The organism is Citrobacter sp. MGH100 (assembly GCF_001034465.1).
Lineage (GTDB): Bacteria > Pseudomonadota > Gammaproteobacteria > Enterobacterales > Enterobacteriaceae > Citrobacter > Citrobacter youngae.
The window spans coordinates 784954-900296 of the sequence record NZ_KQ089801.1; the positions used below are offsets into that span (position 1 = coordinate 784954).

General features: G+C 50.8%; 108 protein-coding genes, 1 tRNA gene and 1 other RNA gene (2 of these 110 only partly in view). 44 read left to right on the plus strand and 66 right to left on the minus strand.

Annotated features, from left to right (window positions below; translation table 11 throughout):
* Positions 1-1096, minus strand: the 5' portion of a protein-coding gene (gene lplT / locus SK32_RS15290; RefSeq protein WP_048213113.1) for a lysophospholipid transporter LplT. 98 nt of this gene lie to the left of the window's left edge; 1096 of the gene's 1194 nt are visible here — the first part of the coding sequence; the start codon lies at positions 1094-1096; its stop codon lies beyond the left edge, outside the window.
* A complete protein-coding gene (gene aas, locus SK32_RS15295; protein ID WP_048213114.1) occupies positions 1089-3248 on the minus strand; it encodes a bifunctional acyl-ACP--phospholipid O-acyltransferase/long-chain-fatty-acid--ACP ligase in 2160 nt (719 codons plus the stop codon). Before aas ends, lplT begins: the two co-directional genes overlap by 8 nt.
* A gap of 597 nt (positions 3249-3845) precedes the next feature.
* Between aas and galR the strand changes: the two genes are divergently transcribed.
* On the plus strand, positions 3846-4874 hold the full coding sequence (galR, locus tag SK32_RS15300; protein ID WP_048213115.1) for an HTH-type transcriptional regulator GalR: 1029 nt from the start codon (positions 3846-3848) through the stop codon (positions 4872-4874).
* A 13-nt stretch (positions 4875-4887) separates the two neighbouring features.
* Positions 4888-5898, plus strand: a complete 1011-nt coding sequence (locus tag SK32_RS15305; RefSeq protein WP_048213116.1) for a LacI family DNA-binding transcriptional regulator — start codon at positions 4888-4890, stop codon at positions 5896-5898.
* A gap of 104 nt (positions 5899-6002) precedes the next feature.
* Here the strand turns inward: SK32_RS15305 and lysA are convergent, their stop codons facing one another.
* Positions 6003-7259 carry a diaminopimelate decarboxylase gene (lysA, locus tag SK32_RS15310; protein WP_048213117.1) on the minus strand — a complete coding sequence of 419 codons (1257 nt, stop codon included), beginning with the start codon at positions 7257-7259 and terminating at the stop codon, positions 6003-6005.
* Positions 7260-7376: 117 nt separating this feature from the next.
* Between lysA and SK32_RS15315 the strand changes: the two genes are divergently transcribed.
* Positions 7377-8312 (plus strand): LysR family transcriptional regulator, encoded by a 936-nt coding sequence (locus SK32_RS15315; protein ID WP_048213118.1) that lies wholly within the window; start codon positions 7377-7379, stop codon positions 8310-8312.
* On the opposite strand, the gene SK32_RS15320 is transcribed toward SK32_RS15315, so the two are convergent.
* Complete coding sequence (locus SK32_RS15320; RefSeq protein WP_048213119.1) at positions 8284-8991, minus strand: aspartate/glutamate racemase; 708 nt, start codon at positions 8989-8991, stop codon at positions 8284-8286. The two genes, SK32_RS15315 and SK32_RS15320, sit on opposite strands and share 29 nt — an antisense overlap.
* A 141-nt stretch (positions 8992-9132) precedes the next feature.
* Here SK32_RS15320 and SK32_RS15325 point away from each other — a divergent pair, with 141 nt between their 5' ends.
* Together SK32_RS15325 and SK32_RS15330 are read left to right on the plus strand one after the other, a co-directional pair.
* The gene (locus SK32_RS15325) at positions 9133-9459 is read left to right on the plus strand and encodes a cupin domain-containing protein (RefSeq protein WP_048213120.1); all 327 of its coding nucleotides are present in this window, start codon (positions 9133-9135) and stop codon (positions 9457-9459) included.
* A gap of 196 nt (positions 9460-9655) precedes the next feature.
* Complete coding sequence (locus SK32_RS15330) at positions 9656-10543, plus strand: Rpn family recombination-promoting nuclease/putative transposase (RefSeq protein WP_048213121.1); 888 nt, start codon at positions 9656-9658, stop codon at positions 10541-10543.
* Between the two features lie 55 nt (positions 10544-10598).
* Here SK32_RS15330 and araE read toward each other — a convergent pair whose 3' ends face one another.
* From araE to SK32_RS15355, 5 genes are all read right to left on the minus strand, one after another.
* Positions 10599-12017: an arabinose-proton symporter AraE gene (gene araE, locus SK32_RS15335; protein WP_003033926.1), complete on the minus strand. Its 1419-nt coding sequence runs from the start codon at positions 12015-12017 to the stop codon at positions 10599-10601.
* Positions 12018-12332: 315 nt separating this feature from the next.
* Positions 12333-13094 carry a 2-dehydro-3-deoxy-D-gluconate 5-dehydrogenase KduD gene (gene kduD, locus SK32_RS15340; RefSeq protein WP_003033923.1) on the minus strand — a complete coding sequence of 254 codons (762 nt, stop codon included), beginning with the start codon at positions 13092-13094 and terminating at the stop codon, positions 12333-12335.
* Positions 13095-13151: 57 nt separating this feature from the next.
* Positions 13152-13988, minus strand: a complete 837-nt coding sequence (kduI, locus tag SK32_RS15345; RefSeq protein WP_048213494.1) for a 5-dehydro-4-deoxy-D-glucuronate isomerase — start codon at positions 13986-13988, stop codon at positions 13152-13154.
* Between the two features lie 470 nt (positions 13989-14458).
* Positions 14459-15637, minus strand: coding sequence for an acetyl-CoA C-acetyltransferase (locus tag SK32_RS15350; RefSeq protein ID WP_005123390.1), 1179 nt, complete (start codon positions 15635-15637; stop codon positions 14459-14461).
* A 102-nt stretch (positions 15638-15739) separates the two neighbouring features.
* Entirely contained in the window at positions 15740-16624 is an 885-nt protein-coding gene (locus SK32_RS15355) for a LysR family transcriptional regulator (protein WP_048213122.1), read from the minus strand.
* 101 nt (positions 16625-16725) lie between these two features.
* Between SK32_RS15355 and SK32_RS15360 the strand changes: the two genes are divergently transcribed.
* Together SK32_RS15360 and SK32_RS15365 are read left to right on the plus strand one after the other, a co-directional pair.
* A complete protein-coding gene (locus tag SK32_RS15360) occupies positions 16726-17181 on the plus strand; it encodes a multidrug/biocide efflux PACE transporter (RefSeq protein WP_048213123.1) in 456 nt (151 codons plus the stop codon).
* Positions 17182-17323: 142 nt separating this feature from the next.
* Positions 17324-18553, plus strand: a complete 1230-nt coding sequence (locus SK32_RS15365) for an amino acid permease (RefSeq protein WP_048213124.1) — start codon at positions 17324-17326, stop codon at positions 18551-18553.
* A gap of 53 nt (positions 18554-18606) precedes the next feature.
* Here SK32_RS15365 and rcnR read toward each other — a convergent pair whose 3' ends face one another.
* Positions 18607-18879 (minus strand): Ni(II)/Co(II)-binding transcriptional repressor RcnR, encoded by a 273-nt coding sequence (gene rcnR / locus SK32_RS15370; protein WP_003825567.1) that lies wholly within the window; start codon positions 18877-18879, stop codon positions 18607-18609.
* Positions 18880-18999: 120 nt separating this feature from the next.
* Here rcnR and SK32_RS15375 point away from each other — a divergent pair, with 120 nt between their 5' ends.
* Entirely contained in the window at positions 19000-19890 is an 891-nt protein-coding gene (locus SK32_RS15375) for a nickel/cobalt efflux protein RcnA (RefSeq protein WP_048213125.1), read from the plus strand.
* 44 nt (positions 19891-19934) lie between these two features.
* Here the strand turns inward: SK32_RS15375 and SK32_RS15380 are convergent, their stop codons facing one another.
* The 7 genes from SK32_RS15380 to SK32_RS15410 form a co-directional block, all read right to left on the minus strand.
* On the minus strand, positions 19935-21317 hold the full coding sequence (locus SK32_RS15380; RefSeq protein ID WP_048213126.1) for an amidohydrolase family protein: 1383 nt from the start codon (positions 21315-21317) through the stop codon (positions 19935-19937).
* Positions 21318-21329: 12 nt separating this feature from the next.
* The gene (locus SK32_RS15385; RefSeq protein WP_048213127.1) at positions 21330-22280 is read right to left on the minus strand and encodes a carbamate kinase family protein; all 951 of its coding nucleotides are present in this window, start codon (positions 22278-22280) and stop codon (positions 21330-21332) included.
* 26 nt (positions 22281-22306) lie between these two features.
* On the minus strand, positions 22307-23857 hold the full coding sequence (locus tag SK32_RS15390; RefSeq protein WP_003840986.1) for a hypothetical protein: 1551 nt from the start codon (positions 23855-23857) through the stop codon (positions 22307-22309).
* 117 nt (positions 23858-23974) lie between these two features.
* Positions 23975-25393 (minus strand): YlbE family protein, encoded by a 1419-nt coding sequence (locus tag SK32_RS15395; RefSeq protein WP_048213128.1) that lies wholly within the window; start codon positions 25391-25393, stop codon positions 23975-23977.
* Positions 25393-26940: an acyl-CoA synthetase FdrA gene (gene fdrA, locus SK32_RS15400; protein WP_048213129.1), complete on the minus strand. Its 1548-nt coding sequence runs from the start codon at positions 26938-26940 to the stop codon at positions 25393-25395. Before fdrA ends, SK32_RS15395 begins: the two co-directional genes overlap by 1 nt.
* Entirely contained in the window at positions 26918-27706 is a 789-nt protein-coding gene (locus SK32_RS15405) for an oxamate carbamoyltransferase subunit AllH family protein (protein ID WP_048213130.1), read from the minus strand. Before SK32_RS15405 ends, fdrA begins: the two co-directional genes overlap by 23 nt.
* A 126-nt stretch (positions 27707-27832) precedes the next feature.
* The gene (locus tag SK32_RS15410; RefSeq protein WP_048213131.1) at positions 27833-28438 is read right to left on the minus strand and encodes an ankyrin repeat domain-containing protein; all 606 of its coding nucleotides are present in this window, start codon (positions 28436-28438) and stop codon (positions 27833-27835) included.
* Between the two features lie 392 nt (positions 28439-28830).
* Between SK32_RS15410 and SK32_RS15415 the strand changes: the two genes are divergently transcribed.
* The gene (locus SK32_RS15415) at positions 28831-29760 is read left to right on the plus strand and encodes a LysR substrate-binding domain-containing protein (RefSeq protein WP_005123372.1); all 930 of its coding nucleotides are present in this window, start codon (positions 28831-28833) and stop codon (positions 29758-29760) included.
* Between the two features lie 42 nt (positions 29761-29802).
* Here the strand turns inward: SK32_RS15415 and SK32_RS15420 are convergent, their stop codons facing one another.
* From SK32_RS15420 to pgaA, 6 genes are all read right to left on the minus strand, one after another.
* The gene (locus SK32_RS15420) at positions 29803-30075 is read right to left on the minus strand and encodes a GNAT family N-acetyltransferase (RefSeq protein WP_048213132.1); all 273 of its coding nucleotides are present in this window, start codon (positions 30073-30075) and stop codon (positions 29803-29805) included.
* Between the two features lie 11 nt (positions 30076-30086).
* Positions 30087-30317 (minus strand): 4Fe-4S mono-cluster protein YjdI, encoded by a 231-nt coding sequence (gene yjdI, locus SK32_RS15425; RefSeq protein ID WP_048213133.1) that lies wholly within the window; start codon positions 30315-30317, stop codon positions 30087-30089.
* Between the two features lie 82 nt (positions 30318-30399).
* Positions 30400-30906 (minus strand): poly-beta-1,6-N-acetyl-D-glucosamine biosynthesis protein PgaD, encoded by a 507-nt coding sequence (gene pgaD / locus SK32_RS15430; RefSeq protein ID WP_048213134.1) that lies wholly within the window; start codon positions 30904-30906, stop codon positions 30400-30402.
* A complete protein-coding gene (gene pgaC, locus SK32_RS15435) occupies positions 30903-32237 on the minus strand; it encodes a poly-beta-1,6-N-acetyl-D-glucosamine synthase (RefSeq protein WP_040232145.1) in 1335 nt (444 codons plus the stop codon). Before pgaC ends, pgaD begins: the two co-directional genes overlap by 4 nt.
* On the minus strand, positions 32234-34255 hold the full coding sequence (pgaB, locus tag SK32_RS15440; protein WP_048213135.1) for a poly-beta-1,6-N-acetyl-D-glucosamine N-deacetylase PgaB: 2022 nt from the start codon (positions 34253-34255) through the stop codon (positions 32234-32236). Before pgaB ends, pgaC begins: the two co-directional genes overlap by 4 nt.
* A 9-nt stretch (positions 34256-34264) precedes the next feature.
* A complete protein-coding gene (gene pgaA, locus SK32_RS15445) occupies positions 34265-36727 on the minus strand; it encodes a poly-beta-1,6 N-acetyl-D-glucosamine export porin PgaA (RefSeq protein WP_048213136.1) in 2463 nt (820 codons plus the stop codon).
* Positions 36728-37567: 840 nt separating this feature from the next.
* Here pgaA and SK32_RS15450 point away from each other — a divergent pair.
* The 6 genes from SK32_RS15450 (at position 37568) to SK32_RS15480 (ending at position 43010) form a co-directional block, all read left to right on the plus strand.
* Complete coding sequence (locus tag SK32_RS15450; protein WP_048213137.1) at positions 37568-38095, plus strand: GNAT family N-acetyltransferase; 528 nt, start codon at positions 37568-37570, stop codon at positions 38093-38095.
* A 31-nt stretch (positions 38096-38126) separates the two neighbouring features.
* Positions 38127-39340 (plus strand): IS3 family transposase gene (locus SK32_RS25765; protein ID WP_148735742.1). Its coding sequence is split into 2 segments (ribosomal slippage): positions 38127-38421 and positions 38421-39340, totalling 1215 coding nucleotides; the frame shifts between segments, so codons are not numbered across the junction.
* A 297-nt stretch (positions 39341-39637) separates the two neighbouring features.
* A complete protein-coding gene (locus SK32_RS15465; protein WP_048213138.1) occupies positions 39638-40360 on the plus strand; it encodes a hypothetical protein in 723 nt (240 codons plus the stop codon).
* A complete protein-coding gene (locus SK32_RS15470; protein ID WP_048213139.1) occupies positions 40360-40989 on the plus strand; it encodes a hypothetical protein in 630 nt (209 codons plus the stop codon). Before SK32_RS15465 ends, SK32_RS15470 begins: the two co-directional genes overlap by 1 nt.
* 238 nt (positions 40990-41227) lie before the next feature.
* Complete coding sequence (locus tag SK32_RS15475) at positions 41228-41794, plus strand: YceI family protein (RefSeq protein ID WP_048213140.1); 567 nt, start codon at positions 41228-41230, stop codon at positions 41792-41794.
* A 49-nt stretch (positions 41795-41843) separates the two neighbouring features.
* Positions 41844-43010: a lactate oxidase gene (locus SK32_RS15480; protein WP_086523811.1), complete on the plus strand. Its 1167-nt coding sequence runs from the start codon at positions 41844-41846 to the stop codon at positions 43008-43010.
* 477 nt (positions 43011-43487) lie between these two features.
* Here SK32_RS15480 and SK32_RS15485 read toward each other — a convergent pair whose 3' ends face one another.
* The 7 genes from SK32_RS15485 to SK32_RS15515 all read right to left on the minus strand — a co-directional run bounded on the left by SK32_RS15485 (position 43488) and on the right by SK32_RS15515 (position 47271).
* The gene (locus tag SK32_RS15485) at positions 43488-44327 is read right to left on the minus strand and encodes a DUF4942 domain-containing protein (RefSeq protein WP_048213142.1); all 840 of its coding nucleotides are present in this window, start codon (positions 44325-44327) and stop codon (positions 43488-43490) included.
* 86 nt (positions 44328-44413) lie between these two features.
* Entirely contained in the window at positions 44414-44800 is a 387-nt protein-coding gene (locus SK32_RS15490) for a TA system toxin CbtA family protein (protein WP_048213143.1), read from the minus strand.
* Between the two features lie 56 nt (positions 44801-44856).
* Positions 44857-45216, minus strand: a complete 360-nt coding sequence (locus tag SK32_RS15495; RefSeq protein WP_048213144.1) for a type IV toxin-antitoxin system YeeU family antitoxin — start codon at positions 45214-45216, stop codon at positions 44857-44859.
* A 24-nt stretch (positions 45217-45240) separates the two neighbouring features.
* A complete protein-coding gene (locus tag SK32_RS15500) occupies positions 45241-45462 on the minus strand; it encodes a DUF987 domain-containing protein (protein WP_004192297.1) in 222 nt (73 codons plus the stop codon).
* Positions 45463-45476: 14 nt separating this feature from the next.
* The gene (gene radC, locus SK32_RS15505) at positions 45477-45956 is read right to left on the minus strand and encodes a RadC family protein (protein WP_048213145.1); all 480 of its coding nucleotides are present in this window, start codon (positions 45954-45956) and stop codon (positions 45477-45479) included.
* Positions 45957-45967: 11 nt separating this feature from the next.
* Positions 45968-46417: an antirestriction protein gene (locus SK32_RS15510; protein WP_048213146.1), complete on the minus strand. Its 450-nt coding sequence runs from the start codon at positions 46415-46417 to the stop codon at positions 45968-45970.
* Positions 46418-46449: 32 nt separating this feature from the next.
* Positions 46450-47271, minus strand: a complete 822-nt coding sequence (locus SK32_RS15515; protein WP_048213147.1) for a DUF932 domain-containing protein — start codon at positions 47269-47271, stop codon at positions 46450-46452.
* Between the two features lie 464 nt (positions 47272-47735).
* On the opposite strand from SK32_RS15515, the gene SK32_RS15520 reads away from it, so the two are divergent.
* Together SK32_RS15520 and SK32_RS15525 are read left to right on the plus strand one after the other, a co-directional pair.
* Positions 47736-48359, plus strand: a complete 624-nt coding sequence (locus SK32_RS15520; RefSeq protein WP_048213148.1) for an inovirus Gp2 family protein — start codon at positions 47736-47738, stop codon at positions 48357-48359.
* 120 nt (positions 48360-48479) lie between these two features.
* Positions 48480-48695 carry a helix-turn-helix transcriptional regulator gene (locus tag SK32_RS15525; protein ID WP_048213495.1) on the plus strand — a complete coding sequence of 72 codons (216 nt, stop codon included), beginning with the start codon at positions 48480-48482 and terminating at the stop codon, positions 48693-48695.
* Between the two features lie 317 nt (positions 48696-49012).
* Here SK32_RS15525 and SK32_RS15530 read toward each other — a convergent pair whose 3' ends face one another.
* Both SK32_RS15530 and SK32_RS15535 read right to left on the minus strand, forming a co-directional pair.
* Positions 49013-50581, minus strand: coding sequence for a YfjI family protein (locus tag SK32_RS15530; RefSeq protein WP_048213149.1), 1569 nt, complete (start codon positions 50579-50581; stop codon positions 49013-49015).
* A 680-nt stretch (positions 50582-51261) separates the two neighbouring features.
* On the minus strand, positions 51262-51693 hold the full coding sequence (locus tag SK32_RS15535) for a helix-turn-helix domain-containing protein (protein ID WP_053065233.1): 432 nt from the start codon (positions 51691-51693) through the stop codon (positions 51262-51264).
* Positions 51694-52099: 406 nt separating this feature from the next.
* Here SK32_RS15535 and SK32_RS15540 point away from each other — a divergent pair, with 406 nt between their 5' ends.
* The 8 genes from SK32_RS15540 (at position 52100) to SK32_RS15575 (ending at position 63190) form a co-directional block, all read left to right on the plus strand.
* Positions 52100-52564 (plus strand): restriction endonuclease subunit S domain-containing protein, encoded by a 465-nt coding sequence (locus tag SK32_RS15540; RefSeq protein WP_231591583.1) that lies wholly within the window; start codon positions 52100-52102, stop codon positions 52562-52564.
* 46 nt (positions 52565-52610) lie between these two features.
* Entirely contained in the window at positions 52611-54218 is a 1608-nt protein-coding gene (locus tag SK32_RS15545) for a type I restriction-modification system subunit M (protein ID WP_048213151.1), read from the plus strand.
* Positions 54218-55438, plus strand: a complete 1221-nt coding sequence (locus SK32_RS15550) for a restriction endonuclease subunit S (RefSeq protein WP_048213152.1) — start codon at positions 54218-54220, stop codon at positions 55436-55438. Before SK32_RS15545 ends, SK32_RS15550 begins: the two co-directional genes overlap by 1 nt.
* Before the next feature lie 58 nt (positions 55439-55496).
* Positions 55497-58412, plus strand: a complete 2916-nt coding sequence (locus tag SK32_RS15555) for a type I restriction endonuclease subunit R (RefSeq protein WP_048213153.1) — start codon at positions 55497-55499, stop codon at positions 58410-58412.
* 135 nt (positions 58413-58547) lie between these two features.
* Positions 58548-59111, plus strand: a complete 564-nt coding sequence (locus SK32_RS15560; protein WP_048213154.1) for a hypothetical protein — start codon at positions 58548-58550, stop codon at positions 59109-59111.
* Positions 59111-59941: a hypothetical protein gene (locus SK32_RS15565; RefSeq protein WP_048213155.1), complete on the plus strand. Its 831-nt coding sequence runs from the start codon at positions 59111-59113 to the stop codon at positions 59939-59941. The genes SK32_RS15560 and SK32_RS15565 overlap by 1 nt, the downstream gene beginning before the upstream one ends.
* Positions 59942-60109: 168 nt before the next feature.
* Entirely contained in the window at positions 60110-61750 is a 1641-nt protein-coding gene (locus SK32_RS15570; RefSeq protein WP_048213156.1) for an McrB family protein, read from the plus strand.
* Between the two features lie 3 nt (positions 61751-61753).
* Positions 61754-63190, plus strand: coding sequence for a 5-methylcytosine restriction system specificity protein McrC (locus SK32_RS15575; protein ID WP_048213157.1), 1437 nt, complete (start codon positions 61754-61756; stop codon positions 63188-63190).
* Positions 63191-63382: 192 nt separating this feature from the next.
* On the opposite strand, the gene SK32_RS15580 is transcribed toward SK32_RS15575, so the two are convergent.
* The 7 genes from SK32_RS15580 to actS all read right to left on the minus strand — a co-directional run bounded on the left by SK32_RS15580 (position 63383) and on the right by actS (position 67844).
* The gene (locus SK32_RS15580) at positions 63383-63859 is read right to left on the minus strand and encodes a DUF4234 domain-containing protein (RefSeq protein ID WP_008815329.1); all 477 of its coding nucleotides are present in this window, start codon (positions 63857-63859) and stop codon (positions 63383-63385) included.
* Between the two features lie 27 nt (positions 63860-63886).
* A complete protein-coding gene (locus tag SK32_RS24930) occupies positions 63887-64261 on the minus strand; it encodes a hypothetical protein (protein ID WP_074424591.1) in 375 nt (124 codons plus the stop codon).
* Between the two features lie 26 nt (positions 64262-64287).
* Entirely contained in the window at positions 64288-64704 is a 417-nt protein-coding gene (locus SK32_RS15585) for a hypothetical protein (protein ID WP_048213158.1), read from the minus strand.
* 471 nt (positions 64705-65175) lie between these two features.
* Positions 65176-65466: a DUF1269 domain-containing protein gene (locus tag SK32_RS15590; RefSeq protein ID WP_048213159.1), complete on the minus strand. Its 291-nt coding sequence runs from the start codon at positions 65464-65466 to the stop codon at positions 65176-65178.
* Positions 65467-65557: 91 nt separating this feature from the next.
* Positions 65558-66736, minus strand: a complete 1179-nt coding sequence (locus tag SK32_RS15595) for a tyrosine-type recombinase/integrase (RefSeq protein ID WP_048213160.1) — start codon at positions 66734-66736, stop codon at positions 65558-65560.
* Between the two features lie 195 nt (positions 66737-66931).
* Positions 66932-67005 (minus strand) — tRNA-Gly (locus SK32_RS15600).
* A gap of 80 nt (positions 67006-67085) precedes the next feature.
* Positions 67086-67844: an amidase activator ActS gene (actS, locus tag SK32_RS15605; protein WP_048213497.1), complete on the minus strand. Its 759-nt coding sequence runs from the start codon at positions 67842-67844 to the stop codon at positions 67086-67088.
* A gap of 166 nt (positions 67845-68010) precedes the next feature.
* On the opposite strand from actS, the gene idi reads away from it, so the two are divergent.
* Positions 68011-68559: an isopentenyl-diphosphate Delta-isomerase gene (gene idi, locus SK32_RS15610; RefSeq protein WP_048213161.1), complete on the plus strand. Its 549-nt coding sequence runs from the start codon at positions 68011-68013 to the stop codon at positions 68557-68559.
* A 96-nt stretch (positions 68560-68655) separates the two neighbouring features.
* On the opposite strand, the gene lysS is transcribed toward idi, so the two are convergent.
* The 5 genes from lysS to xerD form a co-directional block, all read right to left on the minus strand.
* Complete coding sequence (gene lysS / locus SK32_RS15615) at positions 68656-70173, minus strand: lysine--tRNA ligase (RefSeq protein ID WP_003026911.1); 1518 nt, start codon at positions 70171-70173, stop codon at positions 68656-68658.
* 9 nt (positions 70174-70182) lie between these two features.
* Positions 70183-71281, minus strand: a protein-coding gene (gene prfB, locus SK32_RS15620; RefSeq protein WP_096878465.1) for a peptide chain release factor 2 whose coding sequence is annotated in 2 segments (ribosomal slippage) — positions 70183-71205 and positions 71207-71281 — 1098 coding nt in all. Because the reading frame shifts where the segments join, the coding sequence is not laid out codon by codon here.
* 217 nt (positions 71282-71498) lie between these two features.
* A complete protein-coding gene (recJ, locus tag SK32_RS15625) occupies positions 71499-73232 on the minus strand; it encodes a single-stranded-DNA-specific exonuclease RecJ (protein WP_048213162.1) in 1734 nt (577 codons plus the stop codon).
* A gap of 5 nt (positions 73233-73237) precedes the next feature.
* Complete coding sequence (dsbC, locus tag SK32_RS15630; RefSeq protein ID WP_048213163.1) at positions 73238-73951, minus strand: bifunctional protein-disulfide isomerase/oxidoreductase DsbC; 714 nt, start codon at positions 73949-73951, stop codon at positions 73238-73240.
* 23 nt (positions 73952-73974) lie between these two features.
* Positions 73975-74871: a site-specific tyrosine recombinase XerD gene (gene xerD / locus SK32_RS15635; protein ID WP_005123354.1), complete on the minus strand. Its 897-nt coding sequence runs from the start codon at positions 74869-74871 to the stop codon at positions 73975-73977.
* A gap of 113 nt (positions 74872-74984) precedes the next feature.
* On the opposite strand from xerD, the gene fldB reads away from it, so the two are divergent.
* A complete protein-coding gene (gene fldB, locus SK32_RS15640; protein ID WP_048213164.1) occupies positions 74985-75506 on the plus strand; it encodes a flavodoxin FldB in 522 nt (173 codons plus the stop codon).
* Between the two features lie 91 nt (positions 75507-75597).
* On the opposite strand, the gene SK32_RS15645 is transcribed toward fldB, so the two are convergent.
* On the minus strand, positions 75598-76005 hold the full coding sequence (locus tag SK32_RS15645; protein ID WP_048213165.1) for a protein YgfX: 408 nt from the start codon (positions 76003-76005) through the stop codon (positions 75598-75600).
* Complete coding sequence (gene sdhE, locus SK32_RS15650) at positions 75986-76252, minus strand: FAD assembly factor SdhE (RefSeq protein WP_005123351.1); 267 nt, start codon at positions 76250-76252, stop codon at positions 75986-75988. Before sdhE ends, SK32_RS15645 begins: the two co-directional genes overlap by 20 nt.
* 255 nt (positions 76253-76507) lie before the next feature.
* Here sdhE and ygfZ point away from each other — a divergent pair, with 255 nt between their 5' ends.
* Positions 76508-77488 carry a tRNA-modifying protein YgfZ gene (gene ygfZ / locus SK32_RS15655; protein WP_048213166.1) on the plus strand — a complete coding sequence of 327 codons (981 nt, stop codon included), beginning with the start codon at positions 76508-76510 and terminating at the stop codon, positions 77486-77488.
* A 90-nt stretch (positions 77489-77578) separates the two neighbouring features.
* Here ygfZ and trhA read toward each other — a convergent pair whose 3' ends face one another.
* Both trhA and yqfB read right to left on the minus strand, forming a co-directional pair.
* Complete coding sequence (gene trhA / locus SK32_RS15660; RefSeq protein ID WP_003026947.1) at positions 77579-78238, minus strand: PAQR family membrane homeostasis protein TrhA; 660 nt, start codon at positions 78236-78238, stop codon at positions 77579-77581.
* Between the two features lie 163 nt (positions 78239-78401).
* Positions 78402-78713: a N(4)-acetylcytidine aminohydrolase gene (gene yqfB / locus SK32_RS15665; protein WP_048213167.1), complete on the minus strand. Its 312-nt coding sequence runs from the start codon at positions 78711-78713 to the stop codon at positions 78402-78404.
* A 52-nt stretch (positions 78714-78765) separates the two neighbouring features.
* Between yqfB and SK32_RS15670 the strand changes: the two genes are divergently transcribed.
* Both SK32_RS15670 and bglA read left to right on the plus strand, forming a co-directional pair.
* Positions 78766-79494 carry a MurR/RpiR family transcriptional regulator gene (locus SK32_RS15670; RefSeq protein ID WP_003838265.1) on the plus strand — a complete coding sequence of 243 codons (729 nt, stop codon included), beginning with the start codon at positions 78766-78768 and terminating at the stop codon, positions 79492-79494.
* 120 nt (positions 79495-79614) lie between these two features.
* A complete protein-coding gene (gene bglA, locus SK32_RS15675; RefSeq protein WP_048213168.1) occupies positions 79615-81048 on the plus strand; it encodes a 6-phospho-beta-glucosidase BglA in 1434 nt (477 codons plus the stop codon).
* Positions 81049-81142: 94 nt separating this feature from the next.
* On the opposite strand, the gene SK32_RS15680 is transcribed toward bglA, so the two are convergent.
* The 8 genes from SK32_RS15680 to SK32_RS15715 form a co-directional block, all read right to left on the minus strand.
* Positions 81143-81886, minus strand: a complete 744-nt coding sequence (locus SK32_RS15680) for an SDR family oxidoreductase (protein ID WP_048213169.1) — start codon at positions 81884-81886, stop codon at positions 81143-81145.
* A gap of 61 nt (positions 81887-81947) precedes the next feature.
* Positions 81948-84821, minus strand: a complete 2874-nt coding sequence (gene gcvP / locus SK32_RS15685) for an aminomethyl-transferring glycine dehydrogenase (RefSeq protein WP_048213170.1) — start codon at positions 84819-84821, stop codon at positions 81948-81950.
* Between the two features lie 177 nt (positions 84822-84998).
* Entirely contained in the window at positions 84999-85388 is a 390-nt protein-coding gene (gene gcvH, locus SK32_RS15690) for a glycine cleavage system protein GcvH (protein ID WP_005123344.1), read from the minus strand.
* A 25-nt stretch (positions 85389-85413) separates the two neighbouring features.
* Positions 85414-86508 carry a glycine cleavage system aminomethyltransferase GcvT gene (gene gcvT, locus SK32_RS15695; RefSeq protein WP_048213171.1) on the minus strand — a complete coding sequence of 365 codons (1095 nt, stop codon included), beginning with the start codon at positions 86506-86508 and terminating at the stop codon, positions 85414-85416.
* A gap of 452 nt (positions 86509-86960) precedes the next feature.
* Positions 86961-88163 (minus strand): FAD-dependent 2-octaprenylphenol hydroxylase, encoded by a 1203-nt coding sequence (gene ubiI / locus SK32_RS15700; protein ID WP_048213172.1) that lies wholly within the window; start codon positions 88161-88163, stop codon positions 86961-86963.
* A 139-nt stretch (positions 88164-88302) separates the two neighbouring features.
* Positions 88303-89481 (minus strand): 2-octaprenyl-6-methoxyphenyl hydroxylase, encoded by a 1179-nt coding sequence (gene ubiH / locus SK32_RS15705; RefSeq protein ID WP_048213173.1) that lies wholly within the window; start codon positions 89479-89481, stop codon positions 88303-88305.
* The gene (gene pepP, locus SK32_RS15710; RefSeq protein ID WP_048213174.1) at positions 89478-90803 is read right to left on the minus strand and encodes a Xaa-Pro aminopeptidase; all 1326 of its coding nucleotides are present in this window, start codon (positions 90801-90803) and stop codon (positions 89478-89480) included. The genes ubiH and pepP overlap by 4 nt, the downstream gene beginning before the upstream one ends.
* 24 nt (positions 90804-90827) lie before the next feature.
* Positions 90828-91406 carry a YecA/YgfB family protein gene (locus SK32_RS15715; protein ID WP_086523442.1) on the minus strand — a complete coding sequence of 193 codons (579 nt, stop codon included), beginning with the start codon at positions 91404-91406 and terminating at the stop codon, positions 90828-90830.
* Between the two features lie 167 nt (positions 91407-91573).
* Here SK32_RS15715 and zapA point away from each other — a divergent pair, with 167 nt between their 5' ends.
* The 3 genes from zapA to SK32_RS15725 all read left to right on the plus strand — a co-directional run bounded on the left by zapA (position 91574) and on the right by SK32_RS15725 (position 92744).
* Positions 91574-91903, plus strand: a complete 330-nt coding sequence (gene zapA, locus SK32_RS15720) for a cell division protein ZapA (protein WP_003026980.1) — start codon at positions 91574-91576, stop codon at positions 91901-91903.
* A 41-nt stretch (positions 91904-91944) separates the two neighbouring features.
* Positions 91945-92128: non-coding RNA, 6S RNA (ssrS, locus tag SK32_RS24945), on the plus strand.
* Between the two features lie 19 nt (positions 92129-92147).
* Positions 92148-92744 carry a 5-formyltetrahydrofolate cyclo-ligase gene (locus tag SK32_RS15725; protein ID WP_048213176.1) on the plus strand — a complete coding sequence of 199 codons (597 nt, stop codon included), beginning with the start codon at positions 92148-92150 and terminating at the stop codon, positions 92742-92744.
* A gap of 381 nt (positions 92745-93125) precedes the next feature.
* Here the strand turns inward: SK32_RS15725 and serA are convergent, their stop codons facing one another.
* Positions 93126-94358, minus strand: coding sequence for a phosphoglycerate dehydrogenase (gene serA, locus SK32_RS15730; protein WP_048213177.1), 1233 nt, complete (start codon positions 94356-94358; stop codon positions 93126-93128).
* 269 nt (positions 94359-94627) lie between these two features.
* Positions 94628-95287 (minus strand): ribose-5-phosphate isomerase RpiA, encoded by a 660-nt coding sequence (rpiA, locus tag SK32_RS15735; RefSeq protein WP_086523812.1) that lies wholly within the window; start codon positions 95285-95287, stop codon positions 94628-94630.
* Positions 95288-95457: 170 nt separating this feature from the next.
* Between rpiA and argP the strand changes: the two genes are divergently transcribed.
* The 5 genes from argP to SK32_RS15760 all read left to right on the plus strand — a co-directional run bounded on the left by argP (position 95458) and on the right by SK32_RS15760 (position 102003).
* Entirely contained in the window at positions 95458-96351 is an 894-nt protein-coding gene (argP, locus tag SK32_RS15740) for a DNA-binding transcriptional regulator ArgP (protein ID WP_003026988.1), read from the plus strand.
* 232 nt (positions 96352-96583) lie between these two features.
* Entirely contained in the window at positions 96584-98728 is a 2145-nt protein-coding gene (gene scpA / locus SK32_RS15745) for a methylmalonyl-CoA mutase (RefSeq protein ID WP_048213179.1), read from the plus strand.
* Complete coding sequence (meaB, locus tag SK32_RS15750; protein WP_048213180.1) at positions 98721-99716, plus strand: methylmalonyl Co-A mutase-associated GTPase MeaB; 996 nt, start codon at positions 98721-98723, stop codon at positions 99714-99716. The genes scpA and meaB overlap by 8 nt, the downstream gene beginning before the upstream one ends.
* A gap of 10 nt (positions 99717-99726) precedes the next feature.
* Positions 99727-100512: a methylmalonyl-CoA decarboxylase gene (gene scpB, locus SK32_RS15755; RefSeq protein WP_003026994.1), complete on the plus strand. Its 786-nt coding sequence runs from the start codon at positions 99727-99729 to the stop codon at positions 100510-100512.
* 24 nt (positions 100513-100536) lie between these two features.
* A complete protein-coding gene (locus SK32_RS15760; RefSeq protein WP_048213181.1) occupies positions 100537-102003 on the plus strand; it encodes a succinyl-CoA:acetate CoA-transferase ScpC in 1467 nt (488 codons plus the stop codon).
* Here the strand turns inward: SK32_RS15760 and srsR are convergent.
* The 7 genes from srsR to epd form a co-directional block, all read right to left on the minus strand.
* Positions 102000-102896, minus strand: a complete 897-nt coding sequence (gene srsR / locus SK32_RS15765) for a LysR family transcriptional regulator SrsR (RefSeq protein WP_048213182.1) — start codon at positions 102894-102896, stop codon at positions 102000-102002. The two genes, SK32_RS15760 and srsR, sit on opposite strands and share 4 nt — an antisense overlap.
* A gap of 123 nt (positions 102897-103019) precedes the next feature.
* Complete coding sequence (locus SK32_RS15770; protein ID WP_048213183.1) at positions 103020-103766, minus strand: oxidative stress defense protein; 747 nt, start codon at positions 103764-103766, stop codon at positions 103020-103022.
* 93 nt (positions 103767-103859) lie between these two features.
* Positions 103860-104495 carry an arginine exporter ArgO gene (argO, locus tag SK32_RS15775; protein ID WP_003027005.1) on the minus strand — a complete coding sequence of 212 codons (636 nt, stop codon included), beginning with the start codon at positions 104493-104495 and terminating at the stop codon, positions 103860-103862.
* A 149-nt stretch (positions 104496-104644) separates the two neighbouring features.
* A complete protein-coding gene (locus SK32_RS15780; protein ID WP_048213184.1) occupies positions 104645-105505 on the minus strand; it encodes a small-conductance mechanosensitive channel MscS in 861 nt (286 codons plus the stop codon).
* Between the two features lie 191 nt (positions 105506-105696).
* A complete protein-coding gene (fbaA, locus tag SK32_RS15785; protein WP_003027029.1) occupies positions 105697-106776 on the minus strand; it encodes a class II fructose-bisphosphate aldolase in 1080 nt (359 codons plus the stop codon).
* Between the two features lie 214 nt (positions 106777-106990).
* Complete coding sequence (gene pgk / locus SK32_RS15790) at positions 106991-108154, minus strand: phosphoglycerate kinase (RefSeq protein WP_003027032.1); 1164 nt, start codon at positions 108152-108154, stop codon at positions 106991-106993.
* A gap of 39 nt (positions 108155-108193) precedes the next feature.
* Positions 108194-109222, minus strand: coding sequence for an erythrose-4-phosphate dehydrogenase (gene epd / locus SK32_RS15795; RefSeq protein ID WP_003027035.1), 1029 nt, complete (start codon positions 109220-109222; stop codon positions 108194-108196).
* A 374-nt stretch (positions 109223-109596) separates the two neighbouring features.
* On the opposite strand from epd, the gene SK32_RS15800 reads away from it, so the two are divergent.
* From SK32_RS15800 to SK32_RS15820, 5 genes are read left to right on the plus strand one after another with little or no spacing between them, the layout of a single operon-like run.
* Positions 109597-110022 carry a PPC domain-containing DNA-binding protein gene (locus SK32_RS15800; protein ID WP_048213185.1) on the plus strand — a complete coding sequence of 142 codons (426 nt, stop codon included), beginning with the start codon at positions 109597-109599 and terminating at the stop codon, positions 110020-110022.
* Between the two features lie 24 nt (positions 110023-110046).
* Positions 110047-110625 carry an ECF transporter S component gene (locus SK32_RS15805; RefSeq protein ID WP_003027040.1) on the plus strand — a complete coding sequence of 193 codons (579 nt, stop codon included), beginning with the start codon at positions 110047-110049 and terminating at the stop codon, positions 110623-110625.
* Positions 110626-111333, plus strand: a complete 708-nt coding sequence (locus tag SK32_RS15810) for an energy-coupling factor transporter transmembrane component T (protein WP_048213186.1) — start codon at positions 110626-110628, stop codon at positions 111331-111333.
* Positions 111321-111998: an ABC transporter ATP-binding protein gene (locus SK32_RS15815; protein ID WP_048213187.1), complete on the plus strand. Its 678-nt coding sequence runs from the start codon at positions 111321-111323 to the stop codon at positions 111996-111998. The genes SK32_RS15810 and SK32_RS15815 overlap by 13 nt, the downstream gene beginning before the upstream one ends.
* Entirely contained in the window at positions 111992-112642 is a 651-nt protein-coding gene (locus SK32_RS15820; RefSeq protein WP_048213188.1) for an ABC transporter ATP-binding protein, read from the plus strand. The genes SK32_RS15815 and SK32_RS15820 overlap by 7 nt, the downstream gene beginning before the upstream one ends.
* Before the next feature lie 60 nt (positions 112643-112702).
* Here the strand turns inward: SK32_RS15820 and tkt are convergent, their stop codons facing one another.
* Positions 112703-114694 (minus strand): transketolase, encoded by a 1992-nt coding sequence (tkt, locus tag SK32_RS15825; protein WP_048213189.1) that lies wholly within the window; start codon positions 114692-114694, stop codon positions 112703-112705.
* Between the two features lie 279 nt (positions 114695-114973).
* On the opposite strand from tkt, the gene SK32_RS15830 reads away from it, so the two are divergent.
* Positions 114974-115343, plus strand: partial view of a metalloprotease LoiP gene (locus SK32_RS15830; RefSeq protein WP_003027053.1) — the start only. It continues 389 nt past the right edge of the window; 370 of the gene's 759 nt are visible here — the first part of the coding sequence; its start codon is at positions 114974-114976; the stop codon falls past the right edge of the window.

The following is a 115343-nucleotide window of genomic DNA, read 5'->3' on the forward strand; positions in this document are numbered from 1 at the left end:
CCGCCAGTGAGTAGATACCGAGCATCAGCAACATCGCGCTGTTTTCACCCAGGTTTTGCACCGCAATAGCGTTGCCCGCACCCACGCTTTTTTTGCCCCGCTCCTGCAGTAACGCATTCAGCGGCACCACAAAGAACCCACCACACACGCCGATAAGCAGCAGCAACGCGTAGGCCGGAAGCAGCGAATGTTGAAGAGAGAAAATCAGCACCACGACGCCGATCAGTATCCCTGCAGGCATACAGCGCGACACGGTTTCCAGCGTCACCAGTTTCGCAGCCGCCCCCGCGCCGACAACAATCCCGATAGCCACCATAGCGTTGAGATAGGTCGGTGTGGCGTTATCGGTAATGCCGAGCGCAACCGGGACCCACAGCACCAGAAGAAAACGCAGCGTGACGCCCGCGCCCCAAAACAGGCTGGTTCCTACCAACGAGAAACGTGTTTCACCGTTGCGCCACAGCGAGGAGGCGGCACAGAAAAAACTACGCGTCATTTTGCCCAGATGCCAGGACTGACCGGGGCGAGCCGCGGCGAGCTTGGGAATATACACGTTAGCGACCACCGCGCCTGCATAAGCCAGCGCACAGGCGGAAAGCGCAGCAATCACATGCCAGTCGGCCAGAACGCCACCGGCGACAGATCCGAGCAGAATCGCGGCAATGGTTGACGCCTCCATCAGGCCATTCGCTTTCACCAGTTTGTCGCCGGTCGTCAACTCACCCAGGATGCCATACTTGGCCGGAGAATACGCCGCTGCGCCAATACCCACCAGCGTATACCCGAGAAATGGGTTAACGCCGAAACAGATACTCGCCGCGCCCAGCAGCTTGAGACCGTTGGCGAACATCATCACTCTGCCTTTGGCAAAGCTATCCGCCACCTGTCCAACAAACGGCGCAAACAAAATGTAAGCGCCCACAAACACCATTTGCAGGATTGGCTGGCTCCAGTCCGGGTAGAACTTCGCCTTGAGCAAAGCCAGGGTAGCAAACAACAACGCGTTATCGCCAAACGCTGACAAAAACTGCGCGGCGATAACGGACATCATCCCTTTTGACCAGATTGACGTGCTAGTGTGTACTGACTCACGCATGTTGTTTTTCCGGTTCATCGACCCAGTTTTTCAGTGTCACAAAATCTGGCTTACCGCTGCCGAGCAGAGGGAGTTGTTTCAGGTGGCGGATATCACGCGGTACGGCAAGCTCTGGAATGCCGTGGATGCGCGCATACTGGAGTAATCTTTCACGGGTCAGCTCGCTGTCGGTAGTAAACAGCACCAGCGCTTCCCCTTTATTGGCATCGCTCTTGATAGCCGTGGCATGCATTTTGTCAGCAGATACTGCCAGCGCCAGCTGTTCAACCATCTCCAGTGACACCATCTCACCGGCAATTTTGGCAAAGCGCTTGGCACGCCCCTGAATCTGTACAAAGCCATTTTCATCAAAGCGTACAACATCACCGGTGTCGTACCAGCCGTGTTCTATCTGACCCTGCGCATTTTCTGCGGTTGGGACTTCCAGTACACCTGGCTTTTCGACGCGCAGATAGCCGCTCATAATATTAGGGCCTTTCAGCTGTAAACGCCCGCCATCTTCAATACCAGGAACCGCCAACAGTCGGGCATCCATACCAGGCAGAATGCGCCCTACCGTTCCCGATTTCGCCGCCATCGGTACGTTAATCGACACCACCGGCGCACATTCCGTCACGCCATAGCCTTCAAGGACGCGCAGGCCAAACTTCTCCTGCCACAACTGCTTTGTGCTGTCTTGCAGCTTTTCGGCTCCGGCAACAACATAGCGCAGACGGTGGAAATCATACGGATGAGCAAACCGCGCATAATTGCCGAGGAACGTTGAGGTACCAAACAGTACGGTGCAGTTACGGTCATATACCAGCTCAGGAACGATGCGGTAATGCAGCGGACTGGGGTACAAAAACACTTCAGCACCGGTCAGCAACGGCGTGAATAACCCTACCGTCAGGCCAAAAGAGTGAAATAGCGGCAATGCTGACATAAAGCGATCGTCGGCAGTGAAATCGGCAATCGTCTTAATCTGCTCGACGTTCGCCAGAATGCTCTTATGGCTGTGTACGACACCTTTCGGGTGGCCTTCTGATCCTGAGGTAAAGAGGATCACCGCAGCTTCTTCCGGCTGCTGCTTCACCTGTGCCAGATGCGGCGCCAACAGATGAGAAAAAATCCACAGCTTATCGCCAAAGGTCACATCGGCCTTCAGATCTTCCAGATACACCCAGCGCACCTGGGTGAGCTGTTCCGGTAGGTGCCAGAGTTTGCCTTTATCGAGAAATTGTCGGGAAGTGAAGATCGTTTTGATTTCAGAGGCTGTAATGGCGCTGGTTAATCCCTTCACGCCCGCCGTATAGTTCATCATCGCCGGGATGCGTCGACGCGCAATGGCGCCAAAAATGACCGCCGCGCTGATCCCCGCATTTGGCAGCATCAGGCCGATTTTTTCACCTTCCGCGCTATATTTCTCCAGAATACGAGCCACAAAGAGTGTCTTCGTCAGCAGTTTGCGGTAGCTGTCCGGCGTAAAGTTAACATCTTCAATGCAGTTTTTGCCTGCGCCAAACCGGTATTTTGCCGCCAGTAGCGACTCGTATAACGTTTCACGCGGGCGGACGGCCATACGCGCTTCCATCATAATCTGGTGCAGCATTTCACCGGCGATTTTGCGGCGATCGCGAGCACGCGGCGCTTCCGGCATCGGCATTTGGGTCGGCGGCAGGATATGCAATTGAATACGCGGAAAAAATCGCTGTTTAACCAGACCTTTCAGGCGGCTAAATTGGGTCAGTTCCGCGCCTTCAATACGCACAGGCACCACCGTCGCCTTTGATTTTGCGGCAACGAACCCGGCACCATCGTAGATTTTCATCAGTGAACCGGTGGTCGAAATACGTCCTTCCGGGAAAATAACCACCGGGCGCCCCTGCTCGACCAGGCGTACCAGATGTTTAATCGACATCGGTTTGGTTGGGTCTAGCGGTACGAAATCAATCAGTGGAGTGAGCCAGCGCATATACCATTGCTGGCTGATCGAGGTGTAAACGGCAAAAACGGGGCGAATCGGTAAAAAGAGCGCCAGCAGGATACCATCGATAAATGAGACATGGTTGGGCGTGATTAAGACGCGTTCTCCCCGTAGCGCGCTGACATCGCCCGTGACGCGAACACGAAACAGCACGCGAAACAGATTTCGAAAAAAGCCAAATAGCATCTCAACTCCCTGTGCCATTAATTATATAAACATCAATGATGGGAGAGTATACGAGTTGGGGAATGGGCGCGACAGATAACGGGTAAATAGAATCCGAAAAAAAACCTGCGCATCCGCGCAGGTCGGTGCAAGAGACAGGTACGAAGTGCGTACCGAATAATCTCACCAATCAATACCTCTGGGATCTTGATTGTGGTCGTCACCGCGCCGTTCCGCCAGTTGGAAAACGCAAAGGAATGAACCCAAGTGCAACGAGTTGTGTAAATTATCGGTTACTGTTACAGATACGCCGTACGCAAAAAAAAACCTGCGCATCTGCGCAGGCTGGTGTAAATTTTGTGATCAACCCGAAAGTTGATTTCACCTATCAATACCTCTGGGATCCCAACTCTATCAATCCGCTCTCTCCCCTCACCAGCGAACAATCGCAACAGCACATCGCAAAGTGTAAGCAAAGGTTTTCATTTTCTATTTTCTGTCTTACTTCGCTCGTGTCCGCTCACATTTGCGACGTCCTGACGGGCAATCTGCTTGAACAGACAGCCGTTTTCCGTAACACTGGCGGGATGTAAGCGTTTACCCACAACAGGTACTATCATGGCGACCATAAAGGATGTAGCCCGACTAGCTGGTGTATCAGTCGCCACCGTTTCTCGAGTGATCAATGACTCCCCCAAAGCCAGCGAAGCATCGCGTCTGGCTGTAATGAGTGCAATGGAATCACTCAGCTATCACCCCAACGCCAACGCGCGTGCGCTGGCACAACAATCTACTGAAACCGTCGGTCTGGTAGTCGGTGATGTGTCCGATCCGTTCTTTGGGGCAATGGTTAAAGCTGTCGAGCAGGTGGCCTATAACACCGGTAACTTTTTACTGATTGGCAACGGCTACCATAACGAGCAAAAGGAACGTCAGGCGATTGAGCAGCTTATTCGCCACCGCTGCGCAGCCCTCGTGGTCCACGCTAAAATTATCCCGGATGCCGAGCTGACATCATTGATGAAACAAATCCCCGGGATGGTACTGATCAATCGAATCTTACCGGGATTCGAACAACGCTGCGTTGCGCTGGACGACCGTTACGGTGCCTGGCTGGCAACCCGTCATCTTATTCAGCAGGGCCATACGCGCATCGGTTATCTGTGTTCCAACCACAGCATTTCAGATGCGGAAGATCGTTTGCAAGGCTATTACGACGCGCTGGCGGAAAGCAATATTCCGGTAAACGATCGACTGGTCACGTTTGGCGAGCCCGATGAAAGCGGCGGCGAGCAGGCAATGACTGAGCTGCTTGGTCGCGGCAAAAACTTCACGGCTATCGCCTGCTATAACGACTCAATGGCGGCGGGCGCTATGGGTGTATTAAATGATAACGGCATTGATGTGCCGGGAGAAATCTCGCTGATTGGTTTTGATGATGTACTGGTTTCACGCTACGTGCGCCCACGGCTGACGACGGTACGCTACCCTATCGTGACGATGGCAACCCAAGCCGCCGAACTGGCGCTGGCGCTGGCCGAAAAACGCCCGGTCCCGGAAATCACTCACGTCTTTAACCCAACGCTGGTACGTCGGCATTCCGTTTCGGCGCTGACTGAGCCGGGAAATTCTTTGTCAAACGATTAATCAGGATTGCGTCATGACAACGATGTTAGACGTTTCACGACATGCTGGCGTATCGAAAGCGACCGTTTCACGCGTACTTAATGGTACGGGGCAGGTTAAAGAAAGCACGCGCCAGAAAGTCTTCAACGCCATGCAGGCATTAGATTATCGGCCTAATTTTTTAGCGCGCTCACTGGCAAACCGCACCAGCAACAGCATTGGTTTAGTGGTATCTACATTTGATGGCTTCTACTTTGGTCGCCTGCTACAACAGGCTTCGCGCCAGACGGAGTCTCACGGTAAACAGCTGATTGTCACCGACGGCCATGACACACCAGAGCGTGAGCAGGAAGCCGTTCAAATGCTGGCCGACCGACAGTGCGACGCCATTATTCTCTACACCCGCTACATGAGCGAAAAGGCGATTATGTCGCTGATGAGCCGCATTGATATGCCATTGCTGGTCATTAACCGCGACGTCAGCCAGGCCCGCGACCGCGCAATTTTCTTTGAACAGGAAGACGCGGCGTTTCAGGCCGTCGATTACCTCATCTCGCAAGGACATCGTGATATTGCCTGCATCACCGTACCAGGCCATACACCAACCGGTAAATCTCGGTTAATGGGATATCGTAAGGCGCTGGAAAAAAACGGTATTCCCTGGGAACCCGCCAAGGTCAAATACGGTGATTCAACGATGACCAGAGGCTATGAAGCCTGTCGTGAACTGTTGGATGAAGGAGTGATATTCAGCGCACTGTTCGCCTGTAACGATGACATGGCGTTAGGTGCATCGAAAGCATTACATCAGGCTGGACTAAAGATCCCCGAGGATGTTTCGTTGTTTGGTTTTGATGATGCGCCCAGCGCGAAATGGCTGGAGCCGGGGCTGTCTACCGTTTATCTGCCGATCGATACCATGATAACCACGGCAATCGATCAGGCTATCCGTCTGGCCAACGGCGAAAGCGTGGAGCCGATCCCACCGTTTACCGGCAAACTGGTGTTACGGGAATCGGTGACAACGGGGCCGAACTTCACGTAATCAGATGCCGGATGGCGGCTTCGCCTTATCCGGCCTACAGGCCCCACAGTTTATTTCGTAGGCAGGATAAGCGTAGCGCCATCCGGCGTTTCATAACGCTGTATTCAGATTAATTCCAGCGCTAACAGCTCATCAATAGTCTGACGACGGCGAATGAGTCGCGCCACGCCGTTATCGAACAGAACCTCCGGCAGCAGCGGGCGGCTATTGTAGTTCGACGACATCGACGCGCCATACGCACCGGTATCATGCAATACCAGGTAATCTCCCGGCACTACCGCAGGTAATAGACGGGTTTCAACTTTACCGCCTTCCTGTTGGGTAAAAACATCGCCCGATTCGCACAGCGGCCCGGCAACCACCGTCTCAATCTGCGCCGCATTATCCAGCGAGCGGCCATCCCCGGCCAATGCGGAGATATGGTGATAGCTGCCGTACATTGCTGGCCGCATCAGATCGTTGAAGCCCGCGTCGATCAGCACGAAGTGGCGACTGCCCATCTCTTTCACACTGCGCACCTGCGCCACCAGCACACCCGCTTCGGCCACCAGAAAACGTCCTGGCTCGATCTCAAGCTTCACCGGATGCCCCAGATGTTTGGCGATTTGCTCTCGTGCGGCGTTCCACAGTCCGAAGTAGTGATCGGTGTTGATCGCCTCTTCTCCTTCGCGATATGGGATCGACAAACCTCCGCCCGCAGATATAGCCTCCAGATCCTGACCTAATTCAACAACCTGACGCACCATCGCGCCACACACTTGCTCCAGATGGCCGTAGTCCACACCGGAGCCGATATGCATATGAATGCCCACCAGTTTCAGTTGATAACGCTGAATCACCTCCAGCGCCGCCGGAAGGTCGCTATACCAGATACCGTGCTTGCTGTTCTCGCCGCCGGTATTGGTTTTCTGGCTATGCCCGTGACCAAAACCTGGGTTGACGCGCAGCCATACACGATGCCCTGGCGAAACCTGACCCAGTTGTTCCAGCATATCAACCGACCCGGCGTTTACTGGAATACGTAGCTCATGCACCCGGGCCAGCGTCGCCTGGTCAATCATATCGGCGGTAAAGACGATTTCATCATTCTCCGGCACAAAACCTGCTGCCAGCGCACGTTCAATCTCACCCAGCGAGACGGAATCCACCTTCACGCCCTGCTCACGCATCAGACGCAAAATATGAATATTCGAGCAGGCCTTTTGGGCAAAACGCACCACATCAAACTGACTCAGTTTGGCTATCTGCGCGCGGATAATCTGCGCATCGTAAACCCATACCGGACAACCGAATTCGGCGGGCAGACGCAGCAGGTTATCTGCGGTCAGGTCAGTATCAGTGCTGTTGAGTGGACGTGGCATGGCGTGCTCCGGTATTGGCTTTTTTATGATTACGCCACAGCCCGAAGAGAATAAAAAATATCGTTTTATCGCGAGTCTATGCAAAAATGATATGGAATGTTTATTTGAGGATCGCCGATGCCTGCCGTTAACTTGCGCCACATTGAAATTTTTCACGCCATTATGACAGCAGGCAACCTGACGGAAGCCGCACGGATGCTGCACACGTCGCAGCCTACCGTCAGTCGCGAGCTGGCAAGATTTGAAAAAGTTCTGGGGTTAACACTGTTCGAACGTACGCGAGGCCGGCTGCATCCCACAGTGCAGGGGCTACGCCTGTTTGAAGAGGTGCAACGTTCGTGGTATGGCCTGGACAGAATTGTGAGCGCCGCAGAGAGCCTGCGTGAATTTCGTCAGGGTGAGCTGTCGATTGTCTGCCTGCCAGTGTTCTCACAGTCCTTTTTACCGCCGCTGCTGCAGCCATTTCTCGAGCGCTATCCGCAGGTCAATATTCAGATAGTGCCGCAGGAGTCGCCGCTGCTGGAAGAGTGGCTGTCGGCACAGCGCCACGATCTCGGGTTAACTGAGACCCTGCATACCCCCGCCGGGACTAAACGCACTGAATTACTGTCGCTGGATGAAGTTTGCGTGCTGCCGCAGGGACATCCGCTGACCGGGAAAGCAGTATTAACACCGCAAGATTTTCAGGGGGAAAACTATATCAGCCTGTCGCGCACCGACAGTTATCGCCAGTTGCTGGATACCCTGTTTAATGATCATCAGGTCAAGCGCCGAATGGTCATAGAAACGCACAGTGCCGCATCAATTTGTGCGATGGTACGTGCCGGCGTGGGGATCTCGGTAGTGAACCCGCTGACCGCCCTGGATTACGCAGGCAGCGGGATTGTAATCCGGCGTTTTAGTGTTTCGGTGCCTTTTACCGTCAGCCTGATCCATCCACTGCATCGCCCGGCATCCGCGCTGGTTGATGCTTTTACAGCACATCTACAGGCCCATCTCCACCGGCTTACTGACCCGCTGGAGGCTATTTTGCAATCTCAGGTGAAAGCATAAACGTCACGGCATCCTGCGCATGGATCGCCGCGGTATCGAAGACCGGCAACGGGCTCATTTCAGTGGGAACCAGCAGGCCAATTTCGGTGCAGCCAAAGATCACCCCTTGTGCCCCCTGACGAGCCAGTTGCTCAATCACGCTCAGGTAATAATCGCGGGACGTTTCGCTAAATTCACCAAGGCACAGCTCCTCGAAAATAATCTGGTTTATTTTCTGTCGGTCGTCAGCATCAGGGATTAGCGTGCTAATGCCAAATTCCATCTGTAAACGCCCACGATAGAAATCCTGTTCCATGGTGTAACGCGTGCCCAACAGCGCGACGTTACTCATCTTCTGCTGTTGTATAGCCCGCCCTGTTGCATCGGCAATGTGCAAAAACGGGACATCGCAGGCCGTTTCAATGGCCTCGGCCACTTTATGCATGGTGTTGGTACACAGCACAATCCCCTCAGCACCCGCTTGCTGTAACCCCACCGCAGCCTGCGCCAGGATCTCCCCTGCCCGCTGCCAGTCACCGTTCGACTGACAGGCTTCAATCTCATGGAAATCGACGCTGTGCAGCAGAATTTTCGCAGAATGCAGACCGCCCAGATTCTGCTTAACCCCTTCATTAATCAGACGATAATAGGGAATAGTGGATTCCCAGCTCATTCCGCCTAACAGACCGATCGTTTTCATCATTTTCCCTTATTCGTGGTGGTCCTCCCAGTGAACCAAAGATGTGATCAACTTTCCACATCTGTCGGCGCACATTTCCTTTTTTTATTTTCTGATATAAATTTAATGAAATAATGTTTCATTTTATTGAGAGAATACCGAATGTTTATTTTTCATAAAGAAACCACGCTTGAAGATCTGGGTAACGGCGTTACCCGGCGTATTTTGGCTCACGATGGCAAAATGATGGCCGTGGAAGTCAATTTCGAGCAGGGCGCAGTTGGCCCGATGCACAACCATCCGCATGAACAACTCACGTACGTTTTATCGGGTGAGTTTGAATTTACAATTGGGGAAGAAAAGCATGTCGTCAGTGCAGGAGACACCCTGTACAAGCAACCCAATATCATGCACGGCTGCGTCTGTTTACAGCCGGGAACATTGCTCGATACCTTCACGCCGGTGCGCGAAGATTTTCTGCACGAGTAATTTCGCTGTTCTCAAGCCGTGCTACTGAACGGTTTGAGAACACGCTAAAATGCGTACTCAGTTCCCTAAAAATGAATGCGTTACAAGGTGGGGCATTTTCCTTCGATACCAGTTCGCATAAGCGTTAATCACCCAATGCGCCTCGCCATGTGGGCGATTACAGTCACGTTATCTTAATTAACGGTGACGGATCGCCATGACAAAAATGACAACAGCCACTCCACATGACGCAGTCTTCAAACAGTTCTTGTACCATCCCGATACCGCAAGAGATTTTCTGGATATCTATCTTCCATCAACCTTGCGGGAGCTATGTGATCTGCAAACGCTAAAACTGGAATCAGGCAGTTTTATTGAGGATAGCCTGCGAGCCAGCTACTCCGACGTGCTGTGGTCATTAAAAACAAACGAAGGCGATGGGTATATCTATGTTGTTATCGAGCATCAGAGTTCGCCAGACGCTCACATGGCATTTCGGCTGATGCGCTATGCCATGGCTGCAATGCAACGCCATTTGGATGCTGGCCATAAAACATTACCTTTGGTGATACCGATGCTGTTTTATCATGGCGCTCTCAGCCCCTACCCCTTTTCACTCTGCTGGCTGGATGAGTTTGACGATCCCGCATTGGCACGACAGCTTTACTCAGCAACATTTCCGCTGGTGGATATCACAGTAATACCCGATGACGAAATTATGCAACATCGCCGTATAGCACTGCTGGAATTGATGCAAAAACATATCCGCAAGCGTGATTTAATGGGATTAGTGGAACAACTAGTCTCGTTGCTGGCTACGGGATACGCTAATGACAGCCAGCTCAAAACGCTATTTAATTACATGATGCAGTTTGGAAATACGCCTCACGTTGATAAATTTATCCGTGAGGTTGCCCATCGGGTACCACAGCAAAAGGAACGTCTGATGACTATCGCGGAAGTATTGCAACAGGAAGCCAAACAACAAGAGGCATTACGCATTGCCCAGATGATGTTAGCGAATGGTATTAGTCATGAAATTATACTAAAGATAACCGGGCTGTCTGCTAAGGATCTCCTCGCCAGGCAGGCGGCTCCACATTGAAATAGGTAGCAATGGGAGCCCGATAATCAATTGATCTATCGGGCTTCCTGCTCACTTACACCCCAATATCTCTTAACTTCTCGCCAGCCATCAGCTTACGTTCGATATGCTCAAGCGTAACATTTTTGGTTTCAGGAATAAGCCAGAAGGTAATACCAATAAATACGACGTTCAGTGCGGTATAAAGCCAGAACGTACCGGCTGCGCCAATGCTGTCGAGCAGCGTCAGGAACGTTGCACCAATGATCATGTTCGACACCCAGTTGGTGGTGGTGGAGCAGGTAATACCAAAATCACGGCATTTCAGCGGCTGAATTTCCGAACACAGGATCCACACCACCGGCGCGGCGCTCATCGCATAGCCTGCAATACACATCATCGTCATGCCAACTGACAGCCAGGATAGTCCACTGGAAGCCGTGCCGTTATCAAACTGCATCAGGCAATATCCGAGCACCAGCGTCCCGATGGCCATTACGCTGAACCCAATTTTCAGCGCCGGTTTACGTCCTGCTTTGTCGACTGTGAAGACGGCAATAAAGGTAGCGAACATAAACGTTAAGCCAACCACCAGCGTGGCAATCATCTGCTGCTCTGTGGTGGTAAAACCCGCCATTTTGAAAATGCGCGGCGCGTAATACATGATGATGTTCATCCCGGTGAACTGCTGCATCGCCTGCAACAACATCCCAAGGAAAACCGCGCGGCGCACGTTACGGTTAATTTTAAACAGCGCCCAACCACCCTGCTTCAGCTTCAGGCTTTCACGGATTTCGTTCAGCTCATCGCGGGCCTTTTCTGACGTATCGCGCAGCATGCGCAATACTTCTTCTGCTTCAATGTGGCGACCTTTTTCCGCCAGCCAGCGCGGGCTGTTGGGCAGGAACACAACCAGGATAATCAGTAACACCGCCGGAAGCGCCAGCACGCCCAGCATAGCGCGCCAGTTACCGCTGTAGCTAAACGCCGTATCAGATAAAAAGGCCAGTACGATCCCCAGCGTTACCATCAGTTGATACATGCTGATCATCTTGCCGCGCACGTTCTCACTGGCCATTTCGGAGAGATAGAGCGGCGCGGTGTAAGAGGCGATCCCCACCGCAACGCCCAGTACCACGCGGGCAAAAATGAGCATTTCTACGCTGGAGGCAAACGCCGAGCCCAGAGATCCGACGACGAAAAGGATCGCCCCCGCCATCAGACTGTATTTACGTCCCAGGCGGAATGACAGCCAACCGTTAAACAGCGCACCAATTGCCGCGCCCAGCATCATGCTGCTGACCACCCACTCCTGCAGGCGGCTGGTCAACACAAAGTGATCGGTGATGAAAGGCAACGCGCCGGCAATTACGCCGATATCCAGGCCGAATAACAACCCTGCGACAGCCGCAGAGATAGAAACAAACATATTCATACGTCGCGTATCGCGCACTGGGCGCGGCGCTAAAGCAGCATCATTATTTATTGAGACCATTTTTTCCTGCCAGATACAGAGTAACCATGCCATTGAAAGTAAGGGATCCCTTGCAGGAAGCGTCAGGCGGGAAACGGCAAAAACATGGATAAAATTGCTGCACCACATCGTTATGTGATGGATATTCCAATTTTAAAATTTATCGCTAATTACTCAATTAAATTTAATGCACTGATATTAAAGAGTATTAATTATTGACAACCCATATATATATAATTATGTATGGATTAATTTATAAACAGAATATGGACTAAAATAACTTAACACCAAAAAAAACCCTGCCATTGGCAGGGTTTGTTGATGCTGGACGGTAAATTAACGCGCCAGCCACCCACCGTCGACCGCAACGGTATAACCGTTAATGTAGTCAGATGCGCTGGACGCCAGGAACACTACTGGCCCCATCAGATCGCTTGGCAGACCCCAACGGCCCGCCGGGATACGATCGAGAATTTCGGCGCTACGCTGCTCATCAGCACGCAGTTGCTGCGTGTTATTGGTCGCCATATAACCCGGCGCGATCGCGTTGACGTTGATGTTATGTTTTGCCCACTCGTTGGCCATCAGACGGGTGACGCCCATTACGCCGCTTTTAGACGCGGTGTAAGACGGCACTCGGATGCCGCCCTGGAAGGAGAGCATAGAGGCGATGTTGATAATTTTGCCGCCATTACCCTGCGCGATAAAGTGCTTCGCCGCCGCCTGAGACATGAAGAACACGCTCTTAATGTTCAGGTTCATCACGTCGTCCCAGTCTTTTTCGCTGAAGTCGATAGCATCGTCACGACGGATAAGACCGGCGTTGTTGACCAGAATGTCGATATGACCGAATTCTGCGACCGCACGCTCCAGCAGTGCCGGAATACCATCAATCTGACGCAGATCGGCGGTCAGGCTTAAAAAACGGCGGCCCAGGGCAGTAACACGTTCGATGGTTTCAGTCGGCTCAACAATGTTGATACCCACGATATCGCAGCCCGCTTCAGCCAGACCCAGCGCCATACCCTGACCCAAACCTGTGTCACAACCGGTCACAACCGCGACTTTACCTTCAAGAGAGAATGCATTCAAAATCATTGTAAATCCTTAATTTTTTATAATGCCCGCCGCAGCAGGCACGGCAGTCGCCCGCAACTAGCGCAGATCTTTTACTGCAACATGGTCCATATCATCAAAGACCTGGTTTTCGCCGACCATGCCCCAAATGAACGTATACGCTTTTGTGCCGACGCCGGAGTGAATAGACCAGCTTGGAGAAATCACCGCCTGCTCGTTGTGCATCACAATATGACGCGTTTCCTGAGGCTGCCCCATCATGTGGAAGACGCAGGTATCTTCTTCCATATTGAAGTAGAAATAGACTTCCATACGACGTTCATGGGTATGACACGGCATGGTGTTCCACAGGTTACCCGGTGCCAGTTCAGTCAGACCCATGCTCAACTGGCAGGTTTCCAGAACATCCGGCACAAAGTATTTGTTGATGGTACGACGGTTACTGGTGAGGTTATCGCCCAGCGTGACTGGCGCAACGTCGGCTGGGGTCACTTTTTTGGTTGGATAAGTCATGTGTGCCGGCGCGCAGTTATAATAGAACTTGGCGGGTTTTGCAGGGTCAATGCTTGCAAAAACAACTTCTTTTGCCCCTTTACCGACATACAGCGCGTCGCGATGGCCAATTTCATAGCACTGGCCGTCAACGGTAATCGTGCCCGGGCCGCCGATATTGATCACACCCAGCTCACGACGTTCGAGGAAATAGGTTACGCCCAGCTGTTTGCCGACTTCGCCACCCACAGAGACGGTTTTGCCAACAGGCATAATGCCGCCAACAATGATGCGATCGATGTGGCTGTAGACCATGGTGTATTCATCTGCGACAAACACTTCTTCTACCAAAAACTCATTACGCAGCGCCTGGGTATCCAGGGTTTTCGCATGCGCACTATGGATGCTTTGTCTTACGTCCACATTTACCTCCAGTGATAAATTGACCGTGAATTCTTGAGCGATAGCAAAACGCCGTTCCGTTTTACCTAATGTGTTCATGATATCCCTCCCGGGACGGGTTTTCAATTATAACTAAAACGATGTTTCACTTTTTCCGCATCTTATTATCAAAAGTGTAAGTGCGATCACGCCAGCGCGTATAAATAGCGAAATAGGTTTAAATAAAATCATTGAATAACAATAAGATAAATTTATTCATTCACTAGAGGTGGGGATAAAAAATGGAAAATTCAGCCGAGTTTATAGGCCGATAAGACACCTTTTCTAACAAAGTGCGCAGTTAATCACATGAAATGAAACAATGTTTTGATAAGTTGACTGTGTTTAGAGTGTATGTTTCTGTAACTGGCCTTGCCCTCCTGCTGGAGGGCTTTTTTACAGGTGCAGGGAAAACACTTAGAAAGGCGTTTAAGACGGTAAATGTAAGATCGTTAATCTCGTTCGATAGCGAGTGCCACCCCCTGGCCGCCGCCGATACATAACGTTGCCAGCCCTTTATGCGCCCGACGCTTCACCATTTCATGTACCAGTGAAACCAGAATCCGGCAGCCTGATGCGCCAATCGGATGACCGAGCGCAATGGCTCCGCCGTTCACATTCACCCGACGCTCGTCCCATTCCAGCATTTTCCCAACGGATAATGCCTGCGCGGCGAAGGCTTCATTGGCTTCAATCAAATCGACATCCGCCAGTTGCCAGCCGACGCGCTCAAGGCAGCGACGCGTCGCGTATACCGGAGCTATCCCCATGAGCGCAGGATCGACACCGACGCTGGCAAAGGCGCGAATGCGCGCCAGTATGGGTAAATTCAGCGCCTGCGCTTTGGCTTCGCTCATCATCATCACCGCGGCAGCGCCATCATTGATAGATGACGCGTTGCCCGCCGTGACCGAACCGAGTCTGTCGAAGGTAGGATCCAGACGCGCCAGCCCTTCGGCGCTGGCATCGGTGCGCGGCTGCTCGTCGGTATCCACCACAAAGGATTGCCCATTACGCTGGGTCACTACCGGCACGATCTCATCTTTAAAGCGCCCGGCATCAATTGCCATCCGCGCTTTGTGCTGCGAATGAAGCGCGTAGGCGTCCTGTAATTCGCGGCTGATACCATATTCCCGTGCCAGATTTTCAGCGGTAACACCCATATGGTAGTCGTTGAAAGCATCCCACAGCCCGTCATGTACCAGGCTGTCGACTAGTTGGCTGTTCCCCAGCTGTGCGCCGGTGCGGCTATCCGTAAGGACATGCGGGGCGCGGCTCATATTCTCTTGCCCGCCCGCAATCACAATGTCGGCTTCGCCGCACTGGATAGCCTGGGTCGCCAGATGCAGCGCTTTCAGGCCCGAACCACAGACATCGTTAATGGTGATGGCGGAAACGGTATTGGGTAGCCCACCATTGATGGCAGACTGACGCGCCGGATTCTGCCCGGCACCTGCGGTAAGCACCTGACCGAGGATCACTTCATCCACGGCGTGAACGTCCACGCCCGTGCGTTCCAGTAACGCCCTGACTACCATGCTGCCTAATTCAACGGCAGAGTGGCGCGCCAGCGTCCCCTGGAAGCAGCCAATCGGTGTCCTTAACGCCCCGACTATCACAACCTCTTTCATCACCACCTCAGCGCAAAATAACACCGCAATAGTAGATGATTGTTAAAAAGAGTTATCAAGGTTGTTTAAAAACGGTGATTTTTATCACAAAGGAAATTCGTATCATTTATTGGTCATCTGAACGCCACTCTGCTGTAAATGGTCGCGCAGCCAACTTCCCGCCACGCCTGGCGGGGATTTCTTATTCCACAACAGATCGATAGAGATAGCCTTTGGCCAACCGGGCAGCGTCAATGGAACCAGCGGCTTTTCTGCGGCAAATTCTTCTACCAGCGCGCAAGGCAGCGCGCACCAGCCGAATCCCTGAACCGCCATACTCAGCAGCAACAAATAGTTGGGAGCAGACCACACAGGGCCGCGCGCCACGTTGGTACGGCTTTCCAGATAGGTGTTCAGACGCAGCTCGCGCCAGGTATGCAGCTGTTCCCACTGCAGTTTTTCCTGCGCCGCCAGCGGATGCGAAGCCGCAACATATAATCCCATCCAGGTTTGCATCGGCAGGCGCGTGACGCCCATGTCGGTCGGGTAATCCTCCCGCGCTTCGATCAACCCCACCTGAGCACGTCCTTTTTGCAGCAGATCGATCACGTCCTCGTCTTCACCAATCAGACATTCAAACTCGGTATGGGGAAACTTACGGTCAAACTGCACCATCAGTTCTTCCAGCACATCCGGATGCAGCGTATCTGACAACACGAAGGTCAAACGCGCTTCCGTTTCACCCGACAGCGAAATCGCCGCTTCGTCCAGACGATCGCTCGCTGACAGAATGGCCTGCACATAACCCAGCACCCGCTTACCTTCTTCGGTCAGCGTTGGCTGGCGTGATGAACGGTCAAACAGCGCAAAACCAAGGTCGGCTTCCAGATGCGCAATGGCCGTACTGATGGTGGACTGGCTTTTGCGCAGCCGCCGGGCCGCAGCAGAAAATGAGCCGCAGGAAACGGTCTCTACAAATGCCGTTAACGCTTCAGGAGAGTAACGCATGAACTATCTACTTTATCGATGGATACTATCTTTTAGATATCACATAAAACGATAAAATTGCCACCATTCCGTTATTCGGGCATCAAAGAAGGTTTTAGGTTATGCAACACGATACAGTCCAACGTCGCTCGTTAATGGAGCGCATTTTTCATGCCGTCTGCTTTGAAGGCATTGCCACCGCTGTTCTCGCACCAACCACCGCATGGTTGATGCAGCGCTCGGTACTGGAAATGGGCGGGCTGACCATTCTGCTGGCAACGACAGCAATGATCTGGAATATCATATATAACGCCCTGTTTGACCGCTTATGGCCGTCACATCTGGTGAAACGTACGGCTAAAGTACGCGCATTCCACGCGTTAGGTTTTGAGAGTGGTTTTATTGTGATCGGGGTGAGCATCGTGGCGTATGTGCTGAACGTCAGCCTGTTTCAGGCATTCACGTTGGAAATAGGTTTCTTCCTGTTCTTCCTGCCGTACACCATGTTCTATAACTGGGCATATGACACGTTACGCGAGCGTGTTATGAAGCGTCGCCAGCAGCGCGTTACTGCCTGATAATTCAAACAATAGCCGGAATTTTCTCAATTCCGGCTATTCATCCATTCACCAGCCCACTTGTTCACACCTCCCCCAGCCCCTCTCATTTGTGGTAAATTGCGCTTCTTTTTGTTTATTTTATAGTTGATACGTTCAAATAATGTCGAAATTTTGGTCAAAAGAAGAGACTCTCTGGAGCTTCGCACTATATGGGACTGCCGTCGGCGCAGGAACCCTCTTCCTTCCCATACAGCTGGGTTCTGCAGGCGCGGTGGTACTGTTTATCACCGCACTCGTCGCCTGGCCTTTAACCTACTGGCCGCACAAGGCGCTGTGCCAGTTTATTCTGTCGTCAAAAACCTCTGCAGGTGAAGGGATCACCGGCGCGGTCACCCACTACTATGGCAAGAAGATAGGCAGCCTGATCACGACGCTTTATTTTATTGCCTTCTTTGTGGTGGTGCTGATCTACGCCGTGGCGATAACCAATTCACTCACCGAACAGTTGGCAAAACATATCGAGATTGATCTACGCATACGCATGCTGGTAAGTCTCGGCGTGGTACTGGTGCTGAATTTAATTTTTCTGATGGGTCGCCAGGCCACCATCCGGGTGATGGGCTTTCTGGTGTTCCCGCTCATCGCGTATTTTTTATTCCTTTCGCTCTACCTGACCGGAAGCTGGCAGCCAACGCTACTCACCGGCCAGATGTCTGTCGATCAGCACACGCTTCATCAGGTTTGGATATCTATTCCCGTGATGGTTTTCGCTTTTAGCCATACGCCAATTATCTCCACGTTCGCCATTGATCGACGTGAGAAATATGGCGAGCAGGCCATGGGTAAATGCAAAAAAATCATGAAGGTAGCCTACGTCATCATCTGCCTGAGCGTGCTGTTTTTCGTTTTCAGCTGTTTGCTTTCGATTCCGACAAACTATATCGAGGATGCAAAAAATGAAGGCGTGACCATTCTGTCAGCACTATCGATGATGCCAAACGCGCCGGCCTGGCTGTCAATCTCCGGGATTATTGTTGCCGTCGTGGCGATGTCAAAATCGTTCCTCGGCACCTACTTTGGCGTAATTGAAGGGGCGACAGAAGTTGTAAAAACGTCGCTGCATCAGGTAGGTGTGAAGAAAAGCCGGGCCTTTAACCGCGCCCTGTCCATTATGTTGGTCTCAAGCATCACGTTTATCATCTGCTGCATTAACCCGAATGCCATTTCAATGATTTACGCGATCAGTGGGCCGCTGATTGCCATGATTCTGTTTATCATGCCGACATTGTCTACCTATCTGATCCCGGCGCTGAAGCCGTACCGATCAGTGGGGAACCTGATAACGTTGATTGTCGGTCTGCTGTGTGTATCTGTGATGTTTTTTGGCTAAATGACGTTATCAACGGCTCATTCATCAGTGTGTGGATGAGCCGTTAAACTGACTTATTTGATGTACGAATCCAGCACTTTCAGGACAACGTCCAAATCCTCTTCACGCTTTATTTCATCGCCCTGATGCACAATGTGCTCGGTCAGATGACCTTTAATCACTTCGCGCATTAATCCATTTACCGCCCCGCGGATCGCCGCTATTTGCTGCAATACCGCCGCGCATTCATGCGGTTCATCCAGCATGGTTTTCAACGCCGCTACCTGCCCCTGAATCTTACTGGTTCGGGCTTTCAGCTTCTGTTTGTCGCGGATCGTATGTGACATAACTTTACCTTTTTAACGTCTGGCTGTAGCGACAATACCATCGACATTCTACTGGGGGGTAGTATTTGATACTGGGGGGGAGTAGAATCCGGTGAAACAAAACAACTAAGAATCATTCTCATGGGTGAGTTTTCGACGCTTCTTCAGCAAGGCAACGCCTGGTTTTTCATTCCCAGCGCGATCTTATTGGGCGTGTTACACGGTCTGGAACCGGGGCATTCCAAGACAATGATGGCGGCCTTTATTATCGCCATAAAGGGGACTATCAAGCAGGCGGTGATGCTGGGGCTGGCGGCTACCCTGTCGCATACCGCTGTGGTGTGGTTGATTGCGCTCGGCGGGATGTATATCAGCAAAGCGTTTACAGCCCAGGCCGTGGAGCCCTGGCTGCAGTTTGTCTCGGCGATAATTATTCTCGGGACCGCATTCTGGATGTTCTGGCGGACCTGGCAGGGAGAGCAGAACTGGCTGGCCCAGACGCATCACGACCACGATCACGGGCATCACCACCACCATGATCATGACGATCATCACCACCACCATCATGACCACGATGACGATCATCACCATCACCATGACCACGATCATAACCATGCCGCGTTAGCAGGGCTGAGCGAGGGTTCGAAAGAGTATCAGGACGCGCACGAACGCGCACATGCCACCGATATTCAGCGCCGCTTTGCGGGCAAAGAGGTCACCAACGGCCAAATTTTATTGTTTGGCCTGACCGGCGGGTTAATCCCGTGTCCTGCGGCCATTACGGTACTGCTGATTTGTATCCAGCTCAAAGCCTTTACGCTGGGGGCAACGATGGTGCTGTGCTTTAGCCTCGGGCTGGCGATAACGCTGGTAACGGTGGGCGTGGGCGCGGCAATCAGCGTGCAGCAGGCGGCCAAACGCTGGAGCGGATTTAACACGCTGGCACGCAAAGCGCCCTATTTTTCCAGCGTGCTCATCGCGATGGTCGGCGTATATATGGGGATTCACGGCTATATGGGGATCGTCGGTTAATATATGGGAGCGCAGCAGCGATAGCCGCTGCGCGTAGAACCAGGCTAGCTTGCGACATTCCCCCACACCAGTTGCCCTTTATGGAAGGTCGCAGTGCGTGGGGAGATTCGCGCGACCGCTTCCGCCGAGCAGGAGGCATCCACCAGCACAAAGCTGGCTTCATCCTGCGCTTTCGGCCAGACGCGCTCACCTTTATCGTTAAGCGGCAGCACATCACCGGTAGCGAGAAACAGCGCCCGCGACAGGTTGAGTTCATTCGGGCGAATATAGAGCTGCGCGTACAGATTCGCCTTCTCCAGCATGTCTCCCAGGCCGTACGGCGACCAGTGGTCAATCACGCTGTCGGTGCCGGTAATCACTTCCACGCCTTTGTCGCGCAGCTGTTTTAGCGGCATGTGCATCGTGCCAATCGGCACCGTCGAGGCAATGGTAATTTGCTGCGCCGCCATGCGGGCTGCCAGTTCATCCACCTGCTGCTCGTTCAGCGTAGACAGCGCAAATGCATGGCTGATGGTCAGTTTTCCCTTCAACTGCGGGGTTTTCTCCACCGTTTCTACCATGTAATTCACCGCCGCCACGCCCGCCGGACTGGTTTCATGCAGATGGATATCCACGCCTTTGTTGTAATCGAGCGCAATCTGGAACATGGTATCGAGTGATTTTTCCATCGCGCCGTCGACGCTGGTTGGGTCCAGACCGCCGACATACTGCGCTCCCGCCTGCATCGCTTCACGCATTAACGGTTCAGATTTTGATAACAGCAGGCCATGCTGCGGAAACGCCACGATTTCGCAGGCAAAACCCGGCTGGCGACGCGCCAGCACCGCCTGCAGGTTCTCCAGGTTTTTCAGTCCGGAAACCGGTTCGATATTGCAATGACTGCGGGCAATCGAGGTGCCTTTTGATTGCAGCAGATCGATAAGCTTTTCCGCCCGCTCCTGGGTATAAGGCTGGAGTTCAGGCAGCAGCTTTTGCTCCAGGCGGATCATATCCTGAATGGTGGTGCCCGCCGGACGGTTCAGCGAACGCCAGGGACCGCCGTAAAAGGTTTTATCCAGATGGATATGCATGTCGCGCATGGCGGGCAGCATCAGCTTTCCACCCGCATCGTAGTGCGGCAGCGCCGCATCCGGATGCTGCTTATTCTCGCGCAGCGCAACAATTTTCCCGTCCTGGATTTCAACGGTTTGCAGCGCGGTACGGGTATGTACCACCACCGAGTTTTCGTAATCAAACCCCGCTTCCAGCAGGACGTTATCCAGGTAATAGTGCTTATCGTTAATCGTCATTGTGCTCTTCGACCCGCAGGTGTTCCCGACAGGATTAGCAGCATACGCGACCGGGGCGACTGCGCCAAACAGCGCGGCAGCAGTGACCATTTTTCCGCTCTGGCTTAAAAATTCACGGCGGCTGTTACTTTCCTTCATTCGCATCTCCTCTCAGGAATGGACAATATGGGTGCCCGTTTCACCGCGCAGTGCGGCGGGCAGGCATTCCGGCGTGGTGATGATTACCCGCTTACCGCCACGCGCAAGGAACGTCAGGCTGGCAACGATTTTGGGTAACATACTGCCCGGCGGGAAGTGACCTTCCTGCATGTAGCGGGTCATCGTTGCGACATCCACCGTATCCAGCGCCTGCTGGTTAGGTTTGCCAAAATGAATACAGACCTGCTCGACGCCGGTGGTGATCACCAGAATGTCGGCGCGGATCTCCTGTGCCAGCAACGCCGTGGAGAGATCTTTATCAATCACCGCATCCACGCTCTGGTAATCCCCGTAATCGCTACGCACCACCGGGATGCCACCACCACCCGCACCAATCACCACAAACCCCTGCTGAGTCAGCGTTTTGATCGCCTCCGCCTCGACAATGCGCTTCGGTTGTGGAGAGGCGACTACCCGACGGTAGCCGCGCCCCGAATCCTCAACAAAGCGCCAGCCCGGATTGACCCGCTGCAGTTCATCACGCTGCACTGCGCTAAAGAACGCCCCGATAGGCTTGGTCGGGTTAGCAAAACCGGGATCGTTTTTGTCGACCTCCACCTGCGTGACCACCGTCACTGCCTTCTGCTCACCGCGCCGCGCCAGACGGTTGTTCAGCGCCTGTTGGATCAGATAACCGATCCCCCCCTGCGTATCGGCGACGCAGTTTGCCAGTGGGGTAAGCGGCAGCCCTTCGCGCTCGTGCGCGATTTCCGCACGCCGGAGATCCAGCCCTACCTGCGGCCCGTTACCGTGCGTCAGCACAATGTTGTAGTCCGATGCCAGCATCTCCAGCACCGTATCCGCCACCGCCTTCACCGCTTCAGCCTGGTGCTCAATCGACTGGCTGGCGTTATCTTTGATAATGCTGTTGCCGCCAATGGCAACGACCACAAGTTCTTTCATAGTGTTATCTTCCGCTTACAGGCGATTCAGGTCGTTTTCGTCGGTTCCTGCTCAGGCGCAGTCACCGCTTCACGGCTATCAAGAACATGCTTGAGGACAAACATTCCGCTCATCATCAGGTAGGCCACAACAAACATCATCGAGCTGCCCTCAGCAAAGCCAACCGCCGGGGAGTGGATCACGCCAAACAGCGATAGCAGCGCGCCAAAAGCTGCGGCAATCGCCCCGCGCAGCGGCTTATTCATAATGGCGAAGATAGCGACGCAGCCCCACAGCATGCTGGCCAGCGGCGCGCCGCTTCCCAGATGCACCAGTCCGTCGTAATAGACACCTTTGCTGTGCAGCAGGTCACTGCCCAGTTTCCCCGCAGAGGTTCCGGCGGCGCCCATCACGCTGTTAACGATGGTCAATGCCCAGTTGGCAATCCACGGGAACAGACAGATGAAGATGACGGGAACCTCTACTTTGGGTGTTTCTCGTACCACCTGGTTGGCGGTCACCACGCCGATAAACACCAGAATCGGCACTATCGCAGTCATCGGAATAATGGCGAGCATAAACGCGCCCAGCCCAAACAGCGGTACCAGGAACATGGTGATGCCTGAAGCGAGGGTATAGCCGATGCTGGCGCCCATCGCTTTCCAGCCCGCATGCCCAACATACACGGTCACCGGGAACGGATTGCCCAGCATGCAGCCGAGCATGGAGGCAAAGCCGTTCGCCATCATCACCTTACGGGTGTTGTACTCATCCCCCGCCGCGTGCGCACTTTCAATGTTCTCAAGGTCGAAAATGTAGTTCGCCAGACCCAGAGGAACCGCAGAAGCCAGATACGGCAGTGCATGCGGCAAACCTTGCAGGAAGCTGTCGACATGAATTTCCGGCGGGTTGAAGCCAAAGGAAGACATCGACGCTTTAATGGCTTCCGGGCTTTGTAAACCGGAGATCCACGCCAGGGCCGTACCGGCAATCAGCAGCAGCAAACCGGTAGGAATACGGGCAAAAATCGGCTTCTTACCGAACCAGTTAATGAAGATCAGCAACAGGACGATGAAAGAGACGGTCGGCGCTTCGAATGCCTGCAGCATCGGGTTCATCGCCAGCAGCAACAGTCCCAGGCCGGACAGACAAGAAAGCAGTACCGTACGTGGGATCATCTTGCGGATGGTTTCGCCCAGGAAGGAGCCGCCCACCAGGATCAACGCTTCGACAAAGCACCATACCAGTGCTATCTGGATAGCAAAGTTGGCATCTTTGGTTTGCTGATAAACCGGCATCAGTACCAGGAAGGTGACGGTAAAGATTGACGGTGCGCTCGGTCCGGACGGCAGCGCCGTCACGTCTTTACGCCCGGTGTGCTTTGCCATCTGCAGGCCAAACCAGGCGTAGCAGACGCTGGCCACCAGCACCGCCAGACCAAAGGCAGGCGCAATGCGACCATAGACAATTTCGGTAGGGATCCCGACGACAAAAATGAGCAGCCCCATCATTGTCAGCAGGTTAGTCAGGTTGTTGGTCATCAGCCCAAAGTAAGCTGCCCAGTCACCACGTTTCCATTCTAGTTTTATGCTGTTCATGGAATATCCTTAACAGGTTAAGCATCGTTTGCGATCGCGGAGATCGCCCAGCCCTGCAGGTAAGCAACGTTTTTCGCTTCGCTACTGTGGGGCTAACCGCGTTAGCCCCGATTGTTGTTATTGGCAGTAGCGGTCGCGCCAGTTGAGGATCGCCTTTTCAAAACAGGCGAACGGCGGGTGGACTATTCCGGCGCCGATCATGCCGATCCCCGCATCTTTGTGCGCAATTGCGGTGTTGATCACCGGCAGAATGCCGGTGCTGCCCACGCGCGTAATATCGATAGCGGTCGGTACGCCCATAAAACCAAGCAGCGGAATGGTGACGTTGGGGTTTTCGCCGAGAGTGATTTCACGCATCTGGCGAGAGAAATCAACGGCCTCTTCGACCGTACCACCCACCAGCGCCACGATAGCCGGCGCCGTCGCCATAGCGAAACCGCCAATGCCGTAGGTTTCGGTGATCGCGCTATCGCCAATATCACGTCCGGAATCTTCCGGCTTGTAGCCCGCAAACATCGGGCCAATCACCTGCTGCGCCGGACCGGTAAACCACTGGCCCGGTAAGCCGCTAATGCGCAGACCGAACTCAACGCCGTTACGCGCCATCGTCGTCACCACGGTGCTGTATTCAATGCCGTGTGCAGCGTCCATTGCGGCTTTACACATCGCCATCCACGTCGGTCCGGAGAAGTAATCACTACTGAGGACGAACTCGAACACCTCACACTGCTGCTCAACCGGATAACCGGTCTGAATAATCCACGGCGTCAGCGCCTGAATCAGCAGCGCCGTCCCGGCATTGTTACGGTTATGGCACTCATCGCCCATGTGTAGCGCCTGCGCCAACATCAGGCGCAAGTCTATTTCTCCCGCCAGCTTCATGGCATCGCGCAGCATTGGGCCCATCACATCACGCATCCAGTTCAGACGATCGATAACGCTTTGATCGTTCGCTCCCATGCGCAGGATCTTCGCCATCTGCTCGCTCATATTGGTATATGCGCGGTTGCCGTAGGTTTTGTTCTCAACGATGTGCATAAACATGGATGCTGACGTCACACCCGCCATCGAGCCAACGCAGTCATGCTCGTGGCACGGAGAGAAGATAATTTCGCCCGAGGCGGCCAGTTCGGCGGCTTCATCCAGATCTTTCGCCAGTCCTTCAAACACCAGCGCCCCGGTGACCGCGCCCTTCATTGCACCGCACATTTTTTCCCAGCGGATTGGCGGCCCGGCGTGCAGGATGGTGTTGCGGGTCATCCCCGGCACGACATTGATTGCCTGGTCATAGCCAATCAGCACCGGATGCGACTGGATAATACGTTCCAGCGCCTGCTGGTTAGCGGCAGCGATTTTGTCTGCCAGCGGCGAATCGGCAATCTCGTCCAGTGCAGCAACCACCTGCATGTTGCCCTGGCCCGGCGGCGTCCAGTCGAGCTGGGTCACGGGAACATTCTGCTTTTTCAGGTCATCGCTGAACATCGCGATACCGACGTTAATAACGTTCAGCGGCTGGTTAAACAGTGTCTGGCTCATCAGGCTTCCTCCCCTTTACAGATAAATTCACGCGCCAGCAATCCGGTGTTGGTGCTACTGCTCGCCCAGATGACGCCAGCATCGGTCAGCATCTGGCACTGTTTTTCCAGCGATGGCGTATCAAGATCGGTTCCCAGCACATAGCCGAGGATCTCAAGCGGACGACCGTCTGCGGCGGCGATCGCTTTGGCTTCAACGATCGCATCGAGCATTACGCCAACCGGATCTTCATGCGATCCAAAGCCAAGCACAAAGTCCATCACGATCACGCCAACTTCAGGATCGCGCGCTTCCTGCAACAGACGACTAATACGGTTGGTGGGATCGATCATCGGGTGCGGTTTACCGTTGGTGAAATCATCATCACCGAAATCAAGGAAGGTATGCGCGACGCTGCGATTGAGATCCGTGAGGCGGAATGCCGGGTCCGGATGAATGTTGCTGTACACTTCAGCATGTTTTTCCATGGCGGCAAACATCGCCTCATCGCACAACGTGCCGCCGCAGAACAGCCCACGAATGTACTTTTGCTGTGGCGTCAGACGGGCGCGAACCTCTTCAATCAGCGGCCAGTTGAGCGGATGCAGATCCAGACTCTCTTTTTTCACGCCTGTCAGCAGTACCGCTTTCAGCGCAGCTTCTTTGGTGCCACGTGCGAACTGCAGCCCCGCTTCATCCGCAGGCGCGGCATCACGTCCAAGGAAACACACCACCACGGGCTTATGACAGGCGCGTGCACGTTCCAGCACCTTGCGCGCCACCGCTGGCGCAGGCGGTTTGGAGATCAGTGCAATGATTTCGGTTTGCGGATCGGCTTCCAACATGCCAATCGCGTCAAGCATCATCAGGCCGCCAATCTTTTCACTCAGATCGCGTCCACCGGTGCCAATCAGTTGGGAAATCCCGCCGCCAAACTCGTGAATGCGTACGCTCAGTTCCTGGCTACCGGTACCGGACGCACCAATAATTCCGATGTTGCCGCGACGTACCGCATTACCGAAACACAGCGCCGCGCCGTTAATAATGGCGGTTCCGCAATCAGGCCCCATCATCAACAGCCCTTTTTCGTGCGCCAGTTGCTTAAGCGTCAGCTCGTCTTCAAGAGAGACGTTGTCAGAGAACAACATCACGTTGAGGTTATTTTGCAGCGCCTGACGCGCTTCACGCGCGGCAAACAGGCCATTGACCGAGATCACCGCCAGGTTGCTGTCAGGAACATGTTTCTTCGCGCTGGCGAGCGTAGCGTAGCGCGCTTCGTGCTGGCCGCCCTGCTCTTTATGCGTGAACAGATCCTCAATCGCCACCAGCGTCTGCTCGTTCGCCGCTTCGCTGGCGCCTTTAATGACAATCATCAGATCGCCACTTTTCGCCTCTTCCAGTTCAGGCGTGAGCAGGCCGAGATTCTTCAGCACGCCCTTATTCATTTCTGTCGCCATAGCCACGAACGCCTGCTCCACACCATCGAGCTTATTTGCGCGTGTTGAAATAGACATCAGTGAGACCGAATCAAAGTACGTATTCTTTTTAACAACTATCCTGATCGACATAATTCCCTCCGGACCTGTGGCTCAGGGCGCAGGCATCTGCCATGCCGTACAGCATGTCGCAGCCAGAACTTGAGCCGATATTTTTAATATCAGTTATATATTGCGTAGAAACGGGTTGTTGCTCATTAATAATATGGTTCAGCAGTCGTGCGACACTTTCCCGATAGCGCTGATGAAAAGCTTCCTCTAATGTTATTTTGCTGAGTAGCGTCGTATTATTTCCGGCACATTGTAAAGCTGCTAAAAAATCTTCACGATATTTCCTCAGCGGATGTCCGGGAATAAATAGAATAGTGCTTAGACCCACTAAATAATCATCCGATGAGGGCGTCAGACCAATCCCCAGACCAATTAAATGGCTGACCGCTGTAGAGATATTTTCTCCTGTACGCAACGCCGTCAGTAATGTCTGGCGACGCTGTAGTAGTTCACGGGTGATTTCCTGATAAAACGGATTGTCACCCTGGTACAGAAATAATGTGTCATCGTTTTTAAGCTGTTGGCGGATATCCTCTTCCCAGCGCTGCCACCGAATAGCCGCAAACGCTGTTGCATCTGGCGTCCACTGTGGCATTCGCCACGGCAGGCACCCGGAAGTCTCTATCCACTTATCCTTACCAACAACAATCCCTGATTCGGTAAAACTGACCGGCTCACCGGGATGAAACAGGTCTTCACAATGCGTCAGCGCCAGCCGACAGCTGTTAGGCGCGTTATCACAATCTTCACTCAATAACGTCAGCAGCCGCTGCTGTTCAGGTATCAACAGGTTTACCGCGTGGGAAAAAACCTGTTCAACCCGCCCCGTTCCCCGGAAAGCGAGAAACGCGCTGTCTGCGGTTAGCGCCCGTACGCATCGCCGTGATGGCGTGGCGATAGCGGCGCTCCTCTGTCAGGCTCCGGCGGCAATCAGCAGCTCGGCAATTTCGTGGTAACCTTTCTCCCGCGCCAGTTCCAGCGGGGTTTTACCGTATTTATCCGTCATGTGCGGGTTTGCGCCATGGTCGAGCAGCAGCTTAACGATCTCCTGCTGCTTCGCGCCGCCGTCGTTAAGTACGATAGCTTCCAGCAGCGGCGTCCAGCCAACGAAATTGGTGTGGTTGACATTAATATCGGTATGCAGCAGCAGCTCGCGCACGATCTCAACATGACCTTTTTCGCTGGCAGGCGTAATGCCGACACCGCCAAAACGACTCAGACGCTCAAGATCCGGGTTAGCCGGTAATACCAAACGCAGTAGCGTTAAGTCATTTGTCAGGCAGCTAATCAGGAATGGATTAAAGCAGGTTTGATCTTGCTTATTAATATCAGCACCGGCGGCAATCAATAAAGAAACACAATCGTAATGCTTATTCAGGCTGGCAATAATTATGGCAGTACGGCCCTGACGGTTGGTGGCATTAATATCCACATTTTTTTCCAGACAGGATTTTAATCCTTCGACGTTACCCTGTTCTGCCGCCAGCAGAAATTCAGTAATAAGTTCTTTCTCTGACATAATCACTCTCCTGCAGTTTTTTAGACTCTTCATATTTCCGATAACCTGAGAATAGCAACAGAGTTTAGAGAATAACATCCGCTTAAATTTCATTCATCGTAAGCGTGTCGATTGTTGAATCAAATTTAACAATGAGAGTAAAACGTGCTGTAGTGCAATCTTTCCCTTATGACGGAAGCCGTTTTAGCGATGAATCAGAGCCTGGGGAAATCAGGCGGTATGCAGCACGGATAGCGGGTCGCAACTAAAATACAGAAGTGTGATTGCCTTCAAATCAAATGTAACCCTAGTGTTAAATTCTGTTCAAAACTGATTGCTCTCGATAAGGATTACAAATACATTCAACAATCATCGTATCGTGGACATCGCAGCATGGTCTGAGGGGAGAACGGATGAATTCAATTTTTACCGAGGAAAACCTGCTGGCCTTTACGATGGCAGCACGCTACAGCAGTTTCAGCAAGGCCGCTGAGGAGCTTGGCTTAACAACGTCGGCCATCAGCTACACCATCAAACGTATGGAGATGGGGCTCGATGTGGTGCTGTTTACTCGTAGTACCCGCAGCATTGAGCTCACCGAGTCCGGTCGCTACTTCTTTCGCAAAGCAACCGACCTGCTGAATGACTTCCACGCCATCAAGCGCAGCATCGATACTATCGCCCAGGGAATTGAAGCGAGGGTACGCATTTGCATTAACCAGCTGTTGTATACCCCACAGCATACTGCACGGCTGTTACAGGTACTCAAAAAGCAGTTTCCGACCTGCCAGATAACCGTCACCACCGAGGTGTATAACGGCGTCTGGGATTCGATCATCAACAACCTGGCTAATATCGCCATTGGCGCGCCTGATACGTTACTGGATGGCGGCGGCATTGATTACACTGAGATTGGCGCGATCCGCTGGTCGTTTGCGATTGCCCCGGATCATCCGCTCGCCTTTATGCCTGAACCTATTTCTGAGAGCCAGCTGCGCCTGTACCCGAACATCATGGTGGAAGACACCGCGCACACCATTAACAAGAAGGTCGGCTGGCTGTTACACGGACAGGAGTCGATTCTGGTTCCTGATTTTAATACCAAGTGCCAGTGCCAGATCCTGGGTGAAGGCATCGGCTTTTTACCGGACTATATGGTGCGCGAGGCGATGGAAAAGTCGTTGCTGGTGACGCGGCAGATCCACAACCCGCGTCAGGATTCACGCATGCTGTTGGCAACCCAGCACGCAGCAACCGGTCGCGTAACGCAGTGGATTAAAAAAGAGTTTGGGCCACAAGGGGTACTGACGGGGATTTATCAGGATCTGCTGCATCGGCAGTGATGAACCGGATGGCTGTTATACCTTCCGGTTCACATAAGATAATCAGGCGCGGATATCGTCGTACTCGCGGGTTTTATCAAATTCATGTTTGGCAAACGGGCACAGCGGAATAACTTTGCGGTTTTCAGCGCGCATCTTCTCTACCACTTTCGCCACCAGCTGTTTGCCGACGCCCTGACCTTTCAGGCTGGGGTCGACATCGGTATGCTCAATGATGCTCAGATGCTCGCCCGTCGGCACAAAAACAATCTCGGCGACCTGCTTGCCTTCAGCATCGTTCACATAAAATTTGTTGTGGCCTGCAAGAATTTCCATGGTTCCCTCACTTATTTCTGGCGATACTTCAGTGCACCACTCGGACAGGTATCAATAACCCTGATAACCGTCGCAACATCGACTTCATCCGGGATGATCCACGGTTTACGCTTCAGGTTAAAAACCTTTGCGCTTCCTCGTACGCAATTACCCGAATGTTGGCACATCCCCGTGTTGAAATAGACATCAATCTTCTCGCCGGTATAGGCCCGGTAACCTGCATCCAGTAGTTCCTTATCCACGACATTGCCTCACATTTTTTTATTGTCTGGGTCTAATCATAGACCGATGCGAGGCTGAAGGAAGCCGCTGAAAGCAGAAATATCACTCAGACCGTCTCTGCCACGACGGCTGCTGCTCTGGTGGCAAATACTCCAGCATCGCAGGCGTCGGTGGCGGCAGACGGTTATCGGCGATATCCCTGTCCACATCGATATGACTGATCTCACCACTTTCATGATGGTGAACCGTCAGCACCCTCGCCTTGTTCAGCTCGGTCACCAGCTCGCGGGTAATGCGTAAACTTTCCGCCAGCTCATGCTCTTCCAGACCCGGTCTGCGACTGCGGCGTTCCACCCGGAAACGAAACTGGTTGTACTTAGCCCAACCAATTAGCACCAGACCATTGACCAGGGCAATAAGAATGTAAAACGTCACCGTATCCAGGGTCGTGAAAAAGGGGCGAACCCCTATATGCGGTGAATGCGCCAGTGCGACGATCAACCCTTTATAAATCAGGTATAAGAACCCAATCCAGGCAATAAGCGTCAACACGACGTCGATCACCCGCGGCAGCAGACGCCGTTCGGTAAAAATCAGCGGTTGGTTCATGATTCAATCCTCCCGATACCGCGATCAGGACTGACCCAGCGTGCCCTGCCGCGTTTGCGTTTGAGCATCACTTTGGGGAACGCCACCAGCGTGGTGAACAGACTCAGCATCCAGTACACCACCGGGAACCAGATGATCCAGAACAATGAGGCCCCAATCCCTTTTTCATAGCGCCGTTCAATCATCAGGCTCACCGCGAACTGCAACAGGCAGACCACGCCGAGGATAAGTCCAGTGAAGGCTGGCGGGAACAGATGCTGAACATACAGCGTGTCTGGCATCGGGAATAGCAGCCCTAACAGGAACAGCACGATACTAACCGCATACGCAAATGCCCAAGCGGTAGAGAAACAGAACTCAAGGAACAGCGGCCACATACGGCGGAATTCCCACGACCACAGGCGGCGCATGTTAACGATAAACACCTCCGCACCACCTTGTGCCCAGCGCAGGCGCTGTTTCCACAGCCCTTTTAACGTTTCAGGCATCAGGATCCAACACAGTGCGCGCGGCTCAAAGAATACCGACCAGTGGCGCAATTGCAGCTTCCAGCTGATATCGATATCTTCAGTGATCATGTCCGGGCTCCAGTAGCCAACTTCAGCCAACGCCCGGCGACGAAACGCGGCAACGACACCTGAAACGGTAAATATCTGCCCGTAGACTCGCTGGGTACGCTTGATTAAGCCGATAATCGACGAGAACTCACCAACCTGTACGCGGCCAATTAACGTCGAGCGGGTACGAATACGCGGGTTACCGGTCACCGCACCAACGCGCGGGAACTGGATAAGCGGAGCCACGATATAGGCGACGGCATCACGATCCAGTAACGCATCCCCATCGATGCACACCAGGTAATCACTGCGCGCTGCAGCTGCGCCGGTCTTAAGAGCCAGGGCTTTCCCCTGGTTTTCCGCTAAGTGAATCACTCGCAGGCTTGGGTACTCTGTTGCCAGCTGTTCCAGAACATCGTGCGTGTCATCCGTCGAACCATCATTGATGGCAATAACTTCAATATTCTTATATCGCTGGGCCAGTGCGGCCTCGATCGTTTCGCGCGCGTTGATCCCTTCGTTAAAACACGGGATCAAAATCGAGACCAGCGGATTTCCCTCCAAAGTAGGCGGCGGCGTTTCATCTCCCCATTTCCAGTGACGCTCACGGTAAAACCAGAAATAGACCCCGCCGCTTATCCACAATGCAGACATGAACAAGGGCCAGAAGAAGACAAAGTTCAACATCACTTCACCCGTGAAGACGACAGCCACGCCAAACGGCAGGCTGAACATCAGGCAAAGTATCAGGAAAGCAATTATGCGATCGGTCATTTTTGCGGGTACCAGTATGAGGAGAACGTCGAACGAATCTCTGACATCTCAGGTTTATCGCTGATGAAATCATCCGGGTAATAGCCATAGTTGCCTGCGCCGCTTAACTTAAGCTGACGCATCCATTCGGCGAGCTGTTTACCGCTGATTTCGGCCTGTTCCCCGGATTTACGCCAGTCGCGTGCCTGCAGTTCAAACACGGTTTTATCCAGCGCGCCGGGCGTCTGTGCGACAGCATTCACCAGTCGATCAAGCCAGGCGTTAGCATCATTGGCCGGGATCTGCTCCATAAATGGCATCGCCATGGGTGCCGTCCAGTCATAGGTATTCAGGAAATCATTCAGGTTTTGCGCAAACCAGGCTTCACTTTCAGGCTCCAGTACCGGCATGGCGTAAATATTGCGCGCAGTTTGCACCTGTGGACCGCGAATATTACGCACAGACTGAGTCAGCTGTTTGGTGAAGTCGATCAGCATCTTACTTTTCAGGCGCGTCCAGCGCTCAAACGCCTGAGGGTTATTACGGATTTGCTCGATGCTTCCCGGAAGTCCTGCGGCACGGTAGGCGGCTAACGCCTCCGGCGACGCATCTTCAAAATCCGTCAGGAAGGCATCGTCATGGAACAAGATGCCTTTGAAGCTGGCGTGCTTCGCCAGGTCTTCGTAGATCTCGGTAATGCGCTGACGCGCTTCACTGCTCCAGGGTGAAAGACGGACATAGTTCTCGCGGTTGATCGCAGTACGTCCGGTTTTCGGATCCCATGCCGTTACACGCGGAATTGAGGCATCCAGATCGAAAGCCAGCACCGGCATCCAGGCGTACACGGTAACCCCTGCACGGGTTTGTAACTGCCAGGAGATATAGTTAAACAGATCGGCGCGCATCGGCAGCCAGCGGTTAGGGAAATAGACCTCGCGAATGTTCCCGTCGCCTTTAGGGTCGGCATACGCCTGCAGGAAGACATGAGAGATACGCATGTCGTAGACACGCTGGATCAGCTTATCGATGTTGCGCTTCTGCTGGGCGGGGTCTTTGTCATAGACGTAATCCAGATCGACATGCATCACGCGCATCGTCTGCGGTTCACGCACCTGAGCAACCTGACTGGCAAAACGCTTGAGCGATGGGTTATCAGAAATCAGTACACGCGGGATATCATCAAGGAATGCCGCATTCGCCAGCCCTTCATTAAGCGTAAACGCCATCTTATAACCTTGCTCTTTGGCCAGGTTTAAGGTCGTACCGCTGGCGGCACCGTAAGGCCATACCCACGCACGTGGCGATTTCCCCGTTACCGCTTTAATTTTATTGGTGATCAAAGAGATATCGGTATTAATACGGCGATAGTATTGCTCGTCCGTTTCGTAAGTGCCGGTTTTCTTATCGTAGAGACGGTTTGCCACTGCAGGTTCTTTACTTCCCTGCGGGTTCGCCTCAGCACCGAAATGCGAGTTCCAGGTATGCGCGCCGATTTCTACCAACGGCGATTTGCCCATTTCCTCGACCATCTTCCAGGTGGCGAATTTGTCGCGCGCCGTCATCAGGCCACCAAAATCGACTTTTTTGTCCGCGGGGGCATCCACCCAGCTTCCAACCGGTGCCCAAAGGGCTGGCCAGTTGTAAGCTTTCAGCAGCGGCCAGACGCGGGTATAGAAACTGCTATACCCGTCATCAAAGGTGAGCAGAACCGCTTTTTCCGGCAGCACGATTTTACCGTCATGAGCATCCAGAATTTGCTGAACGCTGATCGGGTTATAGCCATTATCACGGAGCCAGGCTATTTGATCGCTCAGCGCGCTGGTACGCACAGAGAGGTAGCGCTGATCGGCTGCATCATCCTCTACATCGTGATAACCCAGAACCAAAAAACTATTTTTCGGCCACGGGTGATCGGCCGTCAGCGGCGTTCTCTCATCAGGAGGAACGTAGCGAGGCGTCGTATTGTGCGCACTGCTGCACGCGGTAATCATCAACCAGCCAGCGATGAGTGCGCTAAGCCATAGGCATCTTTTCAGCATGAACAATCCTTAAAACCTGACATTCAAATCGAAAGCGAGGGAGATATTCCGCTCACGTTTACCGTCGTAGGGGCGTTTATCCCACACCAGCATCACCCCGCCATCTACGACGTTGTTCCATTTAAGCCGTTGACCGTAACCCAACTGGACGATAGCCCCTGCGTCTTCACCTTGTTGCCAGTAGCCGCCCACACCAGCCACTCCTTGCTGTGTCCACACGGTGTCATAGTGTCGGTAAAGCACCTGCTCCGCGGTCAAGCCGGGAACTACGGAGAAATCACTTTTGGGGTTGTAATACGGCACATTCTCTTTGGTGTTGGTGCTACCGCCGATACCCGGGGTAAAGTCCAGTGTGAAGCGCGGTGTCGTCCACATACGCTCTTTTCCGCTAAGCCCGTATTCGAGACGATCGTTACCATCCGAGAAATGTGAGGCCGCAAACGACAATTGATACTCTCGCCGTTCGTTTTGGTACCAGCGGACATACATGTCGCCGCCGTTTGCATATACGCCGCTACGCAGCGCACGCAGTGGCGTATTGCGGGAAAGACGCTCTGCTGACCCACCCACACGCCAGTTATCATTGAAGTCATGCCAGGCTGAAAGACGGCCCCCCATTTTCTGCCCGTCGCCATAATTACGGCCAGACAGTTCCATTTCGGCCCAGTAATCACGTGAAGTCCATTCAGCACCAGCCGCCAGATCGCGGCTGATGCCCTTTCCTTCTTCAAACTCGCCGGTGGCAAAGTTGAAACCGGTAAACAGTCGCCAGTTGTCATTAATCGGCGGGCTGTAAATCGCTGTATTGATGTTGAAGTCATTCTTACCGCTGACCGGACTATCGGAGGAGATCCCCTGCGTACCGCTGATACGCACTTCCGACATTTTGTGCACATCACGGATCCGTGCCAGGCGCAGCGTCGCTTCGTCATCCGGGCTACGGGCGATGACATCATCGGTCAGCTCATCGGCCTGTTTCCACTCCTGAAGATCCAGCGCCACATAGGCCTGCTGACGCTCCAGCTCCAGGTTGCTGGGCTCGATCACTTCCGCAAGCTTTAACTCTTTTTCCGCCGCATGTGGCAATCCACGGGCTTCCAAAACGGAAGCATAGGTTATGCGCAACCCCTGGTTACCGGACCCCGTTCGTGCCAGATGTTCTGAGAGTTTTTCTGCCTCAGGCAGTTCATTGGCAGCAAGATGATATTGCGTCAGCAGCGTCTGCCCGAGCAGCCAGTTATCGTTAGGCTGTGGCGTTGGCGAGCCGTAGATACGACGCAGATACGGGCTCTCTTTGATCAAGTCATCAACTTGTTTTTTAGCGGCATCAAAGTTTTCATTATCAATATGCGCATAGAACAGATCCTGTTGATCTTCAGGACTGAGCGGCGTAACAGGGATAGGTCCGTTCGGATAATAGATGCTCGCCAGCATTGCTTCGGTCTTTTCCGGCTGACGTTCGCTGAGCCACGCCGAAGCCACCCAACGTTTGGCATAGTTGGGCACTTCACCGTCCGCGGAAAGGGATTCGTACTCCTGAATCACGTCGGCAGTGCGCTTACGCACCAGCAGGGCCCCCATGCGGTCAATCCTCGCCCGACGCACATCCCCCTGAGCTGCAGGTTCATCTTTCCAGGCTGCCAGCAACTGGTCATAGCGGGCAAGCGCTTTATCCGCCACGATAAAACGCTCATCTTCATTTCGTGCAGAGGTATAAGAAGCGCGCACCTTTTCGGCTGCAGCATCAAGCGCCAGACGCCGCTTAACGGGGTCAGATGTCGGAACCACTTCCGTCAGTCCCAACGCCGGTTCAGCAACACGGTTGGCTGACAGCGCTGACAACAGCGTGGATTTCGCATTTTTGTTACCCGGATCAACTTCATCCGCCTGGCTGGCGACTAACAGCGCATCCCAGTTTTTACCCTGTGAATGATACACATAGGCAAGCAGTGCATCAGAGTCAGCCCCCGGATGCGCACGTGCCCATTTATTCGCTTCAGTCAGGGCCTGCTGATTGTAACGTGCATCCGCCAGCGTCATGATCCAGCCAGTACGCACATCGGCGTTCTCAGGCTCTTCCTGTACAACGCTCTCCCAGAGCGCTAATGATTCATTCCAGCTCTTCTGATTGCGATACGCACGTGCAGCGGCCACTTTGCCGCGTGCGGGCACTTCCATCTGTCCACGATACCTTTGCCAGATATCAATGGTTGCTTTATCGTTGTTATCAACCCAACTGGATACTTGCAGCCAGTCAGCCACCTGATTTGGCGTTAACGCACTTTTCTTTCCCTGCTCCTCAAGGTAGCGCAATAACGGTGTGCTATTACCACCTCGCGCTTCAATAATCAACGCATCGTAATCTGATACTGCTGCAGAGGCTTGCATTGGGAAAAGAACGCTTGCCGTAAATAAACAGGTTACTGACTTGAAGCGTTTAATAAAGTTGGCATGTCGACGCATACTGAACATATCTGCCCTTATATCTTACATCATAGTAAAAATAAGCGTTTTCAATAAGTTATAGTCATTCCATGACGGTTGCCGACCATGTAAAGTGCACTGCCGCTTATTTCGTAATATGGCTAAAAATCATTTAATTCTTTCGTCTTATTGACTCCCTATGACTCGTCCACTCGTCGTTGAGAGGCTGGCGAAAGCTCAGGAATTTTATCACTCAGTGTGGGGTCTTGCTATGTTATAAGAAAACTCTTAGGCAAAAAAAGTATTTTAAACCAAATTATCCTAATACTCTTGGGATCGAATACTGGATTTAGATTAAGTTTCCGTGACGAAACCACGTAACGATGATAACTATTATCAGCAAATATAGAAACACCAGGTAACTGTTTGCCTGATAAGCATTTTGAAAATTGACAGGAAAAACCTGATAATTAACAGTAACTGATAACACTATAAATAACATCAGTTAATTTTAAACGGCTAAGTTTCAGGGTTAAATCGGCAACATAACACCAGGCAAAAAGAATTAGGTAAAGATATAACAAAATGAAATTAAAGGGCTTTATGAGCAGTATGTTTATCACCTACCAAAAATGGCATTGTGGAATACCTCAATGAACTACCACAGGCAATTGTTAATTCCACTACGCCCAAGTGTATTTATCATTCCGTAAAACTGTACTTATCTATTTGTTAAATTATTGGCGATATCAACGACAATCAATTTTACCCTTACAAAATACAAGCCTAATACTATTGAATGATGTCCATTGAGCCATAAGCTTTTACGCTTACCCTTTCCGCATTCTTTCAGGTAATCTGGCAAAAGATGCCAACGGGAACTGGTCAATGAAAATCGTTAACGCAGAAGAAAAGCACATCCCCGCTATCCATACTATCTACGCACATCATGTTCTTCACGGGACGGCCAGCTTTGAGACTAACCCGCCAGATTCTCGCGAAATGCTTGTTCGCCTGACTAAGATCCGCGAGCTGGGGTTGCCGTGGGTTGTGGCCCTGCAGGACGAAAAAGTCATCGGCTACTGTTATCTCACTCGCTACCGTGAACGCTATGCCTACCGTTATACGCTCGAAGACTCGATTTATATTGATCCGACAGCACAACGTCAGGGCGCGGGCAAAGCGCTACTACACCATGTCATTACATGGGCAGAAACACACGGCTACCGACAGATGATTGCCATCGTCGGCGACAGCAATAATCAGGGATCGCTGAAAGTCCACCAGCAGGTCGGATTTATGGAGGTCGGCACGCTAAAGAATATTGGCTTCAAGCATGGTCGCTGGCTCGATACCGTATTGCTACAACGTAATCTGGGTGAAGGTAACAGCACACTGCCGCCCGACGCTGTGTAGTGGCACAGTAAATTTGGCCACCTGATTAAAGGTGATATTCTCACCACAACATAAAACAGGTGACTTAATGAACAAGAAAACTAAACGTACTTTCACCCCTGAGTTCAGGCTGGAATGTGCACAGCTGATTGTTGATAAAGGCTACTCATATCGACAAGCCAGTGAAGCAATGAATGTTGGTTCTACCACGCTTGAGTCCTGGGTACGCCAGCTCAGACGAGAGCGCCAGGGGATTACGCCCACTGCCACGCCCATTACTCCAGACCAGCAACGTATCCGCGAGCTGGAAAAGCAGGTTCGCCGTCTGGAGGAACAAAATACGATATTAAAAAAGGCTACTGCGCTCTTGATGTCCGACTCGCTGAACGGTTCACGATAGTTGCCAGACTGAGTGACAGCCACACGGTTGTCAGCCTGTGCTCCGCGCTGGAAATACACCGCAGCAGTTACCGGTACTGGCGAAAACGACGCGATATGGTTAATCCGGTACACGTCAGGTTGTGCAGCGAAATACGTCGGGCGTGGAACCAGAGTCGGGGCTCTGCGGGGGCACGCACTCTGGCTGACATGCTGACCCAAAACGGCGTCGCGATGAGCCGTTACCGTGCCGGACGTCTGATGAAATATCTGAACCTGAGCAGTTATCAGCCCGGAAAACATCAGTACAAAAATGCCCGTCAGGAGCATACCTGCCTGCCGAATCTGCTCGAGCGTCAGTTCGCTGTGCCCGAACCAGACCGGGTGTGGTGCGGAGACATTACGTATCTCTGGGCAGGAAATCGCTGGTGCTATCTGGCGGTCGTCATGGATCTTTTTGCCCGCAGGGTTGTCGGCTGGAGTCTGTCAGTACATGCCGATACCGCACTGATAAGCAGTGCCCTGCGGATGGCCTATGAAACGCGTGGTCAACCGCGTGATGTCATGTTCCATAGCGACCAGGGAAGCCAATATACAGGTCTGAAATATCAGCAACTTCTCTGGCGTTACAGAATAAAACAAAGCGTCAGTCGACGGGGAAACTGCTGGGATAACAGTCCAATGGAACGCTTCTTCCGCAGTCTGAAAACAGAATGGGTGCCAGCACATGGTTATGCAGGCAAGGACGAGGCCCGGCAGCAAATTAATGATTACATACTGAACTACTACAACAGCGTCAGACCTCACCATTATAACGGTGGACTGACGCCGGAAGAGTCTGAGAACAGATACCATTTTTACTGTAAAACTGTGGCCAGTATTACTTGACCACTACACTGGCATGATGCTCTGAGGGAAAACGGAGGAGCCCCCCTTAATACTTATTTTAGTCGTTTGCCTGCTTTATCTACCTGCTACTCGCCATCTTCCTTTACGAAAATGCCTTTTTGCGCACAACAACACGATACCCAGAGGGGTTTCATCAGATAGATTTCTGTGGTGCAGGACTGGCAAGATGGAATGATAAGGTAGATGATTGCTACGCTTGAACATGTCAGTATAAACGATTAGAAAATAAAGCTAACCGACTAATTTTATTAGCTAAGCCACATTAAGGAATATGGGATGTTAAATGCCATTCTGGAAGGTAAAGCGGGAAGAATAACGCTAAATGAAGGGATGCGACAAAGCTGGCGAACTGTTTTTCAGTCCTATGAAGATCTACTCACAGCTGCAATCTGGAGCCGGGTTAACTATTTATCACCTGCTGCAATGAGTCATTTCTTTTCTGCATTGACCGGGAAATCCAGGGATGATTGGGGAGCTTATGAAGCTATCGCTTTCTGGCCAAAATTCGCTTTTCCCGATTCCATTGATGAAAAAATGCAGCCATACACATCTGGTCTGGAACAATTTTCTGAACCGGATGTGGTCATCACTTTCGAACATGCGGCACTGATTGTCGAGGTAAAACCACCTGCTGGAGGGATGCAATATCAACAGCAATGGCGAAAAGAACTTTATACTTATTTACACGATGATGACGCCAAACCTGTTGTCCATTTTTTAGCTCTGGGCAACTTGCCCGCCGCCGCAAAAACCTGGTTTCACGAATTAGCGACAGAGTTTCCCCAGGTTGAATTTCATGGACTGGAATGGCGTAGACTCAGAGAAATTTTCCAGCATTCAGAATGGAATGCCCCTCAGGATAAGCGCATCGTTGCTGATTGCCTGAAAGCCCTTGCTCTGTACGGCATCCGCGAACCACTACTTCCATGGCACAGATTTAGTCAATTTCTGACAGAGAATCCCCTCTCCGGCGATTTATCACTTATTAAGGAACAATAATGACACATGATCCCTTTGCTCAGGTTCGTCAGGCTCACCGCATCTGCGGGGCGTATTACCAGCAAATTCTGCCAATGATCAATGAGGTTGCGCAGAAAATAGAAACCTCTTTTCTCCTCTGGGATACATGGAGTTTCAATAAACCTCCTCGTCGCGGCGTGAATCCACTGGAGAGTTGGAAATGGGACTACCTGCCAATGATGGATGTATCATTCGTCTTTGGCAAACAAAAGCAGCCTTCTTTACCGATGTTGATGACCGACTATGTGATTGATTTTAAATTGGTTACTGACAGCGAATTAGAATATCACCAGCGCACATCACAGTACCCAAAAGATGAAGAACCACTGGCAACCCAACTGAAAACACCCGCCGACAAATCCCAAAGTTATCTGAATATTTATCTCTTCTCAGCAGCAAACAATGACACACCGTATTCCTCTCCAGAAGAGATGTGGGACAGCTATGAGGGCTATCCTGATACCCATTCCAAAGTACAATTTTCTGACAATAACCAAATTCGCGGTATCGGATTTTCAGTGCCGCTGATAGATATCGCGAACGACAATGGAGTGAATCTACTGGTGGAAAAAATTTTGGAACATAGAGAATATCTCATGCAAGGATAACCTGTTATCGCAGGATAACTTAATTTTTATAAGTGTTATCAGAGATTGAGCGGGTAATATTAAATCCAATATATCCTTATAATTCCAAAGTGATGCAGGGGGATTATTCAATAGAGAATAGTCCCCCTGCATCTCCCTATCGTTCTATAAATGGGACACTGCTTCCCACTTTTCAATCTGGACGGGTTATAACACATGAATTATAAATGCATCTGTTTTTTATCTCTGAGGTTACACCATGAACAAGAACATATTGATCGCAATATGCGCATTAGGTTTTGTGAATATTGCACATGCCGAAGTATATAAATTGGATAGTACGCATACGAATGCGACATTTAATATCGACCATTTTCAGACATCAACCAACCATGGTGGCTTTTACTCCATCAGCGGAGAAGTGAAATATCTTCCAGAGAAACAGCAAGGTGAAATGCAGGTAACCATTCCTGTTAAGTCTCTAAATACCGGTCTGGAAGCATTTGATAAACATATCCGTAGAAGCGATATACTCGATGCAGAAAAACATCCGAATATTGTATTCAAATCAACAAAATGGAACTTCTCTGAGGGCAAACCCGCCTCTATTGAAGGGATGTTGACGATGAAGGGTGTTACTAAACCTGTCACGTTAACGACGACCAAATTCGGCTGCTATATGAGTCCGGTTTTCAATGCTCAGGTCTGCGGTGGCGATTTCTCTGCAAAAATTGATCGTACCCTATGGGGTGTTGATTATCTCGTCAACATAGGAATGAGCAAAACAGTTGATATTAGTATTCAGGCTGAAGCAATACGCCAATAACAAGGAAGTAAGAGTGAAAGTGAATAAAACAGTTCTGGCCATAGCCTCTATGGCTATGATGATTTCATCGGGTATGGCGCAAGCCGAAGCATATAAAGCCAGCACCGAAGAGCACCCCATTAAAATGGTCAACATTGACGCTCTTGAAGATCAAGTAAAAGCCAGAATGGAAAAGGGAGCATTTGGTTATATTCGTGGAGGCGCGGAAGATGAAAATAATCTGCGCAGCAATACCGAGAGCTTTGATAAGAAATTTATCGTTCCTCGAGTATTGCAAGGTATTGAATTAAAAAATATCAATCTTTCAACCAGCTTGCTGGGCATTCCGCTAAAAACCCCCATAATCCAGGCGCCAATGGCAGCCCAGGGTCTGGCGCACGAAGCCGGTGAACTTGCCACAGCCCGAGGAATGGCCCAGGTAGGTTCAATTTTCTCTTTAAGCACCTACGGAAATAAAACCATTGAAGACGTTTCCAGGGCATCAGAGGGAAATCCGTTTTTCTTCCAGCTCTATATGAGTAAAAACAATAAGTTTAACGAATTTATACTGAGTGAAGCAGTTAAGCATGGTGCAAAAGCGATCATTCTGACAGTCGATTCACCTGTTGGTGGATATCGTGAAGACGATATAAAAAATAATTTCCAGTTCCCTCTCGGCTTTGCAAATCTTGAGATGTTTGCGAAGCAGAGTGATGACGGTTCAAAAACAGGCAAAGGTTCTGGTATCAGCGAAATTTACGCACAAGCCAAACAAGCCTTCACACCGGAAGATATTAAATACGTTCACCAAATCTCCGGTTTGCCGGTCATTGTGAAAGGAATTCAATCGCCGGAAGATGCAGAAATTGCTATTAAGGCCGGAGCTGCAGCTATCTGGGTTTCTAACCACGGGGGAAGGCAACTCGATAGTGGGCCATCCTCATTTGATGTATTGCCCTCTATCGCAAAAGTGGTAAATAAACGCGTACCCATTATTTTTGATAGTGGTGTACGTCGTGGCTCACATGTATTTAAAGCTATCGCTAGTGGCGCTGATATCGTGGCTATTGGGCGTCCTGTCCTGTACGGTCTAAACCTTGGCGGGGCTCAGGGTGTTGCTTCTGTTGTCGAGCAACTCAACAAAGAATTAGTCATCAATATGATGCTCGGTGGAACCAAAGATATCGAGCAGGTGAAAAAAACCAAATTGTTGACCTTACGTGATCTGGAAGAATAAGAGCATACTTTGGGTTAACGGTGTGGAATATTAACCCCTCTACTCCACTCACCAGAGACATTATTAAAAAATAGATAATAATGCTGAATACCGGCCACTATGGCCGGTATTTTATTTATTCACCATGGAGGAAAAATACCTTAATAGCCAAAGTGCAAGCCGACCCCGTAAAGCGCATATCCCATAGTGAAATCACTCAGTCGCCCTGAGGGAGTACAATTGAGTTCAATAGACTAATAGAATGCTATAACTGCTGATTTATCAAGAGAAAATTGAGTTTGGTAGACTTCAGTAGACTTGAGTTTGGAGCGGGCGAAGGGAATCGAACAAAGAACTTAACTCATTGTAATGAAATTATTTTTATTACATTACATCAATAGCTATACACATTCGTATACAGTAATTCTTCCGCTTGGATTTTCACAGAACTGCACATAGTTTGGTTGCCAAACAGGGAACCCAACTACCACAACATAATCAAGCTAGCATCCCCGGATAGTGCCTGGCAATGATATCGTTCAGTCGCTCAATCAACTCGGGACGTTTGAACACTATGTGCGCACTCCCCTTCTGAAAATAATGAATTCTGAATAGCTCATCGTCATACACCGTCGAAGTACGCTGCTGACCGATATGGTCACTCAGCCGACAGGCAATATCAGATCGGTTATCCGGCAGCGGCTTGCCGTTAAGCAGAGTCAGCATACGCTCCAGATCGACAAGTTGGTCACGTCGATATCCATGAGTTAAGTTAAACCCCCAACGGTTGTAAGAAACCAGCCCATCCACGATGATTTTCTTACCAAACTTACAGGGTGAGTTCGTTTTATAATCCCACGATAACGCTTTAAAAACGTTGATAACACCACGCTCAAATACCTCACCTTTGCTCTTATGCAGTTGCTCAAAGGTACTCAGGATATTGGCCTCGCAGATCGCTGGGATATCGCCTTTCTCCAGGCTTTTGTGCCACTCGTCACGGGCCTCAGCATCCATCAGTGCTAGCATGCCTGATTTATTCATCAGCTCTCGCCAGATGCGGCGATCAATATTGCGGGTCATCGCTTTCATTGCTTTATCGGTTTTTTCCGTGAACCAACAATCGTAGCGATGGCCCTCCCGCATTCCCCACTCTTGTGCTGTACCACCGCCGATATCGTGGGTCAGAATGGAGATATCATCAAGTTCACTGATAAGGCTTTGAATCCGTGTCAGCGCAGCATTACGGCCTGTGACAATACGTTCAATGCTGGTGGAACAAATCACCCCGGTGTGCCCGGTTAACACTTCGGGTTCAGTAACATTTTGCACGACCATTATTTTTCTCCTTCATAGTCAGAAAAACACCAGCCAGTCAGGGCTGGTGCTTATGTACTTGTGGGACGCGGTTCGTTTTATCCACATCATCGCTTGCCTGAAGTGCGTGCCTGCGGATGTTGTCCTCTGGTAATAGCCGTCACCTCTTTATACGTACCACGGTTCATCAGCCCCGTAGCCTTTCTGGCCCGGAGGATATCAATCGCCGTAATAAACGGAGACTGCTCCATGATGCTGAAGCCTGGCCGGTCAGTGCGGACCAGTTCATACTTCTCAACGATAAAATTCAGGGCATCGACCAGCGAGATACCCGCATCGATATGCTGCTGAATCACCTGTTCATCACTGAACGGCGTATCGCTAAGCGTGAGGCCATAGTGGTGCTCCAGCAGGCAGGTCAGGAGAGTCTGCCAGACATCAACGGGAGACGGACGTGACGATGCCGCCCGCATGAAGGGTAATTTCGTTTGCATAAACGTTATCTCTTTAGTGGAAGATGTAGTTTGCTGAAGGGCGAAGTAGTACGGTGTTATTCTGTGGTGACGGGAGTGGGATAAATCGCGATATAAACGTAGCCATGCGAACCGAGGGTATCGGCCTCGCAGGTCAGGCCTTTTGCACACAGTGTGACGCCGTGCTGATGACGGGGATTCAGTTCACCGCTGGTGAGCATTAACTCCAGCTGTTTCATCAATACCGGGAAAGACTGGTCAAGATGGCGCAAATCTGCATCACAGAACTGTCCGCTAACATTCGCCCGGTCAGCCAGGTAATACAGGCGGTTCCCCTCCTGGACCAGACGGGCACCAAAACACGGGGAAACACTGCGTCTGAGTCCCCACCAGGGTTCGCTGATATCATGTGTTGTTATCGTGGTGTTCTTCGACAAAATGTCGCTCTCCTTAATCGTGAATTAATTCAGGCTTACGCTGCGTAATACGACATACGGGCCGTTGCGGTCCTGGCGGCGCTCTGCGAATACGGCCAGTACACCACTGATATCTTCCACCTCACGACCGGCATAGTGGCAGATGCTACCGGACCATTTATATTTACCGGTACAGAAGCGAAACAACCGGGACTGTGGATGCTGGCGGTATATCGCCATTGCCTGACGCTTACTGATAATTTTCATTAATGACTCCTCCCTTATAACCAGCCCCGTTCGGCAAACGAGACAATATCCATTCCGCCGATAACGAGGTGGTCCAGGAGACGCACACCCACAAGGTCCAGAGCATTCTTCAGTCGCTCAGTCACCCGTCTGTCAGACTGGCTGGGTTCGGCATGGCCTGAGGGATGACAGTGAGCAACAATCACCGCTGCCGCATTGTATTTCAGGGAGGCCTTCACCACTTCCCGTGGATGGACTTCGGTATGGCTGATGGTGCCTTTGAACAGCGTTTCGTGCGTAATCAGGCGGTGCTGGTTATCCAGCAGCAGCAGAACAAATGCCTCTCTTTCCTCCATAGTCAGATGAAGCCGTAACCAGTCACGTACTGAGCTGCCGGAGGTAAACGACGCGCCGGGCTCACGTAACTGGCGCTCCAGCAGAGTCAGCGCCTCGCGGATGGTCTGTTGTGCTGATGCCGTCAGTTCATATGCAAACAACGGTAACTGTTTTTCCATGGTGCAGTACCTCAGTCGATGATGTGCATAATGGCGTTGCACTCAGGGTGGTTCAGCGCATAGTCGCGCAGACGGTAATAATGCTCTGTCATGGCATCGCACTCCGTGCGGCAGGCATGGTGGCTGTAAGCAATCAGGCAGGCGGCAATACCCGCAGCTTCAGCACTCATTTCAGCCCCGTTACCATTCAGGATATTAAACAGAGACCATAGACCTTCACTCTCTTCCGGAGCCATAAAGGCACCACCGTTGCTGAGAGTGTAAAAGGCCCAGACGCCACCGCAGTAATCCGCACACAACCGGTCCATCCACGCAAAGATACTGGACTCAAGGGTTATCCATTGCGGGATGGAGCCAAAGCGCTGAGGCCAGAAACGAAGGCGCTGTTCATCCGGTACGTTAGTGGCTGCGAGGATGAATGGCTCTGTCACCTCAGGGGGCTGCGAAATGTGTTTATCCATTAATATATCTCCTGTAATCAAAATGACTGGCATCAACGGCCAGACAGGGCTAGCATGTTTTCGGTCATCACCCACAGGGCCCGGTTGAGCTTTACGTCCCCGTCAATGCCGTTCACGGCGCGGGTTCGGCTGCGTTTACCCTGTGCGTTCCGTCCTGACAGTCCTCCCTTCATCAGGTTCTCCTGCACACGCTGGTAAACGGTCCAGAGGTCATCATTGCGGTCTTCATAGCGACGCGGTGTGAGTACCTGGGCGGCAGTCACCGGCTGGTGGTCTTCACCAAAGCGATACGCCAGCGCCGCTTTAGCCAGTACCTGCTGTGCGGGTAGCGGTAATATCAGGGACTGCATCGCATCGCGCTTCTCCTCCACCCGGTCAAATATCCCCAGCACCTCGTAAGCCCCTTCAATGACTTTTTCCACCACATCCCCTTTATGCGGAACCCTCACCTCCCCAAACGACTGCCCACAGACCAGCCCGTTGGAGCAGACACTACGAAACAACCCCGGCAGCATCTGATAACTGGATGAGCCATCGTGTGAATTAAGGAGGATAATCTCGGGTACCTGGTGCCCGGTGCGCTGTCCGGCACGACGCAGACGCAACATGTGTTTGGTGTGCTCTCGTCGGCTCTGGTCCCGAACTCGGGTCTGACAGGCAAAGAAGGGTTCAAATCCTTCGCGCTGCAGACTGTCGAGGAGGGTGATGGTCGGGATATACGTGTAACGGTTACTACGGGATTCATGCTTTTCTTCGCTGAACACGCTGGGGACGTGGCTCATCAGCTCTTCGCGGGTTAAAGGGTGGTCGCGGCGTATCTGGTTCACCCGACCAAAACGGCTGGCTAATCTCATGGATATTTCCTTATTAAAAGACATAAAAGAAAAAGACCATGCCCCGATGAAGGAGCATGGTCTGTCTGCAATTGGTGTAGGATGTGAAGTCTAGTGTTGAATTCGATAAATAAAGTTCGTTCCTGATTATTCACCTTAACAATATTTAGCTGTGTTTTTATGTGTGTTAAAAAAAGGCAATCGACATAACAGTTCATTAATTAACTTCAGAGTTGATATTATGTATGATTGCGCAGTAAATTAGTTTTTTCAGACAGTTCTTTCTTCTATTGCATTTTTTAGTTTTGCTACTGCTTCCATGTCGGGTTGGTAATATATTAATATAGTATAAGTAATAGATAGTATTTGATAAGTACTGATAAATAACACCTGTGCAATACCTTAGAGATCATAACCAGTTACTTGCAATGAAATATTACTCACCTCCTGATAATATTGACATGTAATAACATAAGAGAAAGAGCATGCTTAATTTAAGCAATAATGGCCCATTAAATATAAAGCACATAAAAAGAATCCAAGATACTTTAAACAAGTCACTAAGAGAATATCACCGGACAATGGTACTTAGAGTCGATTTGAGAATGCCAGAAAATAACCTGTATGAAAAGGACTCAACGTTAATAACCCGGTTTATGGAATCCCTGAAATCTCAGAAGAATGCAGACAGGCTAAATAAACTATCTTTCAGGAAAAGAACTCATCATTGTCGGATAAGACATGTATGGGTAAGAGAGTTTAACAAGAATGGCAAGAAGCATTATCATCTGGCTTTATTTTTCAATCAAGAGGCTTATGCCTATCCCGGAACATATAAACCTGACCATGAAGGTAAATATCGACACAACCTGGCATATATGATTATGGAGGCCTGGGTAAGGGCATTGCATCTTGATAAAGAGGAGAACTATCAACAGCATTATCGACTTATTCATTTTCCTGATAACTGCCATGCTCGTCTGAACATGTATGACTTATCTTACCAGGATAATTATGCAGCCATCATGAACAGACTAAGTTATCTGGCTAAAGAGTACAGTAAAGACTATTCAGACGGTAAACGTAACTTTGGTTGTTCTATAGGGTAACAGGAATAAATTATTTATTACTGGCATGTGGATGTTGAGAAGGAGAATGTGTCAACGGTTAATCATTACCAGCATAGGCGCTTCTCCATATATCTCAACATACATATGGGAACAGCCATCATGACTATTCAGAACAACAATTCCAGCCTACTTAACGACAAAATGGTCGATATGAAATTCATTACAGAGTTTACAGGTCTAACTGATAAATGGTTTTATAAACTGATTCAGGATGGCGAGTTCCCTAAGCCTATTAAATTAGGTCGAAGCTCTCGTTGGATGCAAAGCGAAATTGAACTATGGGTACAGAATAGAGTTATGGAGTCTCGTTCTTAAATATCTTTTTATAATGACAAACGTACTATTTCATATAGAGAAAAGTGAACATAATGGAATTCATGAATGTGTACACTTTGTAAAAAAGTAAGCGATTAGTGACACTTAAACAGGCTATTTTTCACTCAAAACAGTTCTTTGAATATGACTTTTGCAAGCTATTGCTGCTACAGTAGCAGCAATAGCTGCACAAAAGAGAAAATGCAATGATTTTATGTGCATTTATTGAGCAAGGAAGATTGATGCCAAATGTTCCGTTTTATTATTAAAATGATGAAAGAATCGTTCCGACACTTTTGTTACAAATATTTCTTTTATCAGATTCTTGATAAATCAACAGGAGGTGTTTTAGCATTTGTGTTTAGGTATGATTGTACGATGTTGACTTGTGTTATAATGTGATAGTTTGTTGGTAAAGAGTAATTACCGTCTGGAAACAAAGCTGAGATATAAAGCGATCTGTTTGGTAAAGTTTGAATAACGCCAATGAACCTTTGATTTATTAATTGATTAAGCACAGGTGTTAGCTTATCCAATCTCCTAAGACGACTCGGACCATACTTTTCAATTTCATTTTTTGGGAATGCGCACCAGTTATTTTTTTCAAACCTATCTTTAATCCATAAGTGAAGTTCACGGACATCTATTTCAAACTGATAGCGCTCAGAAAAAGGATAAAAGATATTACTTGCCTGCATCATATACCAATTCATTATGTCGCAAGAAAACTCCATCGTATCCTTTCTAATTACATTGGATTCACTTGAGAAAAAATACTGCAAAATTGCTGCAATGCGTAGAGTATTAGCCCCTGATTTAGCACCAATATCTCGAATGTGTTCCCATTCACCATCTGACTTCATTTTGTTTTCTATTTCAATACACTTTTCTTTCCATACGGATATGGCTTCATCATTTAGGATGAGTGTTTTCTTCTCTTTATCATTGCTTTCAATATGAAACTTAACCTCACTCAGTAATTCATTTATTCTTGTGTGAAGTAATTTGAGGTCATCTTCCCACTTATTTTTAGCAAGCTCACTATTTCTTTCCCCGAGAGAACTATTTACCCATGAAAATAAAAAACGTGATAGGAATCCACTCTCTCTGGCTGTAGCGCTATGCTTCAATATATAGTCTGTGAAAATGCCAGGTTGGGACATCAATGAAATTGTCAAACAGGGTTTTGCAGTGTATTTCTCTCCACGAGCACGAACCAAATCATAGCTTTCACCATCCCAACTTTTATTGAGCAAGCCTGGATTGCTTTTCAATAGCCCTTTGAAGAAAATTATAGCCTCATCCGATATAATACAGGCTTCAGGTTGTTCACTTAGACCTTCCATTAATGATTTTGGCGTGACATCCTCATAAATAAAATTTGGTCGACGTGGTTTTTTAGGTTTACTGAGAACAAGTTTTTTTATTGCCTCTTCCTCTATCCCTCCGGAATAACCCTTCCTTATCGCCTGTCTTAAATTAGTATCCAAGCCTTGTTTTTTAACTTTCCAGATATCATAACTTTGGTTGTATAGAGTTAATTTTTCTTCATGGTCCTTAGTCATTATTGAAGAGAAATCATAGAACGGTTTCATTATTTGTTTGTTAATAGTTGTTTTACCCTCGCCTGATTCCGCAATCGTCATCAGATAAAGGCAGCATTGTTCAGGCATTTTTGTATAAGGTGATTCGACGTTAATCAGAGACTGACAGGCAATAGATGCAGCAGCTAACACTACATTACCAATAAGCTCTTTAGGTATCTGCGTTTCTTCATGAAGAGTTTCGATAATGTTGCACAAGACAGGAGGGAAACTATTGGACGGAAAAGGAGGCAATTGCGCTTCACTTGTCTGAGCGGTATATGCCTGAAGAGATAACTTCATAATTCGCCTTCGCTTTGAGGTTAGAAATATAATCTTTTATATCACAAATCGCCAGCCAGTCTTTACATCACGATACTTCTCCTCGATGTCCACGCAAGAACTATACACATTAGATCAATACCACGTTATTTCCCCTGCAGCTCTATAAAAGGAAGAAACACTGCGAAGCTTGTGATACGGAGATATCTAGCCCCAGCAACAGAAACCAATACTGGAATCAGACGCCCTGTCTCCCACCCTGGCTGCGTCAAACGTCCCACCACTTACAAACTTCTACACTGAACGTTAAAATCGCTTACAGCGTATTCCATTGACGACAGGAATGAGATTAACTCATTGTTTTGTTAAATTATTTAAGAGGGGGGGGGGTAGGAGTATCCGCTATCAAACCGTGTGGAACTGAATGTCCAGCAAGCTTCACCCTGTACCATTGGGTCGGAGCGCTGCATAAGGCCGAAACCCTGACAAAAAGGGCACCATGTAACGTGGTTGAATGGCTTGCCAGGATAATGCTGCCGAAAGGCTTCACGAAAAGACTCATTCAGCAGCCCCGTATTGACGATGCTGGCCCGGCAGAATAATTGTTCCAAACAGCCTCGGCAGTCTGGCCCTGCTGCCAGGCAAGCTCCCGGAGCACATTGTTGGCCATGACGGTGTGTTCTTTCTTGTGGCTCATACCGTTATCCCTTCCTTTTGCCAGTCATAACCTCAGAGTTGAACACCGCGTTCAGGCCGCCTTGCTGAAAAGACTTAATAACACTGTATTTATCGTCCGTATCCAGAGCGTCAAAAATCAGGGTCCACCACTTTTTGATTTCTTCTTCTGAAAAGCATTTCTGCCTGGCGTTGTCCGTAAAGGGGTCACCTTCACCAGTAATGAGCCAGGTCAGAGAACGCCCCGTGCAGGCAGCAATAATAGCCACACTGTCGATACCCGGCACGGTATCGGTTTTAAGGTATTTCCTCATGGAGGCTTCGGAAACCCCGCAATCCCTGGCAAAAGAGGCGACAGACTGTTTCCCGATAACAGTTTTCAGGCGCTCACCAAAGTGCTCAGGTCCTTTTGGCAGAGAAGGCTCTCCCCAGGTCATCTTATTCTGATAGCTCTCCATACGAATTTACAACCTCATTGCATTCTAACCATTTTAGATAAATAAATATCATTAAAACGTAACAAAGTAATTAAAAACCACATTAATCAATCAAAACTAGCAAATAGCCGGAATTTAGTACGTTAAATTTTCAATAAATTTACTAAATTAGCAGCATACAACTCTCCAGTATGACTCCTCCGATCTGGCCTGAAAACGAAACTCATACGTAATAAATTTAAATTCAGTTGACATCGCCGTGTGGTTCGATACACTCATCATACACATTGTAATTTAAGTTTATTCAATGAAAACTGAGCCAGTACCCTATTCCACTGTTGCTTCATTTACGCCCGGTGCCCATGTCAGTCGCATCAGACAGAATGATGAGGCTAAAGCATGTCGTTTTTACGCGACCGAGCAGTTTATGAGTGACTGCTGGCAACCGGGTAATACCATGAGCGGTGATAAAGAACAGGTTGTACGCCCCACTCAGGCTGTTCTGTCAGTCCGGACGGGAGATGTGGTCATTAGCCTGATCCATGGTAAGGCCGCTATCGTCAGCCCTGAGCATGCCGGGCGTCTGCTCAGTAATAACTATGTCAGGGTCGAAGTTGACAGCCGGAAGGTTGTTCCCGCGTGGTTTGTCTGGCACTTCAATGAAAGCAGGGAAAGCCGCCGCCAGCAGGCACTGGCAACGCAGGGGTCAACGTTTGTATTGCGTTTGTCTCTTACTGAAGTACGTCAGTTTACTGCAACGCTGCCTCCTCTTAATAAGCAGAAGGCAATCGGTGGGCTCTATCTGGCAACCATTGAAAAACGCCATTACCAACAACGCCTCGCTGCCCTTAACGAACAACAGATCCTGAGCCTGCTCAGTGATATCATTTAACGATTCTCTCCCTTCACCGGGACCGTATGAAATAACAGGAAGAAATATGTCACCCCAGATTGAAGCGCAAAATTTAAGCGAACTGCAAAGCCGCCTGTGGAATATCGCAGATACCCTGCGTGGTAAGATGAACGCCGATGAATTTCGCGACTACTGCCTTGGTTTCATTTTTTACAAGTATCTTTCCGAGAAGTTTGTCACTTATGCCAACAAAATCCTGAAGGAAGACGGCATTCAATACAACGAGTTGACCGCTGAACACCCGGCTTATCAGGACATCATTGATGCGGTAAAAGACGACAGCGTTCAGACGCTGGGTTACTTTCTGCCCCCAACTGACCTGTTTCACACCATGGCTCAGCGTGTAGCGAAAGACCAGAAAGGTGCCGGAGAAGGTTTTATTCTCGAAGATCTTGCTACTACCCTGCGTAATATTGAGCAAAGCACCCTGGGCACTGACTCTGCTGATGACTTCAGTAACCTGTTTGAAGACCTGGATTTAGGCTCCAGCAAACTGGGTAATACGGCCAAAGCCAAAAATGAGCTGATTGGTAAGGTTATCACCGAACTCGACAAACTTAGTTTCAACCTGAGTGAAGCCAGTTCTGACATTCTGGGTGATGCTTACGAGTATCTGATCGGTCAGTTTGCATCGGGTGCAGGCAAAAAAGCGGGTGAGTTTTATACACCGCAGCCGGTTTCCACAATGCTGGCAAAAATTGTTACCACACATAAGCTCAAACTGAAAAACGTCTATGACCCTACCTGTGGCTCTGGCTCCTTACTGCTGCGTGTAAAACGTGAAGCCTCTTCTGTAGGTAAGATCTACGGTCAGGAGATGAACCGAACCACCTACAACCTTGCACGTATGAACATGATTTTGCATGGCGTTCACTACGCTGACTTTGAAATCATGCAGGAAGATACACTTGAACATCCGCAGCATACGCATCTGAAATTTGATGCGATTGTCGCAAATCCACCGTTCTCGGCCAAATGGAGCGCCAGCCCGCTGTTTATGAACGATGACCGTTTTGCGCAATACGGTAAGCTCGCGCCGTCCAGTAAAGCGGATATGGCGTTTGTGCAGCATATGTTCTATCACCTTGAAGATGACGGCACGATGGCTGTAGTGCTGCCCCATGGCGTTCTGTTCCGTGGAGCTGCGGAAGGCCATATTCGCAAGTTCATGATTGAGCAGTTGAACTGTATTGACGCAGTAATCGGGCTGCCTGCCAATATCTTCTATGGCACCAGTATCCCAACCTGTGTGCTAGTGCTGCGTAAGTGCCGCAAGCACAACGACGGTATTTTGTTTATTGACGCAAGCAACGACTTTGAGAAGGTGAAAACTCAGAATCGCCTGCTGCCGGAACATATCGACAAAATTGCAGATACTTACAACGACTGGAAAGCGCTGGAGAAGTACAGCCATATTGCGACGCTGGAAGAGATCCGCAACAACGATTACAACCTCAATATCCCGCGCTATGTCGATACCTTTGAAGCGGAAGAAGAGATTGACCTCAATGCCGTTGCACAAGAGATTCGGGAGCTGGAAGGAAAAGTGGCTCAGATCGATAAGACCATTGCGGGATTCTGTAAAGAATTGGGGATTGATGCACCGTTTGCTCTGGCGGAAGGGGATAAGTGATGGTGCCGAAGTTAAGATTCAATGAGTTTAAAAAAGATTGGCAACAAAAAAAAATAGGCGATGTTTTCACTATTTTTTCTGGTTTTACATTCAAAAGCACAGACGCAACAACCTCCGGTTGCCGATGGTTAAAAATTGCAGATGTTGGATGTCAGGTTATGACACCTAATACGCCTTCATTCTTACCTAGCCATTTCAGCACCGAATACCATAGATTCCTTATCAGAGAAGACGATTGTGTTGTTGCATTAACCAGACCAATATTAAATGGCAAGCTAAAAGTTGCTATTGCTGGCAAGGAGTATGATGGTTCATTATTAAATCAACGAGTAGGAAAGATAATAACTAAAAATAATATTGGATTTGTTTTTTCTTTATTACAGATGGAGTCAACTGTCTCAAAAATAAATGATTGCATTGCTGGGACTGACCCACCAAATTTGTCCACTCAAGATATTAAAGATATGATGGTTCTCATCCCAACAATTGAGGAGCAGACCAAAATCGCTGATTTCCTTTACTCTGTTGAGGAAAGAATCACGTTACTGAACAAACAGCACGACCTGCTATGCCAGTATAAAAAAGGCATGATGCAGAAGATTTTTAATCAAGAAGTGCGGTTTAAGGATGATAATGGAAAACCATTTCCTAAATGGAATACTCTCCAGCTAAAGGAAGTTGCTATACGTGTAACCAGAAAAAATAAAGAAAATAACAATACAATATTGACCATTTCAGGAAGAGATGGTTTGGTCGATCAAATGACTTATTTTAATAAGCAAATCGCATCTAAAAATGTAACAGGTTATTATTTAATCAGAAAAGGGGAGTTTGCGTACAACAAAAGTTACTCTCAAGGTTATCCGATGGGGGCAATAAAAATGCTTTCTAACTATGAAAAAGGTGTTGTTTCTACTTTATATATCTGTTTCAAATTAAATGATGAGCAATCTTGTGACTTTTATCAACATTACTTTGAGAGCGGTTTACAGAATCGGGCTATTGAAAAGGTAGCTCAAGAAGGGGCTCGCAATCACGGTTTATTGAATATTGGCGTTAACGACTTTTTTGATATCGAGCTGCAAGTACCTGGCCTTGCAGAACAAAATAAAATAGCCCGTTTTCTCTCTGCAATTGAGAACAGGATCGCAATCAAAAGAGCAGAGTTAGATATGTTAAAAAACTGGAAGCAAGGCCTACTCCAGCAGATGTTTGTATAGAAATCCTCAGATACGGCCAACTTTAGACCCGCATAACAACAAAAGGCACAACATACCGATGGCAACGCAAAGCGAATACGAGTTAGAAACGCAACTGGTTAACCAACTGGTGGGGATGCACTATGAACTGGTGAATGTTACTGACGAAACCAGTATGAAAGCCAACCTCCGCAAGCAGATTGAAATTCACAATCGGCTGGAGGCTGCCCCACTCACTGACAGCGAATTTAACCGTGTTTTCCTGCATCTGACTAAAGGTAATGAAGTGATCGATCGCGCCAGAATCCTGCGCGATCGCTACCAGTTGCTGCGTGATAATGGTACAGAGAAGTGGCTCAGCTTTATTAATAAAGATGAATGGTGCCAGAACGAGTTTCAGGTCACCCGTCAGGTTAAGCAGTTCAACGCTGAGCAAAACACACGCAAAACGCGCTTTGACGTTACGCTGTTGATTAATGGCCTGCCACTGGTACAGATTGAGCTTAAGCGCCGTGGACTGGGCCTGAAAGAAGCCTTTAATCAGATTGACCGTTACCATCGGGATGCCTTCTGGGTAGGCAGTGGCCTGTTCCAGTATATTCAGCTGTTTATTATCAGTAACGGCGTTGATACCAAATATTACGCCAATAACCGGGCTAACCATTTCGAGCAGACCTTCTTCTGGACAGACGAGAAAAATGAACCCATTAAGTCGCTGGAGAAGTTTACAGAAGCCTTCCTGAAAGTTTGTCACATTGCAAAAATGATTACTCACTACACGGTGCTGAATGAAACCCGTAAGTGCCTGATGGTCATGCGCCCCTATCAGTACTATGCCTGTGAGGCGATGATTCGCCATGTTAAAGACAGTCTCCATCTACAGGGCAAACCCCGTAATGGCTATATCTGGCATACTACAGGTAGCGGGAAGACTTTAACCAGCTTTAAGGCAAGCCAGGTGATCATGTCGATGCCCGAAGTTGATCGGGTTATTTTCGTCGTCGATCGTCGCGATCTGGATTATCAGACAGCCAAAGAGTTCAACAGCTTCGCTAAAGACAGCGTAGATACCACTAACAATACCAGTACGCTGATTAAGCAACTCAAGGCTAACAACAGTAAACTGATACTGACCACCATTCAGAAACTGAACAATGCCATTACTCATGAAGGCTATAAGGCACAGCTGGAGCACCTACGTAAGGAACGGATTGTCTTTATCTTCGACGAATGCCACCGCAGTCAGTTCGGTGATACTCACAAGGCTATCGTGAATTTCTTTGAAAATGCACAACTGTTTGGTTTCACAGGTACACCGATCTTTGCCGATAACGTGAACATCACCAATGGCATCAAGCAGACTACTGAAATGTTGTTTGATAAATGCCTCCACAAGTATGTCATTGTCGATGCCATCCGTGATGAGAACGTATTGCGCTTTGCTGTAGAGTATGTAGGGACTTATCGCCGTAAGGAAACCAGCAACGAGATTGATATCGATGTGGAAGATATCGACACCAGAGAGGTCATGGAAAGCGATATCCGGCTGGGCAAGATAACCGACTACATCCTGGCTCACCACAATGCAAAGACCCGAAACCGGGAGTTTACCGCGATGTTCTGCGTGGGCTCGGTGGACATGCTGATTAAATACTACAAACTCTTTAAAGATAAACAAGCAGAGCTTCAGCAGGCCGATCCGGGTTACAAACCGCTGCGTATCGCAACAATCTTTACTTATGCGGCCAACGAAGCAGACAAAAGCGATAAGGAAACGGTTAACGGCTTACTGGATGAAGAAGACATCAGCCTGCCTCAGGGCGGGAGAATCGATATCTCCAGCCGGGATCATCTGGACAGCTTCATCAAGGATTATAATACGCTGTATGGCACCAGCTATTCAGCTAATGACTCGCAAAGCTTTTACAATTATTACAAGAACATTGCACAACGAACCAAGGAAAAAGGGATTGATATCCTGCTGGTGGTCAATATGTTCCTCACGGGATTTGACAGCCCGGCTCTCAATACGCTTTACGTTGATAAAAACCTGCGTTACCACGGACTGATACAGGCATTCTCCCGTACCAATCGTATTCTTAATGAGAAGAAAAGCCACGGTAACATCGTCTGCTTCCGCAACCTCAAGAAAGCCACTGATGATGCCATAGCGCTGTTCTCGAATAAAGACGCATCCTCAGTCGTGCTGGTTAAGCCTTTCGAGGAGTACCTGGGCGACTATCAGGCTGCTGTAGATACCCTGTTGACCCTGACACCTACAGTGGAAAGCGTGGACAGCCTCCCTGATGAAAAAGCTCAGCTTGCTTTTGTGACGGCTTTCCGTGACATGATGCGACTGAAGAATATCCTGGAGAGCTTTGCTGATTTTGATGAAGTCAGTAAGCCTTTATCGGATCAGACTCTTGCCGATTACACCAGTAAATATCTTGATATTTATGACAAGGTGAAAAAACGCACTGGCAAAGATAAAGTCTCGATTCTGGACGAGGTCGATTTTGAAGTGTCACTGATTCATCGGGATGAAATTAATGTCGGCTATATCCTGAGGCTACTGGCTGGCATCCAGTCTATGCCACCTGAAGCGCAGCAGGAGCAGAAGAAGAAGGTCATGGATATCGTTGACAGTGACGTCACGCTGCGCAGCAAACGCGAACTGATTGATAACTTCATAGAAGAAAACCTGCTGCATGTTTCGCATGATGAAGATATCACTCAGACCTTTGAAACCTACGTTGAACGTGAAAAACGTAAAGCGGTTGCAACGCTTTGTGCAGAGGAAAGGCTTGATGAAAGCAAAGTTACAGCCTTGCTTGATAACTACCTGTTTACCGATGTGACCCCACGCGAGGACGAGGTAGCCAGGGCTCTAATGTGGACACCAAGGATCCTTGAAAGGAAGACTGTTCTTAAACGTGCTTATGACAAAGTTTGTGGTGTGATTGATACTTTTATCAATGGAATGCGTGGGTTCTGAGGGTAGCGAAGCCCCAATTGGGGCTTCGCTATTGATATATTTACCCGCTTGAGCGAAATATTGTAGGTGGAAAGTAAATTATTAATTGATATACTATAAAATAATTGCAAGCAGTATTTGATACAGGAAAACATTATGATAATAAATTTCCTTTTTAGAGTTCTTTTAACATTTAACGCAACATCGTTGTTGGCTATAATTTTCTTTGTACAAAAGAAGTACACCCTTTATTACTTTTTCCAAAGTTTTGAACACAGTCATTGGTTGAGTTTATTACCACAAATGACATCATACGTATTTTACATGCTAATCCCCATATTACTAACTTGGATTAGTTTGCTTTTAAGCTCCAGACTGGGCAAGGATGAGTTTAAAGAAGGTGAAGTAGTTTCTGTGGAGCATGCGAACAACTCATTTCTTCCAAGCTATCTTGGTTATTTCTTTGTGGCTTTAAGTATAACTAGTTGGTCTGCCTTGTTTTTTGTTTATGCCGTTTTATTTATTTTTACCTTTATGTCTCAAGCATTATACTTTAACCCTTTATTTCTACTGTTTAGATATGAGTTTTATAACATAAAAAACAAGAGCGGCGCATCCATTTTTTTAATTAGTCGTCATAAATACAAAACCCCCAAAGAAATCAAGATCCCCGTTGCATTTAGAATAAACAACTATACCTTTATCGAAAGGAAAAAATGATGAATAACATTTTTGCGAAAGTAAAAGGACCTCGTAAGAAACCTTTTTTTAAATTGGTATCAGACTACACTTTGTTTGACGCTTTAGACTTATCTACTCTTAGCCTCATTCCATATAACCCTGACCATAATCTTGATGAAGATTCGTGGTTTAAAATTGAAAATTTTAGTCAGCAATCATTCTGCTTATCATGCATTAAGGATGAATTTGATTCTAAGGACTTCGACGATCTAACAAAACAATACTTCGCGAAGATTTCATATATATTCTCTCATCAGAATGAAGACTTTTATTTTCAGAAAATAACCCCATCCCTATTTATCAAGAGAAAAACAATTGCTTTTGGTGAATCAGCAGAAATAGAAGAAAATGAAGGACGATTGATTGTTAACCATATACCTGATGCTGTATACTTAAAGGAAAGAAATATATTGTTATTCAGAAATCTCGCCACAATTTCAAGTATATTTAAAGGTATCGATATTCTGTACAAAGAAGCCACGGAAGAAGAAGTTAAGTCGTTTTTAAGTGAATCCTTCATTGTACTTTCAACTGACTATGATGTAGAAAAGGTATCAAAGCCAAACCGAAAGAGAATTGCATTAGCTATGGATACTCTTGCAGCGATGCCAGTGGAAGACAGAGGTGAGATGCTGAATTACATTAATGATTATTGTGCTGAAAAACTTAAATATGACACTACTGAGAGTAAATTCGAAGTATCATCAGAAGAAGAGTTAAAATATTTGCTGTACGGTATCGGACAAAGATTTTACACTACCAGATTTGGTAATGAAAAGAGATTAGCCAACTCAATACAAAGATTATAAAAGTGGTGTAATGGATATCATAATCAACAGAATTAGTAGATTCTGAAGCTGAAGAAAATTTGTATAATCTTCGCTGTTATCATTACATCTTAGGTTCTCGCGAATCCAGGGAAACAGGTAACAGGACCCGGTTGTCACTAAAACAAACTAGTAAATACAAGTGATACAATGAAAAGCAGACTAAAAAATTTATACAAGCATTTGATTGAAAACCATAAGCATGAACTTAAAGGCTGGCATGATGCTTATCGTGAGTTTTATGAGCAGGTCGGACAAATTCGCGAACGTATAAAATCAGGAAAGGAATTATCTCCAAGTGATGAGATTTTCCTAAAGCAACTCATCTTTGAAAGAAGTAATGGAATTGCTTCTCGTGGTCAGTCGGTTCTAAGCAACGAAAACTTTGACAGTTTTATTAAAAACAAGGACTTCATTGCTATATTACAACAATTCATCCTGAATCCCAACAGAGAGGAACTGAAAAAGTTTGAGTGCACATGGTCAGAACATGGGAAGTCTAATAATCCTGTTCTTATCAATCGCGTAGCGGCAGCCTGCACGCTTGAAGTTTCCACAACTGTTGATTCCGCTAAGTTCAATCAGGTATTTAGCTGGCTTACATACGAAGGGATAATTCCTGCATACCCAGCAGAAAATAATCAGGACTGGTTTTCAAAAAATGTATTCCTGATGAAAATTATAAAAAATGAGTTCAACGATGAACTTCGCAATAATGAAACTGATGAGTTTTATCTCAGCCAATTTGTCTGGGTTCTGTACGAGAATCTCTCTAATCCATTCAGTCTGAAAAAGCAGATCGTTAAGTACGGGCCTCCTGGAACGGGAAAGACATACCAGGCTCGTCAACAAACATCGCTTCTTTTTGATATCTGGAAAGAAGAGTTTGCGCCAAATAGCAGCCTCACACATTCAAGTCAGATTGAGTTGATTCAATTTCACCCTTCTTTTAGTTATGAAGACTTCATGGAAGGTTTGCGCCCAGTTCTGGATAACAATGGTAAAGCACAGCTGACGTTGATTAATGGTGTTTTTAAGGAATTTTGCCGGAATGCAGGAAAGTGGGAAATGGATATTGAACGCCTCGACCTTAACAGGGATTGGGAATCAATCACGATCGGTGAACTCCGTACATATCAAAATAAATTATCAGGTGGTCATTGGGAATACATCTTCGAAATATCTGACTTTTCGAAGCTGATAGCAGATGCAGTGCCTCCGTTCTTTTTTATAATAGATGAAGTGAACCGAGCCGAGTTATCACGTGTTTTTGGTGAGCTTATGTATTGCCTGGAGTATCGAGGAATTAAAGGAAGCGTCAAAACCCAATATGCTAATCTAAATAACCAACAAACAGGCATGCTTCATACCGCACAAGGTTACCAATTTTTTATTCCAACAAATATCTACCTGATAGGTACGATGAATACGATTGATCGTAGTATTGAGAGTTTTGACTTTGCACTCAGACGTAGATTTCGTTGGGAAGAAGTTACGCCAGATACGAGACTTTTAAGATACCATCTTAGCCAGTTCTGTAAAGCTTGGACTCCTCTGGCAGATAACCTCGAACGACTGAATACCCAGATTACGAAAGAGCCTTTACTGGGGGCTGATTACCAAATTGGACATGCCTATTTAATGAATCTGAAATATGCCAGGAGCCTTACAGTTACAGAAGTGAGATCTCGTATCTGGGATGACTGTATCCGACCTTTACTTCAAGAATACCTTCGTGGCAGCAACGAATCAGAACTCATCGATTCTTTTGCAAAAGCATTTGGAATTTAAACCATGTGGCTATTCGATATTATAAAGGATGGTACACTGGTCGATAACAGGTCTTATTTTGCAAATAACGGAATATTTACTAATAAATCTCTGGGGGAATCAATTAGTCTTAATTTTAAAACAAAAGGTCAGCGGACTAATATTAAAAATGATGAGTCTACCATTTGGCATTTTTTAAATTCAGTTTCGCATGATGTAGAAAATAAACTTAATAATAATCTTGCAAATGCACTCATCCTCTTCAACGATCGAGAGTATGAACATAATACCGATGATGGTTTTATTACTGTAAATGGTACTGATTCCAGAAATTTTACGTTAAACACAGGTAATCTTATTGGATTTGTAAAACGTGGCGAATATTCCCTGAAAGTTGGTTCTCGTTTTGGCAATGCCTTCCTTCGGTACATCATAGCGGACGCTGACGGTTTTCTGGAGATGGAAAATATTGGTGGCGAAAATCACACTGAAGGATATGAGTGGCTCCTGGCATATCTTTGGAACATCAAGTTGAAGAAGGCTTACCGACTGGGTATCCCTAAAACCTATATTACGAAAAAAGAACGAAATTCACGGATACGTGGGACAATCGATACAATTGACTACTTCAGAAATAATACCTCAGGAAAATATTTATGTACCTACCGCGAACACAGTTACGACAGTCCTGCAACTTCGTTGTTCATCAAAGCCTATGAGACGATTGAACATCAATCATTCTGTAAGCATACGAGGAATATCTACAATGCTTTCATCACTGCTAATCTGGGGGTGAGAAGATCTCGTCAGGAGATCTTGAGAACTCCATATTTTACTAACCCATTTTATAACGACTATAACATACTGATAGATTTATCTAAGAAAATCATCAATCAGGAAGGTTCTGATTTTGGATACCAACAAGAATCAAGTGCTTTCTTTTTTGATATATCGATGCTTTTCGAATATTTCATCCGAAAACTCCTAAAACGAAGTGGGATAAGGATGCTAAGTAAATTCGAGCGAAATTATGAAATTCCGACCGGAGCTTTCGGAAGCTATGTACGCAAAATTGAACCCGACCTAGTTTTTGAGAATGATGGTGGCATGTACGTTTTTGATGTGAAGTATAAAACCTTTGATCCGCAGTTTGGGGTTAAACGTGAAGATATTTTTCAACTACATACTTACATAGGGCAGTATGGGAATGGAGGCCTTATAAAAGGATGCGGCTTTATTTATCCAATATCTGAAAACAGGTGGAATGCACTTAATATGGATAAAACGCATGGGGTGATTTCTGATGAGATTCATCAGCAGGGAAAAGATATTCCTTTTTATTTGCTTTTCTTGAAAATCCCTAATAACTCTGCCCCTGAATTTAACAAGAGAATGAGCGAAGAATGTCATATGTTCATTGAGAGCATAAACACGAAGGTACTAAAAAATGAGAATAGATAAAAATTCAGAATTAGCTGTAAACAAAACTAAAGGAAAAGCTATAGACCTTAGAGTAAGTAATTACTTGTAATTACCTAAGATGATATTATTTCTTTAGCTACACTTGAGAATATTCCCAATCAATTCAAAAAAAATAACTAGAGGTTGGATACTCGCCATTACTGACGAGTACTTTTATTTACAATCATTCAATCAGGAAATTTGTTTACTATAAATAATGTTGTGTTTCTGCAACTCTGATTCCATATCGTTGATGCAATAAACAATATAGTATATGCTAAAAATAAATGTATAGAATGGATTCATCTTCAATTCAAATTTAAATTCATTTAAAGCATAAGCCTGTAAAGCTGTTTTAGCTTTAAAAGCCCAGACGATAATCATTACAGTTGAAGCGACAGAAAGCAGTGTGGCAATATGATCCAACACCGTTTCACTTTCACTTACAGAATAACTTATATCAGTCAATAACCATCCAAATCCAGTAACAATAGCCAGCCAAAGAGGATAATCCTTGGCAACAAAGTCATTATGAATGTGCTCTGTTAACTTTGGCTGGTTCAGATATAACCACATCATTGGGTAAATTCCACCAGTTACAACAGACAGCAATACAAACTTCGTTACCTTTGTATCGATTTTAGCTTTTAACGTATTAATGTTTTCCATATATCCATCTCCATTTTCAGTAAGTTATCACCAGGAAAAGGTGAATGAGCCTTTATTTGTACTGACGACTAATTCAAGTGGTCTGCACTGCGAAAATGATTTATTAGTCGGACTGGTAAATGTATAAGACTGGCCGAACCCAAGTCTTTTATTTACGTTTTCGCCTCTGTCCGCTGTAGAGATAACGCAGTTGCCACGGTTAAGCACGAGAGACTTTATTGTGACTTCATTATCAACACTGGTAATGGTATAGCGCCATACAGGAAAAGAGACCGTGCCCGCTCTGAGTTGTTCTCCATTTGCATCAACTTTTATAGGGGATTCTGATGCAACCACCTGAAAACTTGAGAATAAAAGACCTGAAATCAAAAAACATTCACGAACTAAAGATAGTCCTTTCACGATAATACCCCTTACCTTTAACGGTATTAATTATTAATATATTGCTCGATATTATTTTCAAAGTTAGCGCCATTTAACTTGATCTCGGTAATAAACTTACTCCCTTTCCATACCTGTATAAATGGACCACCACGTAAATATTCACCTATCTCATATCGATACTCACCATTGGGAATAGTGACACTTTGATCACCATTTCCAGACAGACTGAAATCAACCTTTTCACGTGGAACATTAATTAAAATTTCAGGATTATCATCCTTCCCATACACATAACGAATATTACCGTACACGTAACACACACCCACGTGCTTGCCACCCTTGACGGTATAAGCATCAAAGATGGTTTGTTCACCGTCGCAGGAATTATCAGGATTGGCATAAACAGACATTGAGAACATGTTTACGGTTAACAGAATGGCACTACTGAGTAATCTTTTCATATAACTCCTTTAATGATAAAAACTCCTGAAATTCAAAAAAATCTGAACAGGAGTCTTTACCTCCTGGTTTTATTAATCCGCTGATAACAGTTGTTTTGGAGGTTTTCACCACAACTGAAAACAACTCTTGATCTATATCCCATCGACCTCCTCTCCTTGCCAGCGACCAGCGACTAATCACTGAATAGCTTTTCCTGACCCACCACCGGTAATAACCTGATTAAAGGCAGGTTGATGTGATCTTTTCAGGAAGGTAATGAGGTGTAAAACTGTTAATACCGATCGAAATAGATAAACCAATCTGTTTTACCTATCGATAAAAACGATCGATATTTAAAAACTGATAGTTGTTGACTATTAAAATACTCAATATCGATCGTCCGTGCAGATCAATAAGCAACAGTATTTGAAAATATGAATGGGTATTTACAGAGTTTTTTGGTGAGTAGGTAGAAGGAAAACCAAAGCTAATTAGTCAAAAGTATGTTCACAGTTACGACATTCATACTGATCGAACAGGACGCCATCAAGCGATGCTCCTGTTACCGCTCCAGCCGTCGCACCGGCGACAAATCTTCCCAGTATTGCGCCAATGACAGCCCCTGTAGCTGTTCCCACCACCGGAACAACAGAACCTATTGCTGCCCCCGTACCTGCACCACTAAGTGCTCCTGCCACGCCTCCAGCGATACCTCCTGCCTTCCTGCCAATATTTCGCTCACTTACACGGTCAGAACCACATTGCGGGCATATCGTAGTCATTTGTTATTCTCCTGATTTACGGTTGTTAAAAGCAAAAAGGCACCCAAACGTTAATGGACGGATGCCTTAACTATTTGATGTACAGCTTTACTTACGAAGCTTTCAGTGAGTCTAGATAATCCGCATACCACTGCATCATCTCTCTCCTGCCATCCAGATACTGCGCATGGTTGTAAGTGCCGCGAATGCTGTTCTTATCCACATGGGCAAGCTGTAGCTCAATCCATGCTGAATTAAAGCCCTGCTCATGCAAAATGGTACTCATCGTGTGGCGGAAACCATGCCCGGTAGCCCTGCCACCGTAACCGACACGACGAATTAGGACGTTAAGAGACATATCGCTGATCGGCTTAACCTTCTCAAGCCTACCGGGAAAAACGTATTGATAACCACTCGTCATCGTTTTCAGTTCTTCCAGAATAGCCAGCGCTTGTCGGGATAGCGGAACGAGGTGTGGTCGTCGCATTTTCATTCGCTCTTCAGGAATGCTCCAGAGGTTATTTTCAAAGTCGAACTCTGACCATTCCGCTTTACGTAGCTCACCGGGACGAGTCCCCGTCAGTATCAGAAGCCTCATGGCCAGCTTAACGAGTATATTTCCCGTGTACGCCTGCAACACAGTAAAGAAGCCTGACAACTCCGAAACTTCCAGGTGCGCATAATGTTCTTTCTTATGGGGCATCATCACGCTGGCAAGATCTGGTGCAGGGTTAGATAGAGCACGTCCTGTTGCGATTGCATATTTCCATACCTCACCGCAGCGCTGACGTACTTTGCGCATTTTCTCCGTTGCACCTCGTTTCTCAAGGCGGGTCAAAACTGCCATCAGCTCCATAGGCGCAATCGAATCTATTGGACGATGACCGATATGAGGAAAGACATCCTTCTCAAAAGTAGCGATCATTTCAGTGCGGTACGACTCGGCCCAAAGATCGTAACGCCGCTGATACCACTCACGGGCAATCGCCTCAAAGGTATTCCCCAGCCTGTCCTGCTGAGCCAGTTTCTTCTCTTTACGCGAATCACTGGGATTGATACCCGTAGCCAGCAGATCCTGAGCCTCATCTCGCCGTCTACGCGCTTCGGATAAGGAAACCTTCGGGTATGTCCCTAAAGAAAGCATTTTAGCTTTACCTTCGAAGCGGTAACGGAATCGCCATCCCTTTGAACCGTTGGGCTCAATTTGTAGAGACAGACCGTTGCCATCGGCTTTGGTATACGTTTTTTCCGCAGGCTTCGCGCGGCGGATCTCAAGGTCAGTAAGAGGCATATGTATAGTTTTCTCCTCTGAAATTTCGCTATGTGTATAGTTCCAGAGTGTATAGGAGAACCTATACACATTTCTATGCAACACAGGCTATTGATTTGGGGTAAGCCAGATAGAGTTCAGTTGACAAGAAAATGCAAAAAAAACCAGTAAAATCAGGAGGTAGTTGAATTCAGTGGAGTTCTGGAGAGTTGAAAATGGAGCGGGCGAAGGGAATCGAACCCTCGTATAGAGCTTGGGAAGCTCTCGTTCTACCATTGAACTACGCCCGCGAAGAGGTGCGTGGGCCATTATAGACCTTACGCACCCTCTGACAAGCCCAAACTATGCTAACTGCTGATAAAATAGCCTGTTAGCACTTAGGTTTACTCCCCTGCGGCGGTAAATAACGCAGCGGATCAATCGCCGTTGCGCGATAGCGAATCTGGAAGTGCAGGCGTACAGATGCCGCATCAGTGCTACCCATGGTGGCAATTTTCTGCCCGGCCTTCACGCTCTGCCCGTTGTTCACCAGTAGCGTATCATTATGCGCATAAGCGGTAATGTAATCCTCACTGTGCTTAATCATGATGAGGTTGCCATAGCCCCGCAGCTGGTTGCCGACATAAACTACCTTCCCTGCTCCCGCCGCATAAACCGGTGTGCCGCGCGCAGCTGAGATATCAATACCCTTGTTGCCGCCATCCGCCGTTGAATAAGGCAGGATCACTTTACCGCTGGCAGGCCACAACCAGCAGCGTTGCCCCACCGGCGGCCAGGATGACTGCGGCACGGATGAAGATGGTCTGACAGTTGCCGTTTTAGTCGAGGATTTCTTGGTTGTTTTGCCAGAGCTTGAACTGGTTTTCGCGCCGCCGCTGACCTTCAGCCTTTGCCCTACTTCGATGGTATAGGGTGGTGAAATGTTATTCAGACGGGCAATCTCTTTCACGCTGGTGCCGGTGGCGCGCGAAATACGGTATAGCGTATCTCCCCGCTTCACGGTATACACGGAGCCGGAATAACTTCCTGTATCAGACGACTTACTCCCGGAACAGCCCGCTAACAGCAGACCGGCACACAGCAGCATCACGATACCCAAGCCATTTTTCTTCAGGCGTCCTGCACTCAAAACAATACCTCGCAACATTTTCAGACGCTTTATCATAGCAGCCAGAAACCGGATGCCAAATCATATCGCGTAACGAAGCGTCGGCTCTGGCATTTCACACCCTCTGTTAATCAATATGACTTAATTAAGCATATAATGTAGGCGCTTAAGATTGAGGGTGGACGCAATGCGACAGGAACATGTCATTTTATTGAACGAACAGGGCCAACCCTGTGGAACGCTGGAAAAGTATGCGGCGCATACCGCCACAACGCCCCTGCACTCCGCTTTCTCATGCTGGATATTTAACGAGCAGGGGCAACTACTGGTCACCCGCCGGTCGCTGCATAAAAAAGCCTGGCCGGGTGTCTGGACAAACTCGGTGTGCGGTCATCCACAATCAGGGGAAACAACTGAAGACGCCATTATCCGTCGCGCCCGCTTCGAGCTGGGAGCTGACATTCGCGCACTCACGCCCGTATACGCTGATTTTCGCTATTGTGCCGCAGATCCCAGTGGAATTGTGGAAAATGAAGTTTGTCCGGTATACGCCGCACAGCTAATCAGCACGCTGCAGCCGAACGCGGAGGAAGTGATGGATTATCGGTGGAGCAATCTTGAGGATGTGTTATGCGGGATTGACGCTACACCGTGGGCCTTCAGCCCGTGGATGGTAATGCAGGTTTCAGACGATAAGGCGCGAAAATTGTTGCGCGCATTTTCCAGCGGTCATTAATTGCCGGATGACAACGCAAACGCGTTTTATCCGGCCTACGAATCGTCTTCCGCGTAGGCCGGATAAGGCATCAGCCGCCATCCGGCAGTTCACATCTTACTTAACCGGACGCATTGCCGGGAACAGGATCACGTCGCGGATGGTGTGGCTGTTGGTGAACAGCATAACCATACGGTCGATACCAATACCCAGACCCGCAGTCGGCGGCAGACCGTGTTCCAGAGCGGTAACGTAGTCTTCGTCGTAGAACATCGCTTCGTCATCACCCGCATCTTTAGCGTTAACCTGATCCTGGAAACGCTGCGCCTGATCTTCGGCATCGTTCAGCTCGCTGAACCCGTTACCGATTTCACGTCCGCCGATGAAGAATTCGAAGCGATCGGTGATTTCCGGGTTTTCGTCATTACGACGCGCCAGCGGAGAAACTTCTGCCGGGTACTCGGTAATGAAGGTCGGTTGAATCAGGTGCGCTTCTGCAACTTCTTCAAAGATCTCGGTCACGATACGACCCAGACCCCAGCTCTTCTCAACTTTGATGCCGATAGATTCAGCAATCGCTTTTGCAGAGTCGAAGTTATCCAGATCGGCCATGTTGGTTTCCGGACGGTATTTCTGAATCGCTTCGCGCATGGTCAGTTTTTCGAACGGCTTACCGAAGTCGAAGACTTCTTCACCGTAAGGCACTTCAGTCGTTCCCAGAACGTTCTGCGCCAACGTACGGAACAGAGATTCGGTCAGTTCGATCAGATCTTTGTAGTCCGCATAAGCCATGTAGAGTTCCATCATGGTGAACTCTGGGTTATGGCGAACAGAGATGCCTTCGTTACGGAAGTTACGGTTAATTTCGAATACGCGTTCGAAGCCGCCAACCACCAGACGCTTGAGGTAAAGTTCCGGCGCGATACGCAGGTACATGTCCAGATCCAGCGCGTTATGATGGGTGATAAACGGACGCGCTGCCGCACCGCCTGGGATCACCTGCATCATCGGGGTTTCTACTTCCATAAAGCCGCGAGCAACCATGAACTGACGGATGCCAGCCATAATCTGTGAACGCACTTTAAAGGTATTGCGGGATTCATCGTTAGAGATGAGATCCAGGTAACGTTGACGGTAACGCGCTTCCTGATCCTGCAGGCCGTGGAATTTGTCCGGCAGCGGGCGCAGCGCTTTGGTCAGCAAACGCAGTTCGGTGCAGTGGATAGACAGCTCACCGGTCTTGGTCTTGAACAACTTACCTTTCGCGCCGAGGATATCGCCCAGATCCCATTTTTTGAACTGCTCATTGTAGACGCCTTCCGGCAGGTCGTCGCGAGCAACGTACAGCTGAATACGGCCGCCAACGTCCTGCAGCGTAACGAATGATGCTTTACCCATAATACGACGGGTCATCATACGGCCAGCAACGGATACCTCAATGTTCAGCGCTTCCAGCTCTTCGTTTTCTTTTGCGTCGAAGTCAGCATGCAGTTGGTCTGAGGTATGATCGCGACGGAAATCGTTCGGGAACGGGATCCCCTGCTCACGCAGGCTCGCCAGCTTCTCACGACGCGTTTTCAGTTCATTGTTAAGGTCGGCTACCGCGTCAGCGCCCTGTACGTGTTGTTCAGACATGTTGGTTCCTCATAACCCTGCTTTCAAACTTGCTTCGATAAATTGATCCAGGCTGCCATCCAGCACTGCCTGCGTGTTACGGGTTTCAACCCCGGTACGCAGATCTTTAATGCGGGAGTCATCAAGGACATAAGAACGAATCTGGCTACCCCAGCCGATATCTGACTTGGTGTCTTCCATCGCCTGTTTCTCGGCATTCTTCTTCTGCATTTCCAGTTCATAAAGCTTCGCTTTCATCTGCTTCATGGCCTGGTCTTTGTTCTTGTGCTGGGAACGGTCGTTCTGGCACTGCGTCACAATCCCGGTCGGGATGTGAGTGATACGCACCGCAGATTCTGTACGGTTAACGTGCTGACCGCCCGCACCCGAGGCACGGTAAACGTCAATACGCAGATCCGCTGGGTTGATATCGATATCGATATCATCGTCAACTTCCGGGTAGACAAACGCCGAACTGAACGACGTATGGCGACGGCCGCCGGAATCGAACGGGCTTTTACGTACCAGGCGGTGTACACCGGTTTCAGTACGCAGCCAACCGTAAGCATACTCGCCAGCGATTCTGATGGTCACGGATTTAATACCCGCCACTTCACCTTCAGACTCTTCAATAATTTCGGTCTTAAAGCCGCGCGCTTCAGCCCAACGCAGATACATACGCATCAGCATGCTGGCCCAATCCTGCGCTTCGGTACCGCCGGAGCCAGCCTGGATATCGAGATAGCAATCTGCGCTGTCATATTCACCGGAGAACATACGACGGAACTCCAGCTGTGCCAGCTTATCTTCCAGCGTATCGAGTTCTGCTACGGCTTCGTTAAAGGTTTCTTCGTCGTCGGCTTCTACAGCCAGTTCCAACAGGCCGGAGACATCTTCCAGGCCCTGGCTCATCTGATCGAGCGTATCAACGATGGCCTCAAGGGAAGAACGTTCTTTACCCAGCGCCTGTGCACGTTCGGGTTCGTTCCACACGTCCGGCTGTTCCAGCTCGGCGTTTACTTCTTCCAGACGCTCTTTCTTGGCATCATAGTCAAAGATACCCCCTAAGAACGTCTGAGCGTTCCGTGAGGTCCTGAATGCGGTTATTTACCGGATTAATTTCAAACATGGTCTGATTTCTTTTATTGAACGAGTCAAAATGCGGTTATAAGAGCGGGATTGTAACCAATCCACACCCTTTTTTATAGCGAATATACACGTCATCCTTCAAGCTGACTCTTTGTTGGCTGCGCGAATTCACCCCAGTCACGTACTCGTTGTACGCTCCTGGGGACTCATTCACTTTCCGCCTCGATGCAGCTTGAATGATTATGTGTATTGTGACGCTAAAGTGGCCAGATATTATCGATTATAATCTGCAGGCTGCGGTTGCCGCGAAACTCGTTAATATCCAGTTTGTAGGCAAGCTGAACTTCGCGAACACCGTTATCCGGCCAGCATGTGGTATCGACATTAAACGCAATTCCGTCCAGCAGTGGGCCGCCGCCAACAGGCTCCACCATCACCTTCAGATGACGCTCACCGACCAGGCGCTGCTGAAGCAGGCGGAAATGCCCGTCAAACAGCGGCTCCGGGAACATTTGTCCCCACGGGCCGGCATCGCGCAGCATTTGCGCGACCTCCATGGTCATCTCCGCTGCGCTCAGAGCGCCATCTGATACCACTTCACCCTGCAGTAAGGCGGGATCCAGCCACTCGGTTACCAGTTCGCCGAAACGCTGCTGGAAACGCTCAAACTGCGCTTCTTCCAGCGACAGACCTGCTGCCATCGCATGTCCACCAAACTTAATGATCATGCCGGGATAAAGCGTATCCAGACGCTCCAGCACATCACGCATATGCAGTCCCTGGATCGAACGTCCGGAGCCTTTCAGCGTACCGTCACCGGCAGGCGCAAACGCAATCACCGGACGATGGAAGCGCTCTTTGATGCGCGACGCCAGAATCCCCACCACGCCCTGATGCCACTCTGGGTGGTACATTGCCAGGCCGCCTGGGAGTGTGTCACTACTGCGTTCCAGCTTTTCACACAGGGTCAGTGCTTCTGCCTGCATCCCCTGTTCAATCTCTTTTCGTGTCTGGTTTAGCGCGTCCAGCTCATTGGCCAGCACGCGCGCTTCACCAATGTTGTCACACAGTAGCAGCGCCACGCCGACGGACATATCATCCAGACGACCTGCCGCGTTCAGCCGAGGGCCAAGCGCAAAACCTAAATCACTGGCGGCCAGTTTGAGCGGGTCACGATTGGAAATCTCCAGTAGCGCCTTAATGCCAGGGCGGCACTTTCCAGCACGAATGCGGCTTAAACCTTGCCACGTCAGGATACGGTTATTGGCATCCAGCGGCACCACGTCTGCTACTGTGCCCAAAGCAACCAGATCGAGCAAATCTGCCAGGTTCGGCGGCGCGATACCACGTTCATCAAACCAGCCTTTATCACGCAAAAAGGTGCGCAGCGCCAGCATCAGGTAGAAGGCCACACCAACGCCTGCCAGCGATTTCGACGGGAATTCACAGTCGGGCAGGTTAGGGTTGATGATAGCCTCTGCGCCCGGCAGCGTGTCACCGGGCAGGTGGTGATCGGTCACAACGACCGGGATCCCCAACGTTCGGGCATGTTCGACTCCCGCGTGAGACGAGATGCCGTTGTCTACGGTGACAATTAGCTGAGCGCCCCGGGCATGGGCCTGATCCACGACTTCCGGGCTTAAACCATAGCCGTCTTCAAAACGATTAGGCACCAGGTAGTCAACGTTGCTGCAGCCCAACGCACGCATTGCCAGGATGCTCAGCGCCGTGCTGGTCGCACCATCGGCATCGAAATCCCCCACCACAATGATGCGGGTTCCTTCGCGAAAGGCGTTATAGAGGATCTCAACCGCTTTTTCGACGCCGTTCAAATGCTGCCACGGCAGCATGCCTTTCACGCTACGCTCAAGCTCCTGCGCGCTGCGCACGCCGCGACTGGCGTACAAACGACGCAGCAGCGGCGGCAAGTCGGCTGGTAGCTCGGCGGTCTCGTCGGCTTCACGCCGACGAAGTTGTATCTGTTGTTTCACGCGAATTATTTACCGCTGGTCTGTTTTTCGTGTGCGTCGAGGAATTCTTTCATCTCTTTCGGCCCCTGATAGCCCGGAACAACATAGCCGTTGCTCAGGACAATCGCCGGTGTGCCACTGACGCCAAACTGCACGCCCAGCGCGTAATGATTCGCGATATCCACATCACAGGTCGCCGCTTTCACGCTCTTGCCCGCCATTGCATCGTCAAAGGCTTTGTTTTTATCTTTTGCACACCAGATTGACTTCATGTCCTGCTCGGCCTGGCTTTCCAGCCCCTGTCGAGGGAAGGCCAGATAACGGACGGTGATCCCTAACGCATTGTAGTCTTTCATCTCTTCATGCAACTTGTGGCAGTAACCACAGGTGATGTCGGTGAAAACGGTGATGACGTGTTTTTCCTGCGGCGCTTTGTAGACGATCATCTCTTTTTCCAGCGCATTCAGATGCTTCATCAGCAGTTGATTAGTGACATTTACCGGACTTGCGCCACTTACGTCATACATCGGCCCCTGAATAATATGCTTGCCGTCTTCAGTCACGTACAGCACACCGCTATTGGTCAGTACGGTTTTCATGCCCGCAACCGGAGCAGGTTGAATTTCGGTGCTCTGCACGCCCAGCTTCGCTAATGACTGGCGAATAGCTGCATCGTCTGCATGCACCATGCCTGAAAACGCTGTAGCCAACAGGGTGAGCATCATAAAACGTTTCTTCATAACCTATCCTTTACTGTCAGCACTCACGCTCGTGGGTGATGCTGTTGATGTAGTTGACGCAAGCGCTCCGTTGCGACATGTGTATAAATCTGCGTAGTCGAGAGATCGCTATGCCCCAGCAGCATCTGCACCACGCGCAGGTCAGCGCCGTGATTGAGCAGATGTGTGGCAAAAGCATGCCGCAATACGTGCGGTGACAGTTTCTCGCTGTCGATCCCTGCTAACACAGCATAGTGTTTAATACGATGCCAGAAAGTCTGACGGGTCATCTGCTGCGCACGCTGGCTGGGAAACAGTACGTCAATCGATACGCCGTTGAGCAACCACGGACGACCGTGTTCCAGGTATGTTTCCAGCCAGTACACGGCTTCTTCGCCCAACGGCACAAGCCGCTCTTTGTTGCCTTTACCAATCACCCGCACAACGCCCTGGCGCAGACTAATATCGCTCATCGTCAGCCCCACCAACTCTGATACGCGCAACCCCGTAGCGTACAAAACCTCCAGCATCGCTTTGTCGCGTAGCTCAAGCGGTTGGTCAATAAGCGGGGCCTGCAGCAGCCGTTCTACCTGCGCTTCGCTGAGATCTTTTGGCAAACGCTGCGGAAGTTTAGGTGAAGCAAGCGAGGCGCTTGGATCGTCTTCGCGAAATTTTTCGCCGTAAAGATGCTGAAAAAAACGCCGCATGGCACTGAGCAAACGAGCTGAACTGGTGGCTTTATACCCACCATCCATCCGCTCAGCCAGCAATGCCTGCAAATCATCGCTCTGCGCCGTCGCCAGTGAAATGCCACGATGGTGCAACCATTCAACAAGCATTGTCAGATCGCGACGATACGCACTTAACGTGTTCTCTGCCAGATTTCGTTCCAGCCACAGTGCATCAAGAAACTGCTCGATGCGCGCCAGATCCTGTTCCACTCGCGCCCCTTATTCCACTCTCATTTTTGATGCATTATGCCTCATTGTGCCGGGATTGCGGCGATTCTGTTACACTACCCGCAACGCTACAGCAGAATTGAGATGTTTACGTCATGAACATGGGTCTTTTTTACGGTTCCAGCACCTGCTACACCGAAATGGCAGCAGAAAAAATCCGCGATATCCTGGGTCCCGAACTGGTGACACTGCACAATCTCAAGGATGATTCCCCGGCTCTAATGGAGCAGTATGACGTGCTCATTTTGGGTATTCCAACCTGGGATTTCGGTGAAATTCAGGAAGACTGGGAAGCGGTCTGGGATCAACTGGACAACCTCAACCTGGAAGGCAAGATTGTCGCGCTTTACGGCATGGGCGATCAACTGGGGTACGGTGAGTGGTTCCTTGATGCACTGGGTATGCTGCATGATAAACTGGTCACCAAAGGCGTTAAGTTTGTCGGTTACTGGCCAACAGAAGGTTATGAATTCACCAGTGATAAACCCGTGATTGCCGATGGGCAGTTGTTTGTCGGTTTAGCTCTGGATGAAACGAACCAGTACGACCTCAGCGATGAACGTATCCAGGCATGGTGTGAGCAAATTCTCGGTGAAATGGCCGAACACTGGTCCTGATAGCCAGTTTGCCGGATGACGGCGTGAATGCCTTCTCCGGCTTACATAGCGCGCTAAACCGTAGCTGCTCGCCATCAGTCATTCGCCGGCGTTAACCCTGCTTTACCTGTTGCAGCATTAACCGCCGCAAATCCCGCCACTCAGCGTCATCCATGCTGTCCGCTGCCAGCCACAAATGCTGACGTTTTCCCGCATCTGAACGCAAACGCAGCATCATGCCCGTTTTAATCATCCAGGGTGCACAAACGATAGACCACTCTTGCCCCTGCCAGCGCAGGCGACCGTCCATTAACAGTCTAATCTCTCCCTGACAAGCGTTAATGCGACGCTGACTGCGTACGCTATCAAACACCACCAGAGAGAGCAGCACCAACCATAATGGGGTGTAGCTCAATGGCCAGGGCATCAATAAAATGAATACCGCAACCAGCCCATGAATGAGCAGAGAGAGCCACTGTGCGCGCCATGAAACGCGTAAATCAGATTGCCACTGGACCACGTTCCCGATTCCGTGTCTGGATGAGTCGCACCATCTGCTCCAACTGCTCATCAGCCGGTTTCCCATGATTCATCAACCAGTTAAATAAGTCTGGATCATCACATTCCAGCAGACGGATAAAGATGCGTTTTTCTTCGTCACTTAAGTTGTCATACTCATGTTCGAAAAACGGCATGATAGAGATGTCCAGTTCACGCATACCGCGGCGGCATGCCCAATGAATACGTGCTTTGTTGTTAATATCCATGTTCTTTTCCCTGTCTCGCGAAAACGAAGTATCCGGCTATTGTAACGTGTTTTTCACGCTCTTTTACGGGAATATCAGTAAACGGAAGCGCGATCGCTAAATAAAACCACATTAAGTCAAAGGGTTCACTTTTTTGGATGTCTCCTCGCAAAGCTTAATATAAGGCACAAACAGGATGTTTAAACCGCTTGCAATAGCCTATAGCTCTTTTACCATTAGTCATTATTACCGCGTTAAGCAAATCAGGACATTATTATGGCTTTTACATCGTTTCCTCCTCGCCAGCCGTGTGCGTCGGCACGTTTGCCTCTGACGCTAATGACGCTCGACGACTGGGCTCTCGCCACCATTACCGGCGTCGACAGTGAAAAGTACATCCAGGGCCAGGTCACCGCTGATGTCAGCCAAATGACCGAACAGCAACACCTGCTGGCAGCTCACTGCGATGCCAAAGGTAAAATGTGGAGCAACCTGCGTCTCTTCCGTCAGGCTGATGGTTTTGCCTGGCTTGAACGCCGTAGCCTGCGTGATGCCCAATTGACCGAACTGAAAAAATACGCCGTCTTCTCGAAGGTCGTGATTGCCCCGGATGACGAGCGCGTCCTGCTGGGCGTAGCGGGCTTCCAGGCGCGCGCGGCGCTAGCCAATCTCTTTAGCGAACTGCCAACCAGCGATAAGCAGGTCGTTACCCACGGCGCTTCCGCCCTGCTGTGGTTCGAGCATCCATCTGAACGCTTCCTGCTGATCGTTGATGTCGCAACAGCTGAGATGATTGCGGAGAAACTGCGTGGCGAAGCAGAATTGAATAACAGCCAACAGTGGCTGGCGCTGGATATCGAAGCGGGTATTCCGGTTATTGATACTGCCAACAGCGCACAGTTTATTCCGCAGGCCACCAATCTGCAGGCATTGGGCGGTATCAGCTTTAAAAAAGGCTGCTATACCGGTCAGGAAATGGTTGCTCGTGCAAAATTCCGCGGCGCCAATAAACGCGCCATGTGGACTCTGGCAGGAGCGGCCAGTCGGGTACCGGAAGCGGGTGAAGACCTGGAGCTGAAAATGGGCGAGAACTGGCGTCGTACCGGCACCGTACTCGCCGCGGTACAGCTGGCTGATGGACAAGTGCTGGTGCAGGTTGTGATGAATAACGACATGGAAGCCGACAGCGTGTTCCGCGTTCGCGACGATGCAAAAACGCTGCATATCGTACCGCTGCCGTATTCGCTGGAAGAGTAAAAGATTAACGCCGGATAGCGCACGCTTATCCGGCCTACAGGCACATTTTGTAGGCCGGATAAGGCGCTAGCCGCCATCCGGCATCAAGGGTTAAGCCTGACCAACGTACAGATAGATTGCCAGGAAGTGGCAAACGCTGCCACCCAGCACAAAGCCATGCCAGATCGCGTGGTTGTAAGGAATGCGCTTACAGACGTAGAAAATAACGCCCAGCGAATACACGACGCCGCCAACGGCCAGCAACGTCACACCACCCGCCGCCAGCTTAACCGCCAGTTGATACACCACTATCAGCGATAGCCAGCCCATTGTCAGGTAGGTCACCAGCGACAGAACCTTAAAGCGGTGCGCAATAGTCAGTTTGAATAAAATACCGATTAGCGCCAGGCTCCAGATAACAATCATCAGTCCGCGTGCCAGCGGCGAATCCAGCCCCACCAGCAGAAATGGCGTGTAGGTCCCGGCAATCAGCAGATAAATCGCGCAGTGGTCGAATTTTTTCAGCCAGACTTTCGCTCTCTGATGGGGGATCGCATGATACAAGGTTGAGGCAAGGAACAGCAGGATCATGCTACCGCCGTACAGGCTATAGCTGGTAATAGCCATGGCGCTGGCGTTGGTATCCACTGCCTGAACCAGTAACAACACCAGTCCGACAATCCCAAACACCAGCCCGATACCGTGACTGATGCTATTGGCTATTTCCTCTGCCAGCGAATATCCCTGCGCGATTAATGGCTTCTGAACCATAAGTTACTCCCCAGAAACGAACACTTTCGTTATTGCGCCTCTAGCGTAACTGAGAATGGTTCCAGTGAACACATGTTAGCTAAAATATTTATCAAATAATAAATAATTAATAAAAATCATATAATTGCATTTTATATTTCAGCTAACAGCTGTACCTGTAAAGTTAAAGGCATTTAAAATCAATCACATAAAATTGCGTTTGATCCGGGTAAATCTCGGCGATCACCTGTTTAAGCTCATCGAGCGCCATGTTTTCCTGCTGGGCATGTTTTTCCGTTAGCGTATCCAGCGTAACCGTTGAGGTGCCGACAACTTCAATCGTGCAGAAGTAGCCCTCATCTTCAAAGCGTCCAACCCGTAGAATGTCCCCGGCTTTAAAGTGTGATTCGGACTCGTCACGAATGGTGATGGTTTTGCGTCCGGCCAGAATGTCATCCTGGAAACGCTGAAAAAAAGTGATGTCATTTGGCTGCATGTTATTATTCCCTGTAGATAAAGTCTGATGAGTGAGTTTTGCCATTGTGAGTATGTTCTCCCACGCTGCCATCGCCAGTCTCAACAATCTTGAGATGCTGGTCTACAACTATGTCATCAAAAACCGTGACAAAGTCATGTACATGACCATTCGCGAACTGGCTGATGCCGTGGGCGTTTCCACCACCACCGTACTGCGCTTTTGCCGCAAGCTTAAATGTGAAGGTTACTCAGAATTTCGCGTGCGCTTCAAATTATATTTAGAGCAGAATGAACCGCAACAGGCTAATTTCGGTGCCAGCGAAATTATCAGTTTCTTTAAAGGCGTCAATAACGACGAGTTCGATAAACTGCTCGATCAGGCTGTTGATATTATATTATCGTCCGAACGTATTATATTCGTCGGAGCGGGAACGTCTGGAGCGCTGGCAAAATATGGCGCACGTTTTTTCTCAAACGTCGGTAAATTCAGTAATCACATTGACGATCCTTATTTCCCGGTAACTAACGACATGGCCAGAAACGCGCTGGCGATCGTGCTTTCCGTTTCTGGTGAAACAGAAGAGATCCTGCGCTTTGCCAGCCAGTTCAGTCTGCATAACTGTAAGGTTCTGTCTGTCACCAGTCATGAACACTCTCGCCTGGCGAAACTCGCCGACTTTAATCTCTCCTGGCATGTTCCACAAACACGTATTGCCGGGGTATACGATATAACCACGCAGATCCCCGTTATTTATATTCTGGAATCACTCGGTCGCAAGCTGGCGAAAAGAATAGCGTAAAAAAACAATCTGTTTTTTTGATGTAACAAATCACATTTACGCTATTTTGTTATATCGTGACATTTATCTTTCCTTTGTTAGACTCAAAATCAGATTGTATTAACTTGAGACTGAGCGCAGATGAAAAAACTTACCTTACCAAACGATTTTTTATGGGGCGGCGCGGTGGCGGCGCATCAGGTTGAAGGCGGCTGGAACAAAGGTGGCAAAGGCCCCAGCATTTGCGACGTCCTGACCGGTGGGGCACACGGCGTTCCGCGAGAAATTACTCAGGATGTCGTACCGGGTAAATACTATCCTAACCACGAAGCTGTCGATTTTTACGGTCATTATAAAGAAGACATTAAGCTGTTTGCCGAGATGGGCTTCAAATGCTTCCGTACGTCAATTGCCTGGACCCGCATCTTCCCGAAAGGGGACGAAACCCAGCCAAATGAAGAAGGGTTAAAATTCTACGACGACATGTTTGATGAACTGCTGAAGTACAACATTGAACCGGTCATCACCCTTTCCCACTTCGAAATGCCACTGCATTTGGTTCAACAGTATGGTAGCTGGACCAATCGTAAAGTCGTCGATTTCTTTGTCCGTTTTGCTGAAGTCGTTTTTGAGCGCTACAAGCACAAGGTCAAATACTGGATGACCTTCAATGAAATCAACAACCAGCGTAACTGGCGCGCGCCGCTGTTTGGCTATTGCTGCTCGGGCGTGGTGTATACCGAACATGAAAACCCGGAAGAGACCATGTACCAGGTGTTGCATCACCAGTTTGTCGCCAGTGCACTGGCGGTAAAAGCCGCACGTCGCATCAACCCGGAAATGAAAGTCGGCTGCATGCTGGCGATGGTGCCACTGTACCCGTTCTCCTGTAAGCCTGAGGATGTGATGTTCGCGCAGGAATCGATGCGTGAGCGTTACGTTTTCACCGATGTTCAACTGCGCGGTTACTACCCGTCTTATGTGCTAAACGAATGGGAACGCCGTGAATTTAACATCAGGATGGAAGACGGCGACGAGCAAATCCTGCGCGAAGGCACCTGTGACTATCTCGGTTTCAGCTACTACATGACCAACGCCGTTAAAGCGGAAGGTGGCAGCGGTGATGCGATTTCCGGCTTTGAGGGTAGCGTACCGAACCCGCACGTCAAAGCATCCGACTGGGGCTGGCAGATTGACCCCGTCGGTCTGCGCTATGCCTTATGTGAGCTGTATGAACGCTACCAGAAGCCGCTGTTTATCGTTGAAAACGGGTTTGGCGCTTACGACAAAGTAGAAGAAGACGGCAGCATCAACGACGACTATCGCATCGACTATCTGCGCACCCACATCGAAGAAATGATGAAAGCGGTAACCTATGATGGCGTAGACCTGATGGGCTACACGCCATGGGGCTGCATCGACTGCGTATCGTTTACCACCGGTCAGTACAGCAAACGTTACGGCTTTATCTACGTGAACAAACATGACGACGGCACCGGCGATATGTCACGTTCACGGAAGAAGAGTTTTGACTGGTACAAAGAGGTGATTGCCAGCAACGGCGAGAATCTGTAATTTTTTGCCGGATGGCGGCGTAAACGCCTTATCCAGCCTACAGGTTATACACCCGTAGGCTGGATAAACGCAGCGCTATCCGGCAATTAAATCCCTACTTCCCGCCCGCCAGTTCCAGAAAACTGCCCGTTACGTAAGATGCCTTCTCGCTCAGTAGCCAGGTAATTGCCTGCGCGACTTCTTCCGGTTGCCCGCCACGCTGCATAGGCAACATAGATTTCACGCGATCGACCCTTCCCGGCTCGCCGCCTGATGCGTGCATTTCAGTGTAGATCAGACCCGGTCGCACACCGTTCACGCGGATACCCTGCGCCGCAACCTCCAGCGCCAGGCCGGTGGTGAGCGTGTCCACCGCGCCTTTTGAGGCGGCATAATCAACATACTCGAAAGGGGCGCCAAGCCGTGAGGCCGCTGAAGAGACATTCACAATCGCCCCGCCCTGACCGCCGTGCTTGAACGACATGCGCTTTAACGCTTCCCGACAGCACAGAAAATAGCCGGTAACATTGGTCGCCAGAACGCGATTAATGCGTTCGGCGGTTAAGTTTTCGACCGTGCTTTGCTCAAACAAGATCCCGGCATTATTCACCAGGGCAGTCAGCGGCTCGCCTTCACGGTCAATAGACTCAAACATTGCCACCACCTGGCTTTCATCACTGATATCCGCACGCAAAGCAATTGCTTTACCGCCTGCAGCGATGATGTAGTTCACCACCTCGGTTGCCGCACGAATATTGTGATGAAAATTCACGGCGACCGTGTAACCCTCTTGCGCCAGTTGCAGCGCGGTTGCTCGACCAATGCCACGACTGCCGCCCGTCACCAATGCTATAGCCATAACGTTTCTCCCAAAAAATAAAGGCGCCGAAGCGCCTTTAAAAGATAGTTGAATCAGCAGATTACTGATATTCGCTCATCGGTACGCAGGAGCAGAACAGGTTACGGTCACCGTAAACATCATCAAGGCGTTTCACGGTTGGCCAGTATTTGTTCGCCACACCCGCCGGGAAGACGGCGATTTCGCGGCTATAACCGTGGTTCCACTCCGCTACCAGCTCGTTTTGCGTGTGCGGTGAGTTAACCAGCGGGTTATCTTCCAGTGACCATTCACCGGCTTTCACGCGATCGATCTCAGCGCGGATTGCCAGCATCGCATTGATAAAGCGATCCAGTTCCACTTTGCTTTCAGATTCAGTCGGTTCAACCATCAGGGTACCCGCGACCGGGAAGGACATGGTCGGCGCATGGAAACCGTAATCGATTAGGCGCTTGGCAATATCCAGTTCGCTGATGCCGGTCTCTTCTTTCAGTGGGCGAATGTCGAGAATACATTCATGCGCCACGCGACCATCGCGACCGGTATACAGTACCGGATAAGCATCTTTCAGACGGCTGGCAATGTAGTTAGCGTTAAGGATCGCCACCTGGCTTGCCTGCTTCAGACCTTCTGCGCCCATCATACGGATGTACATCCAACTGATTGGCAGAATGGATGCGCTACCGAACGGCGCCGCAGAAACTGCGCCCTGACGGGTCAGCATTCCTTCAATCTGCACTACGCTGTGGCCCGGTACAAACGGCGCCAGATGCGATTTAACGCCGATCGGTCCCATACCTGGGCCGCCGCCGCCGTGCGGAATGCAGAAGGTTTTATGCAGGTTGAGGTGCGAGACATCTGCGCCAATAAAGCCCGGCGTGGTGATCCCAACCTGAGCGTTCATGTTCGCGCCATCAAGGTAAACCTGGCCGCCGAACTGGTGCACAACGTCGCACACTTCACGGATCGTTTCTTCATAAACGCCGTGGGTGGATGGGTAGGTCACCATGATGCAAGAAAGGTTGTCGGCATGTTGTTCTGCTTTTGCTCGCAGATCGTCCAGGTCGATGTTGCCGTTCTTATCACAGGCGACAACCACGACCTGCATACCCGCCATCTGTGCAGATGCCGGGTTAGTACCGTGGGCAGAGGCCGGGATCAGGCAGATATCGCGATGACCTTCGTTACGGCTTTCGTGATAATGACGAATCGCCAGCAGACCCGCATACTCGCCCTGCGCGCCGGAGTTCGGCTGCATGCAGACGGCATCATAACCGGTCAGTTTTACCAGCCACTCGGAAAGCTGGCCGATCATCTGGTGATAACCTTCAGCCTGCTCTGGCGGGCAGAACGGATGCAGCTCAGCGAATTCAGGCCAGGTGATTGGGATCATCTCGGCAGCGGCGTTGAGTTTCATGGTGCAGGAACCCAGCGGGATCATTGCCTGGTTCAGCGCCAGATCTTTGCGCTCCAGCGAGTGCATATAACGCATCATCTCGGTTTCGCTGTGGTAGCGGTTGAACACCGGATGGCTGAGGATCGCATCGTCACGCAGCATGCTTTCCTGAATAGAACGGCTGTCGAGCGCCACGTCTTTATCCAGCGTATCGATGTTCAGGCCGTGACTGTCGCCCAGCAGAACATTGAACAACTGCACCACGTTTTCACGGGTGGTGGTTTCATCGAGCGTAATACCTACCGCGTTATGAATATCGCTACGCAGGTTGATTTCTGCTGCTTCGGCACGCGCCAGCACTGCGGCCTTATCGGCTACTTCAACGCACAGGGTGTCGAAGTAATGCGCATGACGCAGCTTCAATCCTTTCTGTTGCAGACCGGCTGCCAGGATATCAGTCAGGCGGTGGATGCGATTAGCAATGCGTTTCAGGCCAACCGGACCATGATAAACGGCATACAGACTGGCGATGTTGGCCAGCAGGACCTGCGAGGTACAAATGTTGGAGTTCGCTTTCTCGCGGCGGATATGCTGCTCACGAGTCTGCATCGCCATGCGCAGTGCGGTATTGCCCGCCGCATCTTTGGAGACGCCGATAATACGGCCTGGCATGGAGCGTTTGAATTCGTCTTTAGCGGCGAAGAATGCCGCGTGTGGGCCACCGTAACCCATCGGTACGCCGAAGCGTTGTGCAGAACCGAAAACGATATCCGCGCCCTGTTTGCCCGGAGCAGTCAGCAGTACCAGCGCCATAAAGTCGGCAGCGACACTGACCACAACTTTACGGGATTTCAGCTCGGTAATCAGTTTGCTGTAGTCATGCACTTCACCGGTGGTGCCAACCTGCTGCAACAGCACGCCAAACACATCCTGGTGATCCAGTGCTTTCGCCGCGTCATCAACAATCACGTCAAAACCAAAGGTTTGTGCACGGGTACGCACGACGTCCAGCGTTTGCGGATGAACATCAGCCGCAACGAAGAAGCGGTTGGCGTTTTTCAGTTTGCTGACACGTTTGGCCATCGCCATGGCTTCAGCGGCCGCGGTGGCTTCATCCAGCAGAGAAGCGGAAGCCATATCCAGCCCCGTCAGATCCAGTGTGACCTGTTGGAAGTTCAGCAGAGCTTCCAGGCGCCCCTGAGAAACTTCTGGCTGATACGGCGTATACGCAGTGTACCAACCCGGGTTTTCCAGCATGTTGCGCAGGATTACCGGTGGCAGCTGCACGGCGGTGTAGCCCATGCCAATGTAGGACGTGAAGCGCTTGTTACGCCCAGCGATGGCTTTTAATTCAGCCAGCGCAGCGTATTCGGTCGCCGCCTCGCCCACCTGCGGCGGGGTTGCGAGCTGAATGTCTTTCGGCACAATCTGGCCGATCAGCGCGTTTAACGACTCGGCGCCAACCGCATTCAGCATCTCTTGCTGCTGCGCGGCGTCCGGTCCGATGTGGCGTTCAATGAAAGCGCCGCTGTTTTCAAGCTGGCTTAACGTCTGTGTCATGGGCGATGGTTCCTGAAACGTGCAGTGAATCGTAGGTGTCTCTACTTACCTGAATACGCAAAATAATTCGCGTTGCAGGACGGCGGCGACGCAGCACATCCCCAGGAGCTTACATAAGTAAGTGACTGGGGTGAGCGAGGAAGCCAACACACCTGCAACGTGAAGGATGAAGCGTATTTACTCGTCTTCTAACAATGCTTCATATGCGGTCGCATCCAGCAGCGATTCAATTTCGCTTTCATCGCTGGCTTTGATTTTGAAAATCCAGCCACCCGCATATGGCTCGCTGTTGACCAGTTCCGGGGAGTCGCTGAGCGCGTCGTTAACCGCCACAATCTCACCACCTACTGGCGCATAGATATCGGATGCCGCTTTTACGGACTCCGCAACGGCACAATCATCGCCCGCGCTGACGGTTGAGCCAACTTCGGGCAGGTCAACGAAAACCATGTCACCTAACAGCTCCTGGGCGTGTTCGGTGATACCAACGGTGTAAGAACCGTCAGCTTCTTTGCGCAGCCATTCATGTTCTTTGCTGTATTTCAGTTCTGCAGGTACGTTGCTCATCAATCAATCTCCAAAAAAGGATGAATTACGCAACGGCTTTGCCGTTACGCACAAAAACAGGTTTAGTGACTTTAACTGGCATTTCGCGGTTACGAATTTGCACAATCGCCGTGTCGCCGATACCCGCAGGGACACGAGCCAGCGCGATGCTGTAACCCAGGGTTGGGGAGAATGTCCCGCTGGTGATAATGCCTTCCTGCTGGTTGCCGGAAGCATCGGTGAAACGCACCGGCAGTTCATTACGCAGCACACCTTTCTCGGTCATCACCAGCCCGACCAGTTGTTCGTGGCCTTTTTCACGCTGCATTTCCAGCGCATCCCGACCGATAAAGTCGCGATCGACCGGTTCCCACGCGATGGTCCAGCCCATGTTAGCTGCCAGCGGAGAAATGCCTTCGTCCATCTCCTGACCATACAGGTTCATACCAGCTTCTAAACGCAGCGTATCACGCGCGCCCAGACCGCAAGGTTGAACACCGGCTTCGACCAGCGCACGCCAGAAATCCGCGGCCTTTTCATTCGGCATGGCAATTTCATATCCCGCTTCGCCGGTATAACCGGTGGTTGCGATAAACAAGTCACCCGCCTGAACGCCGAAGAAAGGTTTCATACCTTCAACTGCATGGCGTTGCTCGTCAGTAAACAGGGTGGCTGCTTTTGCCTGCGCGTTTGGTCCCTGCACCGCGATCAGCGACAAGTCGTCACGAACGGTGATGTCGATAGCGTATGGTTCAGCGTGTTGGGTAATCCAGGAGAGGTCTTTTTCGCGGGTGGCGGAGTTTACAACGAGGCGGAAGAAATCTTCAGTGAAGTAATAGACAATCAGGTCATCTATCACGCCGCCCGAAGCGTTGAGCATACCGGAGTAGAGGGCTTTGCCTGTCTTCGTTAGCTTCGCGACGTCGTTTGCCAGCAGATAACGCAAGAACTCCCGGGTGCGGCTACCGCGCAGGTCGACGATGGTCATATGCGACACATCAAACATACCGGCATCGGTGCGGACAGCATGGTGCTCATCGAGCTGAGAGCCGTAATGCAGCGGCATCATCCAGCCATGGAAATCAACCATGCGCGCGCCACATAGCGTGTGTTGTTCGTACAAAGGAGTCTGTTGAGCCATCTTTTCCTCGTTGAATAAGCGGGGCTATCAACTCTTTCGCGGTGAAATTGTCGCCACGAAACCCAGCACCACAGCCGCTCCAGGGGCTGCGACGCAAACGTTCTCTTTGTCCTGAACTTACCACCGAAACAGACGCTAAACCATAAGGCAAAATTAACCATCACATTAGCTTATGACTAAAAATGACCAGATCGACGACAGCATAAAAAACCAGTAAAACGCCAATACATCAGAACAACAGACATATATAAGCGAAGTTAAGCCGTATCAATCCATATTAAATGTGGAAAAAATGTCAAAAATGGCGTTATGAAAAAAACGTAATATTAAAAAAACTAATGCGAAAAAAGGAGTGGAATTAGATTATTTCAAATGAGAGAACCATCCCGGCGCGCAGGCCGGGAGAGGAAAGTGTGACGGGTTTCAAACTCTTAAGATTGTCCTTACGGACACTAGCGTAGCCACTCAGGAAGATCGTTCAGTCCCATCGCCTGGCGGATGAGTTGCGGTTTTACGCCCGGGAGGGTATCGGCCAGTTTCAGACCAATATCACGCAGCATTTTTTTCGCCGGATTTTCGCCTGCAAACAGCTCACGGAAACCCTGCATCCCCGCCAGCATCAGCGCTGCGCTGTGCTTACGGCTACGTTCATAACGGCGCAGATAGAGGTACTGACCAATATCTTTGCCCTGACGCTGTAGCCGCTTAAGCTCGTCGATCAGCTCCGCCGCATCCATGAAGCCAAGGTTTACCCCCTGACCCGCCAGCGGGTGGATGGTATGCGCCGCATCACCCACCAGGGCCATACGATGGGCGGCAAACTGGCGGGCATAACGTCCAGTCAGCGGAAACGTCTGGCGTTCGCTCTCAAGGCTGCACAGCCCCAGGCGATTATCAAAAGCGATATTCAGCGCCTGATTGAATTCGTCTACGCTTGCCTGCTGCATACGTTCTGCTTCCTGCGGCGAGAGCGACCAGACGATAGAACACAGATGGGGGTCGCTAAGCGGCAGGAATGCCAGGATACCTTCGCCGTGAAACGCCTGACGCGCAACCGCACCGTGCGCTTCCTGCGTACGGATAGTCGCCACCAGCGCATGATGACGATAATCCCAGAAGGTGAGCGGAATATCCGCTTTGTTGCGCAGCCAGGAGTTAGCGCCATCGGCACCGACGACCAGGCGTGCCGTCAGCATTGCGCCATCTTTCAGGGTCAGAAATGCTTCGTTCTCACCCCAGGCCACCTGCTGTAATTCAGCAGGTGCCATCAGCGTAATATCCGCTGAACGCTGCGCCTTTTGCCACAGCGCATAATGAATCTCTGAGTTTTCGACAATGTGCCCCAAATGGCTGTAGCCCATGCTCTGGTCATCGAACGCAATACGTCCAAAGCTGTCTTTGTCCCAGACTTCCATGCCGTGGTAGCAGCAAGCGCGACGGGCAACAATGTCGGACCAGACGCCAAGACGGGTAAGCAGTTTTTCGCTGGCGGCATTAATGGCCGAAACACGAAGCTGAGGAGGTGCATCCGCCGCCAACGGCTGCGGAACATGTTGTTCTAATACAGCAACGCGCAACCCGCTGCCCTGTAAGCCACAGGCAACCGCCAGTCCTACCATGCCGCCACCAACAATTGCTACATCAACACTTTGCACTGTTTGCTCCTGAAAATAGGACAATCAAAAACCGTAGGCCGGATAAGGCAAAGCCGCCATCCGGCATCAATTCCGCGACATTGCCTGATGGCGCTGCGCTTATCAGGCCTACTTCTTTAATTCGGCCTACAGGTTATATTTAGCGCGCAACCCAGCCCAGGGTCCGCTCCGCCAGCGCATCGCGCGCAGGGGTGAATAATTCCATCGCCATCAGCCCGACGTTGCGCCCAACAACCAGCGGGGCCCAGCGATTGGCAAACAGATACACCAAATTATTAGTCACGCCAATCGTCGTTTCGCGATCGCGTTCGCGGCGATGCTGATAGCGTGCCAGCACCGCATAATCACCGACATTTTCCCCGCTGTTCTGCGCCTGGGTCAACGTTTCAGCCAGGCTCATCACATCACGCAGACCAAGGTTGAAACCTTGTCCGGCAATGGGGTGCAGCGTCTGGGCTGCGTTCCCTACCAGCACGGTTCGATGGGTAATCGCTTTTTGCGCCGAGGTTAACGAAAGCGGATAGGCGTTGCGTTTACCCGCCTTGATAATACGCCCCAGCCGCCAGCCAAACGCGGTTTGCAGTTCACGGCAAAACCGTTCGTCGGACCAGGCCAGAATCTCATCGCGCCGTTCCAGCGGATGACACCACACCAGCGAGCAGCGACCATCAGACATGGGCAGCATTGCCAGCGGGCCATATTGCGTGAAACGTTCAAACGCTCGACCGTCGTGCGGCACAGAGGTTGTGACGTTGGCAATTACCGCCAGTTGCTCATAGGGGTGTTGCTGCCAGTCAACGCCGCAGGCGGTAGCCAGTGCGGAGCGCGTACCGTCGGCGGCCACCAGCAGGCGACCATCAATCATTTCGCCATTTTCCAGCGTAACTTCTACGCGCTCCTGGGTGCGTGACACGCTGGCTACGCGGTCGGGGCAGTGTAATGTAACGCCCGGTGCTTTGCGCAGCAGCGCAAACAGACGTAGCCCGACATCGTGCAGCTCTACGACCTGCCCCAGCGCCGGAATACGGTATTCCTGCGCATCCAGCGTCACAAATCCGGCATGACCGCGATCGCTGACGTGAACCGTTTTAATGGCCGTTGCGCAATCGGCAATCGCCTGCCATACGCCAATTCGCGCCAGCTGTTGGCAGGTTCCTGCCGCCAGAGCAATCGCCCGGGCATCAAACCCGGGATGGCGGTCAGTTTCAGGTTCGCTCGCTTCTATCAGATGAACCGGCAGAGTCCCATGGCTGAGCTGAGAAATGGCCAACGCCAGCGTCGCGCCAACCATACCACCACCAACGATAATCACGCTCATTGCAGTCGCGCCGCAGCCATTAAGGCTTCAATGTCATCCGCTTTCTTCACTACGCTGGCGGTCAGGTTTTCATTGCCGTCCTCGGTGATGAGGATGTCATCCTCAATACGAATGCCGATACCACGATAAGCTGGCGGTACATCGGCGTCCGGCGCGATATACAGTCCCGGCTCGACGGTGAGCACCATTCCCGGCTCAAGAATACGTGAGCGGTCCTGACCATAAACGCCGACGTCGTGCACATCCAGTCCAAGCCAGTGGCTTAGACCATGCATAAAGAATGGGCGATGCGCATTTTCGGTAATCAACTGATCGACATCACCGTGCAAAATACCGAGTTTCACCAGACCCGTAATCATGATGCGCACCACTTCGCCAGTGACTTCCTGAATGGACGTTCCGGGACGATACAGACGCAGGCTGGTCTCTAAGGATTCGAGCACGATATCGTAGATTTCACGCTGTGCTGGGGTAAATTTGCCATTTACCGGAAAGGTACGCGTAATGTCGCCCGCATAGCCTTTGTATTCACAGCCAGCGTCGATCAGCACCAAATCGCCATCGCGCATTTCACTTTCATTTTCGGTGTAATGCAGGATACAGCCGTTTTCACCGCTGCCGACAATCGTGTTATAGGACGGATAACGCGCACCATGGCGGGTAAATTCGTGGTGAATCTCCCCTTCTAACTGGTATTCAAACATTCCCGGACGGCATTTTTTCATCGCACGGGTATGCGCCAGCGCGGTGATTTCTCCGGCACGACGCATGACCGCGATCTCTTCTGGTGATTTGAACAGGCGCATCTCATGCACCATTGGACGCCAGTCGATAATCGCGGCAGGCGCGCGCAAATTTTGCCTGGAACCTTTACGCAGTTTATCCAGCGCCGTGCACACAATCTCGTCGGCCCAGGCATATTCGCCTTGTGCGTGATACACCGCGTCCAGGCCATTGAGCAACAGGTGCAGCTGTTGGTTAATTTCGCTGAAGGCTAGCGCCCGGTCAACGCCGAGTTTTGCCGGTGCGGCATCCTGACCGAGACGGCGGCCAAACCAGATCTCCGCCGTCAGATCGCGAACCCGATTGAACAAAACGCTATGGTTATGAGTGTCATCGCTTTTAATCAGCACCAGCACGGCTTCAGGTTCGTTAAAACCGGTGAAGTACCAGAAATCACTGCTTTGGCGGTACGGGTATTCACTGTCCGCGCTGCGCGTCGCTTCAGGCGCGGCAAAAATCAGCGCGGCGCTGCCGGGCTGCATTTGTGCCAGTAAAGCCTGGCGGCGGCGCTGGAATTCTTGCTGAGATATTTCGCTCATCACACTCTCCTTGGCGTTTTGTTCTTAATGCAGAGTCGGTTTACGGACTTCAGGCGCGGTCGGCTGTTGACGCGTAAACGTGTCATGACACAGCAAGGCGGCTACACGCACGTATTCGATGATCTCTTCGAGCGACATTTCCAACTCTTCCTGATCTTCGTCTTCGTCATATCCCAACTGAGCGATATTACGCAGGTCGTCAATCGCTTCCCCGGTTTCGCCGGTCACTTTGTCGAGCTTCGGTTGTGTCACACCGAGGCCCAGCAAAAAGTGGTTTACCCAACCAGCCAGCGCATCGGCGCGATCGAACACGCTAACGTCATCGCCTTCAGGCAGATAAAGCTGAAAAAGGAAACCATCATCTTCCAGCGCATCGCTGGTGGCAGAGTGCATTTTCAGCAGCGCCTGAGCCAGCTCGTGACCGAAGGCCAGACCTTCGTTCGTCAGGTCGTGCAGCAGCGGCTGCCATGAGCTGTCGTTGTTGCCGCCACAAATCATTCCGCTGATTAAGCCGTGCATTTCGGCCGGGGTTAATCCAGCCCCTTGTTGGTTCAAAAACTGGCTAACGTCGTTGTAGCCAGGCATTTCGTTCTGTATAGACATAAGCATTCGTCATCAAAGGGAGGAATATTCATGGTATGCTACCACTTTGGACCCTGGTGAACCAGAAAAGGGCTTGTATCTTGATACCAGGGTAGCTATAGTGTCGCCCCTTCGCGGACCCACGGTCTGGAGACGAAGGCAGCGCAGTCAATCAGCAGGAAGGTGGCATGTCTGCACAACCCGTCGATATCCAAATATTTGGCCGTTCACTGCGAGTGAATTGCCCGCCTGAACAAAGGGATGCGTTGAATCAGGCTGCGGACGATCTCAATCAGCGATTGCAAGATCTGAAAGTTCGCACTAGAGTCACAAATACTGAGCAGTTGGTTTTCATCGCCGCGTTGAACATCAGCTATGAATTAACTCAGGAAAAAGCGAAGACGCGTGAGTACGCGGCGAGCATGGAACAACGTATTCGGATGCTACAACAGACCATCGAACAGGCGTTGCTTGATCAGGGTCGCATAACCGAAAAAACGGGCCAAAACTTTGAATAACACTTTTCGGTTTACTGTGGTAGAGTGACCGTGAAGACAAAATTTCTCTGAGATGTTTGCAAGCGGGCCAGTCCCCTGAGCCGATATTTCATACCACAAGAATGTGGCGCTCCATGGTTGGTGAGCATGCTCGGCCCGTCCGAGAAGCCTTAAAACTGTGACGACGCATTCACCTTGAACCAAGGGTTCAAGGGTTACAGCCTGCGGCGGCATCTCGGAGATTCCCTTCTACCTGGCAACAGCCATGACACTACTTTCTGAACTCCCTTTATTCCGGCAAGAAATTCGTCAACTGATTCGTCAGCGTCGACGTGCGCTTACCTCTGAGCAGCAGCATCAGTACGGTCAGCAGGCCGCGACCCGAATGCTCAGTTTTCCTCCAGTTGTACTCGCGCATACCGTGGCGGTGTTTCTCTCGTTCGATGGCGAACTCGATACCCAGCCGCTAATAGATCAGCTGTGGCGAGCGGGCAAGCGCGTCTATCTTCCGGTGCTTCATCCCTTCAGCCCCGGTAATTTACTGTTCCTGCACTATCATCCGCACAGCGACCTGGTGACCAATCGCTTAAAAATTCAGGAACCACGGCTTGATGTACGCGACGTATTGCCGCTGTCAAAGCTGGATGTACTGATTACACCGTTAGTGGCGTTTGATGAATACGGGCAACGCCTGGGCATGGGCGGCGGATTTTACGACCGTACGCTACAAAACTGGCAGCAACATAAGATCCAGCCCGTAGGCTACGCGCACGACTGTCAGTTAGTCGAGAAGTTGCCGGTTGAAGAGTGGGATATCCCGCTGCCTGCGGTGGTGACGCCGTCAAAAATTTGGCAATGGTAGCCGTTTTTTAGCGATTGACAGCGTCGTTTTTTTGACCTAAATTCCTCGGTGAAGGGTGAGGGAGGCGAACCTCCCTCCTGCGTACTCTCTGTTAATATGCTGGGTAAGCGATGATTAACAGGATCAGCAGCATGATGACGTATCTCATCATCGTCCCTTTCCTTTTTAAAGCCCCTGCTCCGGTAGGGGCTTTCCCGTTTCAGCACTATGCTGAGCCCCTATCGTAAATTCCTTTTACTGCTGTACAACACGCAACGCTGCCTTTAGTTGCCAATTGCGGCAAGGCTCGAGAACAGAATGTATGCGTTACACAAAGAGATAGTAAGGCAGGAAAATCAGAGGAAAGATGGGCAGGTCAACCGCCTGCCCATGTAGAGGAAATCAGTACAGTAGACGAGCGCGAATGGTTCCCGGAAGGGCTTTCATCGCCTGCAGCGCTTTCTCCGCCACATCTTCATCCGCTTCAATATCGATAACAACGTAACCTACCTGTGCGGAAGTCTGCAGATACTGCGCGGCAATGTTGACGCCCTGCTCGGCAAAAATCTGGTTCAGCGCGGTCAGTACGCCTGGACGGTTTTCGTGAATGTGCATCAGACGACGACCGCCGTGTAGCGGCAGCGAAACCTCCGGGAAGTTAACTGCAGACAGCGTAGAGCCGTTGTCGGAATACTTGGTCAGTTTCCCAGCGACTTCCAGACCGATGTTTTCCTGCGCTTCCAGCGTTGAACCACCAATGTGCGGCGTCAGGATCACGTTATCAAAATCACACAGCGGCGAGGTGAAAGGATCGCTGTTAGAAGCTGGCTCCGTTGGGAAGACGTCGATGGCCGCTCCCGCCAGATGTTTCGTTGCCAGCGCATCACACAGCGCAGGAATATCGACAACCGTACCGCGTGCGGCGTTGATCAGCAGTGCACCTGGTTTCATCAGCGCAATCTCATGCGCACCCATCAGATTTTTGGTGGAGGCATTTTCCGGCACGTGGAGGCTAACCACATCGCTCATATTCAGCAGGTCGGAAAGATGCTGTACCTGCGTGGCGTTGCCCAGCGGTAGTTTATTTTCAATATCATAGAAGTAGACGTGCATCCCCAGCGATTCCGCCAGAATGCCTAGCTGAGTACCAATGTGACCGTAGCCGATGATCCCCAGTTTTTTGCCACGCGCTTCAAAGGAGCCGGTAGCCAGTTTGTTCCACACGCCGCGGTGCGCTTTGGCGTTCGCTTCGGGGACGCCGCGTAGCAGTAGCAGCAGTTCGCCAATCACCAGTTCGGCAACAGAACGCGTGTTAGAGAATGGCGCGTTAAACACAGGGATCCCGCGCTTTGCCGCAGCAGACAGATCAACCTGATTGGTGCCAATGCAGAAGCAGCCAATCGCGACCAGCTTCTCTGCGGCGTCAATCACATCTTCAGTCAGATGGGTACGGGATCGCAGGCCAATGAAGTGGGCATCACGGATGGACTCTTTCAGTTGCTCAGTGTCCAGAGCGCCTTTGTGAAACTCGATGTTGGTATAACCTGCTGCACGAAGGCTTTCGAGCGCTTTTTGATGCACGCCTTCAACCAGCAGAAATTTAATCTTCTCTTTCTCCAGTGATACCTTTGCCATTTCCCGACCCTGTCTTTTTTGTTCAAACTGATGTGTTGTGTGTGGGATTTTCATCCTCCTCTTCAACATATCAAAAAATAATATTGCGGCAATATGAACGTTTGCGTCGCCGTGCTGAGGAAATGTCATTCAGCGGGAATTGTCAGAGGAATATACTGGCGATAACTTTTTCTTTGGAGGGATCGGCAGGACAATATTATAAACGTGACACAAGTCACCAAATTTGCCCTGCCAAAATTTTTTTAACGGGAGAAGACGCTCCCATCAGATCATTTTACGATAGTTTTCACGCCGTCCGGTGTGCCGATCAGCGCCACATCCGCACCACGGTTGGCGAACAGACCTACGGTTACTACGCCCGGAATCGCATTGATGGCGTTTTCCAGCGCCACGGCGTCAAGGATCTCCAGACCGTGCACATCGAGGATCACGTTACCGTTGTCCGTCACCACGCCCTGACGGTATTCAGGACGGCCGCCCAACTTCACCAGTTGACGCGCGACTGCGCTGCGCGCCATTGGGATCACTTCCACCGGTAGCGGGAAGTTACCAAGAATATCGACTTCTTTGGACGCGTCCGCGATGCAGATAAATTTCTTCGCCACCGAAGCAATGATTTTTTCACGGGTCAACGCTGCACCGCCGCCCTTGATCATCTGCATGTGGCCGTTGATTTCATCCGCGCCGTCAACGTATACGCCGAGACTATCAACTTCGTTAAGATCGAACACGTGGATACCGAGGCTTTTGAGTTTTTCGGTCGAGGCGTCCGAGCTGGACACTGCGCCTTCAATCTGACCTTTCATTGTGCCCAGCGCATCAATAAAGTGTGCGGCTGTTGAACCGGTACCTACGCCCACAATGGTGCCGGGCTGTACATACTGAAGTGCCGCCCATCCTACTGCTTTTTTCAGTTCATCCTGCGTCATGATCGTTTCGCCTGTGGTGTGAATATGGTGGGAAAATTCACGCGCATTATAGAACATTGTGCAGAAAAATGTTCCCACACCCGCTCGCAAGCGGCGGATTTCGTCTTTACCCAACCTAAATTTGTGTCATAGTGCAGAACAAGCAAAATTTTCAGGAGTGCGTCAAAGCAATGAAACGTCCGGACTACAGAACACTACAAGCACTGGATGCGGTTATTCGTGAACGAGGATTTGAGCGCGCGGCGCAAAAGCTGTGCATCACGCAATCCGCGGTTTCACAGCGCATAAAACAGCTTGAGAATATGTTCGGACAACCTCTGCTGGTGCGTACCGTCCCCCCGCGCCCTACCGAACAAGGACAAAAGCTTCTGGCACTTCTGCGCCAGGTTGAACTGCTGGAAGACGAGTGGCTGGGTGATGAACAAACCGGCTCGACGCCGCTGCTGCTTTCTCTGGCGGTGAACGCCGACAGCCTGGCAACCTGGTTACTTCCGGCGCTGGCCCCGGTACTGGCTAATTCGCCGATTCGCCTGAATCTGCAGGTTGAAGATGAAACCCGCACCCAGGAACGTCTGCGTCGTGGTGAAGTGGTCGGTGCGGTGAGTATCCAACATCAGGCGCTGCCAAGCTGTCTGGTGGATAAACTCGGCGCGCTGGACTACCTGTTTGTTGGCTCCAAACCTTTCGCCGAACGTTATTTCCCTAACGGCGTCACCCGCTCCGCCCTGCTGAAAGCCCCGGCGGTAGCGTTTGACCATCTTGATGATATGCACCAGGCGTTCCTGCAACAAAACTTCGACCTGCCGCCGGGCAGCGTGCCGTGCCATATCGTTAACTCGTCTGAAGCCTTCGTCCAACTGGCGCGCCAGGGAACCACCTGCTGCATGATCCCGCACTTACAGATTGAGAAAGAGCTGGAAAGCGGCGAGCTGATCGACTTAACGCCGGGCCTGTTCCAGCGCCGGATGCTGTACTGGCACCGTTTTGCCCCGGAAAGCCGCATGATGCGCAACGTTACCGACGCGCTGCTGGAATACGGGCACAAGGTGTTGCGTCAGGATTAAACCGTGTATTGCTCCAGAGTGCCGGATGGCGGCGTAACGCCTTATCCGGCCTACAAGCCTTTACCCTCTTTTCATGCTATTCCCGCCACGTCTTTGAAATACATCACAAAATAAAACACGCCACGCGGCAAAAAACGACGTCCTGTTGGCTATTTTTTGCTGGCGACAAGCCAAATGAAAAAGCACACCGTATTCGCAAAGATTCAACTTATTGCGTAATACGGAGCAAAAAATGGCAAACGTGCAGGAGTGGCAAACACTCGCCAACAAAGAACTCAGTCGACGGGAAAAAACCGTCGAATCGCTGGAAAGACAGACGGCGGAAGGGATTGCCATCAAACCGCTGTACACCGAAGCGGACCTCGATAATCTGGAAGTCACGGGCACCCTCCCCGGTCTGCCGCCTTACGTGCGTGGCCCGCGCGCCACCATGTATACCGCGCAGCCGTGGACCATTCGCCAGTACGCCGGTTTCTCTACCGCCAAAGAGTCCAACGCCTTTTACCGCCGCAATCTCGCCGCCGGGCAAAAAGGGCTTTCCGTCGCCTTTGACCTTGCCACCCATCGCGGCTATGACTCTGACAACCCGCGCGTGGCAGGTGACGTCGGCAAAGCGGGCGTGGCGATCGATACCGTCGAAGATATGAAGGTGCTGTTCGACCAGATCCCGCTGGATAAGATGTCGGTATCAATGACCATGAACGGCGCGGTGCTGCCAGTACTGGCGTTTTATATCGTCGCTGCAGAAGAACAAGGCGTAACGCCGGAGCAACTCACCGGGACCATTCAGAACGATATTCTGAAAGAGTACCTGTGCCGCAACACCTACATTTACCCGCCAAAACCTTCAATGCGCATCATCGCCGACATCATCGCCTGGTGTTCCGCCAATATGCCGCGCTATAACACCATCAGTATCAGCGGTTATCACATGGGGGAAGCCGGGGCGAACTGCGTCCAGCAGGTGGCGTTTACGCTGGCTGACGGCATTGAGTACATCAAAGCCGCGCTGTCTGCCGGGCTGAAAATTGATGACTTCGCGCCGCGCCTGTCATTCTTCTTCGGCATCGGCATGGATCTGTTTATGAACGTCGCCATGCTGCGCGCGGCTCGCTATTTGTGGAGTGAAGCAGTCAGCGGTTTTGGTGCGACTAACCCGAAATCTCTCGCTCTGCGTACCCACTGCCAGACCTCCGGCTGGAGTCTGACCGAGCAGGATCCTTACAACAACGTGATCCGCACGACCATTGAAGCGCTCGGCGCTACGCTTGGCGGCACCCAGTCTCTGCATACCAACGCCTTTGATGAAGCGCTCGGGCTACCCACCGATTTCTCCGCCCGCATCGCGCGTAATACACAGATCATCATTCAGGAAGAGTCAGAGATCTGCCGCACCGTCGATCCGCTGGCCGGATCGTATTACGTCGAATCGCTCACCGATCAAATTGTGAAGCAGGCGCGCACGATCATCAAACAAATTGATGAGGCAGGCGGCATGGCGAAAGCGATCGAAGCCGGGCTCCCTAAACGGATGATCGAAGAAGCTTCCGCGCGCGAGCAGTCGCTGATCGACCAGGGTAAACGCGTTATCGTCGGCGTGAACAAATACAAGCTGGATAAAGAAGACGAAACGTCGGTACTGGAAATCGACAACGTGAAGGTGCGCAACGAGCAGATTGCCTCGCTGCAGCATATCCGTGCAACTCGCGACAATGATGCCGTTAACGCCGCGTTATCCGTGCTGACCCACGCCGCACAGCATAATGAAAACCTGTTGGCCGCCGCCGTTAACGCCGCCCGCGTTCGCGCCACGCTTGGTGAGATCTCCGACGCGCTGGAAAGCGCTTTTGACCGCTATCTGGTTCCCAGCCAGTGCGTCACCGGCGTGATTGCGCAAAGCTATCACCAGTCCGACAAATCCGCCGATGAGTTCGACGCCATCGTTGCGCAAACCGAACAGTTCCTCGCGGAAAATGGTCGCCGTCCGCGCATTCTGATCGCCAAGATGGGTCAGGATGGCCACGATCGCGGCGCGAAAGTGATCGCCAGCGCCTACTCCGATCTCGGCTTCGATGTTGACCTCAGTCCGATGTTCTCCACACCAGAAGAGATCGCCCGTCTGGCGGTAGAAAACGATGTGCATGTAATAGGCGCATCGTCACTGGCGGCAGGTCATAAAACGCTGATCCCGGAACTGGTTACCGCGCTCAAAAAATGGGGGCGTGAAGATATCTGCGTGGTAGCAGGAGGCGTTATTCCGCCACAGGATTACGCCTTCCTGCACGAGCATGGCGTGGCCGCCATTTATGGCCCCGGCACGCCAATGCTCGACAGCGTTCGCGACGTATTAACCCGTATCAGCCAGCATCATGATTAACGCCGCCACGCTTGAGGATACCGTTCGTCGCTTGCGACTTGGCGAACGGGCTACGCTCGCCCAGGCAATGACGCTGGTAGAAAGCAACCACCCGCGCCACCAGCCGCTCAGTACGCAATTGCTGGACGCGATTATGCCGTTCACCGGTAACGCCCTGCGTTTGGGGATAACCGGTACGCCGGGCGCAGGGAAAAGCACCTTTCTGGAAGCATTCGGCATGCTGTTAATCCGTCACGGATTACGGGTGGCGGTGATCGCCGTCGATCCCAGCAGCCCGGTCAGCGGCGGCAGCATTCTTGGCGATAAAACCCGCATGACGGAGCTGTCTCGCGCCGAATCTGCGTTTATTCGCCCGGTCCCTTCCAGCGGTCATTTAGGCGGAGCCAGCCAGCGCGCCCGCGAATTAATGCTGCTTTGCGAAGCGGCTGGCTTTGATGTGGTGATTGTAGAAACCGTCGGCGTTGGGCAGTCAGAAACCGAAGTCGCAGGCATGGTGGATTGCTTTATCTCACTGCAAATCGCTGGCGGTGGCGACGATTTGCAAGGCATCAAGAAAGGTCTGATGGAAATGGCGGATCTGGTCGTCATCAACAAGGACGACGGCGAGAACCATGCCAACGTGGCCATCGCCCGCCATATGTACGAATCCGCCCTGCATATTCTGCGCCGCAAATATGACGAGTGGCAGCCGCAGGTTCTGACCTGTAGCGCGCTGGAAAAACGCGGTATTGAGGAGGTCTGGCAGGCGATAACCGACTTTAAAACGTGCCTTACCGCCAGCGGTCGACTGGAAAAAGTCCGCCAGCAGCAGGCGGTGGACTGGTTACACCAGCAGGCTGAAGAAGAAGCCCTGCATCTGCTGTTTGCGCGGACTGATTTTGACCGCTATTTCCAGCAGACGCTGCAGGCCGTCAAAAATAACGATCTGTCGCCGCGCACCGGTCTGCGGCACATCAGCGAATTTATCCAGCATCATTACTTTCAATAAAGAGAACATTATGTCTTATCAATACGTCAACGTGGTCATCATCCAGAAAGTCGCGGTTATTGAGTTCAATTACGCCCGCAAGCTCAATGCCCTGAGTAAAGTGTTTATTGACGATCTGATGCAGGCGCTGAGCGATCTCAATCGTGCGGACATTCGCTGCATCATTTTGCGCGCCCCGAGCGGGGCCAAAGTGTTCTCTGCCGGGCATGATATTCATGAACTCCCGACCGGACGTCGCGATCCGCTCTCCTATGACGATCCGCTGCGTCAGATAACCCGCATGATCCAAAAATATCCGAAACCGGTGATCTCCATGGTCGAAGGCAGCGTCTGGGGCGGCGCGTTTGAGATGATCATGAGTTCCGATCTGATCATCGCCGCTGAAACATCCACCTTCTCGATGACCCCGGTCAACCTTGGCGTGCCGTATAACCTGGTCGGCATCCACAACCTGACTCGCGACGCCGGTTTTCACATCGTTAAAGAGCTGATTTTTACCGCTTCGCCCATCACCGCTCAACGCGCCATGGCGGTCGGGATCCTCAACCATGTGGTTCCTGTAGACGAACTGGAAGATTTCACCCTGCAAATGGCGCACCACATCTCGGAGAAAGCGCCGCTGGCGATCGCCGTCATTAAAGAAGAGCTGCGCGTGCTGGGGGAAGCGCACACCATGAATTCCGATGAGTTCGAGCGCATTCAGGGCATGCGCCGCGCGGTGTACGACAGCGAGGATTATCAGGAAGGGATGAACGCGTTTATGGAAAAACGTAAACCTAATTTTGTCGGCCATTAATCACGTCCGAGGAAGGAGACGGCCATGAAACGGATGAGCGCCGAACAGGCGGCAGAAATTATCCAGCACGATGATATGGTGGCGTTCAGCGGCTTTACCCCCGCGGGTTCGCCAAAAGCGTTACCCACCGCAATTGCCCAACGCGCCTGCGAACAGCATCAGAACGGACAGCCTTTTCAGATCCGCCTGCTGACCGGAGCATCAATTGGCGCCGCCGCTGATGATGTACTATCCGCGGCGGATGCCGTTTCCTGGCGTGCGCCTTATCAAACGTCATCGGGCCTGCGCGAGAAAATTAATCAGGGCCAGGTGAGGTTTGTCGATCTCCATTTGAGCGAAGTGGCGCAAATGGTTAATTACGGCTTTTTTGGCGAGATCGACGTTGCCGTCATTGAAGCCTCAGCCATCGCGCCGGATGGCCGGATTTGGCTGTCCAGCGGTATCGGTAATGCCCCCACCTGGCTGCTGCGGGCGAAAAAAGTGATCATTGAATTGAATCATTACCATAATCCGCGTGTGGCGGAGTTTGCCGACATCGTGATACCCGGTGCGCCGCCGCGGCGTAACAGCGTACCCATTTTTCATACCATGGATCGCGTAGGCAGTCAGTGCGTACAGATAGACCCCAAAAAGGTGGTTGCGGTGGTGGATACCGAACTGCCAGATGCCGGTAATGCGTCAGATAAAACCAATCCAGTCAGCCAACAAATTGCCGATAACGTGGTCACCTTTCTGCTGGCAGAAATGGCGCACAAACGCATTCCAGCTGAGTTTCTGCCCTTACAAAGCGGCGTGGGTAATATCAACAACGCGGTAATGGCGCGACTGGGCGAGAACCCGGATATCCCGCCCTTTATGATGTATTCGGAGGTGTTGCAGGAGTCGGTAGTGCATCTACTGGAAACGGGCAAGATAACCGGTGCCAGCGCTTCCAGTCTGACCATTTCAGCCCCGTCGCTACAGAAGATTTACGACAACATGGACTTCTTCGCCAGCCGGATTGTGTTGCGCCCGCAGGAGATTTCCAATAACCCGGAAATCATTCGTCGGCTGGGCGTCATTGCGCTCAACGTTGGTCTGGAGTTTGATATCTACGGTCATGCCAATTCCACGCACGTTGCGGGGGTGAACCTGATGAATGGCATCGGCGGCAGCGGGGATTTCGAGCGCAACGCCTACCTGTCTATCTTTATGGCGCCGTCGATTGCCAAAGGCGGGAAAATCTCAACCATCGTACCGATGTGCAGCCATGTCGACCACAGCGAACATAGCGTTAAAGTGATCGTGACCGAACAAGGGATTGCCGATCTGCGTGGGCTATCTCCGATGCAGCGGGCGTACACGATTATCAATAACTGTGCGCATCCGCTTTACAGAGATTATTTGCACCGCTATCTGGAAAAAGCGCCCGGCGGGCATATCCATCACGATCTCAGCCATGCGTTTGATCTGCATCGCAACCTTCTCGAAACAGGCTCGATGCTAGGTTAACTTGCACTACCGTCACGATCTTCAGCAATATGCTGGAGCATGGTGGCGGTATAGCGATGATTTTTCAGCGAATAGAGAAACTCCTGCATATACATTGGACTGCCGGGCGCGTCGAAATATTTCAGCGTCGACGGGTTCACCAGCCGCCAGGCGAAGTGCGGGATCACCGTCAAAAACTGCCCGCGCTCCACCGCGCTAATCTTGGCCATAAAGCTGTACGGACGATAGATTATCGTCGGGTTGATCCCGCAGGGTCGCATGTAGGCATCCAGCATCGCCTCAAAGTTGGCGCGATTCTGGAAGCGCATTTGCAGCCAGGGCAGCTCGCGCAGCAGATCCTGCGGCTGTTTTTCTTCATAGCGCCGGGAAACGAGAAACCCCAGGCGCAGCGGAGGCAGTTCGCTGATCGCCAGATTTTCCAGCTCCTGCACGCGGGGGGAAACGTGCTGTGGCGAGATAATAAAATCCAGTTTGCGGTCGAACAGGTTATCAATCACCCCATTCTCACTGAATTCAACGGCCTGAGCCGTCACGCCGTGGTACTTATCACCCAGGCTAATCAACTGGTCAAAAATAATCGTTGGGTAGGTATTGTCGATGCCGATGACGATTTCCCGCGAGCGGCGAGAGGCGTTATGGATTTCGTTATCAATGGCAGAGAGGCGCTGATAAACGGGAAATAGCTTCTGATACAGCTCTTGTCCTGCTTTATTCAGGCTGATGTTGTTATCTTTGCGGGTAAACAGCGTATAGCCGATTTGATCTTCCAGTGCGGCAATGCTTTTACCGAAGGGCGATGCGGTCATATGTATTTTTTCTGCCGCTCTGGCGATGTTATTGGTTTGCGCCAGCAGAATGAAATTACGCATCTTTTTCGAGATAAAAATATCCATAGCGTCCCCTTAAAAATCGCTATGGCCTATCCTCATTACGGCGAAAAAAAAGACCGGATGTGAAGTCTCATTTTTACAGTTGCTCACAGAAAAAACCCGGCTGGAAAGCCGGGTCTGCAACAATTACTGAGTTTTGGCAGGCGTTGCGGCGGGCTGCCCTGCCGTCGGCTCAATCTGGAAAACGACATCAACCTGATCGTCAAACTGAATAACCGGCTGTTCGTAGGTTTCCTGAGCAGAGGTCGCAGGTGCGGCATCTGCTTTCATCATCCGAACCATCGGGCTCGGCTGATAATTGGAAACGTGGTAGCGCACGCTGTATACGGGACCCAGTTTGCTGTTAAAGCCCGCGGCCAGCTGTTCAGCCTGATGAATGGCATCATCAATTGCCGCTTTACGCGCTTTATCTTTGTAAGCATCCGGTTGGGCTACGCCCAGTGATACCGAACGGATCTCATTCAGACCCGCCTTCAGCGCGCCATCGAGCAGCGCGTTGAGTTTGTCCAGCTGACGCAGCGTGACTTCAACGGTGCGCACCGCACGATACCCTTTGAGGATACTTTTACCATTCTGGTAGTCGTAGTCCGGCTGGGTACGCAGGTTTGCAGCGTTAATATCTTTCTTCGCTATCTGGTTCTGTTCAAGGAAGGACAGATATTGCGCCACGCGCTCATCGGCCTGCTTCTTCGCTGAAGCCGCATCCTTGGCAGCAACGTTCACTTCAATTGCCAGCGTGGCGATGTCTGGTGTCGCATCCACGCTTGCTGTTCCGGAAGTCACGATGTGCGGTCCATTTGGCAACTCATTTGCCTGTACCGATAGTGCGCTGAATCCGACTAATGCCGCCAGGGCCATTATTTTGAACTTCACGGTCGTTCCTCCATGTTTCATTAATTACCCCGAAACTCAGGGCACATGCAGGCAAGCTTAGCCGATCTCGCTGCGTTGTCCATCAGACAACACTTAGTTGAACAACGCATGAACGTGCGCAACACCTTCTTTTGCCAGCTGAAAAGCGATAAACCACATCACTAATCCTACCAGCGTATTGATGATGCGCTGCGCTTTAGCAGTACGCAGACGCGGAGCCAGCCAGGCCGCCAGCAATGCCAGACCAAAAAACCACAGGAACGAAGCGCTGACGGTTCCCAGCGCAAACCAGCGCTTAGGCTCAACGTCCAGTTGGCCCCCCAGACTCCCCAGCACCACAAAGGTATCCAGATAAACATGTGGGTTTAGCCAGGTTACCGCCAGCATGGTGGCTATGATTTTCCAACGCCCCTGCTTCATTACCTCGGCGCTGGCCAGTTCCAGATTACTGCTCATCGCCGTTTTTAACGCGCCAAAACCGTACCAGAGCAGAAACGCCACTCCGCCCCAGGTGACCAGCGCCATCAACCACGGCGACTGCATCAGCAAAGCGCTACCGCCAAAGATACCGGCGCAGATCAGCACTAAATCGCTGATAGCACAGAGTAAAGCAATCATGATGTGATACTGGCGGCGAATGCCCTGGTTCATCACGAAGGCATTTTGTGGACCAAGCGGAAGTATCATGGCCGCACCAAGTGCAAGCCCTTGAAAATAATACGATAACACGTTAATCATCCCGAACTGTTTCTCTTAGGAGCAGACTATAGCGCGGGAAAATCATTAGCGGAAATTGATAATTTTAATCGCAGATTAGGGAAATTAATGGAAAGATAGTTTTATCGGCCCGGAAAGCGAAAGCACCTCCGGGCGCGTAATTACTCTGCCGTACTCTCTTTCACACGCTTGAAGTTCACATCCATCTGCGGATACGGGAAGCTGATGCCGTTGGCATCGAACTCACGCTTAATGCGTTCCAGTACATCCCAGTAGACACTTTGCAGATCGCTGCTGTTGCTCCAGACGCGTACGACGAAATTAATTGAGGAAGCCCCCAGCTCATTCAGGCGCACCGTCATTTCACGGTCTTTAAGAATGCGATCTTCCGACTGAATGATATCAGTGAGGATTTTTTTCACCAGATCGATATCGGAGTCGTAAGCCACGCCGATAATAAATTCGTTACGACGAACCGGCTCGCGAGAGAAGTTAATGATGTTCCCGGCAATAATTTTACCGTTTGGGATCACAACAATCTTACCGTCAACGGTGCGCATAGTGGTGGAGAAAATCTGCACGTTGAGCACGGTTCCGGCCACGCCGCCGAGATCGACATACTCACCCGCACGGAACGGACGGAACATTACCAGCAGGACACCTGCGGCGAGGTTAGACAGGGAGCCTTGCAGCGCCAGACCGACGGCTAAACCTGCGGCACCGAGAACGGCGATCACGGAGGCAGTTTGCACCCCAACGCGGCCCAGCGCGGCAATCAGCGTGAACGCGATAATACCGTAACGCACCAGTGCAGAGAGGAAGTCAGCAACTGTGGCATCAATTTTACGCGCCAGCATCAGGCGGTTAACGGTATTTGATACAATGCGCGCCACGATCATACCGATAATGACAATCGCGATGGCCGCAACGATGTTGACGGCATAGCTCAACAGCAGTTCCTGGTTACGCACCAGCCAGGTGCCCGCACCGTTTATGCTGTCGACAACATTCAAATCTTCCATTCACTATTCCTTTTTTGCTTACCCAAACGGGAGAAATAAAGCCGCCCTGACGGGACTGGCAACCTGACAAGGGTAAACAATAAACCCGGATTTTGCCAAACAGATCACAGAATTCTCTGCCAGCAGTACATTGACATAGCAATAAAAAAGGCCCGCATTTGCGGGCCTCATGTCACATGGAACGGCGTAAATTACAGAACGTCAACCGCGTTCAGTTCTTTGAAAGCCTGTTCCAGACGGGTGATCATGGTTGCCTGACCAGCACGCAGCCATACGCGCGGATCGTAGTATTTCTTGTTCGGCTGATCTTCGCCTTTCGGGTTGCCCAACTGGCCCTGCAGGTAAGCTTCGTTTGCTTTGTAGTAGTTCAGAACGCCTTCCCAGGTAGCCCATTGGGTATCGGTGTCGATGTTCATTTTCACTACGCCGTAGCTTACGGAGTCTTTGATTTCCTGAGCAGTAGAACCGGAACCGCCGTGGAAGACGAAGTTCAGGCTGTTGTGCGGCAGGTTATGTTTCTTAGAAACATAATCCTGAGAGTCGCGCAGGATGGTCGGGGTCAGAACGACGTTACCCGGCTTGTAAACGCCGTGTACGTTACCGAAGGAAGCTGCGATGGTGAAACGCGGGCTGATTTTGCTCAGCTCGGTGTACGCGTAATCAACGTCTTCCGGCTGGGTGTACAGTGCAGAAGCGTCCATGTGGCTGTTGTCCACGCCGTCTTCTTCGCCACCGGTGCAACCCAGTTCGATTTCCAGAGTCATGCCCATTTTGGACATGCGCGCCAGATATTTGGAGCAGATTTCGATGTTCTCTTCCAGAGACTCTTCAGACAGGTCTATCATGTGAGAAGAGAACAGCGGTTTGCCGGTTGCTGCGAAGTGTTTTTCACCCGCGTCCAGCAGACCGTCGATCCACGGCAGCAGTTTCTTCGCGCAGTGGTCAGTGTGCAGGATAACCGGAACACCGTAGTGTTCAGCCATCTGGTGAACGTGATGTGCACCAGAGATAGCACCCAGGATTGCAGCGCCCTGAGGAACGTCGGACTTCACGCCTTTACCCGCGATGAAAGAAGCACCACCGTTGGAGAACTGTACAATTACCGGCGCTTTAACTTTTGCAGCAGTTTCCAGAACGGCGTTGATGGAGTCGGTACCCACGCAGTTAACAGCTGGCAGAGCAAAGTTGTTTTCTTTAGCTACCTGGAAAACTTTCTGTACGTCATCACCAGTGATTACGCCTGGTTTTACGAAATCAAAAATTTTAGACATATTACGAGTCCTGTATCTTCGGCCGTTGTACACATCATCCTTCAAGCCGCCTCATCGTTGGCTGCCCTCGCTCGCCCCAGTCACTTACGTAAGTAAGCTCCCGGGAACTCACTCTGTTGCCGCCTTGATGCAACTCGAATGATTTTGTGTAAAGAATTGAAGCGTGCTCTAAAGCGCGCTGAAATAAGGGCAGGTTTCCCTGCCCATTAAAGTCTTACTTTTTAGCACGCTCTTCGAGCATGGCTACTGCTGGCAGGACTTTGCCTTCCACGAATTCGAGGAACGCGCCGCCGCCAGTAGAGATGTAGGAGATTTTGTCAGCAATGCCGAACAGGTCGATTGCTGCCAGGGTGTCACCGCCGCCTGCGATAGAGAATGCTTCGCTGTCTGCAATGGCATTAGCAACGATTTCAGTACCTTTGCGGAAGTTCGGGAATTCGAACACGCCAACCGGGCCGTTCCACAGAATGGTTTTCGCATTCTTCAGGATGTCAGCCAGCTGCTGTGCAGAAGCGTCGCCGATATCCAGGATCTGCTCGTCTTCTTTTACATCGCTAACGGATTTCAGGGTTGCCGGTGCGGTTTCAGAGAATTCAGTTGCAACGCGAACGTCGGTTGGGACCGGGATGTCGCAAGTGGTCAGCAGACGCTTAGCTTCGTCAACGAGATCTGCTTCGTACAGGGATTTACCCACGTTGTGGCCTTGAGCAGCAACGAAGGTGTTCGCGATACCACCGCCAACGATCAGCTGGTCAGCGATTTTTGACAGAGAATCAAGAACGGTCAGTTTGGTAGAAACTTTAGAACCACCAACGATAGCAACCATCGGACGAGCAGGTTCTTTCAGTGCTTTACCCAGTGCATCCAGCTCGGCAGCCAGCAGCGGACCTGCACAAGCGACATCGGCGAATTTACCGATACCGTGAGTAGACGCCTGCGCACGGTGAGCAGTACCGAAAGCATCCATTACGAATACGTCGCACAGAGCAGCATATTTTTTGGACAGCGCTTCGTCGTCTTTCTTCTCGCCTTTGTTAAAGCGAACGTTTTCCAGAACAACCAGTTCACCGGCAGCGACTTCAACGCCGTCCAGGTAATCTTTTACCAGGCGAACCGGAGCAGACAGTTTATCTTTCAGATAGTTAACAACCGGCAGCAGAGAGAATTCTTCGTTGTACTCGCCTTCGGTAGGACGACCCAGGTGGGAAGTTACCATCACTTTAGCACCCTGTTTCAGGGCCAGTTCGATGGTCGGCAGGGAAGCACGGATACGCGCATCGCTGGTTACTTTCCCTTCTTTAACTGGTACGTTCAGGTCCGCACGGATAAAAACGCGTTTACCAGCCAGATCCAGATCGGTCATCTTAATTACAGACATGGTGAATCCTCTCGTTGATTCATAAAGTTTTGTCGACGCTCAAGCGTCGAGCCTGAAACCAATAGCAGCCATCGCTAACGTCGTGTCGAGCATACGGTTAGCAAAGCCCCATTCATTATCACACCAGACCAGCGTTTTGATCAGGTGAGCGCCACTCACGCGCGTTTGCGTGCCATCAACTATGGCGCTGTGCGGGTCGTGGTTAAAATCTACTGAGACCAACGGTAATTCCGTATAGTCAACTATACCATGAAATGCACCTTGTGCTGCTTTTTGCAGCAACTGGTTGACTTCACTGGCTTTTACTGGTTTTTTCACCGTCACGCTTAAGTCGATCGCCGTCACATTTATGGTCGGTACACGCACCGCTATCGCTTCAAAACGATCGTTAAACTGCGGGAAAATTCGCGTGATGCCCGCCGCCAGTTTGGTATCAACCGGAATGATCGACTGGCTGGCCGCTCGCGTGCGACGCAGGTCAGGATGATAAGCATCAATAACCTGCTGATCGTGCATCGCGGAGTGGATCGTGGTGACGGTACCAGACTCAATGCCGTAAGCATCATCCAGCAATTTAATGACGGGTATTATGCAATTCGTGGTGCAGGAGGCATTGGAAACGATCCGGTGCTCAGCGCGCAGCTGATCCTGATTAACGCCAAACACAACGGTTGCGTCGATGTCGTGACTACCAGGATGTGAAAAGAGCACTTTCTTTGCGCCGGCGGCAATATGCGCCTCGCCGTGTTCGCGGCTGCCGAAGACCCCCGTACAATCCAGCACAACGTCGACACCCAGTTCGCGCCACGGAAGCGCATCGAGCGTTCGCTCATGCAGAATACGGATCGCGTCATCGCCAACGATGAGCTGGTCTCGTTCCTGACGAACATCCCAGGCAAAACGCCCATGGCTGGTGTCATATTTCAACAAATGCGCCATGCCTGCAGCATCCGCCAGTTCGTTGATTGCCACCACGGTGATTTCCGCCCGACGCCCGGATTCATATAAAGCACGAACCACGTTGCGTCCGATGCGACCGAAACCATTAATCGCTACGCGTACGGTCATAGGTCTCCTGCAAGGATTTCTCAGAAACGATGTGGCAGACAGAGTAATGCAGCAAATCGCTCAGGGAAACCTTACCTGTCGCAAACTGCGACTAATTGGTTAATTGTCGAACATTTAATCGACTGAAACGCTTCAGCTAGAATAAGCGAAACGCGGAATAAAAGGAATGATTGTCCAGCAACAGAACACAGTTATCTGACTTACGTCACATTTTAACGTCCTTCAACGCGACTTTTATTCCATATTCCAGAATTACGAATAACCGTAGCAAGATTATTTCGTTGCCATGTCACAAATCCTGATTTATATCAGAAAGCTCCCTAACCCGCGTCTATATTATCAGCGCAACGTCCGAGTCTCGGAGTCCCTCAACTATGGCAACATTCTATCCCCAACCCTCTGAAGCTCGCTTTCATGCGCTGCGTTTATTACCGGGCCAGGAAGTCTTTTCAGAGCTACACGCTTTTATCCAGCAACATCAGCTACAGGCAGCCTGGATAGCGGGTTGCACCGGCAGTTTGACCAACATTGCTCTGCGCTTCGCCGGACGTGAAGAAACCACATTACTTACGGGTACGTGGGAAATTATCTCTCTGAACGGCACACTAGAACTTACCGGCGAGCATCTCCATCTGGCGGTTGCTGACCCACACGGCGCGATGCTGGGCGGACACATGATGCCGGGCTGTACCGTGCGAACCACGCTGGAGCTGGTGATTGGCGAGTTGACGTCTCTGGCATTCAGCCGTCAGCCCTGCGCCGTTTCCGGTTATGACGAACTGGTTATTTCATCCCGCTAACGCTTCACTTATACGAGGTCTTTTATGGCGCGTCGCCAATTTTCCAGCCAGTCTCTGGTTCTTATTGTCATTGCTATCGCCATCAACATGGTCGGTGGGCAGCTTATCAGCATGTTGAAATTACCTATTTTTCTCGACTCGATTGGCACGTTGATCAGCGCGGTGCTGTTAGGCCCGGTTGTGGGGATGCTAACCGGATTACTCACTAACCTGTTGTGGGGGTTACTGACCGATCCGATCGCCGCCGCCTTTGCGCCCGTCGCCATGGTTATTGGACTGGTCGCCGGTTGGCTGGCACGGGCAGGATGGTTTCGCACCTTACCCAAAGTCGTGGTCAGCGGCGTAATTATCACGCTTGCCGTGACCCTCGTTGCCGTGCCGATTCGCACGACTCTGTTCGGCGGTGTCACCGGCAGCGGTGCGGATCTTTTTGTCGCCTGGATGCACTCGGTCGGTCAGAACCTGGTGGAGTCCGTCGCCATTACCGTCATCGGAGCGAATCTGGTCGATAAAATCCTTACGGCAATCATCGTCTGGGTGCTGCTGCGACAACTTCCGCTGCGCACCACGCGCCATTTCCCTACGATGTCTGCCGTGCGTTAAATGCATCCGTTTACGTCGTTAACTCTGTGGGCGCTTGCCGCCTGCTCCACGCTCCTGCTGCCAGCCGGAGTGCCGCTCAGCTTGTACAGCGCCGCGACGTTTGTCGGTTTGCTATGTATGAAGGCTACGCGGTCGCGGGCGAAATACGTACTCTGGCTGATGATCCCCTTAGGACTGGGGCTATGGCTGGTACACGGCGGATGGCTTACCGAGTGGATTAGCGGGCAGCCGCGCGCACCAGAACGCTGGGCCGATGCCGTTACGCTCTGGCTGCGGATCCTGGCCATTGTGTCGACATCGCAGATGTGGATGCAGTACGTGCCGGTTGCGCGTTTTATGCGCGCCCTGTTTGCTTCACGCCTGCCGCCAGGCGTTGCCTATCTGTTTGCAGGCCCGCTGCTGGTGGTTGAACAGCTCAAACGCCAGTTGGCGATTATTCACGAGGCTCAGCGCGCACGCGGCGTACCGCTGGATGAATCCTGGTACCAACGTTTACGCGCTATGCCGGCATTAATTGTGCCGCTCACCCATAACGCGCTCAATAACCTGGCCGTTCGCGGTGCAGCACTCGATATGCGCGGATTTCGCCTGCATCGCACTCGCACCACGCTGTGGGCGCCGCCAGACAGCACCTTACAACGTCTGGCCCGCTACGGTATGGTGGTTCTAATGGCGGTTGAGACAGGAGTCTGGATATGGTTACGTTAGAGCAGTTTCGCTATATTCCGACGCACGCTATGCGGCCATCCGCCTATTACGATTTCCATTACGCCAGGCCTGGTATGGTGGCTATTTTTGGTGAGAACGGCAGCGGGAAAAGTACGCTGGCACAGCTGATGGCTGGCTGGTACCCCGACTTCCTTCCGGGAGAAATTGAGGGCACAGGCACGCTACTGGGTAATCCCATCGGGAAACTGTCGCTGGTCGAGCAGTCGAGTACCATCCAGCTTGTGCAGCAGTCACCTTACCTGCAGCTTTCAGGTTGTACTTTCAGCGTGGAGGAAGAAGTGGCGTTTGGCCCGGAAAATCTCTGCCTTACCGAGACTGAAATTATGCAGCGCATAGATGCCGCCCTTACGCTGACGGAATGTCAGCCTCTGCGCCATCGTCATCCCGGCACCCTTTCCGGCGGGGAAACCCAGCGGGTAGTCATTGCCAGCGCACTCGCCATGCAGCCGAAAATATTGCTTCTGGATGAAGCGTTCAGTCGCCTGACGGCGCAAGCCACGGCAATGCTGCTGGCTCGACTGCAGCAGTGGGCACAGGAACAGCATGCTTTGGTGATACTTTTCGAACGCAACCCTTCACCTTTTCTCAGCTACTGTCAGCAGGCATGGCAGCTACGCGACGGAGCATTGTCATCACTATGCTAACGCTAAACCAGGTCAGCTATCGCTGGCCGAACGCCGCCGATGACTGTTTACGCAATATTTCGCTGGAACTCCAGGAGGGGGAATGGCTGGCGCTAACGGGCGATAATGGCGCAGGAAAATCCACGCTTTTGCGCATCATGGCCGGGCTACTGACGCCCTCATCCGGCACAATAACCGTTCAAAATCGTGCGATTGCGCAACTGAAAAACCGGGAGCGCGCCAGGGTGCTCGGCGTACTGTTTCAGGAAGCGGAGAATCAAATCTTTCACAGCAAGGTTGCAGAGGAAGTGGCCTTCGGATTACGGCTACAGAAGCTTCCGGCGACTGAAATTGCGCAACGCACGATGGCGGCGCTGCGATTATGTCAGTTAGAGGATGTCGCCGACGCGCACCCGCTCGATCTGCATACTGCACAACGACGTATGATTGCCGTCGCCAGTCTGGAAGCCCTCGAACCTGCTATTCTACTGCTGGATGAGCCCAGCCGGGACTTTGATGCGCACTGGCTTGGCGTCTTTGAAAACTGGCTGGCAGTGTGTCGTACGCGTGGCGCCAGCGTTGTGGCGATCAGTCATGACGCAGCATTTACGCAGCGCCATTTTTCGCGCGTAGTACGTCTTGAAGCAGGTCAGCTACGCACGTAACTACCCTGATAAGCAAAAAAACGGGCCGCCTGAGCGACCCGTTTTCACCTGTAATCGAAATTACAGCAGTTCTTTTGCTTTCGCGACCACGTTGTCTACGGTGAAGCCGAATTCTTCAAACAGCAGTTCTGCCGGTGCAGACTCACCAAAGGTAGTCATACCGACGATAGCGCCGTTCAGGCCCACGTATTTGAACCAGTAGTCAGCAATGCCAGCTTCGATAGCGACGCGAGCAGAGACGGCTTTCGGCAGTACGGATTCACGGTAAGCCGCATCCTGCTTGTCGAATGCATCGGTAGACGGCATGGAAACCACGCGCGCTTTCACGCCTTCAGCGGTCAGTTTGTCCCAGGCAGCCACGGCAAGTTCAACTTCAGAACCGGTGGCGATGAAGATCAGTTCCGGCTGACCCGCGCAATCTTTCAGCACGTAGCCACCGCGAGCGATGTTCGCCAGCTGCTCTGCGGTACGTTCCTGCTGTGCCAGGTTCTGACGGGAGAGGATCAGCGCGGTCGGGCCGTCCTGACGCTCAACACCGTATTTCCATGCTACTGCGGATTCAACCTGGTCACACGGACGCCATGTGCTCATGTTCGGGGTCACACGCAGAGAAGCAACCTGCTCTACCGGCTGGTGAGTCGGGCCATCTTCACCCAGACCGATAGAGTCGTGAGTATAGACCATCACCTGACGCTGTTTCATCAACGCAGCCATACGCACCGCGTTACGGGCATATTCCACGAACATCAGGAAGGTGGAGGTGTACGGCAGGAAACCACCGTGCAGGGAAATACCGTTGGCGATAGCGGTCATACCGAATTCACGTACACCGTAATGGATGTAGTTACCGGCAGTATCTTCGTTGATGGCCTTAGAACCAGACCACAGAGTCAGGTTAGACGGTGCCAGGTCAGCAGAGCCGCCGAGGAATTCAGGAAGCCAAGGACCGAAGGCTTCAATCGCGTTCTGAGACGCTTTACGGCTGGCGATTTTCGCCGGATTAGCCTGCAGCTTAGCAATGAATTCGTTGGCTTTCGCGTCGAAGTCAGACGGCATTTCACCTTTCATACGACGGGTGAATTCAGCAGCTTCCTGCGGGAAAGCTTTGGCATAAGCAGCAAACTTCTCGTTCCATGCGGCTTCTTTTGCCTGGCCGGCTTCTTTCGCATCCCACTGCGCGTAGATTTCAGACGGGATTTCGAACGGCGCGTATTTCCAGCCCAGCTGTTCGCGGGTCAGTGCGATTTCTGCATCGCCCAGCGGTGCACCGTGAGAGTCGTGGGTACCGGCTTTGTTCGGAGAACCGAAACCGATGATGGTTTTGCACATCAGCAAGGACGGTTTGTCGGTCACTGCGCGTGCTTCTTCAACAGCGCGTTTAATGGCGTCAGCATCGTGACCATCTACACCACGAATCACGTGCCAGCCGTAAGCTTCGAAACGCTTCGCGGTGTCATCGGTGAACCAGCCTTCAACGTGGCCATCGATAGAGATGCCGTTGTCATCGTAGAACGCAACCAGTTTACCCAGTTTCAGCGTACCGGCCAGGGAACATACCTCGTGAGAGATACCTTCCATCATGCAGCCGTCGCCCATGAAAGCATAGGTGAAGTGGTCAACGATGTCGTGACCAGGACGGTTAAACTGCGCCGCCAGCGTTTTTTCAGCGATAGCCATACCCACTGCATTCGCAATGCCCTGACCCAAAGGACCGGTCGTGGTTTCAACACCCGCCGTGTAACCCACTTCCGGGTGACCCGGCGTTTTGGAGTGTAGCTGACGGAAGTTCTGCAGCTCGGACATCGGCAGATCATAGCCGGTGAGGTGCAGCAGGCTGTAAATCAGCATTGAACCGTGGCCGTTAGACAGCACGAAGCGGTCACGGTCAGCCCAGGACGGGTTAGTCGGGTTGTGGTTCAGGAAATCACGCCACAGGACTTCGGCAATGTCAGCCATACCCATCGGGGCACCCGGGTGACCGGATTTGGCTTTCTGTACTGCGTCCATGCTCAGCGCACGAATAGCATTGGCAAGCTCTTTACGTGAGGACATTTTGACTCCAGATCGGATAATGAAGGCCACGCCCTAAACGACTTGACGACAGCGCGTTTTGGGCTACGCCGGAAAAAAGTGCCAACAATGTAACCCAAGCCGCGTGTCATGTACATGGAGCATCCTTTTGCCGCTTCAGAAATCTCTGGATCATGCGCGCAAGTTGCGCAATCTTCTCGCCCGCTTATTGTTCTTTTCTTTATACTTAGGCCGAGCGTCGGTTCACCTGTAAACGACGCATTTTTTAGAATAATCCTGACCTTGTGCGGAAGAGAAAAAATGAAAATTCGCGCTTTACTGCTTGCTACGAGCATGGCGGCGGCATTGACCGGCTGCCAGAACATGGACTCAAACGGACTGCTTTCCTCAGGCGCAGAGGCTTTCCAGGCCTACAGTCTGAGCGATGCGCAGGTAAAAGCGCTGAGCGATCAGGCCTGTAAGGATATGGACAGCAAAGCTACCATCGCCCCGGCTGGCAGCGAGTATGCAACGCGTCTTGGCAAAATCGCCGCCGCGCTTGGCGATAACATTAACGGCCAGCCGGTGAACTACAAAGTGTATATGGCGAAAGATGTGAATGCTTTTGCCATGGCGAACGGCTGTATCCGCGTATACAGCGGCCTGATGGATATGATGACCGACAACGAAG

Coding starts and splice junctions, on each gene's coding strand:
- aas (WP_048213114.1), bottom strand. CDS start 3,248: ATGCTATTTGGCTTTTTTCGAAATCTGTTTCGCGTGCTGTTTCGTGTT.
- SK32_RS15415 (WP_005123372.1), top strand. CDS start 28,831: ATGAATTCAATTTTTACCGAGGAAAACCTGCTGGCCTTTACGATGGCA.
- SK32_RS15320 (WP_048213119.1), bottom strand. CDS start 8,991: ATGAAAACGATCGGTCTGTTAGGCGGAATGAGCTGGGAATCCACTATT.
- SK32_RS15475 (WP_048213140.1), top strand. CDS start 41,228: ATGAACAAGAACATATTGATCGCAATATGCGCATTAGGTTTTGTGAAT.
- SK32_RS15575 (WP_048213157.1), top strand. CDS start 61,754: ATGTGGCTATTCGATATTATAAAGGATGGTACACTGGTCGATAACAGG.
- SK32_RS15360 (WP_048213123.1), top strand. CDS start 16,726: ATGCAACACGATACAGTCCAACGTCGCTCGTTAATGGAGCGCATTTTT.
- SK32_RS15395 (WP_048213128.1), bottom strand. CDS start 25,393: ATGAGCCAGACACTGTTTAACCAGCCGCTGAACGTTATTAACGTCGGT.
- fbaA (WP_003027029.1), bottom strand. CDS start 106,776: ATGTCTAAAATTTTTGATTTCGTAAAACCAGGCGTAATCACTGGTGAT.
- rcnR (WP_003825567.1), bottom strand. CDS start 18,879: ATGTCACATACGATCCGCGACAAACAGAAGCTGAAAGCCCGAACCAGT.
- SK32_RS15365 (WP_048213124.1), top strand. CDS start 17,324: ATGTCGAAATTTTGGTCAAAAGAAGAGACTCTCTGGAGCTTCGCACTA.
- SK32_RS15545 (WP_048213151.1), top strand. CDS start 52,611: ATGTCACCCCAGATTGAAGCGCAAAATTTAAGCGAACTGCAAAGCCGC.
- gcvP (WP_048213170.1), bottom strand. CDS start 84,821: ATGACACAGACGTTAAGCCAGCTTGAAAACAGCGGCGCTTTCATTGAA.
- meaB (WP_048213180.1), top strand. CDS start 98,721: ATGATTAACGCCGCCACGCTTGAGGATACCGTTCGTCGCTTGCGACTT.
- pepP (WP_048213174.1), bottom strand. CDS start 90,803: ATGAGCGAAATATCTCAGCAAGAATTCCAGCGCCGCCGCCAGGCTTTA.
- lysA (WP_048213117.1), bottom strand. CDS start 7,259: ATGCCACGTCCACTCAACAGCACTGATACTGACCTGACCGCAGATAAC.
- SK32_RS15380 (WP_048213126.1), bottom strand. CDS start 21,317: ATGAAGGAAAGTAACAGCCGCCGTGAATTTTTAAGCCAGAGCGGAAAA.
- SK32_RS15355 (WP_048213122.1), bottom strand. CDS start 16,624: ATGCGTTACTCTCCTGAAGCGTTAACGGCATTTGTAGAGACCGTTTCC.
- epd (WP_003027035.1), bottom strand. CDS start 109,222: ATGACCGTACGCGTAGCGATTAATGGTTTCGGTCGCATCGGACGCAAC.
- SK32_RS15330 (WP_048213121.1), top strand. CDS start 9,656: ATGACAAAAATGACAACAGCCACTCCACATGACGCAGTCTTCAAACAG.
- SK32_RS15490 (WP_048213143.1), bottom strand. CDS start 44,800: ATGCAAACGAAATTACCCTTCATGCGGGCGGCATCGTCACGTCCGTCT.
- SK32_RS15350 (WP_005123390.1), bottom strand. CDS start 15,637: ATGAAAGAGGTTGTGATAGTCGGGGCGTTAAGGACACCGATTGGCTGC.
- dsbC (WP_048213163.1), bottom strand. CDS start 73,951: ATGAAGAAACGTTTTATGATGCTCACCCTGTTGGCTACAGCGTTTTCA.
- SK32_RS15385 (WP_048213127.1), bottom strand. CDS start 22,280: ATGAAAGAACTTGTGGTCGTTGCCATTGGCGGCAACAGCATTATCAAA.
- pgk (WP_003027032.1), bottom strand. CDS start 108,154: ATGTCTGTAATTAAGATGACCGATCTGGATCTGGCTGGTAAACGCGTT.
- fldB (WP_048213164.1), top strand. CDS start 74,985: ATGAACATGGGTCTTTTTTACGGTTCCAGCACCTGCTACACCGAAATG.
- SK32_RS15375 (WP_048213125.1), top strand. CDS start 19,000: ATGGGTGAGTTTTCGACGCTTCTTCAGCAAGGCAACGCCTGGTTTTTC.
- ubiH (WP_048213173.1), bottom strand. CDS start 89,481: ATGAGCGTGATTATCGTTGGTGGTGGTATGGTTGGCGCGACGCTGGCG.
- yqfB (WP_048213167.1), bottom strand. CDS start 78,713: ATGCAGCCAAATGACATCACTTTTTTTCAGCGTTTCCAGGATGACATT.
- SK32_RS15725 (WP_048213176.1), top strand. CDS start 92,148: ATGACACTACTTTCTGAACTCCCTTTATTCCGGCAAGAAATTCGTCAA.
- zapA (WP_003026980.1), top strand. CDS start 91,574: ATGTCTGCACAACCCGTCGATATCCAAATATTTGGCCGTTCACTGCGA.
- SK32_RS15800 (WP_048213185.1), top strand. CDS start 109,597: ATGGCAACATTCTATCCCCAACCCTCTGAAGCTCGCTTTCATGCGCTG.
- galR (WP_048213115.1), top strand. CDS start 3,846: ATGGCGACCATAAAGGATGTAGCCCGACTAGCTGGTGTATCAGTCGCC.
- SK32_RS15520 (WP_048213148.1), top strand. CDS start 47,736: ATGCTTAATTTAAGCAATAATGGCCCATTAAATATAAAGCACATAAAA.
- tkt (WP_048213189.1), bottom strand. CDS start 114,694: ATGTCCTCACGTAAAGAGCTTGCCAATGCTATTCGTGCGCTGAGCATG.
- SK32_RS15780 (WP_048213184.1), bottom strand. CDS start 105,505: ATGGAAGATTTGAATGTTGTCGACAGCATAAACGGTGCGGGCACCTGG.
- fdrA (WP_048213129.1), bottom strand. CDS start 26,940: ATGTCGATCAGGATAGTTGTTAAAAAGAATACGTACTTTGATTCGGTC.
- SK32_RS15580 (WP_008815329.1), bottom strand. CDS start 63,859: ATGGAAAACATTAATACGTTAAAAGCTAAAATCGATACAAAGGTAACG.
- idi (WP_048213161.1), top strand. CDS start 68,011: ATGCGACAGGAACATGTCATTTTATTGAACGAACAGGGCCAACCCTGT.
- SK32_RS15530 (WP_048213149.1), bottom strand. CDS start 50,581: ATGAAGTTATCTCTTCAGGCATATACCGCTCAGACAAGTGAAGCGCAA.
- SK32_RS15715 (WP_086523442.1), bottom strand. CDS start 91,406: ATGTCTATACAGAACGAAATGCCTGGCTACAACGACGTTAGCCAGTTT.
- SK32_RS15760 (WP_048213181.1), top strand. CDS start 100,537: ATGAAACGGATGAGCGCCGAACAGGCGGCAGAAATTATCCAGCACGAT.
- SK32_RS15590 (WP_048213159.1), bottom strand. CDS start 65,466: ATGACTACGATATGCCCGCAATGTGGTTCTGACCGTGTAAGTGAGCGA.
- rpiA (WP_086523812.1), bottom strand. CDS start 95,287: ATGACGCAGGATGAACTGAAAAAAGCAGTAGGATGGGCGGCACTTCAG.
- SK32_RS15805 (WP_003027040.1), top strand. CDS start 110,047: ATGGCGCGTCGCCAATTTTCCAGCCAGTCTCTGGTTCTTATTGTCATT.
- SK32_RS15325 (WP_048213120.1), top strand. CDS start 9,133: ATGTTTATTTTTCATAAAGAAACCACGCTTGAAGATCTGGGTAACGGC.
- SK32_RS15535 (WP_053065233.1), bottom strand. CDS start 51,693: ATGGAGAGCTATCAGAATAAGATGACCTGGGGAGAGCCTTCTCTGCCA.
- kduD (WP_003033923.1), bottom strand. CDS start 13,094: ATGATTTTGAATGCATTCTCTCTTGAAGGTAAAGTCGCGGTTGTGACC.
- SK32_RS15815 (WP_048213187.1), top strand. CDS start 111,321: ATGGTTACGTTAGAGCAGTTTCGCTATATTCCGACGCACGCTATGCGG.
- SK32_RS15510 (WP_048213146.1), bottom strand. CDS start 46,417: ATGGATAAACACATTTCGCAGCCCCCTGAGGTGACAGAGCCATTCATC.
- pgaD (WP_048213134.1), bottom strand. CDS start 30,906: ATGAACCAACCGCTGATTTTTACCGAACGGCGTCTGCTGCCGCGGGTG.
- SK32_RS15315 (WP_048213118.1), top strand. CDS start 7,377: ATGCCTGCCGTTAACTTGCGCCACATTGAAATTTTTCACGCCATTATG.
- srsR (WP_048213182.1), bottom strand. CDS start 102,896: ATGGATATTTTTATCTCGAAAAAGATGCGTAATTTCATTCTGCTGGCG.
- SK32_RS15480 (WP_086523811.1), top strand. CDS start 41,844: ATGGCTATGATGATTTCATCGGGTATGGCGCAAGCCGAAGCATATAAA.
- SK32_RS15420 (WP_048213132.1), bottom strand. CDS start 30,075: ATGGAAATTCTTGCAGGCCACAACAAATTTTATGTGAACGATGCTGAA.
- trhA (WP_003026947.1), bottom strand. CDS start 78,238: ATGGTTCAGAAGCCATTAATCGCGCAGGGATATTCGCTGGCAGAGGAA.
- SK32_RS15670 (WP_003838265.1), top strand. CDS start 78,766: ATGTTCTCCCACGCTGCCATCGCCAGTCTCAACAATCTTGAGATGCTG.
- SK32_RS15450 (WP_048213137.1), top strand. CDS start 37,568: ATGAAAATCGTTAACGCAGAAGAAAAGCACATCCCCGCTATCCATACT.
- gcvH (WP_005123344.1), bottom strand. CDS start 85,388: ATGAGCAACGTACCTGCAGAACTGAAATACAGCAAAGAACATGAATGG.
- radC (WP_048213145.1), bottom strand. CDS start 45,956: ATGGAAAAACAGTTACCGTTGTTTGCATATGAACTGACGGCATCAGCA.
- SK32_RS15540 (WP_231591583.1), top strand. CDS start 52,100: ATGAGTGACTGCTGGCAACCGGGTAATACCATGAGCGGTGATAAAGAA.
- SK32_RS15465 (WP_048213138.1), top strand. CDS start 39,638: ATGTTAAATGCCATTCTGGAAGGTAAAGCGGGAAGAATAACGCTAAAT.
- SK32_RS15680 (WP_048213169.1), bottom strand. CDS start 81,886: ATGGCTATAGCATTGGTGACGGGCGGCAGTCGTGGCATTGGTCGAGCA.
- gcvT (WP_048213171.1), bottom strand. CDS start 86,508: ATGGCTCAACAGACTCCTTTGTACGAACAACACACGCTATGTGGCGCG.
- SK32_RS15560 (WP_048213154.1), top strand. CDS start 58,548: ATGATAATAAATTTCCTTTTTAGAGTTCTTTTAACATTTAACGCAACA.
- SK32_RS15305 (WP_048213116.1), top strand. CDS start 4,888: ATGACAACGATGTTAGACGTTTCACGACATGCTGGCGTATCGAAAGCG.
- pgaC (WP_040232145.1), bottom strand. CDS start 32,237: ATGACCGATCGCATAATTGCTTTCCTGATACTTTGCCTGATGTTCAGC.
- SK32_RS15820 (WP_048213188.1), top strand. CDS start 111,992: ATGCTAACGCTAAACCAGGTCAGCTATCGCTGGCCGAACGCCGCCGAT.
- lysS (WP_003026911.1), bottom strand. CDS start 70,173: ATGTCTGAACAACACGTACAGGGCGCTGACGCGGTAGCCGACCTTAAC.
- sdhE (WP_005123351.1), bottom strand. CDS start 76,252: ATGGATATTAACAACAAAGCACGTATTCATTGGGCATGCCGCCGCGGT.
- araE (WP_003033926.1), bottom strand. CDS start 12,017: ATGGTCTCAATAAATAATGATGCTGCTTTAGCGCCGCGCCCAGTGCGC.
- SK32_RS15470 (WP_048213139.1), top strand. CDS start 40,360: ATGACACATGATCCCTTTGCTCAGGTTCGTCAGGCTCACCGCATCTGC.
- SK32_RS15500 (WP_004192297.1), bottom strand. CDS start 45,462: ATGAAAATTATCAGTAAGCGTCAGGCAATGGCGATATACCGCCAGCAT.
- SK32_RS15810 (WP_048213186.1), top strand. CDS start 110,626: ATGCATCCGTTTACGTCGTTAACTCTGTGGGCGCTTGCCGCCTGCTCC.
- SK32_RS15390 (WP_003840986.1), bottom strand. CDS start 23,857: ATGAACAGCATAAAACTAGAATGGAAACGTGGTGACTGGGCAGCTTAC.
- argP (WP_003026988.1), top strand. CDS start 95,458: ATGAAACGTCCGGACTACAGAACACTACAAGCACTGGATGCGGTTATT.
- bglA (WP_048213168.1), top strand. CDS start 79,615: ATGAAAAAACTTACCTTACCAAACGATTTTTTATGGGGCGGCGCGGTG.
- pgaA (WP_048213136.1), bottom strand. CDS start 36,727: ATGTTCAGTATGCGTCGACATGCCAACTTTATTAAACGCTTCAAGTCA.
- SK32_RS15570 (WP_048213156.1), top strand. CDS start 60,110: ATGAAAAGCAGACTAAAAAATTTATACAAGCATTTGATTGAAAACCAT.
- SK32_RS15565 (WP_048213155.1), top strand. CDS start 59,111: ATGAATAACATTTTTGCGAAAGTAAAAGGACCTCGTAAGAAACCTTTT.
- SK32_RS15410 (WP_048213131.1), bottom strand. CDS start 28,438: ATGTCAGAGAAAGAACTTATTACTGAATTTCTGCTGGCGGCAGAACAG.
- SK32_RS15595 (WP_048213160.1), bottom strand. CDS start 66,736: ATGCCTCTTACTGACCTTGAGATCCGCCGCGCGAAGCCTGCGGAAAAA.
- SK32_RS15555 (WP_048213153.1), top strand. CDS start 55,497: ATGGCAACGCAAAGCGAATACGAGTTAGAAACGCAACTGGTTAACCAA.
- ygfZ (WP_048213166.1), top strand. CDS start 76,508: ATGGCTTTTACATCGTTTCCTCCTCGCCAGCCGTGTGCGTCGGCACGT.
- serA (WP_048213177.1), bottom strand. CDS start 94,358: ATGGCAAAGGTATCACTGGAGAAAGAGAAGATTAAATTTCTGCTGGTT.
- SK32_RS15585 (WP_048213158.1), bottom strand. CDS start 64,704: ATGAAAAGATTACTCAGTAGTGCCATTCTGTTAACCGTAAACATGTTC.
- pgaB (WP_048213135.1), bottom strand. CDS start 34,255: ATGCTGAAAAGATGCCTATGGCTTAGCGCACTCATCGCTGGCTGGTTG.
- scpA (WP_048213179.1), top strand. CDS start 96,584: ATGGCAAACGTGCAGGAGTGGCAAACACTCGCCAACAAAGAACTCAGT.
- scpB (WP_003026994.1), top strand. CDS start 99,727: ATGTCTTATCAATACGTCAACGTGGTCATCATCCAGAAAGTCGCGGTT.
- SK32_RS15485 (WP_048213142.1), bottom strand. CDS start 44,327: ATGGTCGTGCAAAATGTTACTGAACCCGAAGTGTTAACCGGGCACACC.
- SK32_RS15515 (WP_048213147.1), bottom strand. CDS start 47,271: ATGAGATTAGCCAGCCGTTTTGGTCGGGTGAACCAGATACGCCGCGAC.
- SK32_RS15525 (WP_048213495.1), top strand. CDS start 48,480: ATGACTATTCAGAACAACAATTCCAGCCTACTTAACGACAAAATGGTC.
- SK32_RS15550 (WP_048213152.1), top strand. CDS start 54,218: ATGGTGCCGAAGTTAAGATTCAATGAGTTTAAAAAAGATTGGCAACAA.